The sequence below is a fragment of the Methanobacterium spitsbergense genome (genome assembly GCF_019931065.1).
Taxonomy (GTDB): domain Archaea; phylum Methanobacteriota; class Methanobacteria; order Methanobacteriales; family Methanobacteriaceae; genus Methanobacterium_B; species Methanobacterium_B spitsbergense.
Map to the genome: position 1 here is coordinate 406,912 of NZ_JAIOUQ010000003.1, position 115,343 is coordinate 522,254.

Consider the following 115,343-nt stretch of genomic DNA (forward strand, 5'->3'; position numbering starts at 1 on the left):
AAAAAGTTATGGATCAGCAAATATGATTCATAAATTGAAAAATAAGGATTCATTATTTTTATGTGTAATAGCAAGTACATTAACATCTAGAATTACAGGAATAACAGGTGCAGGAGCAACACCTGAATTAACTGATTATACTCCTGCAGCTGATGTTGAGCTTGTAATGTTGGGGGAGCCTCTTTGTCTTTCTGAAATTCCAAAAACTGTTGTAGATGGCGTAGCAGCACCAACTCCTGCAGTAATAACTAAAGCTTCTTTAGATCTTGCAGATATTCCTTTTTTGGTTGTAGATGCGGGGGCTGCAGTAAAACCAAATATACCTTATATGAATATAAATGAAACTCCTGGAGGAGATATAAACAAGGGAAACGCTGTTGATAATTCTGAGAAAATCTTTAATAATGGTTTTATCCTTGGTAAAAATCTTTCAAAATTAACAGATCACCTTGTGATTGGAGAAAGTACCCCTGCAGGTACTACCACAGCTCTAGGAGTTTTAACTGCTATGGGATATGAAGTTGATCATAAAATTAGTGGAAGTACTCCGGAAAATCCCCATGTACTTAAACATAATGTTGTTGAGAATGGACTAAAGCTTTCAGGGTTTAAAGCTGGTGAACTCGATACTGAACCTTTTAAAGCTATAAATGCAGTTGGAGATCCTATGATACCTGCAGTTGCAGGCATTGCGATGGGCAGTACAGTACCTGTTACCCTAGCAGGAGGTACCCAAATGACGGCTGTTTGTGCAGTTATTAAAGGAATAGCACCTGAATTTGATTTTAGTTCATTATCTATTGCAACGACAGTATTTGTTGCCGAGGACGAAACTTCGGATATTAACTTTATAGCCAATCAGATTTCAGATATCAGCATTTTTGCAGTTGATCCTTACTTTGAGAAATCAAATACCATTGGTCTTGTAAACTACACTAAAGGTTCAGTAAAAGAGGGAGTCGGTGCAGGAGGGGCAATGTTCGCAGCAATGCTTAAAAATGTTTCAATTGAAGATATAAGAATTAGAACTGAAGAACTCTGCAGGGAAATTTTTTAAATAGAATTTCTAAATTTATTTAAAAATAATTTAACAAATAGTAACAACAAAATCGATTTAAAAATAAATAAAATAAAAAAAAATGAATTTTTTTATGGATGCACTAAAGAAATGATTATTACAGCAATACCGACGATCCAACAATAGTATGCAAAGATCATCAGTGTCCGTTCTTTAATTATTTTAAGTAGTAACTTGATTGCTAAATAACCAAAAATTAATGCTGATAAAAATCCTGCTATTAAAACCCCCGTACTTACATCAAAACTTGTTATATCTTTAGCTTGTACTAAAACAGCACCCAGTATGGCCGGTATGGATAATAAAAAACTAAACCTTGCAGCTAACTCTCTGTTAAGTCCTGAAAATAGTCCTGCAGAGATGGTTGCACCTGATCTTGAGATACCGGGAGCGATTGCAATACCCTGTGCAATACCGATTACAAGAGCATTTTTAAATGAAATATCTTCCACATCCTTCTCTCCGGGTTTAACTCTTTCAGCACCCCACAATAACAGTCCTGTAATAATCAAGAAGAATCCAACGTATATAACAGAATTAAAAAGAGCTTCAAACTGTTTTTGAAGTAAAATTCCCATTAATCCTGCAGGTATTGTTCCTACAACCAGGAGCCATGTAAGTTTTTTAAAGGGTTTTTCCTTTAATCCTTCTTTGAATTTTCCACTGAAAATATCCATAATACTTGATATGAATGAAGTAATTATTTTTACAATATCTCTCCAGAAATATCCTACAACCGCTACAAGTGTTCCTAGGTGTAATAATGTGTCAAATGCCACATTTTGTTGTAGTCCTAAAATATCTGTAATAAATACTAAATGTGCAGAACTACTTACTGGAAGAAATTCTGTTAGGCCTTGGATTACTCCTAAAATTATTGCTTGAATAATGTCCATTTTTTTATCACCTTATAATTATTGAAATATTTACTTTCATTAGATTAAATTGCTGATATAAACTATTGCTTTACTTACTTTTATTAAAAAAATTAATGAAAAAAAGTTATAAGTTATAACTTATAAGTTTTTAGTTATAAGTCAGAATTCACATGTGTCAACCAACCATATTTATCTTCATTTTCACCATTAACTATCGTAAAAAAGGTTTCTTGAAGTTTTCTGGTAATTTCTCCCCTATAGCCTTCGCCTACAATAATCTTATCAACAGAACGAACAGGAGTGACTTCAGCAGCCGTACCTGTGAGAAATACTTCATCAGCTATGTATAACATCTCCCTTGGGATCTGTTCTTCACGAACTTCCAATTCTAACTCATTTGCAAGAATTATTATTGCATCTCGTGTTAAACCCGATAATAGGGAAGAGGAAATCGGGGGTGTAAACAGAATATCATCTTTAACAACAAAAATATTTTCTCCACTACCTTCACTAACCATGCCCTGATAATCGAGCATGATACCTTCATCATATCCATTGATAATGGATTCCATCTTTGCAAGTTGTGAGTTCATATAATTTGAACCCGCCTTTGCCATGTTAGGCATGGTGTCTGGGGCCATTCTTCTCCAGCTGGATATTCCAACATCAACACCTTCCTCAATAGCTTTTTCACCTAAATATTTTCCCCAAGCCCAAGCAGCTATAACAGTTTCAACAGGACAGTTCATTGGATAAACTCCCAGTTCACCATAACCTCTAAAAGCAACGGGCCTAATATAACACGCCTTCAATTTGTTTATCTGAATGGTCTTTACAATAGCTTGACTGAGATCATCAATAGAGTAAGGTATTATCATTCTGTAGATCTTTCCTGAATTTATTAATCGTTGAACATGCTCTCGCAAACGGAATACAGCAGGGCCTTTTTTAGTCTCATAACACCTTATCCCCTCAAAAACACTTGTTCCATAATGAACAACATGTGATAATACATGTAAATTTGCATCCTTCCAGTCAACGAAATTTCCATTAAACCATATTTTTCCTGATTCATCAAATGCCATGGTTATCCCTCAAATTTATCATTTATAATTAGGGTTACTAGAATAAATAGATTTATAAAATTAATAATAAATGCTCAAATCATAAAATATATACAATTTTAGTCTTTATATTGAAAAAGATTAAATTTTAATTGTAAATATTATTATATTTCATGATCAATTTTTTTACTAATAGATTAGAATGAAAATTTTATAAGTAGTACAGTTAAATCAATATTTACAAATATTCATATATAATATTTGAGACTTTATGAATTTCTAGAAAAGGTTTATATAGCCTAACGCATAATATGAGAGAAGAGGGCCGGTGGTCTAGGGGTATGATACCTCGCTTACAACGAGGTGATCAGGAGTTCGAATCTCCTCCGGCCCATTTATAGGCATTTTTTGATCAAATTAAATTATAAAATAATTTTGTAATAAAATAATTTTAGGTGTAGATAACCATTTTATTGTTTCTTGGAAAATCTAATTTTATTTTTTTTTCAAGGGGCCGGTGGTCTAGGGGTATGATACCTCGCTCACACCGAGGTGATCAGGAGTTCGAATCTCCTCCGGCCCATATTTTAATTTTATGATATACTTCATTTTTCAAGATTTTGATTTAAAATTTAGCAAAGCTCTATTTTGAATTATCAATGATAAATTTAGAGCATATTCAGAATTTTATGATAAAAAAAAGAGTTTAAAAATCATATTTTATAGCAACACAATTAGAACAACATATATTATCATTGAAACGAAGAAAACAATTGTTCCTTTAGTAAGTACCACATTTGGATCCCTATCTGCATAAAAGACTAGACCGTATGATAGGATAGCTGAAGAGAGTATCTTGGAAACACCAATAAGGGCGGTGTTTTTATTAAATAAGCCTATTATATAGGTTATCAATGATGATAATAATAGTACTATAATAATTAGCGCAACAGTGTTACTCATAATACCTTTGAATCCCTGCATAAAGTTTCCAAGATTCAAATTCCTTCCAACACTTTTTGATCTTCCACTTTTAGATAAACTTCTTTTCCCTGCATGGAAAATTGATGGTCCTTTTGATGATTTAGTCGAAGGGATATATGTTTCTGAATCTTCGTTTTCATCGATTACATTAGTTTCATATATTTCATTTTCTTTTTTGGAGAATTTTTTTGCTATTGTCACTAAACCATCTTTATCAATAAGTTTAATATTTCTTCTTCCCGCATAATTTGACGCGCTATTAGTGAAGTAAGATGTGGTAATTACAACAATCTTCGATGCTTTAAGGGTCTTACCAATCATTTCCATTTCCTTCAATACATCTAATCCAACTTCCCAATGTTCATCATAGTTTTTACAGGCCACTACAACACCCATATCTCCTACAATGGTAGGTAAAACTCCATAGATGTCTATTATATAGCGGGAAGTTTTGAAGTCTTTGTAGACCTTGAACCCAGATTCTTCCATAACCTTTCCAACGAACCTGACCAACCTATCTTTTTCCAATTTACTCACCTTAAAGTACCAAAGGGAATGATATTTTACATTATCTTTACTATCATTATTTAATATGTATTATTAATTCTTTTCTAATTTAATATACTTAAAACTGTCCCCATCTCCAACTCTTTGCCACGCAAACTTTTTGAATGTTGAGTTATAAATATGCCTGTATGAGAATTCTTATAACCAATGACGATGGAGTTAACTCGTCTGGAATAATGGCTGCTAAAAAAGCTGTTGAAGGTCTAGGAAAGATCGACGTGGTGGCTCCTGCAACTCAACAAAGTGGAATTGGGCATGCATTAACGTTATTTGAACCAATTAGGGTTACTGCAACAAATCTTCTAGATGGAAGTGAAGCATTTTCAGTTTCAGGAACCCCTACAGATGCAGTAATAATAGGTATTTACGAGATTACTGAAGAAAAACCAGATCTTGTGATATCTGGAATTAATATAGGAGAAAACCTTGGAAAGTCAGAATTAACTACATCTGGAACTATAGGCGCTGCAATGGAAGCAGCAGTTCATGGTATTCCTTCAATATCAGTTTCACTTCAAGTTTCTCGTGGGGACATAAAGTTTCATGATGGTCATGTTGATGTTGATTTCAGACATGCATCAAAGATATTGAAATGTGTGGCTGAGAAGGTAATCGAGAAAGGACTCCCATCAGGTGTGGATTTTTTGAATCTGAACATACCCTCACATCCATCTAATAACAAGATAAATCTCACTAGGTTGGGTGAAAGAATGTATAAAATCCATATAAAGAAAAGATTAGATCCACGTGGTAGACCTTATTATTGGATCGATGGGGACCCAATTGAAAATGATGATATTGGAACAGATGTGAATGTTCTTAAAGTTGAACGTTCTGCAACAATAACTCCTATTTCTCTAGATTGTACATCGAAATTAAATTTAATGGAAGGATGGTTGGATTAACTTTCTTTTCCCTTTCATATTATGAATTGAATTATTATTTATTTTTCATATTTATTCGATTTTCCAGACATACACTTCCAGTGTAATGGTGTTCATTTTTGGTGTACTAATTTAATGAAATAATTTCTACAGAAGAATTATTTAAGATATATATTCAAACTATTTCATTAATATGTAATTTTTTAGATATGAAATTTAAAATGCCATTGATTAATAGGATATTTTAATTCAATCAGATATTATTTAGTCTTAATATGAAATTATCTTAAAATAATTTTATATGATGTTATATCTAAAAAATGGAAAAAAAATAAAATTCTCAAACAGAATTACTAAAATTAAACTCCCTGATGATCTACTGTAGAAAAATTATTTTATATTTGTTAATTATAACTAAAAAATTAATATAAAATTTAATTTTAAGATTATACTGTAGAACAATATTTATCAAATTTTAATTCATATTTTTTACTTTTATCCCTAGAATATTATTTTTACCTTCAAAAACTGATTTAGCTATCTGTGCACTTCCTACCGAACCAGATGTAGGAGGTAGTTTTAGAATTGGAACTGATTTATTCAATCCCATTTTAATTTCTTGAAAAAAGTCATAAGGTTTTCGCATTGAACCTATTGAACCAGTTAAAACAATACCTTGAAGTTGGGAATCGGTTATCCCAATAAGGCCATGAATTTCCATTAGAATAGTCATAATCATTGTTTTGAAAGCAAGCGCGGTCATTTCATCTCCTTTGATGTATCGTTGTAGAAGTTCTTCTTTAGCTAATGAAACTTTCGTATCTAAATTTGCTATTTTAACTGCTCCTGCTCTCGAAAAACACTCATTAGCAGTTTTTAATCCATCATCAATGTCTCTAATCATTTGAAGATCTAATGGGCCATGAACTAAACCCATTGCACCAATACAAGCGTCCATTGCTCCACGTATTTTTCCATCTTCAATTAACATGCTTACAGTATTTGAGCTAATATCTGATACAACCATATTTTCAAAACCAGTTTCCATATATGCATTGTAACATATACTGATTTTTTCAGAGCTTGCATGATGGGAATAAGCAGCTTTAAATCGAGGATCAAGACATTCTGTATTCTTATGGATTCCAGGTATAAGTATTGTGGGAATTCCTGATTTTTCTATTTCATCATATACTGCAGTTCCTCCTCCAGTTACCTTACCTGCACCTTCCATTGACAGAATTCCTCTATCTTTAACCTTTTCAATAGGCATAATTGTATTGATGCCGTCACCCATTGCGTAAGTAATGGCCATTAGGTCAATGGATTTTAGGTCAACCCTTTTATTAAGCTGTTGAAGTGCTGATGCAGAGCCTTTTGATAGTTCTTCTCTTCCAATTTTGAAGTGTACAGGCTTATCAGTAAGTATTGTAAAAGAAACTCCTGTTGTACCGTGATCCATGCCAATAAAGACCATATTATCACCATTTTAATTGATAAAGGTATAAATTCAAATAGAATTTAGTATAATCTAGTGCAATTCCAAAAGTTCAATCTTGTGTTAAAAAGAAAAAAATTATTTTTGGAGTCCACATAATTTTCTGAGTTTGGCTCCAACTTTTTCTATTTGTAGTTCAGATTCAATTGTTCTTAATCTTTTGAGCATTGGGCTTCCAGCATTAGTTTCAGTTGCCCATTCTCTTGTAAATTCTCCTGTCTGTATCTCTTCTAGAATTTTTTTCATTTCTGCTCGGGTTTCATCGGTAATTATACGTTTTCTTGTAGCAAGACCGCCATATTCAGCAGTGTTACTTACATCGTTCCACATCCCAGCAAATCCTTTTGCATATATAAGATCTACAATGAGCTTTAACTCATGACATGTTTCAAAGTATGCAATCTCTGGTTGGTATCCTGCATCAACAAGGGTCTGGAAACCAGCAGCAATAAGTTCTGTTGCCCCTCCACATAGTACAGCTTGTTCCCCAAAGAGATCTGTTTCTGTTTCTTCTTTGAAAGTTGTTTCGAGTACACCTGCTCTTGTTAATCCTGAACCTTGGCCCATTGCTAACGCAATTTGAAGTGCATTTCCAGTATAATCCCTTTCAACAGCTACTAATCCTGGCACACCAAATCCTTCTTCATAAGTTTTTCTAACCATTGCGCCTGGACCTTTAGGAGCTATCATTGTTATATTAACATTTTCTGGAGCGTTTATATACCCGAAATGTATATTGTAACCATGTGAGAAAGATAAAGTATTTCCTTCTTCAAGATTATCTCTTATTGATTTTTTGTATACTTCTCCCTGAATTTCATCCGGTATTAGTATATGTATTACATCAGCAGCTTTTGCTGCATCTTCAACGGTCATAACATTTAAGCCATCATTTTTAGCTTTTTTCCATGAAGCACCATCTTCTCTTAAACCTACAACAACATTTAATCCGCTTTCATGCATGTTTCTTGATTGTGCCATTCCTTGGCTTCCATATCCTATAACTGCAACAGTTTTATCCTTTAAAATGTTTAAATCGACATCTTTTTCATAATACATTTTCATTTTTTCTCCTCCATATTAAATTAATATTTTTAACATAAATGCTTAATTTTTTTTGTAGTGAAATACAATTACATGGTCTTATTTCCTCTTGAAATTGCTGTTGGGCCCGTTCTAGCAACTTCTTTGATGCCAAATATTCTGACCAGATCAATAAGGGATTCTATTTTTTCAGGTGGGCCGGTAATTTCAATAGTAAGTGTATCAGGGCCGACATCAATTATTCTTCCACGGAATATATTTGCATATTGTATTACCTCTGACCTCACTTTCTCATTTGCTGTATGAACTTTAATTAAGCATAATTCTCGTTTTACAGTTATTTGAGGTTCAAGATCCCTTACTTTAATTACTTCTATGAGTTTATTGAGTTGTTTGGTGATTTGTTCCAGAACTTTTTCATCACCCTTTGCTATGATTGTCATACGTGCAAGGTTCTTTTGTTCAGATGTACCTACAGTAATATTTTCTATATTAAAACCTCTTCTTGTGAAGAGACCTGCTACCCTTTGGAGTACACCCGGTTTATGAAGAACCAAAGCACTTATAATATGAGTTCTGCTTTCATCCAACTTAATCACCGCCCTTTTCTTTTCCTGTTGGTTTATAGAGAATTTCCCCGGGTGTTTCCTGTTCAATCTTGTATTCACCAACAATTTCTGTTAGTCCTCGTCCAGGTGGTACCATAGGGAGTATCTCTTCAGGGTCAATTATAACATCGATAAGGTATGGTTCTCCGGATCTAATGGCATTTCTAATTGTTACGCTCATTTCTCCAGGGTTTTCCACTCTTTCTGCATTAACACCAAAAGATTCTGCAAGTTTTACAAAGTCAGGACTCTGACCAAGGTGGGTGTGTGACATTCTTTTATTATAAAACAATTTTTGCCACTGTGAAACCATACCAAGACGTCTATTATCTAATACACAGATAACTAATGGTATATCATATTCTTTTATAGTTGCTAGGTCTTGACACACCATTAGAAATCCACCGTCTCCACATACAGCTACAACATCATTATCTGGCATTGCAATTTTCGCACCCATTGCAGCAGGAAATCCGAATCCCATTGTTCCAAGTCCTCCTGATGAAATAAACTTTCTTGGATTTCTTGAAGTGAAATAATGGGCCATCCACATCTGGTTCTGCCCCACATCAGTGGTTACAATTGTATCATCGGAAATGCCTTCATATAACTCTTTTATCACTTGCTGTGGTTTTAATGGAATGTTATCAGCAAATGTTAAACGAGGTATGCAAGTTTTCTTAAAGTTCAATACATGGTTTAACCAAGCACTTTGGTGTTTATTCTCATTTTTACTTTTTGAAATAATCTTTATCAGATTATTGAGTATTATCTTTGCATCTCCAACTATAGGAACATCGACATCAACATTTTTACCTATTTCGGCTGGATCAACATCTATATGGATAATTTTTGCATTTTTAGCAAATTCTGAAATTAAGCCAGTTGTACGATCTGAGAATCTACAACCAATTGCTATGAGGCAATCACATTCATCAACAATAAAATTTGATACTTTCCTTCCATGCATTCCTAACATTCCAAGAGATAACTGATCATCTTCTGGAAATGAACCTTTACCCATAAGTGTTGTCGTTACTGGGGCTTCAACCAATTTTGAAAGTTTTAATAGTTCTTCTGATGAATTTGAAAGTATGATACCCCCACCAGCTAAAATAACAGGCATTTTTGAATTTAATATTAATTCTGCTGCTCTTTTGACTTGTAATGGATGACCTTTTTTAGTTGGTTTGTATCCAGGAAGATCCATATCTTTGGCTTGATCATAATCGAACTCTTCTTCTTGAACATCTTTTGGAAGATCTAAAACCACTGGCCCGTTTCTACCTGTTCCGGCTATATAAAATGCAGATTTTATCATTCCAGGAATTTCTTCAGCTTTCATTGCTTGGAAGTTATGTTTCGTTATTGGCATTGTAATACCAATAGTATCTACTTCCTGAAACGCGTCATTACCAATTAAATGTGATGATACTTGACCTGCAATTGCTACTATTGGGGAAGAATCCATGTACGCTGTAGCAATTCCAGTTATAAGATTGGTTGCACCGGGTCCTGAGGTACCAATACATACACCTACCTTACCTGAAGCTCTTGCAAACCCGTCTGCTGCATGTGCTGCGCATTGTTCATGTCTTACTAGTATATGTTTTAGATCTGAATCGTATAATACATCGTATAACGGAAGTAGAACCCCTCCAGGATACCCGAAAACAACTTCTACTCCTTGATCTATGAGTGATTTGATTATGGCTTCGCCACCCTTCATAAAAACACCTAACTTACTTTTAATCACTTTATTGTCCTTTTTTTAATCTACCTTAATTGAATAAATTCTATTCATTTCAACATTACCATGTTGAAGTATATATTATCTTTTATTAACCATCTATCACTGACTGACCCCCCAGCATACAAAACAAAATAATATAGATTTTTTTAAGTTTAACATTATAATTCATCTTATATATTGGATGAGTCGAATTATCCTTTATAAATCAATAACTCAAATTATTTTGTAAAGATTGATATAGAATTAAATCGATTTAAAGTTATTTTATATAAAAAAATAGAATATTTGGTACTATTGGGTGTATTGGCCATGAAGTAAACTATTTTATATTGGTATTCTCAAGGTGTCAATCATTTTTATAAGTGTAGGGGATTATAGATTTAGGCAAGGAGGAGTAACATGAAGATTCTTGTAGTAGGAACTGGAGCAAGGGAACATGCAATTTGTAACGCGGTGAAAGACGCCGAATTATATTCTATCATGAGCAATAGAAACCCGGGAATATCTCGGATATCAAAATTCCAAATTTCAAGTGAGAAAGATTTGATTGGAGTTAAGAAATATGCTTTGGATAATAAAATTGACATAGCAATAATTGGTCCAGAGGCACCCCTTGAAATGGGAATTGTAGACGAACTTCAGGCAGCAGGAATAGGATGTGTAGGTCCAACTAAAGAAGCTGCAAGGATCGAGACTGATAAGGCATTTATGAGGGATCTATTTGATACTCATAAAATTGGGGGGTCTATTGTTTACAAAGTTTTCGATAGTGTGGAGGATACTGGAGATTTCATTGATGAATTTGGTCAAGACGTAGTAGTAAAGCCTGTTGGACTAACCGGGGGCAAGGGTGTTAAAATTGTTGGAGAACATCTTGAAGATGGTGAAGCTGCTAAGAGATATGTAAAAGAAATAATAGAGAACAAAATCAGCGGTTATGCTCAAGTGGTAATCGAGGAAAGATTAATTGGTGAAGAATTCACTGTACAGGCTTTTGTTGATGGAGACAAAGTCGTACCAATGCCTGCTGCCCAAGATCATCCTCATGCTTATGAAGGTGATCAGGGTCCAATTACTGGAGGAATGGGATCTTATTCTGATAAAGACGGTTTACTTCCATTTCTAGATAGAAAAAATTATCAAGAATCGGTCAAGATAATGCAAGATACAGTTAATGCAATAAAAAAAGAAGTTGGACCGTACAAGGGTATTTTATATGGTCAGTTTATGTTATGTAAAGATGGACCGAAACTTGTGGAATATAATGCAAGATTTGGGGACCCCGAGGCCATGAATGTTCTACCTCTTCTAAAAACAGATTTTGTTGAATTATGTGAGAATATAGTCGATGGAAATTTAAAATCAGCTGATTTTAAAAGAAAAGCGACTGTATGTAAGTATATGGTGCCTCAAGGTTATCCTGAAACAGGAAAAGCTGGGCAGATAATAAATGTAAATGAATCTAAAATAAATCAAGAAGGTGCACTTGTTTATTACGCTGCAGTGAATCAAAAGGATGATAAAATATTTACATCTGCATCAAGGGCACTTGGGCTTGTTGGGATTGGAAATACAATATCAGAAGCAGAAGAAATATGTGAAAATGTTACAAAATATGTTAAAGGTGAGGTTTATCATAGGAGAGATGTTGGAACTGCTAAACTCATTGAAAAGAGAATCAAACACATGAATATGCTCAGATCATAATTTAACTATTAAATTTTGAGGATTAAACAAATAAAACTGGAACTTACAAAAATTCTAATAAAAATTTAACAAATAAGTACATTCTAGAAATTAACAATAAAATATAACTAGTAAAATATTAGGATGGATTGTTTTCACATATTATAAATTAGATTATAGTCATGAAAATAAGAGGAATTGGCACGATAAAATAAGTTTTTAATGGAATTGGTCAAAAATAACCTAGATTTTCAAATTGTACAGTTAAATTTAAGTAATATTGGAATAAGATAATTTAATTCTTACAGAGAACTTCAGTTTTGGAGGATAATTAATGAAACATCTTTTATCGGTCACTGATGCTAAGAAGGATATATTTGAAATACTAGAATTGGCAGGGAATTTTAAAGAGGATCCATATGGTAAAAAACCTTTAAAAAATAAGACCCTTGCAATGATATTTGAAAAAGCATCAACAAGGACCAGGATATCATTTGAAGTGGCAATGTTACACCTTGGAGGTAACCCTCTTTATCTATCGGCTTCGGACATGCAATTAGGTCGTGGAGAGATCATTGAGGACACTGCTAATGTATTATCCAGATATGTAGATGGGGTTATGATAAGAGCCATCAAACACGAAGATGTACTTCTCTTCGCACAAAACTCGAATGTTCCTGTTATTAATGGTTTAACTGATAAAGAACATCCATGTCAGTCATTAACAGACATATTTACTATTTTTGAACATAAAAATAGTTACCAAGTTAAAATGGCATATTTAGGGGATGGAAACAATGTTTGCAATTCACTTTTACTTACATGTGCTCTTGTTGGTATGGATTTGACAGTAATATGCCCTGCTGGATATGAACCAGACCAAGAAATATTTGAAAAAGCGTTAATGTACGCTGAAGAAACAGGTTCAAATATTGAGATAACTAGTAATGTTCCTGATGGAGTTAAAGATGCAGATGTTATTTATACAGATGTTTGGGTTAGTATGGGTGACGAAGCTGAAAAATTGCAACGTTTGATTGATCTGAATGATTATCAAGTTAACATGGAACTTTTGAAACATGCCAAACCTGATGCCATAGTAATGCATTGTCTTCCTGCTATTAGGGGTCAAGAAATTACAGATGAAGTAATGAAAAGTTCCCAATCTGTTATTTGGGATCAGGCAGAAAATAGGATGCATGTAGAAACGGCCATACTTTTCAAACTCTTAAATAAATGAATATATAATAAATTCATTTTTTTCTAATTAATATTCCATCTACATAGATTGTGGAGCTTCAATTCCCATTAGCTTAAGACAATTTTGTATTGTAATTCGAGATTTGTCTACTATTAAAAGTCTTAAATCTTCTTTATCTGATCCAATTACTGGGACTGACTTGTAGAATTTGTTGAATGCACCTGCAAGATCTTGTGAGTATTGTGCAATGTTATGAACTCTATTTATCCTAGCAGACTCTTCTATAACAAATGGAAATTTAGATATAATCTTTATGAGATCAATTTCAAATGGATGTTCAAGATTTAAATCTATAATCTCATCTAATTCCTTTTTCTTGTAGTTAGCTTTCTCTAAAAGTTTGCATGCTCTGGCATGAGAATACTGTATTGATGCACAACCACGTTCAAAACTCAAAGCTTCATCCCATTTGAAAATTATATGTTTTTCAGGTGATAATCTGGCTATGAAATATCTAATTGCGCCTATTCCAACTTGCTCAGCAATTTTCAAGCGTTCAGATTCATCAAGATCACTTCTTCTTTTTTCAATTTCTTTCATGGCCCTTATAACAGCTTCTTCCATTAAATCATCGACACTTATGAAGACTCCCCTTCTAGTTGACATTGATCCTTCTGGAAGAGTAATAAATTCATAAAATATTACTTCAGGTTTTTTAGCACCGAGGAGTTCAAGGGGTATGTTCAACTGATCAATTGCTAACTTATGATCAGAACCAAGCACATCTATTGAAAGATCAGATTTTTTAGATTTTTCAAAATGATATGCAAGATCTCTTGTGGAATAAAGTGAAGTTCCATCTGAACGTATGAGTATTAGTTCTTTCTCAATACCATATTCATTCAAGTCCATATAGACAACTTCATTCTTCTTTGTGTATGGATCAAGAAATTTTAATATTTTTGCAACACTACCATTTTTAATGAACCGGCTCTCCCATATAAACGCATCATGCTCCACATTGAGTCTAGCAGATGTAGAAGATATACCCTTAAGGCACTCTTTAACAACATTTTCAAAGTGTTTTTCAAGTTCATCATCGCCACCCTTTTCATATCGTTTTAGTAAAGCACTTACCTCAACTTTGAGATCAGGATCTGCTCTAAGTTTTTCATTAACTTGGAAGTATAGTTTTCCAATTTCATGATCTGGCTTTCCATTGGGATCCATCTGATAAACATGGTTTAAAATTCCCCAGACAATCATAGCAATTTGTCTTCCCATATCATTTACATAGTACTGTGTTTCTACATCGTATCCTGCTGATTTCAAAACCCGTGCAAGAGAATCTCCAATTATAGAATTTCTTATATGTCCTATGTGTAGTGGCCCATTTGGATTGGCAGATGTATGTTCAAGGATTATTTTCATATTTTTATCTTGAAGTTTTCCATAATCTTCATTAATGGAATTCAAAACAATTTCTGAGAATTTATCATTATCAACAAAGAAGTTGATATATGGTCCTTTAGAATCAACCTTTCTAAAAATATTTGGAGTCTTCAGAACACCAAGGATATCGTTGGTAATGTCCATTGGGGCCCTTTTAAGGTTTTTGGCAAGTTGAAATGAAACTGAACTTGCAACATCTCCTAAATTAGAGTTCGGTGGTTCTTCAATTCGAATGTCTTCTGGAACTTCCCAACCAAGAGTACTGATAGCTTCTTCAAGCGATTTAATTGATTCTAACATTAAAATTCTGTACATAAAATTCACCTAAGATTAGTATAACATGTTAAATAAATCTGTTCTAATAATAAAAAGTTGATTAGGGTTATTTTTCCCCTAATGCAATTTATAAGGATAATTATTATAAACCTCTTATCCAAAGGGTTATATATCCTACTTTTGGGATTACAAATGGAGTATTGCCGAAACTGATTACTTTAGCCATTACTTGGTCATGATAAACAGGCGCAGGATCTTGAACTGGATTGTTATCTCCCTTAGTTGTATAATATGGAGTTCCATTTGAATCAGTTCCTGTTGCTATAATTCTATGTATAACTGGTTCTGGGAACCAAGTGGCCCTGTAGATGACTATATCTCCGATCTTCAGATCGTCTGGATTAATTTCTTGTATACCTAAAAAATCTGTTTTCTCTATTACAACAACGTCTCCTCTATAAAAGACAGGTTCCATACTTCCAGAGACCACGACATTCATATGTTGCGCTAAAATTATTCCTATGATAATTATTGCCACGTAACTTAATATTTCCCGGGTATTAGACATTTTATGCACTCCTATCTTAAAACTGCTCCCTCATCTGCTGATGTGGCTAATTTCATATATCTTGCAAGGCATCCTTTAATATTCCGATCCGGTTTAATAGCTTCTTTAATTCTTTTCTTTATCTCTGCTTCAGTAACATCGAATTCCAAGATTCTATTGGGAATATCTATTTTAATAATATCTCCATTTTTCACAGCTGCTAATGGGCCATCTGCCATTGCTTCAGGGGATACATGGCCAACACAGGGTCCACGCGTCCCTCCTGAGAATCTACCATCTGTAATAAGTGCAACAGACTTTATTTCCATTCCTGATATTGCGGAAGTAGGATTCAACATTTCTCTCATTCCTGGGCCTCCCTTGGGGCCTTCATAACGGATTACAATCACATCTCCTTCGATAATTTCTCCTTTAAAGATGGATTCAACACAATCTTCTTCACTGTTATAAACCTTTGCAGGGCCTTCATGCTTCATCATATCAGGATCAACAGCACCTTGTTTAATTACAGATCCTTTTGGTGCTAAATTCCCCTTTAGAACTGCAATCCCTCCTTCGGGATGTATTGGATTATCGAGAGATTTTATCACGTTTTCATCCAGAACTTTTGCATCTTTGATATTTTCTTTAAGAGAACCACCAGTGCATGTAAGAACTTCCATATCTAGTTTAGTTTCCAAAACCTTTAGAACTCCAGGTATTCCTCCGGCCTTATCTAAATCTAGCATACTATGAACTCCTGCAGGACTTATAGAGGTTATATGAGGGATTTTTTTACTAAATTCATCGAAGAGATTAAGATCAACTGCTATCCCTTTCTCTGAAAGCTCATTAGCTATTGCAGGCACATGTAATGTTGTATTAGAGGAACCTCCAAGTGCCATATCGACAGCCACAGCATTTTCAAAAGCACTTTGAGTCATTATCTTTGAAGGGGTTATATCATTTTTAATTAAATTTAATATCTGTTCTCCAGATTCTCTAGCTATTCTTATCTTTTTCCCTGCAACTGCATGTGTAGTTGCACAATATGGTAAACTCATTCCAATAGCTTCAGTAATGCATGCCATGGTATTTGCTGTAAAAAGACCTGCACAGGAACCTGGTCCAGGACATGCGCATTGTTCGAGTTCAAGTAAATCTTCTTTACTCATTTTACCTGCTGAAACAGCTCCAACTGCTTCATAAACATTTATTAAATCAACAGATTTACCTTTAAACTCTCCGGGAAGCATGGGGCCACCCGTAACAACTATGGAGGGTATGTCTAACCTGGCAGCAGCCATAAGCATGCCTGGGACTATTTTGTCACAAGTAGGAATCAACACAAGCCCATCAAACTGGTGAGCCATGGCTACACTTTCGACTGTATCTGCAACAATTTCCCTCGAAGCTAAAGAATAACGCATACCTTCATGATTCATTGCAATTCCATCACAAATAGCCATAGTATTAAATTCAAATGCCACTCCTCCGGCATTATTTATTCCTGTTTTAACGGCTTCTGCCACTGTATTAAGATGTATATGGCCGGGAACTATGTCTGTGAAACTGTTTGCAACACCTATAAACGGACGATCCATTTCTTCGTCTGTTACTCCACATGCTCTCAAAAGGGATCTGTGAGGTGCTCTTTGAAAACCCTTTTTAATAGTATCACTTCTCATTTCATCACCATGAATAAACTATTTAAAATAAATTTAGAAATTTTTATATTAAATATATTTCAATGTTATTATTTTACTATTATTTACTCAAATATTATATTTATATAGAATTAACAGAGCATTTATAATTATCATTTCCATTTTAATAGTTTATAATATAGAAACTATGTGGAAGTAAATTAATCAAAAACAGGATTTGAAAGTGGAATTATTCAATTCATTGACCTTTATAAAAGGTTGCATTGATTATTTGGATTATTATTGTTTTAAATGAAGTATCTGATTATTTATTTAATTAGAATAATATTCAATATGTCGAAGTATATTATGAATACAATTATTCAATAAGATATTGTTTAATATTAATTCAAATAAATTAATGTTATATTTTTGTCATGAAATAAATCTAGTAGAAATAACATCCAGATAATAACAAATTTTATCGAGAGATAAGGTGGTATAATGAGAATACTTTTAATTCACTCTGATTATTTGAAATATAAAACAAAGTCTAAAACCAGGATAGCAGAAAAAATAGAAGATAACAAAAAAGAAGGCGTTTATGAAAATGCTTTAGTTGTCTTCACAGCAGTAGAAAAGGAAGACGAAGTAGATATGGAAACAGTGGTAGAAAATGCCATTAATGAAATAAATGATGTATTTGGAAAGGTAGGCGCGAAAACTGTGGCCATATATCCATATGCACATTTAAGTTCATCTTTAAGTACTCCAGATGCAGCAAAAAAAATACTTACTAATATGGAAATTGGGCTGGAAAAATTGGGCTTGAATGTCAAGAGGGTTCCATTTGGATGGTACAAATCATTTGAAATATCTTGCAAGGGTCATCCTCTTTCAGAACTTTCAAGAACCATAACTGCTGAAAAAGTAGATAAGGAAGTATCTGATGATGATAAAAAATCTGAATCTGAAAAATCTGTATTCTACATTCTTACAGGAGGTGAAATCATTGATGTTGATGAATTCAACTATGAAGAAAATGATCTTAAAAAACTCGTTGATTACGAACTTGGAAGATTGGAATCATCAGGTGAAGAACCTCCACATGTAAAACTAATGAGAGAAAAGAAATTAGCGGACTATGAGCCTTCTGCTGATATTGGTCATCTGAGATGGTATCCTAAAGGCAGACTTATAAGGGATCTTCTATCTGAGTATGTTTATAATTTAGTTACTGAAAGGGGAGCAATGCCTGTTGAAACTCCCATAATGTACGATCTTTCGGATGATGCAATAAGGGTACATGCTGAAAAGTTTGGGGAGCGCCAGTACCGTATGGGTACCAAAAATAAACAACTCATGCTCAGATATGCATGTTGTTTTGGGGCTTTCAGAGTACTTTCAGATTCGTTCTTAACGTGGAAAAACCTTCCAATTGGTATATACGAACTTTCAACCTACAGTTTCCGTTTAGAGAAAAAGGGAGAAGTTGTTGGTCTTAAAAGACTTCGAGGATTTACAATGCCAGACCTCCATACAGTTTGCGCAGATATAAACCAGTCAATGAAAGAATTTGATGGCCAGATAGCAATGTGCAAACAGACCGGGATTGATCTTGGTGTGAATTACGAGGTTATTATGAGGGCAACAAAGAGCTTTTTAGAAGAAAACAAGGATTGGGTTTATTCTGCTTCAGATAAAATTGGTAAACCTGTGTTACTCGAAATTTTACCAGAGAGAAAACATTATTGGAATGCTAAAATGGACTTTGCAGCTATTGATTATCTTGGAAGGCCTATTGAAAATCCTACAATTCAGATAGACGTGGAAAGTGGGGAAAGATTCGGAATTACTTATATCAATCAAGAAGAAGAAGAAATAAATCCAATTATAATCCACTGCAGTCCTACAGGAAGTATTGAAAGGGTTATATGTAGTTTACTAGAGAAAAGTGCAGTTGATAAAAAGGAAAAACCTCCAATGTTACCAATATGGCTTACACCTACGCAAGTAAGAATAATTCCAATAGCTGAAAGGCATATAGAAAGATCAGAAGAACTAGCTAAGCAGATAAGAGACCAAAACATAAGGGTGGATATTGACGACAGACACGAAACAGTTGGTAAAAAAATTAGAAATGCAGGAGGAGAATGGGCTCCATATGTAATTGTCATAGGAGACAGAGAACTTGAAGGAGGCGCACTGACAGTTAATATCCGTGAAACTAATAAGAAGATCTTAATGGAAATTGATGATCTTGTTAATAAAATTCATGAAGAAACGGTAGGAATGCCATTCAGGAAACTGCCCTTACCTATAAAACTAGCTAATAGAGTTAGTTTTTAATTTTTTTTTAAATGTTCATGTTCAAACAACAAAATAAAATATTATTTGATGGTAAATCTAAGTTTTTTGTATTAATAATTATTATTAATATTAACTTTCATTTCAATATTATTACATAATCTATACATCCACATTCAGGACAAGTACCTTGAGATTCAACGGGTTCTTCTTTTATATTCCTTCTCGTATTGCCTGAACGGAGTCTATTGTAAGATCCCTTTTCAATAGGTTTAGTTTCTCCCTTCAAATCTCTGACGAACCCACATTCTTCACATTTAATACAGATTTTTTCATCGGACATATTGCACCAAAATTAACTATGTATATGTTATTTAATATAATTTTCCAATGAATGGTAATACTTGTCATACTAACTGTCAACATCAATTATTAAATAAACTTGACCAGAAATACTCAGAATCTGAAATTGGATATTTTCTTAATTAATATTGCTAAAATATCAAATTTATAAAAATATTTTTATATTATAAGTTATAAGTTATAATTTAGAACTTATAACAAATAATGGAGGAAGACATTATGGCAGAAATAATAGCAATACTTAATCAAAAGGGTGGTTGTGGTAAAACAACAACTGCTGTGAATCTTGCAGCAGCTCTTGCAATTTATGGTAAGAAGGTTTTAGTTGTAGATATGGATCCACAAGGTAATGCAACAACTGGTTTTGGAATCGAAAAGAATGAAGTCACACGTACTATATATTCTGTTTTAACTGGTGAAAGTACTTTACAAGATGCTGTTCTTGATACAGAAATTCTAGGTCTAGATGTTATTCCAAGTAACATTGCATTAAGTGGTGCAGAGATTGAATTGAGTAAAGAGGTTGGCTATCACACAATACTTGACCTGGCAATGGAAGGAGTTTCTGAAGGCTATGATTATATTTTTATCGATGTACCTCCTTCTTTGGGTATACTAACAATAAATTGCCTTGTTGCAGCAGATAGTGTTATAATACCCATACAGGCAGAATTCTATGCATTGGAGGGTATGGCTGATCTTTTGGAAGCAATTCAACTGGTTGAAACAAGACTGAAAAGCCCATCACCTATAAAAGGTATTCTTCTGACATTATATGATTCTAGGACAAGACTTGGAAGGGATGTCTATAACAACGTCAAAGAGTACTTTGGAGCTACCGAGTACATTTTTAAAACAACAATCCCCAGAAATGTTACATTAGCAGAAGCACCAAGCCATGGTAAACCTTGTATAATCTATGATGATGAATCTAGTGGTTCACATGCATACCTAAATTTAGCAAAAGAAATTATTAGTAGGGATGGTTCGGAGGGCAATAAATGACTGCTAGGAAAAAGGAAAGTGCCCTTGGGAGAGGGTTGGATGCATTAATAAGACCAGAATTTAATGATGTAGATGAGGCTGATAACAAATTAAAGAAAACAGAATTAAATAAGCCTAATTCTAAGAATATAAGAAAGAATAAAAACAAAACTTCAAAATCAACAAAAAAAGATAAAAAAACAACAAATACAACAACTAATCATTCAGAAAAAAAATCTTCTGTTGATGATACATTGGTAAAGAATGTAATATTGGAAGTTCATAAAAATCCTAGAATATCTCTCTGGTCCGCTAAGTCGGCTGCAGTTTTAAGATTATTAAAAAAAACTAAACCTGAGTTCAGTATAAGTAAAGAAGCTTCAGCTCTTATAGAAGAAGCCGTTAAAAATAAATACCCTGATCTTTGGGAAGTATTTGAAGAAAAGGAAATATAATAATTTAGTTATAAGTTATAACTTATAAGTTTCTCAATTATAACTTATAAGTAAAACTATTAACTTTTAGTAAGGATTTATTTCAAAATTAAAGAGTTGATTGGTAAGAACTTTTTAATTTAACAAATGTTTCAGCCCTACCTATACTTACACCCATTTTTTTCAAGTCTTCCATACTTTTAAAAGAAATATTTCGTTTTCTAGATTCGATTATCCTTCTAGCAGATATTTTACCTATTCCTGGAACTCTGAGAAGATCTTTATATGATGCAGAATTAATTTCAACAGGAAACATTTCCATTTTAGAAAGAGCGGCTGAATATTTTGGATCTAAATCCAACTTCATATTACCATCTTCCTCAAACACAAGTTCATCAAGATCAAAACCATAAGATTGGATTAAATGATCAGCTTGATATAATCTTGAAGTTCTTTTAGGATGTGGTTCAGAATGATTTTCTAAAGGTGTGTTTTTCATAGAATTAAAAGGGCTGAAATAACTTCTTTTAATATCTAATTTTTTCTGAAGCCAATTTGCTCGTTTTAATATTTCAGTATCTGTTTCATCAGTGGCCCCTACAATAAACTGCGTGGATTGTCCGGAAGGTGCGAGATTTTCATCCTTTTTCATTAGCCTTTGTATCCATTTCATCCGCCTTAAAATATCGTTATTGAATGTTTTGGTAGTTGATAATTCTTCAAATCCATCAGGAGTAGCTGCTTCTATATTAACACTCACTCTATCTGCAAGGCTCATGGCACGTTTAAGTAAATCATAAGAGGTCCCAGGTAAAATTTTCAAATGGATATATCCATTGTATTCATGTTCCATTCTAAGTTTTCTTGCTACTTCCACCATATTCTCCATAGAAAAATCTGCATCTCTAGGGATACCAGAACTCAAGAATAAACCTTCAACTAATCTGTTGTTGTAGTAATCAAGAAAAGTAGATGTGAGCTCATTAGGGGTAAATTCAACTCTATTAAATTTATGACCACCATGATTAACACAGTATCGGCAATCATTTGAACATTTATTGGTCATAAGAACTTTAAATAGAGGAATACAAACACCATTTCCTGCTGTTGCATTATATATGCCTGGTAACTTTCCTGAAAGAAAATTATCTGGGTTGTAGTTACCATAGTTACAAAGATCATACCTTGCACTATCACCCAAAATTACCATCTTTTTTACCCTATTCATTGATCTCATGATATGATTATGATATTAATTAAAATTTCTTATAATAAATCAAAACATTATAATAAGATCATGGATCACTAATTAGTATGAGAGCCGTTATTGCAGGAACAGGAAGTGCTGTTGGTAAAACAACCATTTCAACGGGAATAATGAGGGCTTTGTCGAATGAATATGATATACAGCCTTTTAAAGCAGGTCCAGATTATATAGATCCTACATATCATGGCCTTGCTACAGGAAACATTTCTAGAAATCTAGATTCATTTTTCATGTCAGAAGATCAAATAAGAGAAGGATTTCAAAGAGCAATGAAGATTTCAAACGCTGATTTTGGAATAGTAGAAGGCGTTAGAGGTCTTTATGAAGGCATAAGTTCTTTAAATGATGTTGGGAGCACAGCTTCGATTGCTAAAGCACTTAATGCTCCGGTAATTCTTATTTTAAACTCAAGAAGTCTTGTAAAAAGTGCAGCAGCAATTGTAATTGGATTTAAAACCCTTGATCCTAGCATTAAAATTGAAGGAGTCATACTTAACTATATTAAAAACAGGAAACATTATCTCAAAACAAAGGAAGCTGTTGAAAAACTTGCAGACACTACAGTTATTGGAGGAATATCTCGTAATGATTCAATAAAGGTAGAAGAACGCCATTTGGGTCTTGTGCCTGCCATAGAACGTCAAAATATTCTCCAATCCATTGAGAAATGGGGAGATGTAATGGCAGATAATATTGATCTTGATGCATTAATATCAATAATGAAGGGATCTGGAAAATTATCTAGTGGAAGAGCACCTTTGTGGGATGAAGGAAACCGAAACAAAGTAAAAATCGGGGTTGCAATGGATGAGGTTTTCACATTTTATTATCGTGAAAATTTAGAAGCACTTGAAGCAAATAATGCAGATATTATTCCATTCAGTCCACTGCATGATGAGGAACTTCCTGATGTTGATGGAATATATATTGGTGGCGGCTATCCTGAAATATTTGCAAATGAACTTGAATCTAATCAATCAATGCGAAAATCTATTTTAAAGTTTCATAATGAAGGAAATCCAATTTATGCTGAATGTGGAGGGCTTATGTACTTGTCCAAGTCAATAAACAATAGAGATATGTGTAATGTTTTTAATTATCCCTCAACAATGACTAAGAATGTTCAGGCATTGAGCTATGTTATATCTGAAGCACAAAGGGATAATATCATTCTCAAAAAAGGAGAATCTTTTAGGGGTCATGAATTCCATTATTCTAAAGTGGATATTGGAAATGCCAAACCTAAATTTGCATTTAAGATAATAAGAGGAAAGGGTATTTTTGGATCTCAGGATGGATTAATGGAAAACAATACTGTTGCAAGTTATGTACATACTCATGTTGCTGCCTGCACACAATTCGGGTTAAACTTCACAACAAATGCATATTTGCATGAATAAATATATTTTTAAAAAAGTTTGGAGGATCAAAATGCGTATCGCAGTTATAGCAGAAATGGCACCTGCAAAGGCATTCATACCCATAATAAAACAGCTTGATGCTGAAATTATTGGTTTGACCCATGGTCATGGAGTTAACGAATTACTTGGTAAATATTGTTCAGAAGTACATTCTATAGGGCAGAGTAGGGGACAAGGAGCAAAAAAGAGATCCAATACAAAGATCGCATCCCTTGTATTAAAAGATATTTTTAGTGTAGTTAATTCCCTCAAAGGGAAAAAAATTGACCTATTGATGACATGCGGTAATGCTGGTGATGTAAGAAAGGGCATATCCGCATCAAAAATACTTAGAATACCAAATTTACATATTGAACAGGATATTTACAATCCCATTGAAATGATAGCATTTTCAAATCTGATTACAGTCCCATCAGAGAGTTATAAAAAATTTGTAGTTGAAAAATATGGATTGAAAAATGTTCATGTAATTGGTGGTTACCCAATGGCGGCATATGTTAGTGAAATGACTATTGAGGATCAAAATTCACTTAAAACCCGTTATGGTGTTGATGATTTTATGGTTCTTGTGTTTGGGGGAGATGTGAAAGGTGAAGATATTCCTAAAATTATCAAACAAGTAGAACTCATTAACAAGGAGGTTATAATAATTCCATTCAGATTCAGTGCAGAATTTGTAAAAAAATTTGTGACATCTCAAAAATTAATGGTTTTAGATGGTTACATCGAGATTCCAAGTCTTATTAAGGCTTCATCAGGACTTATATATGGTGCAGGAATGGGTTTAACAATTGAAGCAGGGGTTTTATCTGTTCCATCAATCAAGATAGCTGGATTTCACAGGGCTCATTCAAGTGTAGATTTAGCACACGAACTTGGAATTAAAGTGACTGAAATTGACAATATTGCTTCTGCATGTGATCACTTAAACAGTCCAAAAGGTGAATGGTTGGTTAAAAATGCGAATAAGGCAATTTCAAATGTTGTAAAAATTATAAATAATTTTGAACATGAAAAAATAAGTGGTAGTGGAGTAAGTAGTTTTAATAAAATTTGGAATGCACGATCAGAATTCAGATAATTGAATAAAACTCAATATTCCTAAAATTATATATTTTTACACTGTTTTAATATGTAATTAGAATCAAAACTTAATATATTATAGGATTATCACTTATTTGTATCTAATATACTTTTTACTAGGTTATCTTTATATCATCCTTTCATACACATATAAAAGCTTAGCCATAAAAATTAAATCAAAAAATACTTATTTGATCATTTGAATAGCAACTTTGGTGATAAAATGGTTGTAAAAATAGGAATCATTAAATGCGGTAATATAGGTACCTCTCCAGTAATTGACTTATTACTAGATGAGAGGGCTGATAGACCCAACATAGATACTTGTGTAATAGGCTCTGGGGCTAAGATGAACCCAGAAGAAATCGAAAAAGCTGTACCGTTAATGTTAGAAATGGACAGAGACTTCGTTGTATTTATAAGCCCAAACCCAGGTGCACCAGGCCCTGCTAAAGCAAGAGAATTATTATCTGCTGCAGACGTTCCTGCAATCATTATTGGTGATGCTCCAGGATTAAGATCCAAAGACGAAATGGATGAACAAGGATTAGGTTACATCATCGTTAAAGCAGACCCAATGATTGGAGCAAGGAGAGAATTCCTTGACCCAACTGAAATGGCATCATTCAACTCCGATGTGATAAAAGTATTAGCATTAACCGGAGCATACAGAGTAGTCCAGAATACAATAGACGATGCAGTAAATGCTGTTGAAGCTGGAGAAACTCTAGAACTTCCAAAAGTTGTTATATCCCGGGATAAAGCTGTTGAAGCTGCACAGTTTGCAAGCCCATACGCAAAAGCAAAAGCAATGGCTGCATACGAAATTGCAACCAAAGTAGCTGACATAGATGTAGAAGCTTGTTTCATGACCAAAGCTGCTGAAAAGTACATACCTCTCGTAGCTTCAGCACACGAAATGATAGGTGTAGCTGCTAAATTAGCTTCAGAAGCAAGGGATATTGAAAAGGCTAACAACACAGTTGTAAGGACACCTCACGGTGGAAAAGGCCAGACATTGTCCAAATCTGTTTTAATGGAAAAACCAGAATAATTTAAAACCAACGACCTCCGGGTCGTTAATTTTTTGTTTTTTTTAATTAAGTATTTTTTTTTGATAGGAGTAAATATTTTTTTTCAGGTGTTATTTATGATAGAGAATCTGATCGAAAGATTTTATGAATCAGCAAGTATGAATAGATGGAATGATCATATCCGGCCTGTTGAATTAACTGAATTAGATAAACAAGCCCATAAGATGGTTATAGCATATGTCATAGCCAACTTTGAAGAGAAGGATAGAAATGCTGAAATAAACTGGCAGAATCTTATAGAGGGAGGAATATTCGAATTTTTGCATAGAACAATATTAACTGATATTAAACCACCCGTTTTTCATAAAATGATGGAAGAAAAAGGCGAATCCCTCAATAAACATGTTCTTAAATTGTTAGAAAGTGATATGAATGGATTAAGCCGAGAATTCAAAGAAAATTTCGAAAGATATTTATTTGATTCTAAATATGCACAATTAGAAAAGAAGATTCTTAAAGCAGCACATTATATGGCTACAAACTGGGAATTCAGGATCATTTATCATACATCTCCATTTATTTATGGTATAGAAGAAACCAAAGAGGCTATCGAGAATCAAATTGAAGATCACTTTGATTTAATTGGAGTTCAAAAGCTTTCATTAGAGAAAAAGTCTTTTGGATTTATAGACCTTTGTGGACAGCTACGTTTTCAGGAAAGATGGGCACATTCACCTCGACTTCCGAAAACCTCTGTTTTAGGACATATGTATATAGTTGCAATAACATCTTATCTTTTCTCGCTTGAGAATAATTCTTGCAAAAAACGACTTTATAACAATTTTTTTACTGGACTATTCCATGATCTACCTGAAGTACTTACAAAAGATATTATTTCACCTGTAAAGGGGTATGTCGAAGGTTTAGAAGATATTATCAAGGAATATGAAGAAAATCAAATGAAACCCCGTCTTCTACCACTTTTACCGGTTTCTTGGAGGGAAGAAATGAGATACTTCACACAAGATGAATTTGAAAATAAGATTAAAATAAACGATAATATCCATAAAGGAATTAAATTCAAAGAATTAAATGGTAAATACAATAAAAATAAATTCCACCCCCTTGATGGGAAACTCATTAAGGCATGTGATAAATTAGCAGCATTTATAGAAGCAGATTTTTCAATTAAACATGGAATAACATCAAAACATCTCGAAGAAGGAAGAAAAAATATATATGAAGATTTTAAAACAAAAAAAGTATCAGGAATAGATTTTGGTAGAATATTTAATTACTTTAAAGAAAAATCATTCAAAATCAAAGATTTTTAATAAGTTCAGTAATTTAAAGTGTTTTTCATCCATACTACTCTTCTATTCTTGTTTTTGAGACTTTCTGTGTTAACGGAAAGGAAATTTTCCACAACTTCCAGTTTGCCTAATATTTTGGCGATTTTACGTGTAGACCGCGGATTAGAATGTGTAGGAATGATTAATTGTGGTTTTATCTCTTCTATCAATGTATATCCTTTATCTGAATTAAACATTCCTGAAAAAGGGTTTGAAAATTGCATCAATGCAATATCGATCTTTCCAAGGGATTCTATTTGTTTTATTGTCATATGATCTTGGCCTATATCTCCCATATGTGCAATTTTAAGCCCATCAACCTCTAAAACATAGATAACATTATTGGGATTGTTATAATTAATTTTATTTCCCCGATGTGATGAAGGAATGCTGTAAATATGAATATCTTTAACATCAAATCTTTCAACGGTTCCAATTGATTTTTTACATTTTATTGTTTCAATAAATTTTGGATCTATATGGTCTGAATGTGAATGAGTAATGACCACAGCATCGGGATTTAGATCCAGCTCTTCTTGGGTAGGCATTGAAGTAGGATCAGCAACAATAACAGTTCCTGTAGAAGAAATTATAATAAATGAGTTAGTGGGTGTTGAACTAGACTTACTCACTGTTTGAATAATAGTCTTTCCATTTTCATTTTTTAAAATGGGAACTTTTTTTGTCATTTTACATTCCTGAAATATTTTATCAAACAAGAAGTTTAATTAATTTATATAACTAAATCATAATTTTTTAATTAATAAACTTCATTGAGAAAATATTAAATATTTCACTACATTTTCCATTATCAATATCTTTTGTCCACAATTTCATCTGTCCAACAAATTGCATTCCTTGAGCATCTAAGTATTCACGCATTTGAATAGTGGCTTTTTGTGATTTATTCCCTTCTGAAGTCACAAAGACTGCAAATTGTTTATCCTTTACATTTTTAAGTTCATATAAATATTGATTGATTGCTGCTGGAGTTCTTCCTGCCCAAACAGGGCAACACAAAATAAGACCATCATAGTTCATCAGATCAGTAGTGCAATTTTTTATAGGGACTTTATTTGCTCGAAATGAGTCCCAAATTTTAAAAAGATACCATTTATCATTTTCAGTTTTTATTTCCGTTAAATCTGCATTTATTTTCTTTTGCAGTTTTTTTGCAACTTTAAGGGTGTGTCCTGAATATGAATAACATGCAATCAATGTTTTCAATAATATACCTCCATAAATTCATATCAATTATAAAATTCCCTTTGTGCTTGGAATAGAATCATGTTCTATCATCGATGCTTCTTTGAGTGCTTGAGCAAATGACTTAAAAAGGGCTTCTATTTTGTGGTGGTCGTTTTCTCCTTCTACTTTAGCATTAATGTTTATTTTTGCAGAATTTGCAAATGATGCAAAGAAGTGTCCAATGTTTTCTGTACTTAAATCTCCCACCTTCGCTTTTTTAAATTTAAAATTCAACACAGAATAATTTCTTCCACTAATATCTAATGCAACGGTTGCTAAAGCATCATCCATTGGTACTATTGCATGTGCCATCCGTTTAATCCCTTTTTTGTCCCCAATCGCTTTATTAAATACTTCTCCAAGTAATATACCCACATCTTCCACTGTGTGATGATCATCGACACCAATATCTCCTTTTGCTTCCACTTCTAAATCAAAACGGCCATGCTTTGCAAATGAGTCTAGCATGTGATCGAAGAATTCTATACCCGTTTCAACATTAAATTTTCCTTCACCATCTAGATCTAATAATATTTTAATGTCTGTTTCAGAAGTTTTTCTAATCATTTTTTGTTTTCTCATTTCCCTCATCTCTAATAACCTGTATAGCTTGTTCTGGACATTTTCCTGCACATATTGTACATAAATGGCAGTATTCTAAATTCGTGGCCATAGCTTTCTCATTTATATCCCAAATTTTTGCTCCTTTGGGGCAAGCTTCTTTACATATTCCACAACCAGTGCACTTATCTTTGTCAACTACGATCTTCATTTTTATTACCTTATAACTTATAACTTTTAACTTATAACAAGTATTTTTTAATATTGGAAAATTTGATTTAAAACCATTTTTTAAACATTCTGATGATAAATACTCTTATCCAATTATAAGTTATAACTTTTAAGTTCCAAGTTATAACACATTACATTTGATGATCATAATTATATCAATTTTATTCTTTCATTTCAAATTTATCTATAAAGTAAGAGAATCTCTTTATAGTTTTTCGAAGACTTTTAAAACCCTGATCATCTTTTTTCACACCTTCTAACGTATCCTGTGACCAGAAGTTAGCTCCCATATTTGCCCCATACGCCCCACCACTGATAGGAATAGCACCTGTTAATATGTAAAATGTTAATATTTGCTGCATTGCAAGTTCTTGACCACCAATACGATCTCCACCAACAGAAATGCCCATTCCTACTTTAAAACGCATGAAATCAAAGTTAACTGCACCTAATGCTCTGCATCGATCCATCACTGCTTTTAATTGTGCACTTAATCCTCCGTTGTAAATTGGTGTAGCCATTATAATGCCTTTGGCCTCTATGATCAAGGGATAAAGGTCCTGCATATCATCTTTAACAATACATTCTTTTTTTCTCATGCAATAATCGCAATGTCTGCAAGGGTTAATGGTTTTTCCTCTCAAACCAAAAAATTCAGTTTCAAAACCTTTTTCTTCCAGCATTTTTAATGATTCTTTTAAAACATATTCTGTTGCCTGTTTTCTAGGACTACCACATATTCCCAATATCATTTTAATTGACACCTTCCATGAATGGGTAATGTTAAGTTGAAGAATTAATCTATAATTAATATTGGACATTTAAATAATAAAATTTATGTTTATTAAGGAATAATCAAAAAAAAAGCCATAAAAAGTTAAAAGTCAAAAAAAATTAGAAAATGAGGGAATAATAAAAACCCCCCATATTTATTCTTAGATTGATTCGTCTTCATCCATTGCTAAACGCATGGTATCAGGATCCTGTGGCATGCGGTCTAAAAAGTCTTGAGCTGAACGGCGCACATCCCTTGAACCAATAATATATCGACCAACAACAATTATGTCTGCTTTGCTATCGAGGGCCTTATCAACACGATCTGGAGTTACACCACCTGCAACTGCAACCAGTTTTCCTTTACCAAGTAACTCTTTGATCTGGTTAATATTTCCCCATTCAGTGACTTCTGCTAGTTTTTCTCCTCTTTCAGATTGCATTGTTTCAAGATCAACATTTCTGTGGAGTAGTACAATATCTGGTTTATATTCGAGTCCTTCGAGTTTTGCAACGATATTGTCAACATTCATCATGTCAAGAATAGAATATATTCCTTGTTTCTGAGCTTCGTGAATAGCTTTTTCTATTGATTCAATTGTTCCAAGTCCAGAAATTGCTATGGCATCTGCAGTTTCATCTGCAGCCATTTTAACTTCAATTCTACCCACATCGAGTGTTTTAAGATCTGCAATGATAAATGCATCATTTTTAAGCTCTCTGATCTTTCCAATGATTCCAACGCCGAATTTCTTGACAAGTGGTGTTCCAGCCTCAATGAGTATTCTTTCTCTGTTTGGAAGTGTATTTATTATGCGTTCCATCTCTTCCATGTTATCTAAGTCAAGTGCAACTTGTAAATATGGGGGGCTCCACAATCTTGTTACTTTGAATCCCATTACAGGATGTGTTCCACGGTCTTTTTCTGCTAAAACCTTTTTAACAGACGGATAACCTTCCATTGCTCTTTGTATTGCGAGTTTGGTTGCACCGTAATTGTACTGGTAGATTTTACGGTAATTTTCAGCACCAGGATGTATAAACACCCCTGCAATAATAACAAGATCTTCAACATCTTCTTTTGGAATTAATCCTTCAGCAACAGCATCTGCTACAGCGCGACCTACTGCTGTTTGAGCAGGTCCAAATATTTTGTCAGCATCCTCTAAATCTCTTACAGTTACTTTTGGTACTATTAGTGTTGCGGGTTTGGTCAACAAATTTGGTCTTATTACAGATAAAAGTGGTGTGTGTCCTATTGACATATCGGCCATATTATTTACGAATGCAGCCCCGACAGGACCATTTTTATCTCCAATTATTAAATCAACGTGAGCGATTTCATTGCCATTTCCTATTAAGGCTTCACCTATTTGATACATAATTATTATCCTCCATTATTAGTCTAATTAATCTTATGGATCAGATCATATAAATAAATATTTCAAATATTTTTTAAAATACTTAGAATTTTATTTTATGATGATTGATGATTTATTTTTTACATGATTGAGTTATATTTGTTTAATGAATCTTAAATAAACAATAAAAAAAGTAATGAGGCTTACCAACCCAATTAAAAACTTATTCATATTAAATAAAAAAAAATATAGGATGTGGAAAGACTATTGTGTTAAATGTCCTTCTATGAAATCGTCATATCCTTGAAGATCGAGTAATCCATGACCTGAGAATGATATTAAAATATTTTTCTCTTCTCCTGTCTTTTTACACTTCAAAGCTTCATCTATTCCTACTTTTATAGCATGACATGTTTCTGGAGCAGGTATAACTCCTTCAGTATTTGCAAATATTTTGCCTGTTTTAAATATTTCTGTCTGATTTACTGTTCTTCCCTCTATAAGACCTTGATTAACCAATAAAGCAACCAACGGTGCCATTCCATGATATCGTAAACCGCCTGCATGAACTGATGGAGGTACAAAGTCATGTCCAAGGGTGTACATTTTCATTAGTGGAGTTAAACCAGCTGTGTCTCCATAATCATATCTGTATTCTCCTTGTGTTAGTGTTGGGCATGATGAAGGTTCTGCAGCTAGGAACTCACAGTCTAGGTCTCCTGAAATTTTATCTTTCATGAAGGGGAATGCTGCTCCACCAAAGTTACTTCCTCCTCCCACGCATCCCACTAATACATCGGGGGTTTCATCTATAAGTTCGAATTGTTTCTTGGCCTCTAGACCAATTACTGTTTGATGGAGAAGTACATGGTTTAAAACACTTCCGAGGGTATAAAATACTTTTTCATCAGTTAATGCATCTTCAATAGCTTCAGATATTGCGATTCCAAGGGATCCTGGATGATTTGGGTCTTCTTTAAGTATTTTCCTACCGAAATCTGTTCTATCACTTGGTGATGGTATAACTTCTCCGTTGTAAAGATGCATTACTGTTTTACGATATGGTTTTTGTTTGAATGAAACATTTACCATATAAACTGTACATTCGAGCCCTAAAAGTGAACATGCGAGAGATAATGCAGATCCCCATTGTCCGGCTCCTGTTTCGGTTGTTAATCTTTCAGCACCAGCTTTTTTAGCATAATATGCCTGGGCAATCGCTGTGTTTAATTTGTGGCTGCCAACAGGAGACATATCTTCACGTTTGTAGTATATCTTTGCGGGTGTATCTAAATACTTTTCAAGTCCCGTTGCTCTAAAAAGCGGAGTAGGCCGTCCTACCTGCTTGTATACGTTTCTAATTTCTTTTGGGATATCTATCCATCTTTCCTGTGACATTTCTTGCTCAAGAACATACTTGGAAAATATTTTTGGTAAATTTTCAAGTTGTTGTCCCTCTTTAGTTTGTGAGGATGCAGGGAGTTCCACAGGTAGATCTGCAACTATATTATACCATTTTTTTGGAGTGTCCTTTTCTGGAAGTGTTATTTTATACATTCAATCACCTATCCATGATATTTAATCATTCAAATTATGGTTTTAACCAATTATTATTCTTAAACTACCTAATGTACCTTAAGTTTAAGTTGTACTAAATCTATTTTTAATGTATTATTTAAATCTTTGTTGTCCACATATGTACATTATCAATTCTAGAGAATTTAATAGGATAAACAACAAATATATTTATATGAATATACTAGCTGTTGATGTTGGAGTTGGAACACAGGATATAATGTTTTATGATACAGATTATCCAATAGAAAATTCTATAAAAATGGTTATGCCCTCACCAACCAAGATACTTGCAAAAAGGATTCGAAAACACCACAATGATATTTTAATTAATGGTAATACCATGGGTGGAGGTCCTGTTAATAAAGCTATAGAAAATCATATTAAAAGAGGATACAAAGTTCTTATGACTGAAAATGCTGCGCGGACGGTTCGAGATGATTTAAAACGTGTAAAGTCATTAGGTATAGAAATTGTATCTGAAAGAGAACATCATCCGGAACTTGGAAGGGTGGAACTCAAAGATATAGATTTAGATTCAATAAAAGAGTCATTATCCAAATTTGAAGTAAAATTGGATTTTGATTGCATTGGTATTGCAATCCAAGATCATGGATATCTGGAAGGAGTAGGAGATCGGAACTTTCGATTCATGAAAATAAAAGAAAAACTTAATGTTCCAAGGTATCCTGAAGAATTTGCTTATTATGATATGGTTCCAGAATATTTCACCAGAATGAATGGTGTTTTAAACACTTTAAAGGGTTATAAACCAATTATTATGGATTCAAAGTTTGCATCAATATGCGGTGCTACGTGTGATCCTATTGTTAAAGAGTTAAATAGTTATATTGCTATTGATATAGGGAATGGACATACCCTTGCTGCTGCATTTGATAATGGAAAAATAATTGGTGTTTTTGAGCACCATACAAAATCACTAGATCCTGAAAAAATCAAATATCTCATTGAAAAACTTATTGATGGAACAATAACTCATAATGAAGTTCATGATGATGGTGGTCATGGTGCCTGGACTACTGCTCCAATGGATAATATTGAATGCGTAGTTGCAACAGGACCAATGAGAGGAATACTGCAGAAAACTGGCATGAAAGTTCATTATGCGGCTCCTGCAGGGGATGTAATGATGGCTGGTCCAGTAGGACTTATTAAAGCAATAATGTCAAGACATACAGATTAATACAAATAAATACTATTGCATTTAATTTAAACATTTATTTCAATAAATCAAAGGATGAATCATGATACTCGATCCACACATACACAGTACCTACTCCAGTGATTCTACTGCATCCCCGAGGGATATAGTTAAAAAAGCAAGATCTATAGGTTTGGACGCGATAGCAGTAGCAGATCACAACACGATTAAAGGGTCATTTGCTACAATTGAAGAGGCAAGAAACTATAAAGACTTTGTTGTTGTGCCTGCAATGGAAATAAGCTCAAATAAAGGGCATATTGTGGCATTGGGAATAAAAGAAGATGTTCAACAGGGATTATCTCCAGAAGAAACTGTTGAAACAATTAGAGAACTAGGTGGAATAGCAATAGCCGCACATCCATTTGTTAGTTACAGGGAAGGATTATGTGACAATGTCAAAGAACTGGATATAGATGCCATAGAAACACTTAATTCTAGATATGTTTTCGGATATTCTAATTGGCGTGCAAAAAATCTAGCAGAAAAAAGAAATCTCCCTGAAATAGGATCCAGTGATGCTCACTTTTTAGGGGCTATAGGAAGTTGCGTTACAGAGTTAGATGCTAATTTTACCTATGAAAGTATAATTGAAGTGATTCTATCTGGAAAAACTAATGTATTTGGTGATAGAACCCCATTACCACTTATTTTGAAAGAAGTTATTAACAAAAAAATCAAGAGAATTGGTTAAAAGTATTCAGAAAATCAGAAAAGCCATAACTTAATGGAATTATCAAATTTTTTTTAGAATAAAGAACCATAATTTTAAATCGTTTAGTTCCATATTAAAATTATGATATTCGATTTCTTTCAGGGAATACTTGAATACATTCGACAAAACTTTGTTTACCTTCACCCAGGATACACTATACTCAACACTGTAGTATTTGGTATAATTCTCGGTATTTCTATTCTACTAATTATTAAAATGTTTAAATATATTAAAAAAGATCCAGCCGACCTTATGATTCCACTGATTCCATTCATATTTTTTGGATCAAGTGCTAGAGCATTGGTTGATAATAATATTTATCCACTTACTTATATTCTTGTAACACCCGGGTTATACATTTTTACAGGACTCATGGCGATTTTTACTGTATTAGCTTCAGTTTATATTGAGAGAAAAACTAATTTTGATTATAGATACATTATATTAACAGTAGGGGCTGTTATTTGCATACCAAATATATTATTTATGGGTCCGATTAATATTATCGCAACTTTACAAGTAGTGGGAGTTTGGGCCCTGATATCTTCGATATTTGTGCTTTTAAAAAATAAATGGTCTTTATTGAAGAATAAATTTAATTTAAGTGTTCTAATGGCGCATCTTTTCGATGCATCTTCCACTTACATTGCAGTTGATTTCTATGGCTACAGTGAACAACATGTTCTTCCAAGTGCGCTCACAGGATTAGTTGGATCTGCAATTGTCATGTTCCCACTCAAAATAGCAGTAATATTAGGTGCATTGTATATTATAGATAGCTATATTGAAGATAGAACAATTGCTAATATGCTGAAACTAGCTATATTCATTTTAGGCCTTGCTCCGGGTCTAAGAAATTTCCTAAGTCTTATCATGGGTACTTGAGGAAATTAGTAATTGAATGGAGTTTACATAATTTGTTATTCATAAAATAATTAGTATAACAAATTTTTTTAAACGCATAAATAATATATATAATTAATATTGTCAAACTAAATGAGGTCTTTCAATGTATGTAGAAACAGTGAAAAAGACTATGAAACTCCCGAAGACAGTTAGAATTTTAGATACCACTCTAAGAGATGGTGAACAAACTCCGGGAGTAGCAATAACAGTCGATGAAAAGATAAGAATTGCAAAAAAATTAGATAAACTAGGTGTTGATACCATGGAAGTAGGGTTTCCTGCATCTTCGCCTGGTGAAATGAGAGCAGCACGTGAAATTTTAAAACTGGGACTTAACTCCCAAATATGTGGTTTGGCAAGGGTATTGCGTTCTGATCTTGACGCTGCAATAGACACTGGCGTTGATTATATACATACATTCATAGGAACTTCTCCTCTTCATAGAGAATACAAACTTAAAATGAGCCAAGAGGAAATTCTCAATAAATCAGTTGAATCTATAGAATATATAAAGGATCATGGAATAACTGCAGAGTTTTCTGCAGAAGATGCAACAAGGACAGAATTTAGCTATCTTAAAGAGATATATAATGCTGTTGAAGAAGCAGGGGTGGACTACATTAATGTGCCGGATACCGTAGGTGTAATGGTTCCTGCTTCTATGAGATGGATTATTTCGGAAATTAAAAAAACTATTAAAGTTCCCATCAGTGTGCACTGTCATGATGACTTTGGAATGGCTGTAGCCAATTCTTTGAGTGCTGTTGAAGCTGGAGCTAGCCAAGTTCATGTTACTATTAATGGTCTAGGTGAAAGAGCAGGCAATGCTTCCCTTGAAGAAGTTGTTATGGCATTAACATCCCAATATAACATTAAAACTAATATTAATACAAAACTTTTAGTAGATACATCTGAATTTGTTTCTAGAATTACTGGTATTAAAATGCCTCCAAACAAAGCCATAGTTGGCGAAAATGCATTTGCTCACGAAGCAGGGATTCATGTACATGGAGTACTCCAAAAAGCAGAAACATACGAACCAATCACGCCTGAAATGGTTGGACATACTCGTCGAATTGTTTTAGGTAAACACACTGGTGCTAATGCAATAAAAGCAAAACTTGAGGAATATGGGATTGAACTTAATAAAGATCAATTTTGTAAGGTATTCGATCAAATAAAAAAGCTTGGTGATAAGGGGAAATGTGTAACAGATGCAGATTTAAAGGCAATGTCAGAAACTGTTCTTGGTAGAGCTCAAAAGGAAATAGTGAAGCTTGAAGGATTTTCAGTAATGACTGGTGACAATGTAATGCCAACTGCTACTGTCAAGCTTAACATTGATGGGACAATAAAAACTGCTGCAAAAACGGGTGTAGGGCCAGTTGATGCGGCTATAAATGCAATACAAAGTTTAGTAGGGGAAACTGCCGATATTGAACTTAAAGAATATAATATTGAAGCAATTACTGGAGGTACAAACGCTCTTGCAGAGGTTTTCGTTATAATGGGTGATAATAATGGAAACAGGGCAACAGGAAGATCCACTACTGATGATGTTGTACTGGCAAGTGTTGAAGCGGTTTTAGATTCAATTAACAAGATACTTATTGAACGTTAAATAAATTAAATCATTAAATAACTGAAAACTTTCTTTGGGGGATAAAGTGGATGGGATCAAAGATTCTGGTAGTTGAAGATGAAAGAATCACTGCAGAGGATATAAAAAGTGGCCTAGAAAGTGCAGGCTATCAGGTTCCTGCATTGGTTTCTTCTGGAAAAAAGGCCATAGAACTAGCAGGAGAGGTTAAACCAGATTTAGTTCTTATGGATATAAAATTAAAGGGTAAAATGGATGGAATAGAGGCAGCTGGGCAGATTAAATTGCGTTATGATATCCCAGTTATCTACTTAACTGCATATTCGGATGAATATACTGTACAGCGTGCCAAAATTACAGAACCTTCAGGATATATTATTAAAGAATCTACAGGATTATTGAAAAAGCCTTTTGAGGAGAGCGAACTTCACACAGCTATTGAAATTACTCTTTACAGACATAAAATGGAGAAAGATCATGATATCCTATTGGCAGCGATGCTAAAAAACATCAATGAAGGTGTGATTGCAACTAATGTAGATGGTAAAATAAAACTAATGAATACAGTTGCTGAGGGGATAACTGGTTGGAAAATTGAAGAAGCTATGGGAAAAGATTTAAGAGACGTATTTACTCCTTTAAATCATATTATAAAAACATTTAAAGATCTAAGACTGAAAAACGAGATTTCAGCAGATGATACATTATTAAGATCAAAAAAAGGACAAAGTATTCTAGTTAAATGTAATTTTAAAGTAATTAAAGGTGATAATACGGATATTAACGGTTATATTCTTGTATTTAATCGTATCATGGCGTAATAATAGGGAAAATGTCAATAGTCCATAGTGAGGATGAGAGTATTATTATGGATCAGGAAACCAAGAAAAATTGGGATAAAAGTTTCCAGTCATATTTGCTACTGTGAAGATGACACGAACCAGATCTGTTATTATGGATATTAATTTAAGGGTGAATTAGCGATATTGAGGCAGTATATACTATGGGATCAAATTTTCTATTAGAGTAATATTAACGTCATATCCTGATAAAAATACGGTTTGAAGTGGTGAAACAACTAAACCTTCAGTATTTATATTAATTATTTTAATGATCTTTATCAGATAGATATAACTCTTTAAATGGTTGCAAGATGGGTTATATTATTGAATCTATTTGTAAATACAAAAAGAAGCTCTCCAAGAACATAAAATTTATATATTATTAAATATATTTAAAAAGCAGGGTATTTTATGGAGGGTTTAATACGAATGTAGTGGAAAATATTGTATACATTGGAAACAAACCGGTAATGAACTACGTTTTAGCTGTTGTAACTCAAATGAATGGGGGATTTTCAGAAGTAACTTTAAAAGCAAGAGGCATGGCTATTAGTAGGGCAGTTGATGTTGCGGAAATAGTGAAAAACAGATTCTTAACAGGTTGAAGTAGGAAATATAAATATTTCAACCGAGGAAATTTTAAACAATGAAGGATCATCTTCAAATGTTTCTTCAATTGAAATATTGCTTTCTAGACAAGTTTAACTCCTTATGAAATTAACCTAATTTAAAAATTCTAGATTTTTTTTTAATACAATTTAACCTGTATATCTTAATAAAAATATTAATTAGTAAAATCAAAGGCATTAATATGAAAATTGGATTTTCAACACTCGCACTTTTCATGAGTTCATTTGAGCAATTCTTAGAAACGGCTTCAAAAGATGGATTTCAGCTTATAGAAATATTATGCGAGGGTCCTTACTGGCCTAGAAATTTATTATCCCTTGAAAAAGTTGATTTAGATGTTTTTAATTCGTATGATATCGATGTGTACATACATTCACCAACCATAGATCTAAATCCTGCAAGTTTAAATCCGGGAATTAGGGAAGAAACCCTTAAACAACTTAAAGAAACAGTTGATTTTGGAATAAAAATTAATGCAAAGGCAATTACAACTCATCCTGGCCTAATCCATAGGTTTGAAGAAAGGGTAAGAAAATATGGAATGCAACATTCAATTGAAACCCTAATTAAAGCAAATGATTATGCAATGGGAAGAGGTATTAAATTCTCTATTGAAAACATGCCCAATAAATATGCTTATTTCTGTAACAATGCTGAAGAACACCAATTTTTTATTAAGGAATGTGGTTCATATGCCACCATAGATACGGGCCATGCAAATACTACTAATGATGTTGAATCATTTTTTAAAATGAAAAAAATTGCATACTATCACTTGAATGATAATAATGGGGAAAAAGACCAACATCTACCATTAGGTGAGGGAAATTTTGATCTTAAACTGCTTAATGGTGTAGATAAAGGTATTATTGAATTAAATAGTTATCCAAATATTCTTAAAAGCAGAGATTTATTAATATCCTCAAATATCGGATAAATCAAGCGTGTTATGTTATTATTCAATTATTTAACTTATTGTTAGAGAAGGAGGGTAATTTATGGTAAGTAAAGTTTATTTTACTGATTTTAGATCTAGAACAGACGTCGATAATAAGATTAACAAAATAAAAATACTTTTTGAAGCAGCTAACTTCAGAGGATTAATGAATAAGGATGAATTGGTGGCTGTAAAACTACATTTTGGAGAAGAAGGTAATGATTCATATATTAGCCCAGTATTAGTTCGACAAGTAGTTGACAAAATATATGAAGCTGGTGCAAAACCATTCATAACCGATACTAACACCCTTTACTTTGGAAGTAGGCACAACTCTTTAGATCATATAAAGACGGCTATTCTTCATGGTTTTGATTATGCAGTTTCTGGAGCACCTTTAATTATTGCAGATGGTCTTTTGGGTAATTACTCACACAATATAAAAATAGAACAGAAACATTTTGAACAGGTTAAAATTGCAGGAGACATAGAAAATGCCGATTGTATGATAGTTATGTCACATTTCAAAGGGCATGAAATGGCAGGTTTTGGCGGGACTATAAAAAATCTTGCAATGGGATGTGCATCAGCAGAAGGCAAATTGGAACAACATGAATGTGTAAAACCCATTATAATGGACGGCTGTACTTCTTGCGGTATATGTCATAAATCCTGTCCTGTAGATGCATTGTATTTAAATGATCAAGGGGCTATAATGGATTATGATCGATGTATAGGATGTAATAACTGTATATCTGCATGTTCTGAATCTATAATTAAACTAAATTATGAAAACATGAACGAATTCATAGAAAAAATGACTGAATATGCATTAGGTGTAGTTAAAAGTAAGAAAGGTAAATTAGGATATATGAATTTTTTGATGAATATAACTCCGGATTGTGATTGTCTTCCTTGGAGTGATAGTCCAATAGTTCCAGATATAGGGATATTAGTATCAGATGATCCTGTAGCGCTAGATGCTGCTAGTTATGATCTAGTAAATCAGCAGATAGGTTTCAAAAATTCAATGCTCCATCATCATTATCTTGAGGGAGAAGATAAGTTTAATGGGGTTTGGGATATGGTGGATGGCCATGTGCAGATTAATTATGGACATAAAATAGGTCTTGGAAACCCTGAATATCAATTAATTGATATTAGCTCAAAAAAATAAACTATTAATTATTAAAGTATTATTTGAGACTTCTTAATTTTTTTAACTAATTTATTGAATATCCCTTAATTTATAAACAAATTTCTTTATAAATTTGGATGTCATTGAATATATGGACTGAAAACCTTCAATCCTACTTTAATTATTAAGTTTTTCGATTTAACTTCAATCACAAATAATAAATAATAAAGAACATTATGTGTTAGATAATGGTGCTATAAATGAAGCTAATCGAGTTATAAATATTTTATAATTAGTTAATAGTAGGAGGATGATTTTATGGATTTTGCTTATGTTTTCTTTTTCCTAACAATATTCGTGGCAATTTTGTATATTTTTATTTCAAAATTTAAAAATAAACCATTAGGTAAAAAGAGAATTGTTGAAATTTTTCTATTAACATTTTTAGTTCTGTCAGTGGGTATTGGTAGTATATGGGCTTTTATTGGGCATTATTTCCTTTCTGCACAAGTCGCTGCCAGTATTGGATGGGCTTCAGGTAATCCATTCCAGCAAGAAGTAGCATTTGCAAATTTAGCAATTGGGGTACTTGGTGTTCTATGTTACTGGTTTAGGGGTAATTTTTGGACTGCAACAGTTATTTCAAGTTCTATATTTTTATTGGGAGATTCGTATGTTCATATTATGAATATGTTTCAATTTGCAAATTATGCACCGGGAAATGCAGGTTCAGTATTGTATATGGATATAATTGGTCCTATTATCATTATAATACTTTTAATTGTTTATAAGGCAATGGAGAAAGAGGCCATTAAAAATTCAATTAAAAGCCTTGAAAATTCCCTTAAAAAGGAATAGGGTTTATTAAATTTTTAATTTGATTAACCTTCATAATAACGGATTAAGGAGTTTGTAGGGATGGCCAATTTTAATAACAAAAAAAGCGTTTGGATGAGTACTAAACGCATTGAAACACTTGTTGATGGCGTTTTTGCTATTGCACTGACTTTACTCGTTTTAAATATTGATGTACCCAATATAGTGGGGTCTGTCACTGATCCAGTGCTCTGGCAGTATATTGTAAATTTGAGTCAGCAGCTTTGGATATATGCTTTTAGTTTTTTATTACTTTCAAGTTTCTGGAGGGCAAATCATCAACAGTTTTTCTTTATTAAAGAGGCAGATAGTAATCTTATTTGGATAACTGTTCTTTGGTTGATGTTTATTGCTTTAGTTCCATTTTCAACAAATTTTGTTAGTAATTATGGTAGCCATTCCATTCCCATGTTTTTCTTTAATTTAAACATGCTTATTATTGGAGTATTCTATATTTTGATCTGGACATATGTTAGTAAAAAGAATTATTTTTATGAAACTGTGGATAAGAAACAATTGAAGTTAATTAATAGGATAAATTATATTCTACCTATAGTTGCACTAGTTGCAATTGGCGTTACATTTGTAAAACCTTCTTGGAGTCCTTATTCATATTTTCTGATTTTTATCTTGAAGATGAATATTAAAAGGATTTAGTTGGCTAGTTGGTGAATATTTTTCTACAGTAGAATAAGATAGGTATATTTTAATTTACGAATTGATAATATTAAGCAAATAATTTCTACTGTAGAATTAATTTATATATATAAGATTAAAATAATTATATGATCTCATAAATAACTAAAAATCAATATTAATTAGTTCTCGGATATTTTTAATAACATAATCTGCAGCATTATAGACTTTTTCCGGAGTTATTTCATTTTGTTGAAGTGTTAAAACTCCCACATCTGCTTCTTCAAGTGCTAATATGTCATTAGAGCTATTACCTACCATCATGACTTTATATTTGCTCTTCAAATCTTTTATAATTTCTTTCTTTCTTCTTGAATTTGCTGTATCAAATACATTTTCTTGAGGTACATTAATGAACTTTGCAAGTTGTTCAAGAGAAGTTTTTCTATCTCCTGAAGCTACAAAAATGTCTATTCCTCTATTTTTAAGTTCATTAATAACAAATGGAACTTCTTTAAAAATTCGTCCCCCGGCTGTTATGGTAAATTCAATTTTACCAGTTTTCATATTTACTATGAAACCTGATCCACTGCATATATGAACATTATATTTTTTTTCTACTACGGAACAATAAGTGTCTTGAACATCACTTATACAAGATTTATCATCTTTAATTGCTTCTAAAAGTTCATCTTTACTAATATCAACTTTAGAATAGCTAATATCAAAGTCTACATCGTTTTTTTTCAGGAAATGTCTGATGGTTTGATGGGGATTTGCTTTATTGATACATTTTGAAGGGTCTGTTTGAAGAACAACCAAGGCACGATTTTCATCACGATCTACAACATCAATAGAAGCAACATTATCACATATGGCTCCAGTTTTAAGATCTTTAATGGCCTTGTAACGCTTTATAAGTGTACCTGAGTTATCGAAGACAACTGCTTTCATTTTTACCATCTCAAAAGTTTATTGTTTCATATTACATAAAACTATTAGGTAATTGATCTAAATTTAAATTTGATTATTAATATAATTTGATAACTAAAATCTTACTAATACTAAATTAAATTAATTTTGGGCATTCAACAAGAAATAAATGCCTAATATCATTAAAAAAATTCCACTAATATTCATTATGAATTTGTAATGTTTTTCAGTCATAATCTGCGATCCTCTGCTAGTGAAAAATGATACTCCACTGAACCAGCTTAAATCCGAAGCCCAGTGTCCTACAAGAAATCCTAAAACACCTAATATTCCTGCAAGTTCCAGTCCTTTAAAAATAAATGCCCATCCAATGGTGGCCCACCATATGAAAAAGAAGGGATTTGAAACACTTGTAAAAAAACCACTTAAAATAGGACCATAATCCTTCGTAATTCCATTATTTTCTTTTAATTCGCTAAGTGAATTGGATGATCTCGTTATTCTAAAACCCATTAACAACATCATAATACCGCCTAAAGTACCAATAAAGAATACAGCAGTACTTGACCCAATGAACCATCCAAGTCCCGCAAATATAAGCAATATTAAGGCTAGTTCTGCAATATAATGTCCGATAACAATCAAAGGCCCAGCAATAAATCCCCTTTTTAGCGAATCTGAAATAGTAACAGTTAACATTGGCCCCGGCACCAAGGCACCGGATAGACCAACTGCAAATGAAGTAATTATAAACAGTAATATTTCAATCAAATTATCAACACCGGTACAAAATAGAATTTGAACTTAAATAAAATAAATAAGATTTTATTTCAGAATTCTAAGAATAATAAATTAAGATAAGAAGGAGTTAACAATCGTTTAAAACCTTCATGATCTCAGACAGATGATAATCAATGGTTTCCATTTGTTCTTTATTGAAAGACTTGGATCTTATTAGGAATCTATAACGTTCAAACACATGGCCCATTTTGTTAAGAACTTCCGTTCTATGTATCTTCTGTTCGTACATTAAACCACCAAATTATAATTAATTTTATACTTTATATACTTATGTCTGATTATCAGTCAAGGAAATTGATATTACTACCTATACCTCTTTCAAGGGCTTTTTCATAGACTTTCCATGCTGTAATAACATCCTGAACAGCTAGTCCCGTTGAGTCAAATATGGTTATATCTTCATCCGAAACTCTACCAGGATTCTTACCAATTATTACATCTCCAATTTTTGCTGAAATATCATCTCTTGTGAGAATACCTTCTGCAACTGGTACATTAATTTCACCACTATGTCTGGCTTGTTCCCAACAATCTATAAATACCTTAGATTTTTTAAGTAATGCAGATTCAAGTTCTTGTTTTCCCGGAGCGTCTGCACCCATTGCATTTATATGAGTTCCTTCGCTTATCCATTCTGCCTTTAAAATAGGTTTATTGGCTGGTGTTACAGTTACAATTACATCGACATCTTTAACAGCTATTTCTGCAGTTTCAACTGCCTTTACATTAATACCAAATCTTTCATTGGCCAATTTAGCGAAATTTTCCCGGGATTTACATGTCCTACAGAAAACTTTGGCATTTTCAATATTCATAACTTCTTTAAGGGCCATTAGTTGGGTAAAAGCTTGTTTACCTGCCCCTATAATTCCCAATGAGGTTGAATCTGACCTTGCCAGATATTTAGTACCAACACCAGCTGCAGCACCAGTTCTCATATTAGTGATCCAAGTACCATCCATAACTGATATAGGAAAGCCAGTTTTTGGATCGAAAAGCTCTATTACGCCCATAACAGTTGGTAAATCATGATCAAGCGGATTACTAGGGTGAACATTAACACATTTAACTCCTGCCTGATCCATATCCTTAACGAAACAAGGCATAATACGCAGATCGCCATTGTATTTTTTAAAAAACAGGTATTTCTTGGCAGGCATCTGAACTCTTCGATTTGCATGCATACTATATGCTGTTTCAACAGATTCAATAACTTCATTCATTTCTATTAGTTGTTTTATTTCACTCTGTTTCAATAGAAGTGTTTCATACATTGTAGCACCTTTCATGAATTTTAATATGATATATGTTTTATATCCAATTTGGGAATTAAATTTCGATTAATATTTTATTTAAATTGACGTTTAATAATCAATAATAGAATTGACTTAATTAAAAATAATGATAGTTTAATTTGTTATGGTGAAAAAAAGTTTAGAATATTATAAAACTTAAATAGGTTACAATATGGAAATCGACGTGAAAAAAAGGTTTTGGGAAGTGGATTCACTCCGTGGTTTGGCAATAATCACAATGATAACATATCATTTCCTTTTTGATATCACATTTTTTGGTGTATACTCTTTTGAAGTTAATTCTGGATTTTTATGGTATTTTGCACGTGCAACTGCATTCACATTTATATTTTTAATGGGTGTTTCATTAACTCTAAGCAATTCAAGATCAATGATAACTGGTGAATACCTCGAAGGAGGAATACTCAAAAAATATCTTAAAAGAGGTCTTAAAATATTTTCATTAGGCCTTCTAATAACATTTGCAACATGGATTTTTATACCCCAAGAGTTTATAATATTTGGGGTGCTCCATTTTATTGGAATATCTATTATTTTGGCTTATCCATTTATAAAACGAAAATATCTTAATTTGATCTTAGGAATATCCATTATTTTACTTGGAATTTATCTTGGAAATTTCATTTTTGATTTCACTTGGTTTATGTGGTTAGGTTTCATACCCAACAATCTTCAAACTGTAGATTACTTCCCATTAATCCCCTGGTTTGGAGTTGTTTTGTTAGGATTATTTTTTGGAGGAATACTATACAAAAATTATCAGAGGCAATTTAATCTTCCTGATCTTTCCAGTAATTATATCATTAGGGGTTTTTCATTTTTGGGTAGAAATTCACTTACCATCTATTTGATACATCAACCAATACTAATAATTCTTTTATATCTTTTAGGAGTAGTTAATATCAATTACATATTTTAATGTTAACTAAGATTTTATTGTCTTATTAACTGATCAAAAATTATAATATTAAAGTAGATTAAAAACAAGAACAAATTAAGAATCACTTTACAAAAAGCAGTAATATTTATATTCTCCCATATTAATTACAGGTGTGACTATGAAACTATTGGATAAGTCAGAATTAATTAAAAATCATGAAATCACGGCATTAGAAAACCTTGAACAATTTTGTAACAATATCGACGCGAACAATGGTCGTTATAATGCCTTTTTAGAAATAAATAAGAATTCAGCAATTGATTGTGCATCAAATATTGATTCAAGAATCAATAACGGTGAAACAGTTGGAAAACTTGCAGGATTGGTTGTTGGAATTAAAAGCAACATCAACGTTGAAGATTTTCACATAACGGCCGCTTCAAGGACCCTGGAAAATTATCTTGGAAGCTATGATGCAACAGTAATACAAAGAATAAAGGAAGAAGACGGAATTATTATTGGAATGACCAATATGGATGAATTTGCTGCAGGAAGTTCCACTGAAACATCATATTTTGGCCATACTGAGAATCCCGTTGCACTTGGCAGGATTCCTGGAGGTTCAAGTGGTGGCAGTGCAGTAGCAGTAGCAGCAGACATGTGCGACTTGGCTATTGGATCTGATACTGGTGGTTCAATTAGAAATCCTGCATCTCATTGTGGATTAATAGGATTTAAACCCACATATGGGATGGTTTCTAGGCAGGGACTTATGGATCTTGCTATGAGTTTCGATCAGATAGGACCTTTTGCAAGAGATCCTGGGGGAGCTGCTCTGATGCTGGAAGTTATTGCAGGTTACGACAAAACAGAGTGCACATCATTGGACTTTAAAATTCCAAACTTCACAAATTCTGTAAAAAACTGTGAAGATTCCATTAAAGGGATGAGGGTAGGTGTAGTAAAACAATTCTTTGATGTGTCCGATGATAAGATAGTCAATATAATTGAAGAATCCATTGATAAAATGAAAGAGATGGGGGCAGAAGTAGTTGAATTAAGCTTCGATTATATTGATTTATGCTTACCTACCTACTACCTCATAAACTATGTCGAGTTTTTCTCTGCAACTAGGAAGTACGATGGAAGGAAATATGGTAACAGAATCGAAGATGTATGTGGCGAAGAAGTTTTGAGAAGGATTCATATGGGTTCTTATATCAGTCAAAAAGAGTTCAGCGGTAAATATTATAAAAAAGCACTACAAGCTAGATCGTTAATTAAAAGAGAGGTTAACAAGCTCATCAATGATGTGGATGTAATGGTTGGTCCAACTGTTCCAAAATTACCTCATAAAATTGGTACCACATTGGACCCTCTGGATATGTATTCATATGATGTTCTGACGGTAATAGCTAACCTCGCAGGAATACCGGCTGCAAGTACTCCGGCAGGTGATGTTCGCGGTATACCAGTAGGTCTTCAGATCCAATCCAAACCACTTGATGATGCAAAGATAATTGGAATGATGGCTGCCTTAGATGTTATGGATTAAATTTTCTTCCATCTAAATTCTTTTTTTAAATTTTTTCATTGATTATTATTTTGCTGTATAAGACAAAGCATTTAAGGTAAAAATATCTATGCTATCTTAAGAGAATAAAGAATCTTTAAACATAAAAAGAAACGAATTTATTACATTATTTTTAAAACCTTATCGTAAAATATTTTTAATGGCATTAATACTTGCTATATTAGGTATTTCTGCATATTGGTTTACATATTCATGGTTACCTACATATCTACAAGGCAGAAATCTTTCAGTAACAAAATCTGCATTATGGATAATTGTAAACCAGATAGGAGGAATTATTGGCCTAATATCTTTTGGTTATGTTGCAGATAGATTTGGTCGAAGACCAGCATTTTCATAATTTGCAATGGCTATGGCTATGGGGTTAATAATGATTACAGTATTTTGGGATAATATTGCAAATTATCCTCCGTTAATATTTGTGTTTGTGTTTATTATAGGTATAGGAACAGGTATTTATGGAGGATACGGTCCTATAGTTTCTGAATTATTCCCTACAGAAATAAGAAGCACGGATATGGGGGCGGGTTTCAATTTAGCCAAAGGCACCCAATTTTTAACACCTATTTTAATAACATTAATTGCAGTTCAATATGGATCGGGTAGCGGAATCTTTCTAGGATCTATTTTCGCTTTAAGTGTTGCCATATTTATATGGACTTTCCCCGAAATAAAGGCAATTGATCTAGAAAACTTGGAAAAACAAAATTGATTTTATTCTAATTTTTAATGAAAACATTTAAGATTATGTTTCATAAAAATAGCAAAAGATGAAAAAAATAGGTCTTCTCTATGTAAAGGGTTCATTGCCAATGTTTGAAACCTTTGGAAATTTACCAACACACATTTTAAAAAATAATGGGATGGTTAATGGGAAAAAGGCACATAAAGAGTTAGATGGTTTAATAATCCCTGGTGGAAGTATAATTGAATCAGAAAGTGTAAAAAAAACTTTAATGATCGAGATCAGGAAAATAGAAAGGGAAGGTAAATTCATTTTTGGAATGTGCTCAGGATTCCAACTTCTTGCAAACCAAACAGACATTGGAAGAAAATCTCCATGTGCAATTGAAAAAAAGGGTCTTGGTATTTTAGACGTTTCATTCAGTCCAATGATAGGCACAGACCGAGTTGAAGCCGAAATTATTGATAATTCATTTTTAACAGAAGATCTGGTTGGAAATAAAATAACTGGGTTTCATTGCCACACCTATGGTAATATAACTGGAAATGCTAAACCAGTACTAACTTCAAATGTTAAAAGAACAGACTACACAAATGATCCTCGTGAACTACTTTCAGGAGTTAGAAATGATGACGGTAATGTTGTGGGAGTTATGGTTCACGGGGCCCTTGATGAGAATACATCATTAGTAGAAAATATCCTTAAATTTTTAGATTGTAAAGAAGATAATATTTTATCAATCAAAAACAACAATCAAAAACTCTTGAATCAGATTAAAAGGGAAGTGGGAATTGAAACCGGAGTTAAAGTTAAAGAAAATATTTCAAATGATTCATATAACGATTTATACCCTCGGATCATAATGATAGCCAGCACAGGTTCTGATTCTGGAAAAACATTCATTACAACGGGTTTGACAGGTATTCTAAAAAAAAGAGGTTACAAAGTAGGTGTTCTTAAAGTTGGTCCAGATATCAGGGATATCGTTCCTTCGTTATACTTGAATAAAGAGAAGATGGAAAGATTTTCATCAATTAAAATAGGATCTCTAGGATGGAAAGATTTATTTGATGTTTTGGAAGATATTAAGGGCCATAATTATGATATAATTATTATTGAAGGGGTTATGAGTGTTTTTACAGGAATTTTAAATGAAAAAATCCCATTTTCATCTGCCGAAATTGCAATGGCTTCAAATATTCCGGTTTTAATGGTTTCTCCATGTAACAAGGGAGGTATAGAAACAGCGGCAGTAGATATTGCTGCACATGTGGATAGAATGGATAAATTGGGCATAAACACGGCAGGTGTTATTCTCAATAAGGTCTATGATGAAAAAATTGCTGAATCTACTTTTAAATTCATAAAAAGTAAGACAGGAATTGACTTCCTGACACTAGTGCCAAAGGTCAAAATCACTGAAAGGGGAAATATGCCCGAGGTTGAAATAAAACTTGAAGATTTTTGTTTAAATGCAATGAAAACAGTAGAAAAATATTTAGATGTTAATAAAATTTTAGAATTAGCAGCAAAACCTAAATTTAAAGAGTATATGAAATATAAAGAGATTTTAAACAGATTTTCAAGTTGATAAATCATATCCATAATACTAATTTACAAAAATAAAAATGGGGTTTATCCGCTCTTTTTAAAGTCATTGTATGCTTTTATGAGATCTGCACCACTCATAAAGACCAACCCATGTTCTTCAGCATACTTTTTTGCTTCTTCTGTTGGTAATGAACCGCCAGTTTTATCATCCATCATTTCACAGCATACTGCTACTTCTGTAAGTCCTGCCATTTCCATCAGAGCAATACTCATCTCAGTATGTCCTTTCCTGTTAATAACATGACCTTTAGCTGCTCTAAGAAGAGTTACATGTCCAGGGGCCCTGAAATATTTCCCAAATTCATTCTGTTTTCCATTTTTGCATAGTAATGCAAGTTCTTTAATTGTACATGCACGATCATTGTCGGTTATGCCTGTGAAAGTCTTCCTATGATTTACTGTAATTGAGAATGCTGATTTTTCGTCGTATGGAATGTCATTTGGGTTAAGTTCCCCTAGCACAGGATATTCTGAACTTGCAATTTCCATTATATCTGTCATGAAGGGCACTCCTAATGCATCTGAATTTTCAGAGGAAAGGGGCACGCAGAAAAGCCCACCTGCATCATTTCTTATTTGGGTCATGTATTGTGGGGTCATGAACTCTGCTGCAACTATCATATCAGTTTCACGTTCCCTGTTATCACTGTCAAATACTAATACAATTTCTCCATTATTTAATGCTTCCAATGCTTCGTTTATCATAGATAATCACTCTTAAATTATTTTCATATATTTTTAATGCATGGTTCAAATTTTGTTGAACAAATTTCATTTTTAGGAATAGATATCTTTCAATCAATTTTAACAGATACTTGGTTTCCATCTTTAAGGTTTAAATATTTTCTGAGATTTTTATTTGAAATAAATTCTATAACATCCTCTGTATGCTTCGTTTTTGCTGGAAATAAAATGGCTCCATTTATCTTACCATTTAAAACTGCTTTAATATACTTAACATCTCCAAATTTACCTTCTCCATGTACTATGCCAAATTTTTCATTGGGTATGTCCATTATATAGGCAATTTCTTCTGTTCCAATCTTTATGTTCAAAGTTCCAACAAATGGTTTGAAATGAAGTTTTTCAAAGAACTGATCAATATAAAAATTTTGAGACATAAAGTAAGTGCCTTTTCCCATTCCTGAGGTTATAATTCCTTTTATTTCCATTGGATCACATTTAATTATTTATTGATCATTTTAAACTTAATTGCCTTTGATAAAGGCTATAATGAGGTTTATTATTAATATCTCTGAAGTAGAATATAACCTTCTATATTGTATTCTTACAAAATAACCTTTTTGCAATAAGTTAACTTAATGAAGAATTAATTAAATAATTTTTGGGATTGATTTATTCCAATACTTCACAGTTTATAGTGCAGAACACAGGGCCCCTGATATCGATAACCTTATTGTTACCGGTTATGTAGTTTAATGCTACTTTATCTAGCTTTAAATTAACATCAGATATTGATTTTGATAATGTTGTTCTAATACTCAGTTCTTGAGCTCCGCTAACAATCATTTCTTCTATTTTGTATGCTGCATATGCAGATACACCATCCATATAACTAATACCAGTTGAAATTCCATTTTCAACAGCTTTTAAAGAGATTTCATCGTTTATATCTGTTTCAGGTACTCCTACAATGTTACCATCATATATGTAAATATTGTTCCAAGCTGCAGGTCCAAGGAGTTTAGTACCATCTTCTGGTTCTAATATTGTAACTTTTATATTTTTTCCCAAGAATTCTCCTTCAAATGCAGTAAACTGGCATGGTGAAGGGGTATTTCCATTATTTCTTGCTGTGGACAACAATTTGTCCATTAAATTTCTTCCTTCAGCGCTGAATGGGTAGTAGTTAATGCATAACATTGTTGCAAGGGTCCTGTCTGACAAAAACCATTTTCCATATGTTTGGGGATAAACCATTTCACGAACATCTGTTTGATTGTGAAGTATCATGGCTATTCTTTCGGCTCCTACTCCTAAATTCATTACTTCTTTATCTATACCATAGTGTGACAGAGCAATAGGGGAATAAATTCCAAAGGTTGCAACTTCAACCCACTCTTTAAGTTTGGGGTGGTAACCATAAACTTCAGTCTGTGTACCGGGAATATAGTATTTAGATTTTTTCTCATCTGGCATGTATTTGAACTTTTTAAAACCAAAATGTTCAAGCACGCTCTCTGAAACAGCCATTCCCATGTCAACATTTACATCATTATCTGCCCATACACATGAAGCTGAGTGATAAGTCATAAGGTGGCTTAAATCTTCTCTCTGTTCCCTTCTGAAACATCTGTCTATTGAAAAGAGTTTGATTGGAAGTTTGTCCTTATTATGCAATGATTGAAGAGTTAGAAACCATCCTGATGTCATGTGGGATCTTAATGTGGTTCTACTTGGAATGGGTTTAAGTTCGCGAAGCTCGGGGAAAACATTTTCAAGTATTCTGAGTCCTAGAGCATCTTCAACCTCGAGTGCGTTCGAAACATCATGAACTAGATCATCTCCACTTTCATCTCCCTTTTTATAACTTCTAAAAATATCTTTTAAAGACTGAATTTTTTCTTCGTTAAGTTGAACACCCACCTCTTCAATTACCTCAATTTTATCCATTCCAATACCAATATCTGGTCTTGGAAGTCCTGCAAGGTAGAAACATCGATCTAGAACTGCAGGTGCCTCAGGCCCAAATTGTTTGTATATATCCTCTTCATCAACAAAAACTGGATTTACTGTTTCATTGAACCCCAAGTTTAAATAAGTCTGTCTAAGTTCCCAAATGGTGTTGTAGAGCATATGGGATTTACCCGTTTCAAGGTGTATTCTTGGATATTCATTATCGTGATGGGGTTTTTTCAAGGTTTGGGCTGTTTCAACCCATGCTTTTTCAAAATCTTTTCTTGCAAGTTTTATTATTTCTTTTCTTTTCAGGACAAAGCCCCCATGATGATTAAGATAATTAATTGTGCGATAAATGATCATTAATATAATTGAATTTTGTGTTGATCCTTTTTATATTTATTTTATATTATCTTTAGTAAACAGCAACCGACAAAAAATAAATATTAATATGTATAATTCCTTATTATGGAAAAAGAGATACACGAATGTGATGTTCTGGTTATAGGATCAGGCGGTGCAGGATGCAGGGCTGCAATAGAATCACGAAAGTATAATTTAGACGTTATAATAGTTTCAAAAGGCTTATCATTTAAATCAGGATGTACAACACTTGCTGAAGGAGGATATAATGCTGCTTTTGGATATGTTGATTCAGAGGACAGTGTAGATTCTCATTTTCAAGATACAATGAAAGGTGGGGCATATTTAAATGATATAGAACTGGTTGAGATACTTGTTAATGAAGCCAAAGACAGATTAATGGAACTTGAAAACTTTGGTGCAATCTTTGATAGACAAGAATCTGGAAAATTGAATCAAAGAGCCTTTGGTGGTCAAAGTTTTAGAAGAACTTGCTTCCAAGGGGATAGAACCGGCCATGAAATGATGATGGCTCTTAAAGAAGAAGTAACTAGGCAAAAAATAGATACTTTTGACGAATTGATGATAACATCTCTTTTAACGGATGAGAACAGTAAGAAAGTAATTGGGGCTGTTGGAGTATCCCTTAGAAATTCAAAAATAATTATTTTTAAATCTAAATCCACTGTAATTGCAAGTGGGGGTGCTGGATGGCTATATCCTGTTACATCAAATGCAATTCAAAAAACAGGGGATGGTTACAGCTTAGCATACAATGTTGGAGCTGATGTACTTGACATGGAACAAATCCAATTCCATCCAACAGGAATGTTGTATCCTGCATCTAGAAGAGGTGTTCTCATAACAGAAGCAGTACGTGGTGAAGGTGGAAAACTTTTCAATGTAAAAATGGAACGTTTCATGAAAAATTATGATGAAAGGGGTGAACTTGCTACACGTGATGTTGTTGCCCGTGCAATATACAACGAGATCAGAGAAGGAAGAGGAACAGATAATGGGGGTATCTATTTGGATGTCACACATCTCCCAAATGAAATTATTGAAGAAAAATTAGAAACAATGCTGTTTCAGTTCATGGATATTGGTATTGATATTAGAAAACAGGCAATGGAAGTAGCACCAACTGCACACCATGTTATGGGAGGTGCAAGAATCAAACCAAACTGTGAAACAACGGTGAAAAATCTTTATGCTGCAGGCGAAGTTACAGGAGGAGTACACGGTGCTAACAGACTTGGAGGAAATGCATTAGCAGATACACAAGTATTTGGTAAAAGAGCTGGAGAATCAGCTGCAAAAAATGCTCTTTCATCAGAATTTATTTTTAATGAATTACAAGTGAATCAAGAAGAAGATAGAATTTCAAATATCTTTAAAGAGGGTGAAATATATCCTCACGAAATTAAAACATCTCTCATGGAAACAATGTGGGAAAATGTGGCCATAATAAGAAATGAAAACGGTCTCAAATCAGCAATGAAGAAAATTGAAGAACTTCAAATTAAAACATTAAATATGAATGTGCCTGAAGGAAGAGGTTTTAATAAAAATCTATTGGATGCATTAGAAATAAAGAATATGTTGACTGTTGCATCACTTGTAACACAATCTGCACTTTTGAGACGTGAAAGCAGAGGATCTCATTACAGAGAAGATTATCCTGAAACAGATGAAAGATGGAAAAGAAGCATAGTAATGAATAAAAATACAGATTTTAGTTATTTAAAAAGAGGTTTAAAATCTAGTTGTAAATTTTCTTAAACCATTTTTTAAACAGAATAGATAAAATAATGTGGTTATTCAACTAAAAAAAAAATAAATCATGCCCTGACCGGGACTCGAACCCGGGTAATAGGATCCGCAATCCTACGTGATATCCGCTACACTACCAGGGCCTATTTCTTGATTTTTTCAATTCCTATAGTTAGATAAAAACAAGAATCAAAGCAACATATATCAATTAACTCTTTTTCTATTTAAATTTTAACCTTAAATAATATTTATTTAGAATATAAAATTGCATCAATTTAATATAAAAAATACATTTCTAAACCAATGGAACAATATAATACAACTGAACACCAGTAAATATCAGACCAAGAACAGCGCCTGCCAGAACTTGATAAGGTGTATGTTTACTGAGCTTTACCCTACTCCACATAACCAACGGAATAATAAGGCCAAAAATAACTCCAGGGATTCCAAATAAATAAATTAAAGCTGCTGTAGGGCCAGCTACACCCATAGCATGTATGCTAATCTTCCACGAAAAGTTAATTAAAAGAATTATCACTGTATTTGAGAAATAAACAAACATGAGTGCTGATGTTAGTGCGGGAGCGCTAAGCGCATAGAGCACAAAAAATCCTATTATATATGAACAAACTGCTAAAATAAGTGGTAAAGTTCTTTTACTTCTGTCTGTAATATCTAAATCAATTTTCATTTTTCTAATGAGAGTTAGAGAAGTTAGAACAGGTAAAAAAGCGCCGAATATGAAACATATTAAAGTAACAAATATCGAATTGTTAAAACCTAAAAGAAAATAGTTTATAATGGCGAATGTGGGTATGGATACAAGTGGAGGTTGTGTTATAGTTGAAATAAACTTTGCAAATCGTTGTTCAAATTTTTGATCTTGTTGATTCTCCATCATTCAAACTCCATTTTTTATTTTCAAAAAAACTAAATTCTATAGTTAATTTGAGAAGACATAATAAATATATAGCGGCTAATACTCAAATTAATTCATTCCCATACATATAACTTGAAAATATAATTTCCATTAGATTTTACAGCTACACCAACATTTTCGGCATCTTCAAAATTTCCCCTAGAAGTGATTTCCATCCCTTTAAGATAATTCATCTCAACGAAAAGATAATTCCGGTTCCCAAGGGTTTTTTTGAGAAAAGGATCAGCAATTTTCTTAGCAGATTCTATTCCTTGTATTGGGTCTTTACTTTCTGAAAGTGCTTTAGATATGCCTTCTAAAACTGTCTGATCATCAAAGACTGTGCACTGAGTCATTAGTTCAGATGTATCCTGAGCCTCCATAAAATAGTGTTTTGTTAAGTAAAAATGAGTATAACAGATATTGGCATTTGTAACATTTAAAATAAGTATAAAAATGGGTATTAAGGCTAATACCATATCTAAACTGAAAAATAATCCTTTATTGTCATCATTTATCATTTTTACATATAAAATTTATTTTTTATTGTGTTGTGGAAATGATGTTTATCTTTCACTTATTATTTTTACAATTTTATCCTTCTTTTTTATAGCTTCTAAGGTAGCATTTTGAACTTTGTCCTTCATGATGTCAAAATCTTCTGGTTCTATGTCTCCAACAATTTTTTTTATTTTGGTATATGCTGCTTCCCTGAAAAGAGGTTTTAATTCTTCTTCTCCATCTTCTTTTATAAGTTTTGAAACACCTGTATCATCAACAAATCCAATTTCGCTAATTTTAACTCCAACATTCGATATTGCCTTTTTAACATTTGATGCAACATCTTCAGGAGCTATAATCATCAATGAATCCACAGAAACACCAAGAGGATCTATATCGAGTTTTTCAAGCATATCCAATACCTTTGGATTTACCATTCCCCTGATTTTATCCTCATAGAAAGTTAATCCTAAACCTGTTGTTTTGGTTATTTCATGAGCATCTCCTCTTAAACCACCATTTGTAACATCTGTCATAGCATGAACTTCTGGTAAGAGCCCTGCTTTGAATATTGCTTCAGATGATTTTATAAAGTTAATATCCATTGTTTCCCATACAACGTCAAACATTCCATGATAGATGGCTGTAGTTGTAATGGTACCTCCACCGGAACCTTCTGTAAGAAGTACAACATCACCAGATTCTGCTCTTTTCCTAGCAGTTGGAGGATATTGTGATATTCCTACAGCACCAACCGCACTGACAAGTCTGTCACCCAAAACCATATCTCCACCGACTCTTAGAGTGCTACCTGCTACTAAAGGCACATCTACAAGTTCAGAAACTGCACAAACTCCTGCTGTAAAGTCAAAAAGTTTTCCCACGTCTCCATCATCTGCAAGATGAAGATCACTTAACATAGCAATTGGATCTGCACCCATAACGCATACATCTCTTAATGTAGCCCTAGCAACATGGAAACCTCCTAAAAATGGATATTCGCTGAGTCTTGAATGAATACCATCTACTGCAGTTGTAATATATACTTCTTTTGAATCAACTTCTGATTTAACAACTCCGCCATCGTCTTGTGCTGATGGTGATATATATGCACTACTCTTGGTACTTGAAACAATTTCTGCGATTTTCCTATGTACAAAAAAGTCTCCTGCACCTCGAGATCCAACACCAATTTCACCCATCGCTACATGAGACTCAGGATATTTTATTAATTCCTTCATGGATTCATCAGGATAGGAATCGATTTTGAGCGTACATTTTACCTCATCAATAACTGCAGCAGCCATTTCTTTGGCTTTTTCATTATCAATATCTTTATATTCTAATATTTTGTTTATTAGGTTTTTTTGGACGGTTTTCTCGTCTTCATCCTTTAGTGTTCGCCTTACGAATCCTTCTATATCCACTTACAACACCTTTTTATGTGTTTATTATTATGATGTAAATTATATTAATAATTATTTACTGAAAATTAATATTAATGTTCAGATAATTCTACTATTACAAATATATTTTGATTATGGTACTAGATCAACAAAATTTTTGAGTATTTTTAGTCCTTCCTCTCCACTTTTTTCTGGATGAAATTGTGTAGCAAAAACATTTTTCAAACAGACAACAGCAGGGACATCAATACCATAATTAACAGTTGCAGCTATTATTTTTTTGTCATCAGGATCCACATAATATGAATGAACGAAGTACATGAAATCACTTCCAACTCCATTTAATATTGGACATTCATTCCTTATTTCAAGCTGATTCCAGCCCATCTGAGGAATTTTAAAACCATCTACTTTCATAGAATCTGGGAAATGCAAAACTTTCCCTTTAAAAATATCAAGTCCAGGAATGCCCGGACTTTCTTCACTACTAGTAAAAAGAATTTGAAGACCTAGACAAATGCCTAAAAATGGCTTACCATCATCGATATGATCATTTATAGGTTTTTCGTAACCACATAAATTTTGTATAGCATTTCCAAATGCACCGACACCAGGTAGTACAAGTGCTTCTGCATCATTTAGCTCTTTGATTGAAGAAGAAATAATAGCATCGGTACCTACCTTTGAAAAACCATTTTTAATGCTCTTAAGGTTTCCCGATCCATAATCAATAATAGCAATCATTTTTTGGCCTGTCCTACGTAATTAATCTTTAATTTCCAATAGAAATTAAATTTAATTGTTATCTGGTTTTATAGTAATCTTTAACCCTTATGGTGTCATTCAAGTGTGGTGTTGAAATTTCATGCAGAACTGTGTTTTCCATGGCAACTATAGAATGTACTTCTTTTGGTTCAATCCTTATAGTGTCATTTTTTCCAAAGTATTCCTTACGTTCTTCGAATTCTATATAACCTGCACCACTCACTATATACATTGTTTCATCCTTTTGAGAATGGTAATGGAAAGAAGTTTGATATCCTTCTCTTATGAACAGCTCTTTGGTAAGATACTTTTCAGTATTGATGAGAATCTTTTCATATCCCCATGGTTTATCTTCTCTATTTTCATATTCCTTTTTAATGGCTTCAAGTTCTTTAGATGTGTCGATAGCCATCCAAAATAGACCATTTTCCTTATAGTAACCTAGTTGATTGTTTTTAGCTAACATTGGAAAAACTGTTTTTTCGATGTCTCCCACATCAAAGCTTCCAAAGTCGATTTCTCCCTTTGAAAAGTATACTCCTCCATTAATATAATAATCGAGTACGGGTTTTTCTTTAAATGAAACAAGTCTATCACCACTTATTTCAACGATTCCGTATGGTGAAACCATTTTGGTAATGAATATTGAAAGGGGATAATCTGATTTTTCGCCCTGTTCAATCATTTTTTTAATATTCAAATCTGCAACAACATCTCCATTTCTTATTACGCACTGTTCATTGTCTTTAAGGTTTTCCATACCTAATTTAATTGCATTTAATGTTCCCAGAGGTTCATCTTCAACAATGTATTCAATTTCAACACCCCTATATTCCTCTCCATATCTTTCATGAATTTTTTCACTTAAAAATCCAGTTAAAAGAAGTACCTTATCTACTCCTGCATTTTTAAAGTCAAAGAGTTGTTTGTCTAAAATGGTGTAGTCATCTTTAATCTCAATGAGTGGTTTTGGAACTGTTTCAGTTAAAGGCCTTAACCTCTTCCCAAAGCCCCCGCAGAGTATCATTCCAATGGTTCTCGTCATAATATCACCCTTAAATATTCAAAATGATTTGTTCATAGTTATGGCTATACTATTAAAACTATTATATATAAAAATTCATTCAATATCCATCAAACCTCTGAGAGAATCTCCAAAATCTGATGGTACAATATTGTCTGTTCCAAGTGTTTTAGCATGGGCATCTAATTCTGTCACAACGTAGTTGTATCCTATTTTTTTAAGTGGTTCAACAAGCCTAGGACCGTCAGTAATAGCAATTGAAGTTGTTTCGATTTCTTCTATAGGCAATGCATGTGGAACTCCAGCAACAACTATAACATCAAATTTTTCTTCCTTTAAAATTTCTACAGCTTTTTTACCAGTTACAGGATATTCATCTAAACCGCCTGTAATGTAATCTATGCTAATCCCATTATTTGAGAGCTCTTTTTTAATATTTACTGCATGTTGCCTTATTCGTGGAAAGCCGATCTTATCATCGAGGTTTGCAATGAGAGTTATATTGATATTTGGCTTGATTTTTTCAAATTGAATTTTTAGTATATCTGAAAAAAGGTAGGAAGTTTCTTTTTTGGCATTGAGAATTATTGCTATTTTATCGCCCTTTTTTATGGCATCAATTAACAATTTTGCAACTTTGACTTTATTATCGCCATAAGATGGTTTTATATATTGTCCTTGGGCCATTCCTCGTGTTTTCTCAATCTCTGTAGCGAGTTGGAGCATTTTGTTCTGACGCTCCATTTCATTTGATGGTATAATTCCTTCCTTTGCTGCTGCATTTAAGACTGCAATCGCACCTTCTGTGTTGTCACCTTCTCCCAGTCCTCCGTGAGATTCTACAGTAACCACTTTTGCTTTTATATCGGCATTTTTTACAGCTTCTTTCATATCTTCGCCAATGATCATACTAACACATGTCCCAACAACTCCAACAAGCTTTGGTGAGAACATTTCATCTACTTTATTCAGTGTTTCTTCAAGTTTTTCAGAGGCTCCGAATATAAAATCATTTTCAGACATTGCAGTAGTTACAATTCTTACACCATCATTTTCCAGAAGACGGCCTGTTCTAAAACAACAGCCATGTGGGCCGTGTAATATGATTACATCAGCATTCATATCTCTTAATGTGTATAAAGACGCGGCTATTGGGCTTGGTCTTGGATGCAAATTATCACCTCAATAATCTAAATTGAATAAAATTTTTATTTGATAATGAATTTAGAATTAATAATATAATTTTAATCGTATAAATTCTGTTATAGTTGATTAATTTGTAAATCAAATAAAAAGTTGGGTAAGAAATTAATTTTTTTTAAAATATCCTAGTCATGTTTTACTTAATTTTTCTAAATAAAATCCATTCTAAATGGAAAAATATTAATATCTAAAATTTTACATTATAAATGTAATACTGAATCTAAAATTAATTCAAGTTTTTAATTTATTATTTGAAAGTGTAACGATTTAAAAAGAGATTAAAAATATTCATATTTGTTTTGAATGTATGAATTTAATTAAATATTAGGAATGGATTAAATGAAACAATGAAATATAATCAACTGGTTGGAGTTGTATTCCTGATATTAGCAGGATATATGGTTGTTAACTCCTTAATGGACAAAGCAAATCAAGAAAAACTAAATGCATCAACAAAACATTTGATCCATCATTAGTTTCAGGTAAAACAGGGATTGAAATATCCGTAAATTACACTGGCAACTGGACAGGTAGTATAACCCGAAATGAAGCTAATAAAATTACTTCACAAACATTATCTGGAACAGGACCTAAAACATTTCCTCTAGATGGAACCACATATGCTGTGGGATTTGATTTCCAAAAAATGGATAATACTAATAATATCATAGCTGCGTCCATATTAAAAAATGGTAAATTTGTAAACAGCACTAATACCTCTGATAAATATGGGATTGTTGGATTTTGGAGATCGTTATCCACTTATAACTAATATATAAAGTAATTTATTTGTATTAATATATATCCCGCATAACCAAGTGGAAATAAAGATTATTAAGAATTTAATTTTTTTTTATTCATATAATTAGTAAATTATTAATCTTGAGTTAATGAAGTGAGTTAATAATGAAAATAGAGAATTTAATTTGTGGAAGATTTATTGAAAGGCCCAATAGGTTTTTAGTTACATTTGAAGTTGAACAAGGATCAGGTATAACTGAGATGGCACATCTAAGAGATCCTGGTCGACTTAAGGAACTTTTAATTCCAAATGTTAAACTTCTTCTTAGAAAGGCAATTTCAAAACAGAAAAGAAAGACAAATTATGATGTTATAGCAGTTTTTAATTGTGATATTTGGGTTTTATTAAATTCTGGATTTCACAGTGATATAGCAGCAGAACTAATAGAATCTGGTAATATAAAAGAATTATCCAATTATTGTATAGAGAGACGAGAGTATACGTATGGTAAAAGTAGAATTGATTTTTTGTTAACAAACACTGAAAATAAGAAAATGTTACTTGAAGTCAAGGGATGTACATTAGTAGACGGGAAACTTGCCAAGTTTCCAGATGCACCTACCATAAGAGGTAAAAAACACCTTGATGAATTAACTTTTTCAATAAATGATGGATTTAAATCTTCAGTACTTTTCCTGATATTGAGGGATGATGCAATTGAATTCACTCCAAATATGGAAATGGATCCAGATTTTTCTTATGCATTAAAAAAAGCAGAGACTAAGGGTGTCAATATAGTTGCTTATTCATTTGAAAATATCTATAAAAAAGATTCAATGGAAATAATTCCCTTTAAAAGATTAAATTTAAGAATGGATTTTTAAAAAAGATATGGGTGATTATGAAATTTCATTTGGAAATTCTTCTTTTTTGAATCTTTCAAACTCGGATGGTTTACCAATTCCAAGTATTATGTCCCCTACATCTATTATTAAGTCACGTGGGGGGTCTATGGTTAATTTTCCTTGTTTTCCAATACCAACCAGCACAATCCCTGTTTTATGGTGTAAATCCGCTTCTCTAACACTTTTACCGGCGAAATAACTGGTAGATCCAACTATAACTTCTCTCATTTCCCTTTCTTTGTGTTCTGCAAGCACATCCTGCACAAACATGGCTTCGTATCCTCCATCAATACTTTTGTACATTAGTCGTCCTGAAATTACAAATGGGGATATTACTTGGTTCGCACCTGCCAGTTTTATCTGATCAATATTTTCATAACGTTGTGCTTCAGCAATTATCCGGACATTAGGATCAATTTTTCTTATTCCCAGTATACAATGGATTGTATGGGAATCTGATTCCATATCAACTATAACTGCTTTAGCGCCCCTGACATTGGCTTTGTTAAGATCCTTTACTCTGGTTGGGTCTCCTTGAACGAAATTAACTCCGTTTTTCAGTGCGTTTTTACGAACTCCTTCATTTTCGTCAAGAATAAAAACTTCATTGTCCTTACCAATTTCTTTTATACATTCAACAGTACTTTCTGTCCAACCACAAATTACAATATGCTTTGATCTTTTCACGTTAATCAGCCCCATAATCTTCATCTGTTGTTTACTGGTTATCACTTCAACAATGGATTCTATTGCCACAGCAAACGTTCCAATACCCATAACCAATAATGTAATGGTAAAATACATTCCCAATGGAGTTTTGGGAGCATAATCACCGTAACCGACAGTACCTATGGTTACAAATGTCCAGTAAATCGACACAGTCCAATTTTGGCTTTCAATGAAATGGAATCCAATGGTTCCATAAGCAATTACGGCCACAACCAGTATTAAAATGCGCGTGAGTGGTCTTTTTATTAACTTTGGGAAATTTTCCCTTATAACTTCAAATACAACAAACATTTTACTTACCCTTTTCCTAAATTTTTACTCAGATTATTAGATTAATTTTTATCTATTTCTGAGATAGAAAAACCAGATTCCAAATATTATTAAGATTATAATAATTACAACTATTATCCATATCCACCAATTGTTACCATCATCTGTGCTGTTACTATCATCATCGTCACTATCTTTGATCTTTTTTGATGATGAAGTAGAACCTTTTCCTCCAACACTGGATCCTTTGACCATTGGATTTAAATTAGTTATCGTGCTTAATGAATGTACTGAAAATCCAGAAATACTAGCTGAACTTGTAAATGAATTTTCATAAGCAAAAACACATGAAGGTGTCATTACAAAACCTAAAACTAGCAATATGGATAGAGTAACATTTAAAAGCTTCATTTTTTTCCCCCATATATTTATGCTAATATGGAATTTTTTCTTTAATAAATTTTGCTAATTAATCATTACAATTTAAAAATTAGTTCAGTTTCTTAGGCAAATACTTATTTTTAACTTATTTAAATTCTGTTAATTTATATTTTCTATTCTTTCTAATTTTTTAGCCCAATTCATCAAAAATTTAAACTAAATATTAATACTATAACAAAAATTATTGAAACCCAGTTTTGATTTTCTCCTTTTTAACTACATACATACGGAGGGTTCACCATAAAAAGATGATGAAAGTATATAAAATTATAAATAAACTTAAATTTATGGATTTATAAGTTTATTCAATCTATTTAAAGTTTAAAAAGTTTTTAAAGTATTTTTAAATTTTTTATTGTCTTAAAAATTTCCAAATCATTTTTAAAACTCCTCTGGATGGGTTGTTCAATATATTTTTTTACACTGGATACACTGGAAATGCATGTCTCTCTCTACGAAGAATATATGAAATTATTACTAAAATTTATAGAGTTTCTAAAATAGATAATATAATTAGTAGAAATTTTTTTTAGAATTTGTAAAAACTAGGTGATAGTTATGAATAGATGTGATGTTCTGATTATAGGTGCAGGACCTGCAGGTCTTTTTGCAGCAAATGAATTGGCAGGAAAGCTTGAAGTTGTTATAGTGGATAAAGGTCGAGGTTTGAATGAAAGGAGATGTGATGCTCTCTCTAATGGAAGTTGCAGAAAATGTTTTCCATGTAACATAACCGGAGGATTAGGTGGTGCTGGAGGTCTTTCAGATGGTAAACTTAATCTAAGACCCGATATAGGAGGAAACCTTGAAGAATTTGTTAGTACTGAAGAAGCTTGGAGTATTATTAATGAAATTGACCAAACGTTCCTTAAACATGGTGCACCTGAAGAGATTTACGCACCTGATAAAGATAAAATCTCCCCTATTCTAAAGGAGGCAGCAGCTATAGGAATAAATTTTATACCTATAGTACAGCGACATATGGGTTCTGACAAAACTCCCCCGATTATAAATTCTATAAAAGATGAACTTGAAGATAAAGGCGTTCAATTCATGCTGGAAACCGAAGTTTTGGACATAATTGTTGATGAAAAAGTGAAGGGTGCAAAGCTAAAGAATTATGGAGAAGGTATTTTTGAAATTTATTGTAACTATTTAATTGCAGCTCCAGGAAGAATCGGGGCTAAATGGTTGTCGAATCAAACAGATAAACTTGGGATTCCTGTGAAACATAATCCTGTTGATGTGGGTGTAAGGGTGGAGCTGCCTCAAATAGTGATGGATGATGTAACCACGATAAACTGGGATCCAAAATTCCATATAATAACCAAGACTTATGATGATTTTGTTAGGACTTTTTGTGTTTGTAATCATGGATTTGTAGTTGAAGAGGTTTATGATGATTTTATGGGTGTGAATGGTCATTCAATGAGAGATAAATTATCAGATAATACAAACTTTGCATTTTTAGTTAGGGTGGAATTAACCGAACCAATTGAGAATACTTCTGATTATGCATTTTCTATTGCAACAATTACCAACACCCTTGGTGGAGGAAAACCACTTCTTCAAAGATTAGGAGATCTCCGAAGAGGAAGAAGATCTACTTGGAGGAGACTTGAAAGAAGTAATGTTGTGCCGACATTTGACTGTGTAACTCCAGGGGATATTGCAATGGCACTTCCACATAGGGTGGTGGTGGATATTATAGAAGGTCTTGAAGCCTTAGATAAAGTAATGCCTGGTGTTGCTTCTGATTCAACTCTTCTTTACGCACCTGAGATAAAATTATATGCAATGAGATTGGAAATGAATAAAAATATGAAAACAAGAATTGAAGGGCTTTATGCTGCTGGAGACGGTGCAGGAGTATCTAGAGGAATTGTTGGGGCAGCTGCCACAGGAATTATAGCTGCAAGGGACATTATTAAAAAAAACATATAAAGTAAAGTCTTGAACAAAAATAGACTAATTATCTCAAATATTTATTTCAATTTACTCAAACATGACATAAAATTGAAATAATTGATATGAATCAATAAAAATATTTAAAAATAATTTAATTAATATAATTTATTTACAACATCTATTTTTTTGAAATACCCTCCAAGTGTGAATTTCACTTGTTGGTCCAAGGCTTTTTTGGATTCTGCTTCAAGGATGTATGATCCCATAATAATTTCAGTGTCAGTATCTTCAACATTCATTTCAACTCTGTGAATTTCTTTTCCATCGGGATTTTCTTCGTTTGTATAATTTTCAATGTATATCGTCGCATTTTCAATTTCTTCAACAATTTCTACAAAATTCCAGAGTGTCATAGCCATATTTTATCACCTTATTCTTGTAAGTAAAGTAACAGCATTACTGTTATATAAATTTCAGATAGTATGAAATGATCAAGTTTTATCAAAATATCAAAGATGTGAATTTATTAGATCAATCAATATCTAACTACATTTAATTCCAAATTATAGAACCTAAAAAATTTATTGTGAAATTTTTATCCAATTTTTAGTTTCATGACTTTTTTGTTTTTATTTTTTCTTTTCTATAGATTTTATAAGCCGCATAAGTTATTCCCAATATTAATGGCCCTATAAATAGTCCAGGAATACCCATAGTCACCGCACCATAAATGAATCCTAATAAAAATACCAATGGATGTATTTCAGAATATTGAACAGCAATCTTGGGTCTTATGTAAAAGTCTGTTGTTGTTTCTATTATCCAACCAAATATAATCACCAATATACCTTGTGTGGTGTTCCCAAGGAGTATACTGATAATTCCAATGGCACCATACACGATCCATGGACCAATAATGGGTATAAACATGGCTATTCCACTTATGATAGCTAATAATAGTGCATAAGGATATCCTAGGAAGTAATATAAAATTCCAGAGAGTACTCCAAGGATTACTGCAGGAATAGCATTACCGACAATTATGCTTTTTAAAACATCTTCAGCACTATCAAACAATTCATGATAGAAATCATTATCTTTAACCGGAATAACATCTGTTATAAATTGAATTACTTTATCTCCATCTCTTGCAAAATAAAATACTGAAAAAATTAATATGAGCATTTGGGCAGCAAAAGATGGAATTGAGCTTATCATGGCAACTACGGAGCTAGCAACAAATGAAATAAATTCTTTAATTCCAGATTGTACAGCTGTTATTATACTTTGGGTAAGATTACTTGGAAGATTGAGATTATTTACAGCTTGGTTTATTACAGTCATGTTCATAGTAGAATTGCCAGTAGCAGCTTGCTGTAATGAGCCAAATGAAGATTCAGCTATAAGTACAAACTGCGTTAAAGTAAAATACAACAATAAAACTATGGGAATGGTGAATACTATTATACCTAAAAAAACAGACAAAGTGTTATTTTTAACATATGGTTTGATTTTCCGGGATATAAATCGGATATAATATGCTAATATAGCACCGAATATTACCATAGTCAAAATTGGGATTAAAATTCCCAGTGAAAGAAGTGTTAAGATTATTATAAGAGGTATTATTGTTGAAATAGCTATTTTTTTTAAATTATAACTCATACTCCACCTACAAACTTTTAGAATATTATGTTCCATGTATATTTAATTCTTTAGAAGTATTTTGCATTTTTCCAAAATATAAAAACTTACATAGAGACTCTCAATTGAATCATACATCAACTGATTTAAAATGTTATATCCAATATTTAAGTTATAATGTTAATTGAGCGTTTTAGATTAATATACTATATAACAATCTAAAAAAATGTAAGTATGATGTAAATGTTTATTTTCTAAAATTAAATACGTTAAAGAAACAAGGATTACTCAAATAAAAATTAAAAGGGAAATAATCAGTTTTCATTTGTCCCTTATGAATATATTAATTTTATATTTATTTTAAACTAGCGACATATGATACTTAGCATATCCAATTCATTTTTTGTATCAATCAGTGGTTTTTTATTTCCTTTGTTAATTAAATTATTATTTATTTTTTCGTATTCGCAACAAAGATTTTTCTAAAAAATTGGTGACTAAAATAGATTAGATAACTTCGTAAATGATGCTATGACGAATAAAAATTTTTGGTGGAATTTTTCAATAATGTTCCAAATTGTAACCACTTTCTATTAGAACTAAAAAAAGAGTATATAGGTTCATTTTTTGTCAGCTGAGTAAACAGCAATGTCTAATTTTCTCGCTAAAAAATTTTCAATTGCCACACCAAATGCTTTGAAATGTTCAGTTTGCATATGCGTTTCTAATACTTCTAGATTTTCCCATTGTTCGAGCATCAGTAGGATATCATCACCTTCAGTGCTTGCATATAAATTATAACTGATACAACCCGATTCTAAACGAGTTGATTCAATTAAATCTTGAGATTTTGTAATGATTTTATCCCTCTCACCAGGATTAGCTGTTATTGTGGCTGTTACTATGATCATTTGATTCCTCCCTAAAATTATTTATATTATCTTGGTTAATCCAGATTTTCACATTATCGAGGTATTTCGCCTCGAGATAATTTCATATATTTGTTGGATTATTAATTAAACATACCGACTATTATGTTTTTTTAATGCTAAATTTATTTTGTAATATAATTCCATAAATGATCTATATTAGAATTCATTCTGTTTTCTAATGGCATTTCAGGCAATGCTATCCACATTAAGACTGTTCCAACCATAGAAGTTTGAATAAATGTTGCAAATTCAGTTGAATCAATATCCCGTCTGATAATATCCTGGGCTATACCCTCATCGAGTACATCTTTAATGAAGTTTAACAAGTTGTAATAAAATTCTGTGTAATGTTTGCTTATTATTTCGTATTTTTGAACACCTTCAAATAATAGTAAATGTAATGTCCTATAATCTATTTTTTCAGAGCTTTCACACAATTTTGTACTTTTGTTAATGGTTATATCGTCGCCTATGATTGATAATATCACTGTTTTTAGTTTTTCTTTGGGTGTGCCTTCGAAATCTCTAATTTGTCGTATGGTTGAATTAAAATAGTTAAATATGTATTTTTCAATCACTGCGACTAGGAGAGTGTCTTTACTGTCAAAGTGATAGTAAAATCCGCCGGTGGTAATGTTTGATGCTTTTCTAATTTCATTCAATGAAACATCAACAAATCCTTTTTTTAGAAATAATTTAAATGATTCTTCCATAATTCTAGATTTCGTATCCATATATACATCTCTTTATAATTTTGATCCAACTATCCAATTATTAGTATTATCACGGACTTTTAGGGATAATCAAATCCATAAGATGATATATGTAATGTATTATATAAACATACCGACTATTCTGTTTGTAATTTATAAATTTACAAAACCATAAATGATGTTTTTGAATGTAATTTATGCCATATTTTCAAGTTATATTCAAAAAAAACACTAATATAAACTAGAGGAACATAAGAAGTTAACTTATATTTTTTTAATGCTAAATTTATTTTGTAATATAATTCCATAAATGATCTATATTAGAATTCATTCTGTTTTCTAATGGCATTTCAGGCAATGCTATCCACATTAAGACTGTTCCAACCATAGAAGTTTGAATAAATGTTGCAAATTCAGTTGAATCAATATCCCGTCTGATAATATCCTGGGCTATACCCTCATCGAGTACATCTTTAATGAAGTTTAACAAGTTGTAATAAAATTCTGTGTAATGTTTGCTTATTATTTCGTATTTTTGTACACCTTCCATTAATAGTAAGTGTAATGTCCTATAATCTATTTTTTCAGAACTTTCAGATAATTGTGTTTCACCTATGATTGATAATATCACTGTTTTTAGTTTTTCTTTGGGTGTGCCTTCAAAATCTCTAATTTCTCGTATGGTTGAATTAAAATAGTCAAATATGTATTTTTCAATCACTGCGACTAGGAGAGTGTCTTTACTGTCAAAGTGATAGTAAAATCCGCCGGTGGTAATGTTTGATGCTTTTCTAATTTCATTCAATGAAACATCAACAAATCCTTTTTTTAGAAATAATTTAAATGATTCTTCCATAATTCTAGATTTCGTATCCATATACACATCTCTTTATAATTTTTAATAATAGAAGTCTTGTAATGTTATAGATCATCTAGGGACAATCAAATTAATAAAGATATCCTAATCGAATAAAATTAAGTCATGGTTTATTAAATTGCTTTATACTGTATATTAAGAATTCATTCTAGGCAAAACATATTAATACTCTTTTAAAAACTTTTAATTTTATTTTTGAGATTTAAAAATTATTATATTCGTGAACAAGAAATAATTTGTTGGATAAATGTTCATAAATTACTTTAATTTTGATAAAAGTTTTTCTTTAGACCAATTACAAAAAGAACGGTCTCTATTAATATTTACTATTAACCCACGCAAACAGACTATTCGGTATGTTTATATGTTTGGCTACATAACTACTATCAATTTGCAGAAATCAATGAGGTGAAAAAATGAAAGGACTAGCATTGAGATTAGTATGGATTGGCGATAAAAATGGGTGAAGAAGAAACTGCCACCATAACTATAGATGGCCAGAAGCTATTAAAACATAACCCTGCAAATCCGGCCCCTTTAGGACTGGTTGCTACTGGAATGACCTTAATTCTATTAAGTTTTTCTTATGCTGGATTTTATGAGTTAAGCAGTGTGATATTGGCTATGGTACTGGCATTTGGTGGAACTATAGACTTAATTGTAGGTGCAATGGAATACAAGAATGGAAATACTTTCGCCACACTTGCATTTGGTGCATTTGGATCTTTCTGGTACTCCTTTGCAATACTACTAATTTTACCCAAATTAAATCTGGCATCTGCACCTAATTCAGCATCACTCGCAGCATATTTATTCTTGTGGGGTGTTTGGACTGCTGGAATGTTTGTAGCAACACTTAGAATAAGTCGTGGATTCCAAATACTATTCTCTACACTAACATTACTGTTCTTCGTATTAGGATTAGGCGCATTAACCGGAAACAGCACCATAAACATAATTGGTGGTTATGTGGGAATATTTGTCGGATTACTAGCATTCTACTTGGGAATGGCAGAGGTTATAAACGAAATCTATGGGAATAGGGTTCTACCAACCTGAACATCCCTCACCTAAAAATTTAATATGTACTAATTAATCAGGCATACAGAACATTCGGTATGTTTATATAGGATCTATTTCATAACTACTAATTAGATTTGAATAATCAAATGAGGTGAAAAGAAATGAAAGGACTTGCAATGTTAAAAATAGGGGAAATTGGATGGATAGAAAAAGATAAACCAAAATGCGGCCCAAGAGATGCTATTGTTAAACCTTTAGCTCTAGCACCATGTACTTCTGATGTACACACTGTATGGGAAGGAGCAATAGGTGACAGACATGACATGATTTTAGGACATGAAGCTTTAGGAGTAGTAGACGAAGTAGGAAACGAAGTTAAAGATTTCAAACCAGGCGATAGGGTAATTGTACCAGCTATAACTCCTGACTGGGATTCGGAAGCTGTTCAACGTGGTTTTCCTTCACAAAGTGGTGGAGCTTTAGGTGGTTGGAAATTCTCTAACTTTAAAGATGGCGTATTCGGAGAATACTTCCATGTTAACCTAGCAGATAACAACCTAGCACATCTACCCGAAGGAATGTCATTAGAATCAGCGGTTATGATTACTGATATGATGACTACTGGTTTTATGGCTGCTGAAAACGCCGAAATTGGAATGGGGGCCACTGTAGCAGTTCTAGGTATTGGACCAGTTGGACTTTGCGGTGTAGCCGGTGCAGCATTAAGGGGTGCTGGAAGAATATTTGCCGTTGGTACCAGACCTAAAGCTATTGAAGTAGCTAAAGAATATGGTGCTACAGATATAATCAGCTACAAAGACGGAGACACCGCAGAACAAATACTTGAAGCAACAGATGGCGCAGGAGTTGACGCAGTAATCGTATCAGGCGGAGGTCCCGATATACTAATAGACGCATTAAAAATGGCTAAAGCAGGATCAAAAATTGCTAACAATAACTACTATGGTAAAGGAGTCGGTGAAAAAGATACCATACCACTTTGTCGTGTAAATTGGGGATTCGGTATGGCCGATAAAGATATAGTCACAGGTCTTTGCCCTGGTGGAAGAGTTAGAATGGAAAGACTAGCAGATATTATAAGTTACGGACGTATGGATCCGTCTCTCATGGCTACTCATGTCTACAAAGGTTTTGACAAATTAGAAGAAGCACTCCTCCTAATGAAAGACAAACCAAGAGACTTAATCAAACCAGTCGTCCTTTTAGACGAATAAATATTTAGAATTCTATTCTTTTTTTTAAAGAAATTAAAATGGAGCTGATAAAAAATGAAAATAGCAATAATTGGTGGAACTGGTGGACAGGGTTTAGGAATTGCCATACGCTTTGTACAAGCCGGAGAAGATGTTATAATAGGATCAAGAGCAATTGAAAAAGCTGAAAAAGCTGTAGAAAAAGTTAAAGAACTTTTAGACATGGATAAAATTCCCAATCTCAAAGCAGCTGAAAATGCTGATGGCGCAAAAGAAGCCGACATACTAATCTTAACTGTACCGCTAGCGGCTCAAAGAGCAACTCTCTTGTCTATAAAGGATAATGCAGCCGGAAAAGTATTAATAGATGCAACCGGACCACTTGAATCAGCTATTGGCGGATCACCAACCCGATGTATCTACCTATCCGAAGGAGCAGCTTCTGAAAGAGCACAAAAGATCCTACCCGAAGCCAACGTAATATGTGCATTCAACAACATCAGTTCAGGAGCCCTAATGAACTTCCCAAATCCCATAGACTGTGACTGTTTAATGTCAGGTGACGACCTTGAATCCAAAAAAACAGTCGCAAAACTAATCGAAAAAATACCCGGAGTACAAGTCGTAGACTGTGGACCACTAGAAAGAGCTCAAATCATCGAAAAAATCACACCCTTACTTATCGGACTAAACATCAAAAAAACCTGCAAAGACGCCGGAATAAGAATAACCGGAATAGACCCCGAATGCAAATTATACTAAAAATCACTCCTCTTCTGATCGGATTAAACATCCAAAACAAAAACCCAATTTAGGGGAATCAGAAGCACCGATTTATAAATGAAGAATTCGTGGGCTCAATTTTATGAAAAGATAGCAAAAGGGGCAATTAATAGAATGTTTAGAATTATCTAAAGTCAATGAACGTCCATTGAATAAACAGGAATTAATGCCAAGAATGTGAATTACATATCGAAAAACGAAATTTTCAAACATCTGGATTTATAATAGATACACTTTCCCCTATAATTATTTATCTAGGAATCTCAATTAGAGGTGTTAATGTGATGGTCGGAATATTAGGATGTGGTGCTATAGCAAATATAATCACTAATTTTGCATCGGAGGGAAAGCTGGGTGTTGATCTAAAATTTTTTTATGATAGGGATATGGAAAGAGCAGAAAACCTGGCATCCCAAGTAGATGGGATAGTAGTACTCAATATAAACGATATGTTGGATCAGGTTGATCTGGTGATTGAAAGTGCATCTCCCCAAGCTGTGATGGAGGTCGTTCCACACATTCTCGAAAGAGGAAAAGATGTGATTGTCATGAGTTTGGGGGCATTGATGGATCCTGCTCTTAGAAATCATCTAGATGAGATAGCCAAACAAAATAACTCAAAGATATACGCACCTTCTGGAGCCGTTGTAGGTTTAGACGGCATCAAAGCTGCTTCCATCGGTAAGATCCGTGAAGTAAGCCTGGTCACACGAAAGCCCCCTAAATCTCTAGGAATCTCAACAGATAAGGAAACAATATTATACGAAGGCAAAGCAAGAGATGCGGTGCGTAAATTTCCAGTAAACATTAATGTGGCTGCTGCTTTAACTATTGCCTGCGGTAAGGAAGTGGATGTAAAAATCATAGCTGACCCTGCTGTGGACCGCAACTGCCATGAGGTTCATGTAGTGGGTGATTTTGGGGAGCTTAAAACTACTACCCAAAATATTAGATGTGCCACCAATCCGAAAACAAGTATTTTAGCCGCTTATTCTGCAATTAAACTCCTTAAAAGTTTAAACGAAAATCTTAAGATCCTAACCTAAAATTTTTTAAAATTACTATTTTTTGTACTTATTAACATTAATTCACAATTTTTATCACATTTCATCTATATCTTGCAAATTTTAAGGATTAGTAATCCACATTTCATGCCAAACATAAATCGTCTAGATTGAGTGTTTATTGTTTATTTTTGCTTTTTCACTAAATTTAGTATAGTATTACTAATTAGGGAAATATTATATTTTTTATTATGTATACTCCTAGCGGCATATGATACTTATTATGTCACCATCTACAAGTTCATAGTCGCTTGAAATTCTTCTGCAACTTCTAGCATCAAGTGCATGCATGAAACTATCACCTATATCCGTGTGTATTACATATGCCATGTCTCTTGGTTTAGAACCTTTCTTAATGAGTAGAGCATCTGGTAATATATTTCCCTTTTGGTCTGATAATTTATGTTCGTCTTCAACAGGAAAAACAACAATCATATCCAGAATTTCAAAAATTGCACTGTTAAGTGCTTTTTGTACTCCTGTACTTCCATACTTCTGGAGCACATGTTCTTTTATATAATTCAGAGCCTTCATTTGATTTTCATTGAGCTTTTCGGGTTCAAGGATCTCAAAATCAGAATCACCCGGGAAATAACTTATTAACCCTGCTTCTGAGGCACGTATAAGGGCAAGTTCTGATTCTGCTGAAGCTGCAATTACATTTCCATATTTATCTTCTAATCTTTTGATGTTTTCATCCGATGTGGGCATATCTGCCTTATTTGCAACTATTAGCATTGGTTTTGCTCTTTTAAGAAGGTCATCAAGGACCGCAATAATATCGGAATCATCCCATTTATCATAATCCTTATCAACGACCTTTTTTGCTTCAATAATATCTTCAAGCCTTATACCGGTTCCACTCAGCTGTTCAGAAATCACCTTAGCAAGATCTAGTCTTTCTGACATTACCTTCCTTATCATTTTATTCCAATTTTTCTTTAAGATTCCAAAAAGCCACATGGTGATCTCGTGTTCAAGAAACTCAACATCCTCCAGCGGGTCATGACTACCAGGTTCACAAGGCCTCCCCTCTTCATCTGTAGATCCTGAAGCATCGATAATATGAATGAAAGCTCTTGCCTGTCTAAGGTCATCTAAAAATTTGTTTCCAAGTCCTCGGCCTTCATGGGCACCGGGAACTAGTCCTGCAACATCTATAAGTTCAACAGGTATCAACCTTTTTCCAGATACACATTTTGAATTGTTAGGATTACATGTTACTTCCAGTTCTTTGCATGGGCACTCTGTTACAACATGTGCAACTGCTTTGTTAGCATCTATAGTTGTGAATGGATAACTTGCAACTTCTACTTCTGATAATGTTGCAGAATTAAAAAAAGATGACTTTCCGACGTTTGGTTTTCCTGTTACAGCGATTTGAAGCATTTTTCTCATTCCTGATATTTATAAGAATCTCTTAATTAATTTAATGGGCCATGTTAAATAACAATTTCGATAGTGAAAAAAACAATACTCTGAATTTATTTAATAATTCCATTTGTCAAATTGTTACTAGAGAAATATAAATATAAAAAAAATCTAAATATTATTTAGACATTAATCAGAGCTATGATCTAATTTTTATGAGTTTAAGGAGAATAAACAAATGTCAAAATTATATCTGGTGGGTGTTGGGCCGGGATCTGAGAAATATTTAACATTTGAGGCTTTAAATGTAGTTGGATCCTCCGATATTTTAATGGGGAGTAAAAGAGCTTTAAAACTTTTTCCAGATACAAAAGCCGAAAAAATAGAACTTAATGCTAAAAATATGGGGGAAATGCTTAATTTAGCCGTTTCAAAGGCATGTGAAGGACGAGCTGTTGCACTTCTGTCCACTGGAGATCCTGGATTTTCAGGCGTATTAAAACCCATCAAAAAATTGGCTGGAAAATTGGAATTTGAAGTTATTCCGGGTATAAGTTCGATTCAAATATGTGCATCAAAACTTCAAATATCATGGGATGAAGCCAATATCATAACAATGCATGGAAAGGGGATTTCAGGCGAATTAATTTCCTTATTATCAAATGGAAGAACCACCATTATTCTGCCAAACAATACAATTGAAGAAACTGTGGAATACCTTTTGGATCAAGGAATAGATCCAAACAGAAGGGCAGCAGTATGTGAAAATTTAAGCTACGAAAATGAAAAGATAGTGGAAGTCCAACTCAAGGAACTTTTAAATGAACAATTTGGTTATATGTGTGTGTTGGTTGTTTACTGAAGGTGGATAAAATTAAAAGCTCAGAACTGTTTTTAAAACTTAAACAAGAAATAGAACGCTACAGATCGCGAGTAAAACCTGAAAAGAAAATTGATGATGAGTTACAAGGAAAAATGTCCAATTATAATCTAGAAAATTTCAATAGATTAACAGGAACTTCCTATTTAGGGTGTGAAGAGGAAATTGATACAGATAAACTCGAAGATCTCAAACATGCCATAGATCATTACTTTGATTTTTATGCACCATATGATGAGGAATTTAAAGAATTTATAAAAATAATATCTATATACTTAACATTTATCGAAAAAAAGCCTTTACATCCTCCAGGAATAGTTTTTTCAGGAGGAAGAACTGTCTATCAAAGGGGAAAATTCTATTACTGTACTGGAAAAAAATATTTTAAAAATGAAGAAGAATCCCTTTGCAACTTTTGCGTTTGTCTAGAAGTTTAGATCAAGCAGTACTTCCATATAATGTAATAAGTAATTATCATCGAAATGACAAAAATGAATAAAATTCATTACTTGCAGATGGATTCATCTTCTCCTCTCCATGGTGGAGATACGATGCAGAGAAATTTCAGATCATCTTTACCAATATTTTTGATCCTTTGACATGCATTTGAAGGAATATATACAGATTGGCCTGTTTTCAAAACATTTGATTCCTTATTTATATATATTTTACCCATTCCATCAAGGATATAATATATTTCAATAGAATTTATGAGTTTATGGGGAAGTGAAGATTGATCCGGTCCAAGAATTGCATGGGCAATACTACAATCCATTTCTACATTATCGTTTTCAGGGTGAATAAGTTCGCATAGAGTTGTTTCATCGATGGCCTTGAAATACGTTGATTTTTTAATGTCTTTTATCAGCATATGAATCAAATAATTAGGTGTTAACAAAAAAATAGAAGGGTTTTAAACCCTTAATTAAGGAATTTAATTCATGGGGAGCGCTTTAACCTCTTCGGTATGATCTCCATAAAGGATGTCTCCGATCTCGGTTAGTCTTTCCATTCCCTTGACTTCGTGTTTTTGCAATGGGATCTCTGCAATAACCTGTCCACCAAATTTTTGTTGGATAGTAATAAGTCTTTGTTCTTGTATCTTTCGTCTTGCTGCACAGAATTCACAATCAGCTTCTTCTGGTTGGATCTGGTTTACAATTACTCCATCAGTCGTCATGTTGAACTTGTGGAGTGCTTCCATTGCACGTTCTGATTCGTATATAGACATTTCTTCAGGTATGACAACTGTTTTAAATGAAGTTCTAGTAGGATCTGCCATAATACCTCGTGCTTCCCTTATTCTTTTTTTAGTTTCTTCCATATCTTCTAAGGCTTTATCCTCTTCTTCTTCATCACCCATGAACGGCATGATATTCTTAAATGCCTTGGCCATACTACCAATTTGGCGCCTGACAGTTATCATCTTTCCAACCCATGAATCCATCATTTCAGGGAATGAAAGTAATCTGAGTGTGTGGCCTGTAGGTGCTGTGTCAAATATAACAATATCATATTCATCTGTGGTCATGTACTGGAGAAATTTGTCAAATGCAGCGGCTTCGTCTATACCGGGTGACATTGAAGCCATATCCATCTGATCTTGCATCATACCCATATCCATACCAGGATTTAGAGACTGTTGTTCTTTCATTTTGGCCTGATAATCTTGCATTGCAATTTCAGGGTCTATTTCTAGTGCTTCAAGATTTTCTGATATTGGTGTTGGGTTGTGACCAATATTTCTCTCGTATGAGTCTGATAATGAATGTGCAGGATCAGTTGATATTATCAAGGTTTTTTTGCCTTGTCTTGAAAACCATAACGCTGTAGCAGCAGAAATGGTTGTTTTACCAACCCCTCCTTTACCTCCAATAAATACAAATGTTGTTTTTCCTTTGTTGAACCTAAAAAGATCTTTAAATGCCATTATTTGCCCTCCATTTTTCATATTATTAATTAGTCTAAAATTTAGTCTAAGGTTGTGATGTATGATATGTTATAGTTATTTTTAAAGTTATTCTATGTTGACCTTTAAATAATAAATAATGTTTAATTTATGATCTCATATTTTTTCTATTTTAATAAGCACACTTAGGAATATTGTTTAAAAATTGTAAAATCTTATTTTGTTCAAATTTGATTTACTAAAATAAAATTAAAATCTTTAATAAATTTTTTTTCTTAGTTTTAAGAATAATTATGTTTTTGTTATGTTTCTAAAATTAATTAGATTATCTAAGTCTTAAAATTAGTATTTTTATCAGGATTAAGATTATACAATACAATGTGAATACCTGGTAAGTTGGTGGGACCGGTATTGTGAATCACTTATGTTTCTAATAAAATATATAGGAAGGAAATAAATAAAGGGACAATCATAATATTAATTAGTATTATAGATTAATAATTATATTAACGGGTGTGTTGGATATTAAATGGAGGTAGTGATATGCAAAAAATGGGCAGTGCAATAATATTGATCATTTTAGGTTTAATTGTATTGGCCTTTCCTTTATTAGGACTCGTTCCATTAAGTCTACTTACTGGATTCATAGTTCTTATCCTAGGTATAGGTCTTATATTGGGTGGAATAGCAGAGATGGGTGAAAGTGCAGGTATGGGAATCCTGGAACTGATATTGGGAATAATTGCCTTAATATTGGGTATTGGATTCATATTTAATCCTGCATTGTTCAGCTTTGTAGCTGGATTAATAGTATATATAGTTGGTTTATTCCTGATAATTGCCGGTATTATTGGTATTGTTTCAAAATCCGGTGGAAGCAGATGGAATGGAGTTTTAGCCCTAATTATTGGTATAATATACCTAATTGTGGGAGTTTTAATAGCAAATCCACTATACCTTGGAATATTAATTGGCCTCTGGCTGTTATTCACAGGTATAATAATGCTTGTCAAGAAGGATTAAGAAAAAAATTTAAATATCCAACAAACTCTATTTTTTTTTATTCTTTTAAAAATCTATAATAATTTTTTTACATTATTATTAGAATTATTTTCTCGTTTAATGCGATTGAAGTGATAATATTTTTGTCTGTTATTTAATATTGAGTTATTATTAGATAGGAAAGTTTATGTTGAAAGGAACCAATAAAACACTTTAGAGTAGTTAGTAATTAACTAGTAATGATAATGCTTCTACTATTGAGTTATATCTGTATCTAATAATTTTAAATCGTAATTTAAGAAAAAATAGGATGATATTTCGTAAATTCAAAAAAACCAATCCTACACTTAAATTAGATCCTCTTAAATAAACGGAATAGAGTTTAAATAAAGTTCAAAATATAAAAGCCATTCAGTGGTTGAAATGCAAGAAGAAACAAATAATATTCTCCAAAGGGATCAAGAAAAAATTGCCAAAAAAATTTCCAAATTTATAGCAGATAAGTGGAAAGAATCTCAAACATCAGGAGTGGTCATTGGGCTTAGCGGAGGTTTAGACTCCTCAACAACAGCTTATCTGTGCGCAAGATCCCTTAAAAATGATCAGATTTTGGGGATTATCATGCCAACAGTTACAACTCCAGATGAAGATATAGAAGATGCAATAACTGTTGCAGAGGCCCTTGGAATTGAATATGAGATTATCCATGTAGATGATTTAATAGCACCTTTCAAGGATCTTTGTATCCATGCTGCTCAGAAGAAACAGGGAACATCACACAACAGAGAACTTGCTAATGCAAATCTAAAGGCAAGAATTAGAATGATGATACTGTATTATCATGCAAATGACTTGAATAGATTGGTTGTAGGAACAGGAAACAGAACTGAACTTCTTGTAGGATACTTCACTAAATATGGTGATGGCGGTGTAGATATATTGCCAATTGGAGATCTTTACAAAACTGATGTGAGATTACTTGCATCGCATATTGAAGTACCTGAGGGAATAATTAAAAAACCCCCAACAGCAGGTTTGTGGGCAGGCCAGACCGATGAAGAGGAATTGGGTATAAAATATGGGCTTCTTGACAAAATGTTGTGTCTAATGGTTGATAAAAAGATGGAAGACATGGATATTGCACAAAAGCTGGGTATATCTATTGAAGAAGTTTTAAGGATAAGGGCTAAGGTTAATAGTTCGACACATAAGTTGAAACCAGCACCATCGCCTGAAACAATTTAATCTTTTTTATATTATAAACGGTGTAATAATGTATTCAATGGTTTATATAACTACTTCAGGAGATTTAGAGTCCAAGAAAATTGCAAGGAAACTTTTAGAAGAAAAACTGGCAGCTTGTATTAATATAATTCCAACAATAGGATCCATGTATCTTTGGAAAGGTACTATTGAGGAAGATTCAGAGTCAATTATGTTTATTAAAACAAAGTCAGAATTAGTTGTGAAGGTAATAAAGAGAGTAGAACAACTTCACAGTTATGAAATTCCATGTATATTAGAAATACGTGTAAATAATGGATCTAATAATTATTTAAAATGGATGAAAAATGAGTTGGAAATAAAATAGGGATTATTAATTGTGATGTTCAGTAACAAATATATTGAATATAAAAAAATTATTGAGATAGATTAATCTTATAAAAATTTATAATAATCATATTCTGATTAAAAATCAATTAAATCATATTTAGATTTTAATATGAATTAAAAAATTGAATATTTCTATGGATTTTAAGTTTATTTTGGGGTGATCATTTGACTGACATTAAAATTGAAGAGAAATGGCAAAGGAAATGGCAAGAAGCCGGTATATTCCACTCTGATCCTAATAATAAAAAGAAAATATATGTAACAGTAGCATACCCCTATCCTAGTGGAGCAATGCACATTGGACATGGAAGAACTTATACAGTTCCAGATGTTTATGCACGTTTTAAAAGAATGCAAGGATACAATGTCTTATTTCCAATGGGGTGGCATGTAACAGGTGCACCAGTTGTAGGGATTGCCAAACGTATCGAAAGAAGAGATCAGTGGACCATGGATATCTATAAAAATATTCATAAGGTGCCTGAAGAAGAGCTTGAAAAATTCATTGATCCCGAATATATTGTAGAGTATTTCAGTAGGGAATATCATGACGTAATGACTCGTATGGGTTATACAATTGATTGGAGAAGAGAATTCAAGACCTTGGATCCACATTATCAAAAATTTATAGAATGGCAGTTTAGAAAACTAAAAGAAAAGGACCTTGTACGTATAGGTGAACACCCTGTAAAGTACTGTCCAGAATGTGAAAATCCGGTGGGGGACCATGATCTTCTTGAAGGGGAAGGTGTAGGAATAAATGAACTAACACTTGTTAAGTTTGAATTAGATGGGGAATATTTGGTTGCAGCAACATTTAGGCCTGAAACATTATTTGGGGCTACTAATTTATGGTTAAATCCTGATTCAGAATATATTAAAATCAATGTGAATAATGAAAATTGGATAATAGCCAAAGAGGCCTACAGTAACATATTGAATCAAAAAAAAGATATTTTAAAGGTATCGGATGTCAATGCAAAGGAATTAATTGGTAAACATGTAAAAAATCCTTTAACTGGTGATAAACATATAATACTTCCTGCATCATTCGTTGATCCTGAATATGCTACGGGAGTTGTTTATTCTGTACCGGGACATGCTCCTGCAGATTTAATAGCATTGTTAGACCTTAAAAATAATGAAAAGCAACTTGAAAAATATAACATAAAAGATCAAGTTTTAGGGATTCAAGCAATCGGGATAATAAAACTTGAAGGATTCAGTAATGTCCCTGCAAAGGATATGATTGATAGATATAATGTTACAAATCAAAATGATATTAACTTAAAAGATGTTACTAACGAGTTATACAAACTTGAGCATGCAAAAGGGGTTATGGATAAGGATACTGGTGTTTATCAAGGGCTTGGTGTTTCAGAAGCAAGGGACGAGATTATTAAACTCCTGACAAATGAAGGAAAAGGAGATATACTTTTTGAATTTGCAGAAAGACCTGTTATTTGTAGGTGTGGAACTAAATGTGTTGTTAAAATACTTGATGACCAGTGGTTTTTAAAGTACTCCGATGAGAGATGGAAAGAAGTTACTTATCAGTGTTTAGATGACATGAATATCATACCTGAAGAAGTTAGGGCTAACTTCAATTATTATATTGGATGGCTTCAGGATTGGGCATGTTCAAGGAGAATCGGACTTGGAACCAAATTACCATGGAATAAAGACTGGTTAATAGAGCCTTTAAGTGATTCAACTATTTACATGGCATATTATACAATAGCAAAATATATGAAAGATATTAATCCCGAGGATCTCAATGATCAATTCTTTGATGAGATATTTTTAGGATTGAAATCTTCTGTAGCACCTACACATGGAATAAATCAGGAACTCACTAATGAGATGAAAGATGAATTCAATTATTGGTACCCTTTAAACTGGAGGCTTTCAGCCAAGGATTTGGTTGGAAATCATCTTTCATTCCATATATTCCATCATTCTGCAATATTCCCTCAGGAGAAATGGCCAAGGGGTATAGTTGTATTTGGAATGGGTTTATTGGAAGGTCATAAAATGTCCTCTTCCAAAGGGAATATTGTGATGCTGGAAGATGCAATAAAAACCTACGGATCGGATGTTATTAGACTGTTTTTAATGTCCTCAGCAGAACCTTGGCAAGATTTTGACTGGAGGGAAAATGAAGTAAAGGGAATTAGTAAACGTCTGGAATGGTTCCTTGAATTTTCACAGCGGGTAGAAAAAATTTACGGCTCAGAAATAATACTTGAAGATCATGAAACTTTACCTAAAGTTAAAAAACCTATAAATAAATGGATGTTGGCCCAAGTTAATATGCGAATTATGGATGCAACAAAAGCTTTGGAAGGATTTCAAACAAGAAAAGCATTACAAGAGGCGTTTTTCCTATTTAAAAAGGATATAGATCATTTCTTTTTCAGAATTGAACATGAAACAGAAGATGCAGTGGCAATGGAAGAAATAGCTGAGGTTTTGGTTTACATTCTTGGGGTATGGATTCGTTTGATGGCCCCATTCGTTCCACATGGATGTGAGGAGCTTTGGGAAAGATATGGCGGTCATGAGTTGGTTTCAACTAAAATGTGGCCAGAGCACTATCAAGATCCAAATGATGAAATAATTCAAAAGGGTGAAGAAATAGTGTATGGACTCTCTCAGGATATAAACGAGATCAAAAAGGTTATCAACATTAAACCGACTAAAATTCATGTTTATGTTGCGCCAGAATGGAAATGGAAACTGTTTGATATTGCAAACAACATTGGCAAACCAGATATAGGTAAAATAATGCAAGAAGCTATAAAACAAAATGTCCATGATAACAAAAAGGAAATAGCTGAATTTGCAAAGAAGATTGGAAAAGAAATGACTAAAATCAAGTATTTAGGAATGATAGATGAATATTCCGCCCTTAACAATTCAATTGAATTCCTTTCTGGAGAGGCTGATGCTGAGGTAATTATCTACGATAAGCCTACCTATGATCCCCAAGGTAAATCGCGTAATGCAATGCCATACAAACCAGCCATTTATATAGAATGATTATTCCATTTTATAATTTTTAAGTTGGTAAATTTCAGATCAAACATATGTCAGAGGAACATTCTAATAAATTATCAAGATAGACAAGGCAACATTTAACCTTTCAGAACCAAGATCCATTTCAAACTCAGAAGCTCTTAGAATTTCAGATCCTGATGGATGTTTAGTTTAATTGATAATAACAGAGCTATCGGCTACAAATACTCTAAAACCGGGATATGAAGGATTTTTAGGATATTCCAAAACCCTCTTCCGACATTTTGGGGCATAGTGAGTGATATAAATAGTATTAAAACTTAAAAAGAGGTTATGTGGGAAATTATCTTAAAAAAAGTGATAAATTGATTATGATGCCTTAGAGGGGTTAATTTTAATATTTTTTAGTTTGAAGTTTCAGAAAGTTCTTTAGGATACCAACATCTTCAACTTCTGTTTCAACAATATCCCCTACATTCATAGGTCCTACACCTGGAGGAGTTCCAGTTGATATTATATCTCCAGGATTTAATGTCATTATATTTGATATAAATTCAATCAATTCGTAAACATCAAATATCATATTTTTGGTGTTGGAATTTTGTTTCAATTCTTTGTTAAGTCTTAAAGAAATTTTTTGGTTCATTGGATCCATCTCTGTTTCGATCCAAGGCCCCAATGGTGCGAAGGTATCAAAACTTTTTGCTCTGGTCCATTGGATATCCTTTCTCTGTTTGTCCCTAGCAGTAACATCATTAACAACAGTATAACCTCCAACGTATTCGGGGGCATATTCAGATTTAACATTATGAGTTTCTTTTGAAATAACTATTCCAAGTTCTGCTTCATGATCAACTTGTGTAGAAGATCTGGGATAAATTATAGCATTTAAATGCCCTATAACTGCTGTTGCTGGTTTTATAAAAATAATGGGTTCTTCAGGGAGGTCCATATCAAGTTCCTTTGCATGGTCAGTGTAATTTAGACCAATGCACACAATTTTCGAAGGTACTATAGGGGCAATTATCTCTACTTCCTGAAGTTGATAGCTGTTTAAAAGTTCCAGTTCATCTACATTCAAGGTATTTATTGCTTCTATCATAGAGGAATTAATTTCCGTTATTTTTTGATTTTCTATTAAACCTGTTTTTGTTTTCATTTGTGTTTTAAATCCCACTAGTTTCATTGAAATCACACCATATGAATCATTTAAATGATTCTCTCAATTGGTACTACTAAAATGTCACGAGCACCTATCTTTTTGAGATGATTTACAAGATTAAAAACTTCTTTTTCATCAACAACAGCATGAACAGCTACAACATCATTATCAGAAAGTACATTTGAAACAGTAGGTCCTGTGAGTCCTGGCATGGCTTTTTTAACATCATCGAGGAATTTTTTGTTGACATTCATCATTACAAGCTTTTTACCCTCTGCATCTAAAACTCCTTTTATTCCGGTTCTTATGGCTTCAATTTTATCATTGTTGACTTTATAACTTTTTTTATTTGCAATGAGCTTAATTGAGCTTTCAAGGATCGTGTCAATGATTTTAAGATGATTCATTTTCAATGTGGTTCCAGTGCTTGTAAGGTCTGTAATTATGTCTGCAACGCCAATAAAGGGTGCTATTTCTGTAGATCCACTTAATTCAACTATTTTAGCTTCAATCCCTTTGTTCTTGAAATATCGTTTAGTTAAATTTGGAAATTCAGTTGCAACCACGGCACCATCTTCAATATCCGAAATTGTATTAGTGCCGGAATCTTCTGGAACAGCTAATACTAGTTTTGCACTTCCAAAGTTCAGATCTTCCAATATCTCAACCGATGCACTATTCTCTTCTATGAGGTCTAGACCAGTCATTCCTAGATCTGCAGCACCATCTGCAACAAATTCAGGTATATCAGCCGCTCTGGTGAACATAACACTTATCTCTTCATCATATGTCTCGGAAAATAGTCTTCTATTGGCAGTATCCTTTACTCCAATCCCTGCTTTGCCTAAAAGTTTGACAGCAGGTTCGCTGATCCTTCCTTTGGAAGGCAATGCTATTCTTATCTGCATTTAAATCCTCCTATTTCTAAAAATGTTTAAATCATGATTTAGTACTATTAAATTGATAACATGATAAAGTTGAACTGTTAAATATTTATGTTCTTCCCTCAATTCATATATGGTGTGAAAATGGAAAGCAAAAACATTCTTATAAAAGATGCAACAATCATTGCTGATGAAATAATAAAAGGCTCATTATTAATCGAAAACGATAAAATAGTGGAAATTTCTGACAAAATCGGAATTAGTGATGCAGAAGAGGTAATACTCGCAGATGACAAGATTTTACTCCCCGGACTTGTTAACACTCACACACATCTTTCAATGACACTCATGAGAGGTCTTGCAGATGATATCCCTCTTGATTCCTGGTTGAATAATCATATTTGGCCTGTTGAAGCAAATCTTACAGGGGAACATTGTTACGCTGGAGCATTATTAGCCTGTGCAGAAATGATCAAATCTGGAACCACATGCTTCAATGATATGTATTTTTTTATGGATCAAGTTGCAAAAGCTGCTGATGAAGCGGGTATTCGTGGAATGCTTTCACATGGAATGATAGACTTTGGTGACGAAGAGAAGAGAAAAAATGAATTCAAGGAAACAATTCGTATTATAAAAAAATGTCATAATACTGGAGATGGCAGGATTAAAGTTGCATTTGGGCCTCATTCCCCATATACATGTTCACAAGAATTACTTGAAGGAGTAAAGAAGGAATCAAATAAATATGGAGTTAGAATACACATTCATGTCTCTGAAACTCAGAAAGAAGTTTCAGACATTCAAGAGATACATGGAAAACGTCCATTTGAGTATTTAAATGATATAAACTTTTTAGGAGAGGAAGTAACAGCTGCTCACGCAGTGTGGGTTTCAGATTCTGAAATCGATATAATTAAGGAAAAAAATGTTAAGTTATCTCATAATCCTTCAAGTAACATGAAACTTTCATCGGGAATTTCTCCGGTTGCAAAACTTTTAGATAAAGAAGTTTGTGTGTCATTGGGTACTGATGGCCCTGCATCAAACAACAATATGGATTTATTTGAGGAGATGAAAATTTCTGCACTTCTTCAGAAGGTAAATACCATGGATCCAACTGTTCTGTCAGCTGCAAATGTTTATAAAATGGCTACTATTAATGGTGCTAATTCACTTGGCCTTGAAAATGAAATAGGAAGTATAGAAGTTGGAAAAAAGGCAGATATTGTCTTAGTTAACATGAAAATACCCAAATTAACTCCATTTAGAAATCCTATATCTCATCTGGTATATTCTGCTAGTGGAGGCGATGTTGATACAGTGTTATGCAATGGGACGGTACTTATGAAAAATAAGGAACTTTTAACAATTGATGAGGCAAGAGTAATTGAGATTGCAGAAAATGCTTCAGAAGATCTTCTATCGAAATGTTGAGCTATTTTTATGGGAATGGGGCCTATTGAGGTATAAAATGGATAAATTAGTTTTATTTGACATTGATAAAACATTACTGGTTGGTTCAACATTTCATTATGCTGCTTTAAAAGAAGCATTATCCCAAGTATATGGAATAAAAAACCCCCGTTCCATTCCAAATATGCAGGGAATGACAGATCTCAAAATTATTTATACAACACTTGCCTTGGAAAAACTGGATTCAGATACAATAAAATCTGGTTTAGACGAATGCATGGATTTGATGTATTTGAATTTTAAGGTAGCTCTTCAAAACAAAGATTTAATAGTGTTAGATGGTGTGAGACTATTGCTTGAAAATCTTCAGAGACTTGAAATACCAATGGGTCTTGTTACAGGAAACATGGAAGCCATAGCCTGGTTGAAACTTGAGAAAGTAGGTTTAAAAAAATATTTCCAGTTTGGTGGATTTGGAGATAGAGTTGTGAAAAGAAGTAGCCTGGTTAAGGACGCTATTGCAGAGTCTGAAAAAAATTTAGGTAAAATTAATTATGAAAATATTTTTTTGGTTGGTGACACACCGCGAGACATATTAAGTGGTCAGAAAGTGGGGGTTAAAACAATTGGAGTAGCCACTGGAGATTTTTCCAATCATGAACTTATTCTTGCTGGTGCTGATTTCATTCTTAATGATCTTAAAGACACAAAAACCGTTTTGGACATTATTTTGAATTGATATGATTTATGATATATTCTATTTTTTTTCTTTCAATTAACTAGTTTTTAGAATAAATCATATTTTATTGAATGAGTTACATACATTTATAAAAGGAGGGAATTTATTGGGATCCTATTTCAGGGAAGATATCGAAACTTTACCTCGAGATGAGCTAGATGAGCTTGTTGATGAACGCATACGTTACACAGTAGAATATGCTTATGAAAATTCACCTTTCTATAGGAAATGGTTCGATAAAACTGGTACAATCCCCTCTGATGTTCAAGATCACGAGGATCTCAGAGAACTACCAGTTGTATCAGGCGAAGTTATAAGGGAGAACCAGCCTCCAGAGACTAATATATTTGAGTTTAAATCTACTTCGTGGAAAAATGTTTTCACAATACATGAAACTAGTGGAACCAGCGGTGTTCCAAAATCATTTTTTCTGACTTGGGGAGATTGGCAGCGTTATTCAGAGAAGTATGCTCGTGCATTCGTATCTCAGAACTTTGAATCAGGTGACAGAGTTGTTGTGTGTGCATCGTATGGTATGAACATTGGTGCAAATACAATGACTCTTGCAGCGCAAAAAATTGGTATGACCATAATTCCTGAGGGTAAATGCACTTTTCCAGTTAGAATTATTAAGAACTATGAGCCAACTGGCATCGTTGGAAGTGTATTCAAACTACTGCGTCTTGCACATAGGATGGAGTCTGAGGGAATTAAACCTTCAGAATCAAGTATAAAGAGACTTATAGCTGGTGGAGAAAGTTTTTCTGAGGAATCACGTAAATACCTACAGGAAGTATGGGATGTTCCAGTTTACAATACATATGGAAGTACAGAAGGCACTATGTGTGGGGAGTGTATTAAAAAGAGCGGATTACATGTGCCTGAGGATCTTGTTCACCTTGATGTATATAATCCTCAGCTTGAAAACTTTGTAGAAGATGATGAATGTGGTAGAATTGTTCTAACAACCCTTTTACCTTTAGGTGGAAAAACAGGAAATTTGCTCATTAATTATGATACTGATGACACAACCACAGTAGTATCACGCCATAGATGTAAATGTGGAAGAACTCATATGAGAATAATGAATCCTCAGAGGGAATCAGAAACTGTATGGGTTTCTGGTTTTCCATTTAACAAGGTAGATGTTGAACAGGGAGTTTTTCAACGTGAAAACATGGATTATTTAACAGGAGAATATGAAGCATTTATATATGGGGATAATGATGAGGCAACTTTAACGGTTAGGGTTGAATGTGATGATCCTGTTAGTTGTGATAAGGACATAGTTGAAAACAATTTTATCAAAACATTCTTTAAATACAAACCTGGTCTACAGCAAGCACACACAGATGGAACATTTAACATTATGTTCGATTTTACTGAATCAGAAGGTTTAGAATTTTATAGAATTAAGGGAAGACCTAAACGTTTGATAGACCGCCGATGATTTAAACATAACTAACAATTTTTTTTATAATTCATTAAAATAAGAAGAATTTAATTATTCAGATGGATTTTCCAAACAAAAAAAATATATTATGATGTAATTGATAGAAAAATTTTTTATTTCCAAAATAAAGTTTCATTTCAATTTTAATGAATAAAAAGGGAATATAGGAGAAATGAATATGTTAAACGCTGAAACTTATATAACAAAGGATAAAGGAATTGGGGGCAAAATCAGAACAAAATATGAAGATTTTTATGTTGAAGAAATACCTGAACATCTGCCCAGTGGAACCGGACCCAACACATGGATATTAATTGAGAAAATAGGCAGAAATACCCTTGAAGTAGTACTTGACATTGCAAAGGAGTTTAAGATCAGTCGAAAAAGAATGGGATTTGCAGGTATGAAGGATAAATCTGCCTTAACAAGACAATGGTTATGTGTTTCAAACAGTGAAGCATCGGAGTTAGTGGGATTAGAAGACAAATTATACAATGTAAAAGTACTTGAAATTAAACAGAATGAGAAAAAACTCAGGATAGGACAACTTATCGGTAACAAGTTTAGAATTTTAATCAGAGATACAGAAAATCCTGAAAATGATGTTAAAACTGCTAATAATATTTTAAGTAAACTAGAGACAGTTGGTGTACCTAATTATTATGGATGGCAGAGGTTTGGAAAGAACAGACCAAATACTCACAGGGTTGGAGAATACATTGTTCAAAATGATATTAAAGGTGCAGTAGATTCTTATATTGGAAACCCCTATCCTAAAGAAAAGGACCATATAAAGTCTGCCAGACAATATTATGATGATGGGGAACTGGAAGAGGCTTACGAGAGTATGCCTGCGGGAATGAGATATGAGAAGATGATGCTCAGGGAGCTAATGAAACAAAAGCGAAAAAAAGGAGAACTTAATGAAAATTCATATAAAATAGCATTGGAAAGCCTTCCTAAACCACTAAAACGAATGTTTGTTCATGCATATCAGTCTTACCTATTCAACAAGGTTGTGAGTGAGAGATCAAAACTTGGAATAGATAAATATGTCGATGGAGATATAATAATCGACAACGAGGAACATTTAGTACATGAATTTGATATAAATAATATAAATGAAAGAATAAAGTCTTTTGAGGTTCATCCAACAGCACCACTTTATGGTACTAAAGTACCACTTGCAGAAGGAGTGGTTGGTAAAATAGAGCAAAAAGTTCTCGATGATGAGGGAATAAAACTAGAAGATTTTGAATGTCCAAAAACTCCAAAATTAGGAAGTCATGGACTTAGAAGAGCTATAAGATTTAAAATATGGGATATTTCTGCAGTTGAAACTTCTGAAGGAGTACTCACAGAGTTTTCCATTCCAAAAGGATGCTATGCAACTGCTGTTCTCAGGGAAATAATGAAAGAAGATGTGTATTAACTAAAATTCAAAATATGAGTTATTTGATGTTAATACCATTTTTTAATGCACTTTTATATGGGTTCTGAGTCTGTAATAAAATGTTGAATTTAGAGAATTTATATGGAAATGATTTGTTTGTAATTTAAAAAAATTTAGTTAAAAATATTTAATGATTGTTAAAGTATATTTTTAACTATTTTACCATCTTTAATTACCAATAATATATTATTTGGATCTCCTAATGACTTTATATTTGTTAATGGATCGTATTTGCTTATAACAATGTCTGCAAGTTTTCCAAATTCAATTGAACCCAATTTTTCTTCCCATCCTAAACTTTCTGCTGCTTTCTTTGTTCCTGCAACGATTGCTTCCATAGGATCCATTCCCATATCACACATGTATCCTAGTTCATCAAGGTTGCGACCGTGTGTTATAACACCCGAATCTGTTCCCATTATAATTTTAACTCCAGCTTTGTAAGCCTTTCTAATGTTATTTTCATGGACTTTTTCCATACGAATAGCATCGTCACGACTCCAGTCAGGGATTGCAGATGTTTCATCTTCTGCTAATTCTTTGTTTATCTTCATTGCTATGAATGTGGGAACAAGGAAGGTTCCATTGGAAATCATCAGTTCTATACATTCATCATCAAGACATGTTCCATGTTCAATTGAATTCGCTCCTGCGTTGATAGCATTTTTAATACCTTTAGTTCCATGTGCATGGGCCACAACTTGTAAATTCCTGTAGTTGGCTTCTTCAACTATGACTTTCAATTCTTTCATGGAAAACTGAGGATATTCCGGACGATCATTCGCACTTATTACTCCCCCTGTAACCATGACCTTAATTACTTCTGCGCCTGCACGCATAATTTCCCTTACAGTTTTCCTAACTTCTTCTTCACCATCAGCAATTCCATCTGGATAACCTGGATATATTGGTTTAATATCAAAGCCAGAATTTAACCAAAAATCAAAATGTCCACCTGTAATAGAAAGAGGTGAAACTGAGATCTGAAGACGTGGTCCAATAATAATTCCATTATCAACTGCCAGTTTAACTCCTACATCCGCAAGACCTGCATCTCTAACACTTGTCACTCCTGCATTAATAGTACGTTTCATTCGTTCTATGGCATTATAAAAATATAATGAAAGGGGTGTGTATATGGTTTCTTCCCGTGTAAAGCCCTCTGTCATAAGGTGAACATGGGCATCTATGAAACCAGGTAATATGAAACTTCCTTTTACATCTACAATGTTAATTTTTTCAGCAGGGATTTTTATAGATTCTTCTAACCCTGCAGCAACTATATGATTATCTTTTATTAGAACAGCCGCATTTTGGATGGGAGTTCCTCCATTTCCATTGATTAAAATCCCGTTATTAATAAGTAAGTACGACATTTGTTACCATCTCTCAAATTTTAGTTTTCACAATTGTTAATACTATATTTTTAAAGTTCTTATTTTTTGTTAAAATAAGTCTTGTTATAAAATAGTAAATGCGGACTTTACCATGCATATACAAACTGCAAAAGCTACAACAGTTTAATATATCTTTTATTTATTTTTTTGAAATTTATTAATCTTTTGTAAATTCTTTTACTAATTTTCACTAATCAATCAATGAACCTATAAACCTTTCTTTTATAATTAAAAAGAAAATGTTATTAAATATTATGATAAAAGCATATAATAATAAGTTTAAAGGGAGGTGAAAAGATGGTAGAAGTAAAATGGACGCCTGTAATAATTGGTCTAGTAATTGCAATAATACTCAGTATAATTCTTGAACTTTTAATTGGATCATGGGGAGGCATTATCGCTTACTTAATAGCAACGATATATGTTGGTTATACAGTAGGTGGAAACTACACAAATGGGGCTATACATGGGGCACTTGTTGGCATAGTTGCAGCAATAATTGTTGGTATACTTGCTATTGTTGGTTTTGGAGTAGCGCTTGGGGCAGCAGGAGCTGGAGCTGGAGCATTAGTGCTGATCATAGGCATAATCTACGGTTTGGTAGTTGGTGCAATAGGTGGAGCTATAGGGGTTTTAATAAAAGGTACAGGTTAGATACTGTACTGAATTTAATCCCTAAATTTTCTTTTTTTAAAAATAATTTTTCAATCAATTCGATAATTCTAAATTAATTCTAATTATTTTTACAAAAAATATTAGTAATTAAAATAAATAATGTATATTTGTAATGAATTGAAAACACCAGAATTATAGACTTATAATGTACAAATTTAATTCTAATAAAATCTAAATTAAAGGAGGAGTTATATGGTTAACTGGGGAGCTGTTATAATTGGATTTTTCCTTTCAATAATTCTTGGAGGAATATTTGCAATAATTATTCCAATTTGGGGAGGATTATTAGGTCTACTTTTAGCAGGCATGGCAGTAGGGTATATAGTGGGTGGTGACGCAATGAATGGTGCTGTTAACGGTGCACTTGCAGGAGTATTCGGAGCCATAGTACTTTCATTCTTGCTACTTATAGCTGGAACTTTAATTTTAGGTATTATTGGATTCGCTGCAGCCACAATAACCTCTTTATTCATTCTTGTTGGCTTCATAGGCGTAATGATAGTAATGGCTGTTGGAGGAGCTATAGGATCCGTTGTGAAAAACGAACCAGAGGTAAGAGTAGTAGAGTACAGAGGTCCTTAATATTATGATCCATAAATAAATTATAAAAAATTGAATATAACTTCGAATATCTTAAGCAGGAGAAAACATGATCGATCAAAAATCAGTAATAATAGGATTTCTAATAGCATTAGTACTTGTTTTGGCAATGGGACTCATATTTCCGATTGGACAATTCGTAGCTGTACTTATAGGGGCCATAGTCGCAGGATATCTTGCCAATAAGAAAGCAAAAATTACAGTGGTAGAAGCCGCATTACATGGAATATTAGTGGGAATATTCACGGGAATAGTTCAGATTTTAGTTGTCTTTGTACGATCAGGATTTTCAGAAACCGTAGCCAGTATTCTAATAATTGCGGCTCTAGTATTAATAGGCGCTTATATTATTATTGGGGCACTTGGAGGGATAGTTGGAACACTTATCGGTGTAAAATCAACTAATTCTCCTGAAATAAAAGAAGATCAACCTAAATAAATTACAAAGGTGTATAAAATGACTGATTGGAAGGCTATTGGAATAGGGGCACTTATTAATGCAGTACTAACCATTGTACTAACAATTATTATGTTCCCACTATTCTTTTTAGGGCCAGTTATTGGGGGATTTATGGCAACTTATCTGGCACATGATAATACAATGTACTACACTAAAAACCAGGCTGAAGGGGCTGCCGATGGTGCAGTATCTGGAGTAATAGGGGGATTAATAATTGGGGCAATTTTCATTTTAGGATTTGGAGCTTTAAGTACAATTATTGGGCTCGTATTTACTCAAGTAGGAGTAATTGCAGGTACCATAACCTTGATAACTGGAATGTTTATAACACTCATTTCTGTAATTATCGGAGGAGTTTTAGGTGCTATTGGAGGGGTTATAGGATTTTCTGTGAAAGAAAAAGGGTCAATAAGAGTTGAAGTTGATTAAAACTTCGATTTATTTTTATTGAATAATTCAAATTAATAAAATGATTTTGTTTAAATTTTTCAATTACTGATGATTAATATTACAGTATTTTCAAGCAACCTAAATTTGCATCAACAATGATTTGATCTCCATTATTGATTAAATTATAAATATCAGATTCAGGATGATCAACCATAGGAATTTCTCCCATTATGGCTCCTGTAGCTATTATGGGTTCAGCTTCAATAGCAACAATTGCAAGAGGAGCTGTTTTGTTTTTTGCCATTTGATACAATACATACGAACCAACTGTTGAACCTTTTCCAGATGGGATGATTAGGATCTTTCCCCCTATACTTTTACCATAAAGGTCGTGATTTGAATCTGTAACAACACCCTTTTCAGGGTCAACTCCTCCAAGGAAGCTCAATGGATATTTAGTTAGTATAACCTCACCTTTTGCGCAACCTTTTGAGATTTTTCTACATTTTATGATTTTTTTTGTCATTGTTACACTTTAATTAGTATATTTATTTTAGATATTTTATGCATTAGATTTGTAAAATAAAAAAAGAATAAAAAATAAAGCCATTAGGCGTTATTCATTCAATTTCCAATTTAATTCCACCAATTCTTGGTTGTAGGTAATTGTAAAGAGCGGCTGTAATTGCATATATTACAAATCCAAAAATTAAACTAACTACAATACTTGTAACCAATGATATTAATTCAGGTATTATTGCTGCACCTACTGCAATGGATATTATTAAACTAATAACCTGTATTAAGAAAGAAAATAGGGTTATTACGATAGCAGTTATTAATGCAAATGAGACTACTGGAATTGATTCTATTTCATGGAATTTTCCAATTGCATTCCCGAAATTAAATTGTATCCCTCCGATTTTTGGAGCCAGGAAGTTGTAGAAAATTGTCATTATTGCCGATGAAATAAAAGTCAAAATGAACATCCCAATAGGCACTCCTATTACTAAAATTAACAGTCCTATTAGTCCCATCCCTCCAAAATTAGGCAAACCTGGAATTGCAGTACCAGCTGCACTTGCAGATAATGCGGCGGCCTGTAAACCTAATACTAAGATGGGACCCACTATTAACATAATAATGAAGACGATAATTCCGGATATTGCCGAGATCATAAAAGCAAAGGGCACTACAGGAACATTTTTAATCTCTTTTAACTCTTCAAAACCCAGTTTTATGGATCCTATTTTAGGAACTAATAAATTATAAATTAGGGCTGTTAAAAAGGATTGAACAATACTCAGTAAAAATCCAGCAGTAGGGAATAGTAAAAGCAGTGCTATTATCAAAGTTACAATGAAACTTGCATTTGCCCCTGCACTAGAAACTGCACCTATACTTAATATTATTATGAAAAATATTGCATATATCACTGACAATACAGCTGCAATTGAAGACATCATTATGGTATAAGGTACAATTTGAATGGATTTAATATCTTTAACTTGAATCAATGCATACACCTCCAAATCTATGTAAAATACTATCTAATTATGGTTGTATATAAATTTTTTTTACTTAAATAATCTATAAACAACATCAGAAATAGTTAAATTAAAATAAATATAATTTAATCCCATTTTGAAACATTTTTTTAATATTTATTTTTAATATTGTTTTAAAAAAATATAAAAATAAAGGTTTTAACCTTTATTCAAGTCCTAACTGAACTCCGCCAATTCTTGGTGCAAGGAAGTTGTAGATTATGGTTATAAGTGCAACCATGATGAATGCTCCAATGAAGTATACAATTATACTTGCTATTAGAGCTACAATTCCTCCAACTGCGTCTCCAGATGCTGCCATTGTTATCAATTGTAATATTCCTCGAATAAGTCCGAATATTAATGCAACTGATGCTATAGCCAGCGATGCTGCAACAACGGGTATTGAGGATATTTCATGTAATGCGCCTGCAGGTGTAAATAATAATTTCACTCCACCTACTCTAGGTATTATGAAGTTATAGAATATTGCTGCCAGTGCATGTCCAATGAATCCAAATATAAAGACTAGTATTGGTAGTGCAATGATTAAAATCAATGCTAACACTACGCCTCCAGTTCCTACGGCTGAGCCTGTTGGAAGGGTTGCAGGTGTCATGTTTGTTGCATTTGCTGCTACGTTGGCTATTAATGGAATCAATGTGCTTGTTAGTGTAGTCAGTGGTACAAGAAGTGCAGCAAGTACTAGGCCAAATATGAACGCCCATATAGCTTCAACAACAGATAATATCAATGCAAAAGGGACAACTGGTACAGAACGAACTTCGTTGCCATCTATTCCTAATTTTACGCCACCAAGTCTAGGTACAAGCATGTTGTAAATGAGTGCAGTTACAAATGAAATTGTAATTTCGACAAGGAACGTTAAGATAGGGTATAGTATTATCATTGATATACCGAGGCTAGCAAATACTAGTCCTGCCGCTGGTATAAATGCTGCAAATGCTCCGAAGAAAATTAATAGTATTATTGCTCCTATAAGTGCTAAAATTGCATTAACTGAAGATGACATCATAGTGAAAGACACTAGATCAATTGATTTTATTTCTTTAACGTCGACCATCTTTTTTCACCTCCTTTCTTGTTATAATACTTATCTCTATTCAATAACATATATTAAATTTTCGTTGTAGTAAAACAAGTAAAAGCTGTAGATAATGTAATTTAAAACTGAATTTAGACATTTACATAAAAATAAGGATTTGTATAATTAATCATCTTTAAATTTCATTTTAATGTAAAGATCAATTAAAAATTTAAAAAGGGGAAAAAATTTAAAAAAATGAATTAAAACCATTTCCTTGATTCTGCCAATACATTGTCAACCATTTGTATAGAAGATCCAATGTAAGTATGGGGATCCATTATTTCTTCAATTTCACTCGGGGAAAGGAATTTGGTTATCTCTCTGTTAGAGGATATAATCTCCTTCAAACCACTATCTAATTCGTATGCGTCCATTGAAGATTCTCTTACAAGGGCATAAGCAGTTTGTCTTCCAACACCTTTTCGTGTGAGTTCTGCCATTACTCTTTCTGCCATTATTAATCCATGACTTAGATTAAGATTTTTTTCAATATTATCCTGCTTGAAAATCAGATTATTAAAAAGTTTTAGACTGAGTTTTATAATATAATCAGTTAACATGCAAGATTCAGGTAATATAATTCTTTCACAGGATGAATTGGTAAGATCCCTTTCATGCCATAGTGGATTGTTTTGAAGTGCAGGAGCTACATATGCCCTTATTACTCTAGAAATACCACATATTCGTTCTGCAGTAATTGGATTCATTTTATGAGGCATAGTACTAGAACCAACCTGTTTCCGGGGATCAAAACTTTCACCAACCTCATTTATTTCTGTTCTTTGTAGGTTTCTTATTTCCAAAGCCATTTTTTCGAGTGTACTGGCAATATTGGCAAGATCCATTATGAACTCGGCATGTGCATCCCTTTGGACAATTTGATTTGAGATTATAACTGGTTTAAGTCCTAGAATTTCTGAAACTTTTTTATGGACGGCCAGACCATCAGTTCCAAGAGCTGCAGTTGTTCCAACTGCACCGGTCATCATTCCAACACAAAGTCTTTCATTACATTCATCAAGTCGGTTTAGTTGTCTGTGCAGCTCATCTGCCCAGATTGCAAATTTCATTCCGTAGGTTGTTGGGAGTGCATGTTGCCCATGGGTTCTTCCAATACAAACATTTTCCTTATTTTCACTAGCTAATCCCAGAAGTGTCTTTGTTAATAGAGTTAATCGATCTTTAAGGATTTTAATGGATTCTTTAAAAAGCAAAGATTGTGATGTATCAATTATATCATTAGATGTAGCTCCAAAGTGAACATATTCTCCCGCATCATTTTCACATACTTCTGCAAGCGCCTTGACAATTGATGCAATATCATGATTTGTTTCAGCTTCTATTTCAGATACTCTTTTCGATGTTACAAATTCAATGTTGGCTTTGGATTTTATTTCTACTGCAGCTTCTTTAGGTATCATGTCCATTTGAGCTTCTGCTTCTGCAAGGGCAGCTTCTACTTCAAGCATCTTTTGAAGTTTGTTATCTGTTTCCCAGACTTTTCTCATTTCTTCAGTTCCATATCTGTATTCTATTGGGTGGATAGCCATGTTAAAAAACTCCATTAAAAATGTTCTTAAAAGTCATAATAAAAAATTATAAAATTATCAATTAAATATTCATTCAAATTCCTAATTATGTAAAATCAAAGTAGGTTAAAAATCCTACTACGAGTATGTAAACCTCAGCGCAATACAGAAAACTGCAAGAACAATAGTCATAATTACTACCTGTTCTGGTGTAAGCTTAGGTCCCTTAGTTTCCTCTTCAAAGTATCTAACGAGTCCGGCACCGCTTGGAGGAAGTACTTGTTTATCCTTTTTTGCCATTAAATCACCACTTAAAATTGATCAATAATTATTAACAATAATATTCATTTATTGTGTTGAATCTTATTGATTTTAAACTTTATATTTATACTGGTTTTTATACTATAGTTTTAATCAATTTTTTTAATATCCATAGTTATAATATTGTTATAAATTATATATAAAATAAATATAACTAAGAGCTAATTAAATGAATTTATACTTTAAACAGATAAATATGATTTAATACTCATTTCTAAATTAAAATATATGTTTATTTTAAATCCCATAATATTTAACAGTATATTTTAGAAAAAAAGCTTACAATGGCCCGTTATTTGAGATAAAACAGAATTAATAGATGTATAATGTCTCTTACTTAAATATTAATGTTTTTAATAAAGTTTAAATGTGGTTTTATACATAGATAAAGTATAGAATTTCCCTATTAAAATTTTTTTGTATATTAAGATTTGTTTGATTAGTTTTTGTAATAACATTAAATTCATAGAATTCAATATCAATGGGAAAAGGGAATATTATGGGATACTTCGAAAATTTAGAAGAAGAAACTTTGAAGCTGTATGAAATAGCAAAGGAAGCAAGACTTAAGGGGCATGATATAGAGCTTGAACCTGAAATTCCTCTTGCAAAGGATCTTGCTGAACGTGTTGAAGGACTTGTTGGGCCCAAAGGGGTTGCGGCTAGAATAAAAGAATTAGAAGATGATATCTCTCGTGAAGAAGTTGCATTCTTAATAGCCAGGGAAATAGTTACAAAAAAAGATGTTGAAGGACGAGAGGATAGCATAGAAGTTCAGGAACAGAAGTCTGACCAGGCAATTAGAACAGCTCTTGCAATATTAACAGAAGGTGTTGTTGCTGCACCTTTGGAAGGTATTGCTAAGTTGAAAATCAAAAGAAACTTTGATGGTGGATGGTATCTTGCAGTTTATTTTGCAGGACCTATAAGGAGCGCAGGTGGAACTGCAGCAGCAATGGCAGTTCTTATTGGAGATTATATAAGAATTTCACTGGGACTTGATGCATATAAACCCACAGACACAGAAATTGAAAGGTATGTTGAAGAGGTTGAGCTCTATGAATCAGAGGTTACCAATCTTCAATATTCTCCAAAACCCGATGAAGTCAGAGCAGCTACAAAAAATATACCTGTAGAAGTTACTGGAGAACCAACAGATAAAATAGAAGTTTCGCACCGTGATTTGGAACGTGTTGAAACTAACAACATAAGAGGTGGAGCTCTATTAGCTATTGCAGAAGGAGTTATACAAAAAGCACCTAAAGTTTTAAAATACGCCAATATCTTAAAAATTGATGGATGGGAATGGTTAGGAGAATTTTCTAAAACTTCTGATCCAAAAGATGATGACGGTGATGCTCCTAAAGTAGATGACAAGTATATGAGAGATATAATTGGAGGAAGACCCGTTTTAGCTTATCCGCAGGCCAAGGGAGGTTTTAGATTAAGATATGGTAGATCAAGAAATGCTGGACTTGCTGCTATGGGTATACATCCTGCAACAATGGAAATTGTTGAGTTTCTAGCTGTTGGAACACAGATGAAAATTGAAAGACCGGGAAAAGGAAACTGTGTAGTACCATGTGACAGTATAGACGGACCAATTGTCAAGATGAAGGATGGTAGTGTTGTTAAGGTTGAATCCGAACAACAGGGAAAGAAAATAAAAAATCAAGTAGATGAAATTATATCGTTGGGAGACATGCTGGTACCATTTGGAGAATTTCTAAGAAATAACCATATTTTACTCCCTGCTGGCTGGTGTGAGGAATGGTGGGTTCAGACCATTGAAAATTCCAACCTTTACTCAGAAGGAGATATGGATATAAAATCATTAGAAAAAGCTAATATAAACTCTAAAAGAGCTTTTGAAATTTCTGAGAAATATCATGTGCCACTACACCCAAAATATACATATTTTTACCATGATATCACTCGACAAGACATTAATCAACTTGTAACATTTTTACATGAAAATATTGGTATAAGTGATATAAACATGGATATAAATGGGGGAAATGGAAATGCCCCTAAAGAGGAGGATTCTCTAAATAATGATCCTTCTACCGGTTTAACGATTAAGATGGGACCTGAAAAACGAATTTTGGAAGTTTTAGGTGTTCCTCATCAAGTTGTGGGGGAGAATATGATCATTGCCCATGATCATGCATACTCACTTTTAAAAACACTTAATGAACCCATAACATTTTCCGATGAATCAACCACTCTAGAATCAATTAATAAAGTTTCTCCAGTTAAAATAATGGCAAAAGCACCAATATACCTTGGTTCAAGAGTAGGAAGGCCGGAAAAGACCAAAGAAAGGAAGATGAAACCTGCACCACATTCACTTTTCCCCATTGGAACCAATGGAGGAAGCAGACGTAATATTGTTGATGCAGCAAAAAAGGGAATTATCAGCGTGGATATTGCCAGATGTAAGTGTACAGAATGCGGTGTTGGATCAATGCAGGCAATATGTCCAGTATGTGGTGCAAGAACTGTTCCAACAAGTTCTGGAAAGAAAAGAATCAATTTAGCCAATTTATTGAAGAAAGCATATAAAAATGTGGGTGTGAGAAAGATCGATGAAATAAAGGGAGTTATAGGAATGATTTCTAAAGAAAAATTCCCAGAACCTCTTGAAAAAGGAATTCTTCGATCAAAAAATAATGTTTTTACATTCAAAGATGCCACTATTAGGCATGATTCAACTAATTTGCCATTGACACATTTTATACCTCGCGAAATAGGTGTTACTCCTCAAAAACTCATAGAATTGGGTTATACTAATGATATTCATGGAAATAAAATTGAAGATGAAGAACAGATGGTTGAAATCAAAATTCAAGATGTTGTAATATCTGATAATTGTGCAGAATACCTTATAAGAGTTTCAAATTTTATTGATGATCTTTTAGAAGAATTTTATGGACTTGAAAGGTTTTACAATATAAAAAGTAGAGAATATCTTATTGGACAGCTGATTGTTGGTCTTGCACCACATACATCTGCAGGTGTTCTAGGAAGGATAGTTGGATTTACAAAGGCTGCTTGTTGTTATGCACACCCATATTTCCATTCTGCTAAAAGAAGAAACTGTGATAGTGACGAAGATTCCATAATGCTTTTATTAGATGCTTTATTAAATTTTTCGAAGGTATACCTTCCCAGTACTAGAGGGGGAAGAATGGATGCACCACTGGTTTTATCATCTAGGATAGATCCTGAAGAGATAGATGATGAATCGCACAATATAGATGCAATGTCAAAGATTCCAATTGAACTTTACGAAAAAACATTAGAATTTGCAAAACCCTCTGATGTTCTGGACCTTGTTGATAATGTTAAGAAGAGACTTGGAACTGATGATCAATATCATGGATTAATATTTTCTCATGAGACATCTAGTATCCATAGCGGGCCAAAACTTTGTCTCTATAAGATGCTTCCAACTATGAAGGAGAAGGTTGATGGACAAATTAAACTTGCAGAGAGGATCAGAGCGGTTGACCAGAAAGGAGTTGTTGAAGGTGTTCTCATGTCTCATTTCCTACCTGACATGGCAGGTAACAGTAGGGCATTTTCAAGGCAAAAAGTTCGATGTACAAAATGCAACAAGAAATATAGGAGAATACCTCTTTCTGGTGAATGTGTGTGTGGTAACAATCTAATCCTTAGTATATCAAAAGGATCTGTTGTTAAATACTTGGAAATATCCAAAGATCTTTCCCAAAGATATCCTATTGATAATTATTTGATTCAGAGGATAGAACTCATTGAATCAGGTATAAACTCATTATTTGAAAGTGATAAGTCAAAACAAAGTTCTTTAGACGTGTTTCTATAATTAAAATATTTAATGGAGTGAAAATTATTATTCGTATTAAACCAAACATTTATTATTTGGAAGGTTAATTGTATATCTATAACAATGTTTTTATAATCCACAAACATCCTTTGGATGATGGATTTCAAACCATGTTAAATATGTACACCAAGACTATGCAAAAAACAAGATTTAAAAGTCATAAAAATTAATATAAAATACAGGTGTTGCCAATGAGGGAGGATATTGAAAGGAACGAGCGTATTATTGCTGCTCTTCCTACAATGGCACAAACATGTGTCATAAAGAATAACGGAATATTTGAAAGGTTCTCACACGAAAAGATAGTTAAATCATGCCTTATGGTAGGTGCTCCATTATGGGCTGCGGAGAAGATTTCTTCGTACGTTGCAAAATCAGCATATGATGGTGTATCCACAGCTGAGATAAAGATACTGGTCTATGATTGCCTTAAAAGGGTAGACAGAAAAATTGCTGACAAGTATCTGGCATCGAATGCTCTTAGGGTAAGAACTTCGAGGGATACAATAGAACCCTTTGATCAGAGAAAGATTGAAAAGACTCTTATTATTGAAACTGATGCTTCTGGAGAATTAGCTAGAAAGATTGCTACAGAAACATGGAAAGAGCTTAAAAAACTTGATGTGGATTATTTAACTGCTCCAATGATAAGGGAAATTGTAAACACTAAACTTGTTGAGTACGGTCTAGAAACACTACGTAAGAAGTATACAAGGCTTGGTATACCGGTTTACAACATCACTAACCTAATACGAAATGGTTCTCGTGATAACGCTAACATGATACACAACCCTGAAACTGTGCATAAGTACGTTGCAGACGAAGCACTGAAACAATATGCTTTGCTAAGAATCCTTCCAAACGAACTTGCAGATGCTCATTTAGGTGGAGATATTCATATTCACGATCTTGAATTTTTTGCAGGAAGGCCATTAAACTGTCTACAGCATGATCTACGTTTTTTTATTAAACATGGTCTTAAGGTAGATGGAACAGGAGATCACACATCTGTTGCAGGACCTCCTAATCATATCGAAACCCTCATGAACCATTCTGGAGAAATAATGCTCGCAGCCCAGCAGAATATGAGTGGAGGGCAATCAATGAGTCTTTGGAATGTTTTTGTAGCACCATTTGCTTCAGGACTTCCATACGAAAAAGTTAAACAGGCAGTGCAGATGTTCATATACAATTTAAATATGGCATACGCAGCTAGAGGATCACAAGTTCCATTCACATCCATAAACCTTGAATTTACAGTACCAAAATTCCTTGAAGACGAACCAGCCTATGGTCCAAAGGGCAAACTTGTAGGGGTATATGGAGACTACGAGGAGGAAACTCGAATCCTTCAAAGAGCTTTTACAGAAACTCTTCTAGACGGTGATTCAGATGGAAAACCACACCTTTTCCCAAATACCATTTATGCTTTAAGAGATGAGGTTTTAAAGGATGAATTTGAAGAAGATATAAGACTTGTACATGAACTTTCAGCTAAATATGGAACAGCTTACTTTGTTAATATGCTTCCTAGTTATAGGGGAAAGATGGCAAATTATATGGGCTGCAGAACGTCCCTTAGTGACAACTGGACAGGGGAATGGCAAAAAGATTGTTTCCGTACTGGAAACCTGGCTTATGTTACATTAAATTTGCCTAGGATAGCCTACAATTCACGGGATGATAACGATGTTTTTGATTATCTAGATTCTTACATGCACCTTGGAGAAGAAGTTTTAATGCTTCGAAGGGAACAGGCAATGAACTGCCTAGATAATTACAATCTACTACCTTTCCTTACACAGGAAGCAGAAGGAGACAGATATTACAGTATTAACAATGCAACACTTTCATTTGGTTTTGTTGGTTTAAATGAAATGTTAATTGCCCATTGTGGAGAAGGAATAGAAGATCCTGATGCAAGGAAATTTGGATTGAAGGTAATCAAATATATGAATAAAAGGGCTGACGAGCTCAAGGATGAAACAGGCCTCAGATGGAGTGTTCTCCAGACCCCGGCAGAATCAACAGCGTACCGGTTTGGAATGTTAGACAAGGAGAAATTTGGAGACAAAGCAGTATTACAAGGGGATGATGTAGCTTCTTACTACACTAACTCTTCCCACGTGCCTGTGAACTCAGATGTTCTCTTGCCAGAGAAGATCAAGATAGAAGAAAAATTCCATCCATTAACACTTGGGGGTCATATATTCCATGCATTCATGGGAGAATCATATTCCGACCCAGATTCACTTATGAGTCTAACTAACAAAATCGCTAAAAACTCGGATATAGGATTTTGGGCCTACAGTTCCGCACTTAGCTTCTGTATAAAGTGTAAAACACTTATGAAAGGTCTTCAAACGAAATGTGGAACTTGTGGTGAAGAAACAGAAGTTGAATGGTACGATCGTATCACAGGATATGTTCAACAAGTAGGACGATCCAGATCAGCTTCGGGTGGTTGGAATCCGGGTAAAATGAGGGAGCTCATGGATAGAAAGAGGCTTTAACTACTCTATAATTTTTTTGATTAATATTTTTTTTAAAAGATTAATTTTTTTGGAACTATTTAATGGAGAAGTTGAGATGACAGTTGAAGCTGACGAATCGAAACTACTGAAGAGAATGAAAGATCTTCATAAAGAAATAGATGTGATGAATGATGATAAATTTAGATTTTCTGAAATTAATTTGGATTACATCAAAAATGAACTTTTTACTTCGGATTTTATGAAAACTCACACAGATTTTCCAAGTTTTGAAAAGATGATTGGATCTACTAGTTTTAAAATAGAAAATGAGATAGAATTTAGAGATGCAACAGACACAGCTGAGTGGAATCAATGCATTATGAAACATACTGAATTTAAAAATTGGAATGAAATGTTAAGAACTTCAGTTATTGAGAGGGCAACTAGAAAGTTGATGGTTAAAACATTGTAGTAATTTTTGGAACATTTAATACAATTGAAAATCTATGTAATATTTTGATAATTTGAATTTTACTAATTGTGTGTGATGGTTTATGGATAAGAATGTAGTTTACCAAAGGATCAATGAATTGTGCAATGCTTTCGAAGAAAAACAGATCGAGATATTCCAATGGCTTCATCAGCATCCCGAACTTGCTTTTCAAGAGTTTCAATCAGGACAGTTTATTGTAGATTGTCTAAATGAAATGGATGGAATTGAAGTAATATATCCTATTGCCAAAACAGGTATCAAAGCAGTGCTTTATGGTGAAAATCTCGGACCTACGGTTTCATTACGGGCGGACTTTGATGCCTTGCCAGTAAAAGAAGAAACAGGCTTAGACTATGCATCAAAGTCTAAAGGGACATATAATAAGCAGAAAACCTATGTTGCCCATGCATGTGGTCATGATGCAAGTGCTGCATCTGCAATAGGTACTGCAAAAGTTTTAAGTCAACTTAAAAATGAGTTAAATGGAAAAGTTGTTTTCTTATTCCAACCTGCAGAAGAGGGTGCACCTCAGGGTATGGTAGGTGGTGCTGAACTAATGGTTAAAGAAGGTGCATTAAAAAATCCTGATGTTCAGGCAATATTTGCACTACATCCTTACAGCAAAGCATATCCTGGAAATGTATTATTAAGCAAAGGAACTACTCATGCAAGTTTAAACGATTTAATAATCAAAATCAAAGGGATCCAAGCTCATGGTTCAATGCCATGGGTGGGTAAGGATCCTATATTAGCTGGAGCAGCAATCATAAATGCCCTGCAGTCCATTATTAGTAGAGAAGTTGATCTAATGAAAGGTGCAGCTGTTATTACTGTAGGTTACTTTCATGGGGGCATTAAAGTTAATATAATTCCTAAAACGGCTGAAATGGGTTTAACAATCAGATCTCTTGATGAAAGTACGCAAAAACTGCTTTTAAAACGTATAAATGAAGTAGCAGATTTAACTGCTAGGGCGCATGGGTGTGAGGTCGAAATTATCCCTGGACAACATGATCCATTGAATAGAAACAATAGTGAACTATGCAAAAACATGCTACCCACTCTTCAAAGAGTTGCAGGGAAAGATAAACTCAATTATAAACATGCCACCACGGGTTCAGAAGATTTCTCATATTTTTCTCAGAAAATTCCTGGTTTATACTTGCATTTTGGAAGTGCACCTTTAAAAAATCCACTATCTCAATCAAAACCCAATCATCATCAGGGATTTCAAGTAGATGAGTTGTCTTTAAAATTTGCAACTAGATTAGAATGTAACCTATTATATGACTATCTTAGAAACAATTCCTAAATTTAAACTACTTAAATTTGAATATTTTTATTTTCTATTTTTGTATTCTAGAATGGAATGTACTGGAGTATCATTTTTGAATAGTATAGGCTTTGTTACTGATTCTGAAGAAGTTCCGAAGCCATGTGCGATCATGGTATGTCTTCCAGCTCCACCAGCTACAACCAAAACTACATCTTTGGGTGAACGTGTTATAGGGACATTATCATCAATAATCCATTTATCATCAAGTTTTCTGCCTCCTTTGTCTCCATGTTCAACAGGAACAATAGAATTTTCATGCAAGAATTTTTTTACATCATATTTATTCAATCCGTCTTTTGAGATGGTTCTAGCATGTTCTGGGCTCATTATCACTAAGATTTCTCCAGGAACATGGCTGTTGTTGCACCCTGCTGTTGAAGCTGTGTGTGATATTGTTTCCAAAAGATCTTCTGCATTTGTGCTTCGATGATCATTAACATTGTGAGGTGCTTCTACAGCAATAACTGTAGATGTACTTGTGTCTGGTTCAAAACCACGTTCAACATGTAATGATTCCCATGGATTTTCAGATTCTTCTTCGGCAAATACGTAGCTGTACTTAGCGGGAGATCCCATTGTAGCATGGTCTCCAATCCCTGGAACAGCTCCAGCAATATTAATTAAACATAATCTCAATGCTCTACCTATACTGGCATTTGCAAGATTACCTGGACCAAGACAGCCCACACCACTTGCAGCGCCAATTTCTCTAGAAATGGGGCCGTTGAGGATCATACATACAGAAACTGGATGGGTGGTTGCATTAACACTTGTAAGATTGAATTTTTTGCTCGAAATTGCTTCTATCCCATGTTGTATCATTGGCATAAATTGTGGTTGACATCCTGCCATTACAGAATTGATTGCTACTTTTTCAACTGTGGCTTTCCCTTGTCTTGGTGGTAGTATTGCAATAATATCTTCTGGAGTAAGATCTGTATAATTTAGAAATTTTCTAACTCTTTCTCTAGTTGGTGGTATGATTGGGAGACCATCTGTCATTCTGCGGATGTAGAAATTGTAACTGGTTTTTTCCGGATCTGGATCTACAAAAAACTCAATATCATTTGTTCTATTTTTACAGAGTCGCTCATTTTTTGCATCATTCAATTCTAGGATATCATCAATTGAACAACTGCAATTCTGCACATTTGAATGTAGTTTATTATTTCTGGCCATGTTTTCACTTCATGGGATCTGTAGGATATATTTAAGTGATGGGATAATAGGCAGTGTTCTTATTTGGATTTCGTTGTCTGAAAGTCCAGCAATTGGATGTTCTACACTTAATATGCGAAGATCTTCTGCACCATGAGATTTTGCAAGTTCATGTGCGAATTCCGTGAATCTTTCGGAACATATGGAAATTGTTGGCACACCCTTTTTTTCAAGACGTATAGCATCAAGGATTACCCAACTAGAGCAGGAACCACAGTCTCCAAGAGTGATCAAAGCAAGTTCTCCTTCAGCAGCGTTTTCAAGCTGTTCTAAAGTTGCAGGAGCCCCTGCTGGCTTTTTTACAGATATGAATTTTCTATTACCAAGGTTTTCTGCTAATGAAGACAGAATAATATCTGCTCCAGGTTTTGTGTTATCCACTAATGAAATAAACTCAAAATCATGCGGAATTGGATTTAGAACTAGTTTAACTTGATCTATAGCTCCTAATGGATCTAGAGTATCCTTTTCAACAATTTTTACTTGCATTTTATCCCTTTCAGTATTTTAAAAAAAAACAAAAAATTGAAGTTTGAGTTTTTTTACTCTTCCAACCTAAATCTCTTAATCACAAGATCCTTGTCAATTGATAAAACAAATGATGCCGCTCTAGGGCCTTGCTTTTTCCCGGTCATCACCTTATAAATTGCTTGGAAAGCCTTTTGAGGTTTGATCTCCAAGTTATGGATAATGGTGTATAATGCATCATGGAATTCCTCTGGGTTATAACTGCCATTTTCAAGAAGATCAGCAACCTCTAACAAGAATTCTTTTTGTTCATCATTGATTTCAACTCTTGGAAGTTTGTTCAGTACCTGGAATTTTACAAATTCTGGTGCATAAAGTTCAAGCCAGTTTTTAACATGATTTATTCGGGTTTCCAATCTTTCAACGTCAACAGCATCAATTTCAGCGAATGTTTTTTCTGCCATTGATTTTGATAGCTGCGAGTTTTTCTTTAATATATCAAAAACTTTCTCAGGATCTTTGCCTGCTATCTGGTATGCAACAGTCATGAACCTATATGAAGGATGAAATGGCATGGATTCAGAAATTTCGATTTGTGATGCTTCGTATATTTTTTTAAGTTTTTGCTCCTCTTTATCTGAGGATGCTTCTTCTTCTCCATAATATATACGTTCAACACGATCGTACTGTTCAATGAAATCTAAAAATGGCATTGAAGGGCTGAAATCTTTATGTTTCAGTGGTTTGCTTCGGAATATAAAATAATTCAACGTCTCTGGTTCAGCTATTTCGAGCCATTGTTCAGGTGTGAAAAATACTCCATGAGATTTGGACATGGCTTCTCCCTTGAGTGTTATCCACTCGTATGGTACTGGATATGGTGCTTCGTAACCAAAGATATCCTTTGATATGATTTTACTCACATCGTATGAACCTCCACTTGCGGCATGATCCTTTCCAAAGGGTTCGCATGTTATTCCAAATATTTTCCACCTAGCAGCCCATTCAACACGCCAAGTTAATTTTCCATCACCTGTTTTAATATCCATTTGGCCCTTATGTCCGCATTTACAACTGTAAAATACAATGTCACCATCGTAACTGTGAGCATAAGTGGTGTTCACACGTCCACATTCCTGACAAATAGGGTTATATGGGAGCCAATTTTCTTTTAAAGGATGTTCTCGGAATTTATTGAAAATTTCTCTGATTTTCGGGGCTTTTTCAAGAGCAATTCTGATATATTCATCGTACATCCCTTCTTTGTACATTTTGGCACCAGAATAAACTTCAAGTTCTATTCCAAATTTTTCAAGTATGCTTAGAAGGGGTTTTTCAAAGTGTTCAACAAAGTTGGAACAACATCCCTCAGGACAAGGTATTTTGGAATAGGGTATACCTAGATATTTTTCATAGGACTCTGGAAGAGGGTAAGGAACCTTCCTCAATGGGTCATGATCATCTGCTATCCATATAGTCTTTGAATTTGTATCCATTTTTTTAAGGGCTTTGGTCACAGCATTGGCTATGAATATATCACATGAATTTCCGATATGTATAGATCCTGATATGGATGTTCCACTAGCAACAACATGCTCTGGTACATCTTTTTCATTTAATTCGTCTGCGATCCTTGTGATCCAGTGTTTCAATAACATCACCTTTATAGATTATAATAGATTATGAAAATATTGTAAGATTTATTTAACCATTTATTTTAATTGAATAAAAATGATATGAGTTAATCAATTAATTATTTATTTTTAAACAAATCTTGGTTAAGGATATCCTCATTTCAATTAAAAATACCTTAGTACTTATCAAAATAAATAAAATTAAGATCTAAAAATAGATCTTTGAATAAAATGCTATATTGTTTAATTAAGATAAAAAAAGGATGGATATTAGTCGAATACATCCTGACTAGCATCATCCAACCATTCATTGACCAGTTTAACTGCACAGTAACTACCGCACATTGTACAGGTATCAGGGTCTTCTGGAGGTTTAGCATCCCTTATTGCTCTGGCATCTGCAGGACAGATTGCTGCTGCATACTGGCCTTCCCAATCGAGTTTTTTACGGGCATTTGCCATAACTAGATCAAGTTCACCATTATGTATTCCTTTGGCCATATCACCAACGTAAGCTCCAATCCTGCTGGCTATAAGTCCTTCTTTAACATCTTCAGGTCCTGGAAGTGCAAGGTGTTCCGCAGGTGTAACATAACATATGAAATCTGCTCCAGCAGAAGCTGACTGTGCAGCACCTATTGAAGATACTATATGATCATAGGCAGGAGCAATGTCTGTTACTATTGGTCCAAGCATGTAAAATGGAGCATTATTACATAATTTTTTCTGTACCATAACATTGGTTGCTATTTCCTTCAAAGGAATATGTCCCGGTCCTTCTACAATTGTCTGAACTCCTCTTTCCCTTGCTCTATCGACCAGTTCACCAAGAATAATCAATTCCTGAACCTGTGCCCTGTCCGTTGAATCTGCTATAGCACCTGCTCTCATACCATTTGCAAGGCTTATAACGAAATCATATTCTTTAGCAATGTCAAGTACGTATTCATAGTTCTTATATAATGGATTTTCAACTTCATTGTGAACCATCCATGCTGACATGAATGCCCCACCACGGCTTACAAGACCGCCTTCACGACCCTGCCTCTTAAGCCTTTTAAGGGTTTCTTTATTGACAGAGCAGTGTATTGCCATGAAATCTATACCGTCTTTAGCTTGTTTTTCTATGGCCTTAAAGACAGCATCTTCCTCCATATATATTGCAGCCCCATGTTCCCTTATACATTCGATGGATGCCTGATAAAGAGGTACACTTCCAACTGGCAGATCAGATATGCTGAGTATTTTTCTTCTAATGGCATCTAAGTCGCCTCCAACACTGAGCTCCATAAGGGTATCGGCCTTGTTTTCCATAGCTATCATGGCTTTTTTAACTTCCATATCCATATCATTTATATCTGTAGAAGTTCCAATGGTAGCATTTACCTTAGTTCTTAGACCTGCTCCAATACCCACCGGTTTAACATCTCTTCCAACGTTGTTTGGGATCGCTATTGTTCCCTGAGCAACTGATTTTCTGATAAACTCTTCGTCAACATTTTCGATTTTTGCAACCGCTTTCATTTGTTCTGTTATTATGCCCTTTCTTGCATCGTCCATCTGTGTCATAGAATCACCATTCACTTTTTAATTATTACTGCCCAAAGATTCTCTCTGTTCAGTTTAAAATATCAAAATCATTCTAAAGCTTAATTTATTATTAGCTTAACATCAAAATCTATGATTTTACTTTATGTTCAACATAAAAATAGGTGTTGTTAAAGATACATGAAACAAACCAAGGATCATTATGTCGAATGATACTATTAACTTAGTCTTTTTATATTTTACTAGGTTTTCTATTTGATTTTCTGAATATCATAATTATGTTTTAATCTACTAAATTAAATCTATTTCCACATCTTTTCCATTCGATCTCTTACCATATTTTCATCGGGCACATTTGTTTGACATCCTTCAGCTTCTACAATAAATGATGCGACTGAAGAAGCAAATTTACCACAGGTTTCCAAGTCTTCTCCCTTTACATATGCATTTAAAAATCCTGCACGATATGAGTCACCTGCACCAGTTGGGTCAACTGTATCTCTTATTATGGCATCTATTTTTATTTCTTCATCTGTGCATATTGAACTTCCATCTTTACCATGGGTTGTAACAACAATATCAGGCCCAAAATTTATTAGGTCGTCTATAGTCATCTTCAAGGTTTCCTGTATCCTTTTTATCTCATGATGGTTTCCAAATAGTATGTTACATATTTTTAATACATCCTCAAGTTCATTTTTGGAGTACATGTGAAGGTCCTGTCCAGGGTCGAAGGATATGAGCTTTCCTAGTTTATGAGCAACTTCTCCAGATCTCCTGTTAAATCCAGGATCCCCTGTTGCAAGATGTACAGCATTAACAGAGTCAATCGCTTTTTGAGGTGGTTCTGAATTTTTAAATTGAGATGCTGCGCCCCAATAGAAATAGCTTATCTGGTCATTATTGGAATCTGTTAGAACGAATGCAGTTGGAGTTTTTTCATCTTCAATAACTATCATATCTTCTGTATCAATATTGAGATTTTTTAGTTTATCCTCATACTCTGATCTTATGAAATCACTGCCCACTGCAGATATTAGGGATGATTTAAGTCCTAAATTTGATGCAACAACTGCTACATTTGCAGCAGCCCCACCAAATAGTGTACGCATTTTGTTAATTGCAGTGGAAGTATTAGGTTGTGGGAACTCATTTATTTGTATTATATAATCGAATGCTGTATGCCCAATTGCTAGTAAATCTGATTTATTGCTCAATCAATCACCCGCCATATTTTTATTTTTGGAATATTTAAAATTAACCTAATGCATTGTTTGAAATAACTTCAGAAATTAGGAAATAAATTAAACTAAAGTTATAAAGATTTAACCCAAATTTAAAGATATTATACAATATTAAATTTTAATAAAGCCCGAATTTTCTACTATTTTCTGCCCATTTCCCGTTACAAAATCTACAAAATCTTTTAAAACACGATTTTCGGTGTTACATAAAACAAGACTAATTAAATGTTTTGTTTCTTCTTTTAAAATATCTGATCCTTCTGTAAAACTATTATTAAGAAATGTGTAGAGTTTTTCGTCATTTTGAATTGTTTTTAATGCATTATATGGAGATTTAACCAATTTTACTATTTGATAGTTAATTTTCATATTGTCCATGGTATTCCATGCCAAACGCTGTGACGAACCCGGTACTTCTAAAAAATTTTTTCCATTCATATCATCTATTCCTTGGATGTTTCCTTGATTTTGTGACACAAGAACCAGATAATCATATGCAATGGGTATGAATTCTAAATCATGCATGAATGCCCACACAGGATCATCAAGCGTTAAAATATCTACCATATCCTTTTTTGCAAGTTCTAAAGCACTTTCGTCATCGGTTTGATATATGGTTACATCAAGGTGATATTCAGCTGCTAAAACTTCAATAAGTCCGGCTGAGATATAGCCTCCACAAATAACGGGTTTATCCCTTTCTTCCAGCCGTATCATATACTTCTCATATTTATTTAATATTTTATACCCATTTTCTGTCAAACCAGAACCGGCTCCTGTTGTTTCCACCAATCTTAAACCAAACTTTTCTTCAGATTCTCTTATTCGCCGATTTAAAACAGAATGAGAAATTCCGAGCCTTTTTGCAGCTTCTCGCTGAGACCATGTATTAGATACACATTTAAGTGTTTCAAAAATTTTATAACTGAATTCATGACCATTAATAACCATGTTTAGTTTGGGAGAATACTTCATAAGACCACTTTAAACGAAAGATATTTGCATTTTAAATTTATGTTATACTTGCTTTCAATGTATCTATTTCCATCATAGGGTTTTAATTTTTATATGATGATCTACTTGAAATAAATATAAGAACTATAACTTAATTGAAAATATTGAATAAAAAATGAATTAATTTGAAATATATCTTGATTGAAGGTTATTCATGAATTGTATTTAAATCCGTTAAATAATCTGTTATTTAAAAACAATAAACATTCTTATCTGGTGGACAAATGATATTAAACGATGCAATAGAAGAAATAGTGGAAAATATAATGGCAGTTTCGGCTGAAACTAATCAAGAAAGTATTATAGAAATGATGGAAATTTTAACATCCTCCAAGAATGTATTCCTTCTTGGCCAGGGTAGGTCTGGTCTAGTTGCAAGGGCATTTGCAATGCGTCTAATGCATCTTGGAATAAGTGTTTATGTTGTTGGAGAAACAATCACTCCTGCCATAGATGGTGATGATTGTCTTCTAGCAATTTCAGGATCTGGCGAAACAAGTTACATAATAAGTACTGCAAAGATCGCAAAGAAAAGAGGTTCAAAAATTGTTGCAGTGACATCCTATGATGATTCAACCCTTGGAAAAATGGCAGATCTAGTTATACATATCAAAGGCCGTACTAAAGTTGATTCTGAAAAAAATTATATAAAACGGCAGATGAATGGAAAACATTTGTCACTTTCCCCACTGGGTACTTTATTCGAAGTATCAACACTTATATTCTTAGACGCGCTTATAGCTCAACTAATGGATAAATTGGGAAAAACAGAGGATGATCTGAAAAAGAG

109 protein-coding genes, 3 tRNA genes and 1 pseudogene (2 of these 113 only partly in view) are annotated in these 115,343 nt (G+C 33.3%); 55 read left to right on the forward strand and 58 right to left on the reverse strand.

Going from position 1 to position 115,343, the window contains the following annotated elements; translation table 11 throughout:
- On the forward strand, positions 1-1,057 hold the 3' portion of the coding sequence (cobT, locus tag K8N75_RS03290; RefSeq protein WP_223790694.1) for a nicotinate mononucleotide-dependent phosphoribosyltransferase CobT. It extends 14 nt beyond the left edge of the window; the window shows 1,057 of its 1,071 coding nt (coding positions 15-1,071); its start codon lies off the left edge, out of view; it ends in the stop codon at positions 1,055-1,057.
- Between the two features lie 92 nt (positions 1,058-1,149).
- Here cobT and uppP read toward each other — a convergent pair whose 3' ends face one another.
- On the reverse strand, positions 1,150-1,974 hold the full coding sequence (gene uppP, locus K8N75_RS03295) for an undecaprenyl-diphosphatase UppP (RefSeq protein WP_223790695.1): 825 nt from the start codon (positions 1,972-1,974) through the stop codon (positions 1,150-1,152).
- A gap of 134 nt (positions 1,975-2,108) precedes the next feature.
- Positions 2,109-3,041, reverse strand: a complete 933-nt coding sequence (locus K8N75_RS03300) for a branched-chain amino acid transaminase (protein WP_223790696.1) — start codon at positions 3,039-3,041, stop codon at positions 2,109-2,111.
- A gap of 301 nt (positions 3,042-3,342) precedes the next feature.
- Between K8N75_RS03300 and K8N75_RS03305 the strand changes: the two genes are divergently transcribed.
- Together K8N75_RS03305 and K8N75_RS03310 are read left to right on the forward strand one after the other, a co-directional pair.
- Positions 3,343-3,414, forward strand: a tRNA-Val gene (locus tag K8N75_RS03305).
- A 117-nt stretch (positions 3,415-3,531) separates the two neighbouring features.
- A tRNA-Val gene (locus K8N75_RS03310) sits at positions 3,532-3,603 on the forward strand.
- Positions 3,604-3,740: 137 nt separating this feature from the next.
- Here the strand turns inward: K8N75_RS03310 and K8N75_RS03315 are convergent.
- A complete protein-coding gene (locus tag K8N75_RS03315; RefSeq protein WP_223790697.1) occupies positions 3,741-4,532 on the reverse strand; it encodes a restriction endonuclease in 792 nt (263 codons plus the stop codon).
- A gap of 167 nt (positions 4,533-4,699) precedes the next feature.
- Here K8N75_RS03315 and surE point away from each other — a divergent pair, with 167 nt between their 5' ends.
- Entirely contained in the window at positions 4,700-5,476 is a 777-nt protein-coding gene (gene surE, locus K8N75_RS03320) for a 5'/3'-nucleotidase SurE (RefSeq protein ID WP_048192060.1), read from the forward strand.
- A 454-nt stretch (positions 5,477-5,930) separates the two neighbouring features.
- Here surE and K8N75_RS03325 read toward each other — a convergent pair whose 3' ends face one another.
- The 4 genes from K8N75_RS03325 to K8N75_RS03340 all read right to left on the reverse strand — a co-directional run bounded on the left by K8N75_RS03325 (position 5,931) and on the right by K8N75_RS03340 (position 10,334).
- Positions 5,931-6,932, reverse strand: coding sequence for a methanogenesis marker 12 protein (locus K8N75_RS03325; protein WP_223790698.1), 1,002 nt, complete (start codon positions 6,930-6,932; stop codon positions 5,931-5,933).
- 99 nt (positions 6,933-7,031) lie between these two features.
- Positions 7,032-8,018, reverse strand: coding sequence for a ketol-acid reductoisomerase (ilvC, locus tag K8N75_RS03330; protein ID WP_223790699.1), 987 nt, complete (start codon positions 8,016-8,018; stop codon positions 7,032-7,034).
- A 68-nt stretch (positions 8,019-8,086) separates the two neighbouring features.
- Positions 8,087-8,587 (reverse strand): acetolactate synthase small subunit, encoded by a 501-nt coding sequence (gene ilvN / locus K8N75_RS03335; RefSeq protein ID WP_223790700.1) that lies wholly within the window; start codon positions 8,585-8,587, stop codon positions 8,087-8,089.
- Position 8,588: 1 nt separating this feature from the next.
- Entirely contained in the window at positions 8,589-10,334 is a 1,746-nt protein-coding gene (locus tag K8N75_RS03340; RefSeq protein WP_223790701.1) for an acetolactate synthase large subunit, read from the reverse strand.
- Between the two features lie 423 nt (positions 10,335-10,757).
- Here K8N75_RS03340 and purD point away from each other — a divergent pair, with 423 nt between their 5' ends.
- Together purD and argF are read left to right on the forward strand one after the other, a co-directional pair.
- Positions 10,758-12,065 carry a phosphoribosylamine--glycine ligase gene (purD, locus tag K8N75_RS03345; protein ID WP_223790702.1) on the forward strand — a complete coding sequence of 436 codons (1,308 nt, stop codon included), beginning with the start codon at positions 10,758-10,760 and terminating at the stop codon, positions 12,063-12,065.
- A gap of 313 nt (positions 12,066-12,378) precedes the next feature.
- Positions 12,379-13,284: an ornithine carbamoyltransferase gene (gene argF, locus K8N75_RS03350; RefSeq protein WP_223790703.1), complete on the forward strand. Its 906-nt coding sequence runs from the start codon at positions 12,379-12,381 to the stop codon at positions 13,282-13,284.
- 39 nt (positions 13,285-13,323) lie between these two features.
- Here argF and argS read toward each other — a convergent pair whose 3' ends face one another.
- The 3 genes from argS to ilvD form a co-directional block, all read right to left on the reverse strand.
- The gene (gene argS / locus K8N75_RS03355) at positions 13,324-15,012 is read right to left on the reverse strand and encodes an arginine--tRNA ligase (protein ID WP_223790704.1); all 1,689 of its coding nucleotides are present in this window, start codon (positions 15,010-15,012) and stop codon (positions 13,324-13,326) included.
- Positions 15,013-15,115: 103 nt separating this feature from the next.
- Entirely contained in the window at positions 15,116-15,541 is a 426-nt protein-coding gene (locus tag K8N75_RS03360; protein ID WP_223790705.1) for a signal peptidase I, read from the reverse strand.
- Positions 15,542-15,552: 11 nt separating this feature from the next.
- Positions 15,553-17,208, reverse strand: a complete 1,656-nt coding sequence (gene ilvD, locus K8N75_RS03365) for a dihydroxy-acid dehydratase (RefSeq protein ID WP_223790706.1) — start codon at positions 17,206-17,208, stop codon at positions 15,553-15,555.
- A gap of 462 nt (positions 17,209-17,670) precedes the next feature.
- Here ilvD and K8N75_RS03370 point away from each other — a divergent pair, with 462 nt between their 5' ends.
- Positions 17,671-19,515, forward strand: coding sequence for a threonine--tRNA ligase (locus tag K8N75_RS03370; protein ID WP_223790707.1), 1,845 nt, complete (start codon positions 17,671-17,673; stop codon positions 19,513-19,515).
- Positions 19,516-19,612: 97 nt separating this feature from the next.
- On the opposite strand, the gene K8N75_RS03375 is transcribed toward K8N75_RS03370, so the two are convergent.
- A complete protein-coding gene (locus tag K8N75_RS03375; protein WP_048192081.1) occupies positions 19,613-19,816 on the reverse strand; it encodes a hypothetical protein in 204 nt (67 codons plus the stop codon).
- A gap of 239 nt (positions 19,817-20,055) precedes the next feature.
- Between K8N75_RS03375 and K8N75_RS03380 the strand changes: the two genes are divergently transcribed.
- On the forward strand, positions 20,056-20,841 hold the full coding sequence (locus tag K8N75_RS03380) for a ParA family protein (protein ID WP_223790708.1): 786 nt from the start codon (positions 20,056-20,058) through the stop codon (positions 20,839-20,841).
- On the forward strand, positions 20,838-21,275 hold the full coding sequence (locus K8N75_RS03385) for an AAA family ATPase (RefSeq protein ID WP_223790709.1): 438 nt from the start codon (positions 20,838-20,840) through the stop codon (positions 21,273-21,275). Before K8N75_RS03380 ends, K8N75_RS03385 begins: the two co-directional genes overlap by 4 nt.
- A gap of 88 nt (positions 21,276-21,363) precedes the next feature.
- Here K8N75_RS03385 and K8N75_RS03390 read toward each other — a convergent pair whose 3' ends face one another.
- A complete protein-coding gene (locus K8N75_RS03390; RefSeq protein ID WP_338038020.1) occupies positions 21,364-22,464 on the reverse strand; it encodes a helix-hairpin-helix domain-containing protein in 1,101 nt (366 codons plus the stop codon).
- Between the two features lie 104 nt (positions 22,465-22,568).
- On the opposite strand from K8N75_RS03390, the gene cfbB reads away from it, so the two are divergent.
- The 4 genes from cfbB to K8N75_RS03410 all read left to right on the forward strand — a co-directional run bounded on the left by cfbB (position 22,569) and on the right by K8N75_RS03410 (position 27,393).
- Complete coding sequence (gene cfbB / locus K8N75_RS03395; RefSeq protein ID WP_223790711.1) at positions 22,569-23,921, forward strand: Ni-sirohydrochlorin a,c-diamide synthase; 1,353 nt, start codon at positions 22,569-22,571, stop codon at positions 23,919-23,921.
- Between the two features lie 31 nt (positions 23,922-23,952).
- A complete protein-coding gene (locus tag K8N75_RS03400; protein WP_223790712.1) occupies positions 23,953-25,023 on the forward strand; it encodes a hypothetical protein in 1,071 nt (356 codons plus the stop codon).
- 225 nt (positions 25,024-25,248) lie between these two features.
- Positions 25,249-26,079: a F420-dependent methylenetetrahydromethanopterin dehydrogenase gene (locus tag K8N75_RS03405; protein WP_223790713.1), complete on the forward strand. Its 831-nt coding sequence runs from the start codon at positions 25,249-25,251 to the stop codon at positions 26,077-26,079.
- A gap of 96 nt (positions 26,080-26,175) precedes the next feature.
- Entirely contained in the window at positions 26,176-27,393 is a 1,218-nt protein-coding gene (locus K8N75_RS03410; protein WP_223790714.1) for an HD domain-containing protein, read from the forward strand.
- A 5-nt stretch (positions 27,394-27,398) separates the two neighbouring features.
- Here K8N75_RS03410 and K8N75_RS03415 read toward each other — a convergent pair whose 3' ends face one another.
- The 7 genes from K8N75_RS03415 to K8N75_RS03445 all read right to left on the reverse strand — a co-directional run bounded on the left by K8N75_RS03415 (position 27,399) and on the right by K8N75_RS03445 (position 33,143).
- The gene (locus tag K8N75_RS03415; protein ID WP_223790715.1) at positions 27,399-28,100 is read right to left on the reverse strand and encodes an MBL fold metallo-hydrolase; all 702 of its coding nucleotides are present in this window, start codon (positions 28,098-28,100) and stop codon (positions 27,399-27,401) included.
- A 67-nt stretch (positions 28,101-28,167) separates the two neighbouring features.
- Complete coding sequence (locus tag K8N75_RS03420; protein WP_223790716.1) at positions 28,168-28,638, reverse strand: flavodoxin family protein; 471 nt, start codon at positions 28,636-28,638, stop codon at positions 28,168-28,170.
- 27 nt (positions 28,639-28,665) lie between these two features.
- Positions 28,666-29,241 (reverse strand): imidazoleglycerol-phosphate dehydratase HisB, encoded by a 576-nt coding sequence (gene hisB / locus K8N75_RS03425; RefSeq protein WP_223790717.1) that lies wholly within the window; start codon positions 29,239-29,241, stop codon positions 28,666-28,668.
- Entirely contained in the window at positions 29,219-29,431 is a 213-nt protein-coding gene (locus tag K8N75_RS03430; protein ID WP_223790718.1) for a 4Fe-4S binding protein, read from the reverse strand. The genes hisB and K8N75_RS03430 overlap by 23 nt, the downstream gene beginning before the upstream one ends.
- Before the next feature lie 181 nt (positions 29,432-29,612).
- A complete protein-coding gene (locus K8N75_RS03435) occupies positions 29,613-30,203 on the reverse strand; it encodes a flavodoxin family protein (protein WP_223790719.1) in 591 nt (196 codons plus the stop codon).
- A gap of 183 nt (positions 30,204-30,386) precedes the next feature.
- A complete protein-coding gene (locus tag K8N75_RS03440; RefSeq protein WP_223790720.1) occupies positions 30,387-31,607 on the reverse strand; it encodes a bifunctional 5,6,7,8-tetrahydromethanopterin hydro-lyase/3-hexulose-6-phosphate synthase in 1,221 nt (406 codons plus the stop codon).
- 243 nt (positions 31,608-31,850) lie between these two features.
- The gene (locus K8N75_RS03445; protein WP_223790721.1) at positions 31,851-33,143 is read right to left on the reverse strand and encodes a TrpB-like pyridoxal phosphate-dependent enzyme; all 1,293 of its coding nucleotides are present in this window, start codon (positions 33,141-33,143) and stop codon (positions 31,851-31,853) included.
- A gap of 139 nt (positions 33,144-33,282) precedes the next feature.
- On the opposite strand from K8N75_RS03445, the gene K8N75_RS03450 reads away from it, so the two are divergent.
- From K8N75_RS03450 to K8N75_RS03495, 10 genes and pseudogenes are all read left to right on the forward strand, one after another.
- Complete coding sequence (locus K8N75_RS03450; RefSeq protein WP_223790722.1) at positions 33,283-34,365, forward strand: DUF1786 domain-containing protein; 1,083 nt, start codon at positions 33,283-33,285, stop codon at positions 34,363-34,365.
- 61 nt (positions 34,366-34,426) lie between these two features.
- Positions 34,427-35,077 (forward strand): PHP domain-containing protein, encoded by a 651-nt coding sequence (locus K8N75_RS03455; protein WP_223790723.1) that lies wholly within the window; start codon positions 34,427-34,429, stop codon positions 35,075-35,077.
- Positions 35,078-35,179: 102 nt separating this feature from the next.
- A complete protein-coding gene (locus tag K8N75_RS03460; protein ID WP_223790724.1) occupies positions 35,180-35,983 on the forward strand; it encodes a DUF63 family protein in 804 nt (267 codons plus the stop codon).
- Between the two features lie 124 nt (positions 35,984-36,107).
- On the forward strand, positions 36,108-37,625 hold the full coding sequence (locus K8N75_RS03465; protein WP_223790725.1) for a 2-isopropylmalate synthase: 1,518 nt from the start codon (positions 36,108-36,110) through the stop codon (positions 37,623-37,625).
- Positions 37,626-37,675: 50 nt separating this feature from the next.
- Entirely contained in the window at positions 37,676-38,425 is a 750-nt protein-coding gene (locus tag K8N75_RS03470) for an ATP-binding response regulator (RefSeq protein WP_223790726.1), read from the forward strand.
- 491 nt (positions 38,426-38,916) lie between these two features.
- Positions 38,917-39,151 (forward strand): annotated as a pseudogene (albA, locus tag K8N75_RS03475) (DNA-binding protein Alba).
- A gap of 106 nt (positions 39,152-39,257) precedes the next feature.
- Positions 39,258-40,013 carry a sugar phosphate isomerase/epimerase family protein gene (locus K8N75_RS03480; RefSeq protein WP_223790727.1) on the forward strand — a complete coding sequence of 252 codons (756 nt, stop codon included), beginning with the start codon at positions 39,258-39,260 and terminating at the stop codon, positions 40,011-40,013.
- Between the two features lie 61 nt (positions 40,014-40,074).
- On the forward strand, positions 40,075-41,190 hold the full coding sequence (locus K8N75_RS03485) for a DUF362 domain-containing protein (protein WP_223790728.1): 1,116 nt from the start codon (positions 40,075-40,077) through the stop codon (positions 41,188-41,190).
- Between the two features lie 279 nt (positions 41,191-41,469).
- Positions 41,470-42,009, forward strand: coding sequence for a DUF6790 family protein (locus K8N75_RS03490; RefSeq protein WP_223790729.1), 540 nt, complete (start codon positions 41,470-41,472; stop codon positions 42,007-42,009).
- A gap of 60 nt (positions 42,010-42,069) precedes the next feature.
- A complete protein-coding gene (locus K8N75_RS03495; RefSeq protein WP_223790730.1) occupies positions 42,070-42,684 on the forward strand; it encodes a TMEM175 family protein in 615 nt (204 codons plus the stop codon).
- 144 nt (positions 42,685-42,828) lie between these two features.
- Here the strand turns inward: K8N75_RS03495 and K8N75_RS03500 are convergent, their stop codons facing one another.
- The 4 genes from K8N75_RS03500 to ala form a co-directional block, all read right to left on the reverse strand.
- On the reverse strand, positions 42,829-43,617 hold the full coding sequence (locus tag K8N75_RS03500; protein WP_223790731.1) for an HAD family hydrolase: 789 nt from the start codon (positions 43,615-43,617) through the stop codon (positions 42,829-42,831).
- 120 nt (positions 43,618-43,737) lie between these two features.
- Entirely contained in the window at positions 43,738-44,367 is a 630-nt protein-coding gene (locus tag K8N75_RS03505) for a LysE family transporter (protein WP_223790732.1), read from the reverse strand.
- 97 nt (positions 44,368-44,464) lie between these two features.
- On the reverse strand, positions 44,465-44,626 hold the full coding sequence (locus tag K8N75_RS03510; RefSeq protein WP_223790733.1) for a hypothetical protein: 162 nt from the start codon (positions 44,624-44,626) through the stop codon (positions 44,465-44,467).
- 52 nt (positions 44,627-44,678) lie between these two features.
- Positions 44,679-45,671 (reverse strand): alanine dehydrogenase, encoded by a 993-nt coding sequence (ala, locus tag K8N75_RS03515; RefSeq protein WP_223790734.1) that lies wholly within the window; start codon positions 45,669-45,671, stop codon positions 44,679-44,681.
- A 193-nt stretch (positions 45,672-45,864) separates the two neighbouring features.
- On the opposite strand from ala, the gene K8N75_RS03520 reads away from it, so the two are divergent.
- The 5 genes from K8N75_RS03520 (at position 45,865) to K8N75_RS03540 (ending at position 50,463) form a co-directional block, all read left to right on the forward strand.
- Complete coding sequence (locus K8N75_RS03520) at positions 45,865-46,632, forward strand: heparan-alpha-glucosaminide N-acetyltransferase (protein ID WP_223790735.1); 768 nt, start codon at positions 45,865-45,867, stop codon at positions 46,630-46,632.
- Positions 46,633-46,771: 139 nt separating this feature from the next.
- Positions 46,772-48,148 (forward strand): Asp-tRNA(Asn)/Glu-tRNA(Gln) amidotransferase subunit GatA, encoded by a 1,377-nt coding sequence (gatA, locus tag K8N75_RS03525; protein WP_223790736.1) that lies wholly within the window; start codon positions 46,772-46,774, stop codon positions 48,146-48,148.
- A 139-nt stretch (positions 48,149-48,287) separates the two neighbouring features.
- Positions 48,288-48,527, forward strand: coding sequence for an MFS transporter (locus tag K8N75_RS03530; protein WP_338038026.1), 240 nt, complete (start codon positions 48,288-48,290; stop codon positions 48,525-48,527).
- Between the two features lie 18 nt (positions 48,528-48,545).
- Positions 48,546-48,899: an MFS transporter gene (locus K8N75_RS03535; protein WP_223790737.1), complete on the forward strand. Its 354-nt coding sequence runs from the start codon at positions 48,546-48,548 to the stop codon at positions 48,897-48,899.
- Positions 48,900-48,957: 58 nt separating this feature from the next.
- The gene (locus tag K8N75_RS03540; RefSeq protein ID WP_223790738.1) at positions 48,958-50,463 is read left to right on the forward strand and encodes an AAA family ATPase; all 1,506 of its coding nucleotides are present in this window, start codon (positions 48,958-48,960) and stop codon (positions 50,461-50,463) included.
- 44 nt (positions 50,464-50,507) lie between these two features.
- Here K8N75_RS03540 and ribB read toward each other — a convergent pair whose 3' ends face one another.
- The 3 genes from ribB to sepS all read right to left on the reverse strand — a co-directional run bounded on the left by ribB (position 50,508) and on the right by sepS (position 53,486).
- Complete coding sequence (gene ribB, locus K8N75_RS03545; RefSeq protein WP_223790739.1) at positions 50,508-51,188, reverse strand: 3,4-dihydroxy-2-butanone-4-phosphate synthase; 681 nt, start codon at positions 51,186-51,188, stop codon at positions 50,508-50,510.
- 89 nt (positions 51,189-51,277) lie between these two features.
- Positions 51,278-51,655 (reverse strand): CTP-dependent riboflavin kinase, encoded by a 378-nt coding sequence (locus K8N75_RS03550; RefSeq protein ID WP_223790740.1) that lies wholly within the window; start codon positions 51,653-51,655, stop codon positions 51,278-51,280.
- Positions 51,656-51,839: 184 nt separating this feature from the next.
- Positions 51,840-53,486, reverse strand: coding sequence for an O-phosphoserine--tRNA ligase (gene sepS / locus K8N75_RS03555; RefSeq protein WP_223790741.1), 1,647 nt, complete (start codon positions 53,484-53,486; stop codon positions 51,840-51,842).
- A gap of 105 nt (positions 53,487-53,591) precedes the next feature.
- Between sepS and tfrA the strand changes: the two genes are divergently transcribed.
- A complete protein-coding gene (tfrA, locus tag K8N75_RS03560; protein WP_223790742.1) occupies positions 53,592-55,268 on the forward strand; it encodes a fumarate reductase (CoM/CoB) subunit TfrA in 1,677 nt (558 codons plus the stop codon).
- Positions 55,269-55,330: 62 nt separating this feature from the next.
- Here the strand turns inward: tfrA and K8N75_RS03565 are convergent.
- The 7 genes from K8N75_RS03565 to cfbD all read right to left on the reverse strand — a co-directional run bounded on the left by K8N75_RS03565 (position 55,331) and on the right by cfbD (position 61,050).
- Positions 55,331-55,402, reverse strand: a tRNA-Arg gene (locus tag K8N75_RS03565).
- A gap of 152 nt (positions 55,403-55,554) precedes the next feature.
- Complete coding sequence (locus tag K8N75_RS03570) at positions 55,555-56,163, reverse strand: phosphatase PAP2 family protein (RefSeq protein ID WP_223790743.1); 609 nt, start codon at positions 56,161-56,163, stop codon at positions 55,555-55,557.
- A gap of 92 nt (positions 56,164-56,255) precedes the next feature.
- Entirely contained in the window at positions 56,256-56,702 is a 447-nt protein-coding gene (locus K8N75_RS03575) for a hypothetical protein (RefSeq protein ID WP_223790744.1), read from the reverse strand.
- Positions 56,703-56,747: 45 nt separating this feature from the next.
- A complete protein-coding gene (locus K8N75_RS03580) occupies positions 56,748-58,109 on the reverse strand; it encodes an AIR synthase-related protein (RefSeq protein ID WP_223790745.1) in 1,362 nt (453 codons plus the stop codon).
- A gap of 111 nt (positions 58,110-58,220) precedes the next feature.
- Positions 58,221-58,832 carry an imidazole glycerol phosphate synthase subunit HisH gene (hisH, locus tag K8N75_RS03585; RefSeq protein ID WP_223790746.1) on the reverse strand — a complete coding sequence of 204 codons (612 nt, stop codon included), beginning with the start codon at positions 58,830-58,832 and terminating at the stop codon, positions 58,221-58,223.
- Between the two features lie 58 nt (positions 58,833-58,890).
- Complete coding sequence (locus tag K8N75_RS03590; RefSeq protein ID WP_223790747.1) at positions 58,891-59,898, reverse strand: sugar phosphate nucleotidyltransferase; 1,008 nt, start codon at positions 59,896-59,898, stop codon at positions 58,891-58,893.
- Between the two features lie 75 nt (positions 59,899-59,973).
- Positions 59,974-61,050, reverse strand: coding sequence for a Ni-sirohydrochlorin a,c-diamide reductive cyclase catalytic subunit (gene cfbD / locus K8N75_RS03595; RefSeq protein WP_223790748.1), 1,077 nt, complete (start codon positions 61,048-61,050; stop codon positions 59,974-59,976).
- A 377-nt stretch (positions 61,051-61,427) separates the two neighbouring features.
- Here cfbD and K8N75_RS14085 point away from each other — a divergent pair, with 377 nt between their 5' ends.
- The gene (locus tag K8N75_RS14085) at positions 61,428-61,556 is read left to right on the forward strand and encodes a hypothetical protein (RefSeq protein WP_255590769.1); all 129 of its coding nucleotides are present in this window, start codon (positions 61,428-61,430) and stop codon (positions 61,554-61,556) included.
- Positions 61,557-61,590: 34 nt separating this feature from the next.
- Here the strand turns inward: K8N75_RS14085 and K8N75_RS03600 are convergent, their stop codons facing one another.
- Entirely contained in the window at positions 61,591-61,791 is a 201-nt protein-coding gene (locus K8N75_RS03600; RefSeq protein ID WP_223790749.1) for a hypothetical protein, read from the reverse strand.
- A gap of 195 nt (positions 61,792-61,986) precedes the next feature.
- Between K8N75_RS03600 and sfsA the strand changes: the two genes are divergently transcribed.
- The gene (sfsA, locus tag K8N75_RS03605; RefSeq protein ID WP_223790750.1) at positions 61,987-62,706 is read left to right on the forward strand and encodes a DNA/RNA nuclease SfsA; all 720 of its coding nucleotides are present in this window, start codon (positions 61,987-61,989) and stop codon (positions 62,704-62,706) included.
- A gap of 15 nt (positions 62,707-62,721) precedes the next feature.
- On the opposite strand, the gene K8N75_RS03610 is transcribed toward sfsA, so the two are convergent.
- A complete protein-coding gene (locus K8N75_RS03610; RefSeq protein WP_223790751.1) occupies positions 62,722-63,747 on the reverse strand; it encodes a potassium channel family protein in 1,026 nt (341 codons plus the stop codon).
- Positions 63,748-63,795: 48 nt separating this feature from the next.
- Positions 63,796-64,137, reverse strand: coding sequence for a hypothetical protein (locus K8N75_RS03615; protein ID WP_223790752.1), 342 nt, complete (start codon positions 64,135-64,137; stop codon positions 63,796-63,798).
- 588 nt (positions 64,138-64,725) lie between these two features.
- Between K8N75_RS03615 and K8N75_RS03620 the strand changes: the two genes are divergently transcribed.
- On the forward strand, positions 64,726-66,111 hold the full coding sequence (locus tag K8N75_RS03620; RefSeq protein ID WP_223790753.1) for an NAD(P)/FAD-dependent oxidoreductase: 1,386 nt from the start codon (positions 64,726-64,728) through the stop codon (positions 66,109-66,111).
- Between the two features lie 119 nt (positions 66,112-66,230).
- Here K8N75_RS03620 and K8N75_RS03625 read toward each other — a convergent pair whose 3' ends face one another.
- The 5 genes from K8N75_RS03625 to K8N75_RS03645 form a co-directional block, all read right to left on the reverse strand.
- Complete coding sequence (locus tag K8N75_RS03625) at positions 66,231-66,494, reverse strand: hypothetical protein (RefSeq protein WP_223790754.1); 264 nt, start codon at positions 66,492-66,494, stop codon at positions 66,231-66,233.
- A gap of 193 nt (positions 66,495-66,687) precedes the next feature.
- The gene (locus tag K8N75_RS03630; RefSeq protein WP_223790755.1) at positions 66,688-67,740 is read right to left on the reverse strand and encodes an AI-2E family transporter; all 1,053 of its coding nucleotides are present in this window, start codon (positions 67,738-67,740) and stop codon (positions 66,688-66,690) included.
- A 599-nt stretch (positions 67,741-68,339) separates the two neighbouring features.
- The gene (locus tag K8N75_RS03635) at positions 68,340-68,630 is read right to left on the reverse strand and encodes a putative quinol monooxygenase (protein ID WP_223790756.1); all 291 of its coding nucleotides are present in this window, start codon (positions 68,628-68,630) and stop codon (positions 68,340-68,342) included.
- Positions 68,631-68,773: 143 nt separating this feature from the next.
- The gene (locus K8N75_RS03640; RefSeq protein ID WP_223790757.1) at positions 68,774-69,385 is read right to left on the reverse strand and encodes a TetR/AcrR family transcriptional regulator; all 612 of its coding nucleotides are present in this window, start codon (positions 69,383-69,385) and stop codon (positions 68,774-68,776) included.
- A gap of 265 nt (positions 69,386-69,650) precedes the next feature.
- Complete coding sequence (locus tag K8N75_RS03645; RefSeq protein WP_223790758.1) at positions 69,651-70,241, reverse strand: TetR/AcrR family transcriptional regulator; 591 nt, start codon at positions 70,239-70,241, stop codon at positions 69,651-69,653.
- A gap of 459 nt (positions 70,242-70,700) precedes the next feature.
- Between K8N75_RS03645 and K8N75_RS03650 the strand changes: the two genes are divergently transcribed.
- From K8N75_RS03650 to K8N75_RS03665, 4 genes are all read left to right on the forward strand, one after another.
- On the forward strand, positions 70,701-71,300 hold the full coding sequence (locus tag K8N75_RS03650) for an acetate uptake transporter (RefSeq protein ID WP_223790759.1): 600 nt from the start codon (positions 70,701-70,703) through the stop codon (positions 71,298-71,300).
- 125 nt (positions 71,301-71,425) lie between these two features.
- Entirely contained in the window at positions 71,426-72,499 is a 1,074-nt protein-coding gene (locus K8N75_RS03655) for an NAD(P)-dependent alcohol dehydrogenase (RefSeq protein WP_223790760.1), read from the forward strand.
- A gap of 54 nt (positions 72,500-72,553) precedes the next feature.
- Positions 72,554-73,240, forward strand: a complete 687-nt coding sequence (npdG, locus tag K8N75_RS03660; protein WP_223790761.1) for an NADPH-dependent F420 reductase — start codon at positions 72,554-72,556, stop codon at positions 73,238-73,240.
- Positions 73,241-73,542: 302 nt separating this feature from the next.
- On the forward strand, positions 73,543-74,307 hold the full coding sequence (locus K8N75_RS03665; protein WP_223790762.1) for an aspartate dehydrogenase: 765 nt from the start codon (positions 73,543-73,545) through the stop codon (positions 74,305-74,307).
- Positions 74,308-74,526: 219 nt separating this feature from the next.
- On the opposite strand, the gene K8N75_RS03670 is transcribed toward K8N75_RS03665, so the two are convergent.
- The gene (locus K8N75_RS03670) at positions 74,527-75,714 is read right to left on the reverse strand and encodes a redox-regulated ATPase YchF (protein WP_223790763.1); all 1,188 of its coding nucleotides are present in this window, start codon (positions 75,712-75,714) and stop codon (positions 74,527-74,529) included.
- A 220-nt stretch (positions 75,715-75,934) separates the two neighbouring features.
- Between K8N75_RS03670 and cbiE the strand changes: the two genes are divergently transcribed.
- Both cbiE and K8N75_RS03680 read left to right on the forward strand, forming a co-directional pair.
- Positions 75,935-76,558 (forward strand): precorrin-6y C5,15-methyltransferase (decarboxylating) subunit CbiE, encoded by a 624-nt coding sequence (gene cbiE / locus K8N75_RS03675; protein WP_223790764.1) that lies wholly within the window; start codon positions 75,935-75,937, stop codon positions 76,556-76,558.
- A 2-nt stretch (positions 76,559-76,560) separates the two neighbouring features.
- Entirely contained in the window at positions 76,561-77,013 is a 453-nt protein-coding gene (locus K8N75_RS03680) for a DUF2115 family protein (protein WP_223790765.1), read from the forward strand.
- 68 nt (positions 77,014-77,081) lie between these two features.
- On the opposite strand, the gene K8N75_RS03685 is transcribed toward K8N75_RS03680, so the two are convergent.
- Together K8N75_RS03685 and K8N75_RS03690 are read right to left on the reverse strand one after the other, a co-directional pair.
- Positions 77,082-77,447, reverse strand: a complete 366-nt coding sequence (locus tag K8N75_RS03685; protein ID WP_223790766.1) for a cupin domain-containing protein — start codon at positions 77,445-77,447, stop codon at positions 77,082-77,084.
- A 63-nt stretch (positions 77,448-77,510) separates the two neighbouring features.
- Positions 77,511-78,506, reverse strand: a complete 996-nt coding sequence (locus tag K8N75_RS03690) for an ArsA family ATPase (RefSeq protein WP_223790767.1) — start codon at positions 78,504-78,506, stop codon at positions 77,511-77,513.
- A gap of 522 nt (positions 78,507-79,028) precedes the next feature.
- On the opposite strand from K8N75_RS03690, the gene K8N75_RS03695 reads away from it, so the two are divergent.
- The 4 genes from K8N75_RS03695 to leuS all read left to right on the forward strand — a co-directional run bounded on the left by K8N75_RS03695 (position 79,029) and on the right by leuS (position 84,143).
- Positions 79,029-79,508 (forward strand): DUF308 domain-containing protein, encoded by a 480-nt coding sequence (locus K8N75_RS03695; protein WP_048192177.1) that lies wholly within the window; start codon positions 79,029-79,031, stop codon positions 79,506-79,508.
- 402 nt (positions 79,509-79,910) lie between these two features.
- Complete coding sequence (locus tag K8N75_RS03700) at positions 79,911-80,732, forward strand: NAD+ synthase (protein ID WP_223790768.1); 822 nt, start codon at positions 79,911-79,913, stop codon at positions 80,730-80,732.
- A 28-nt stretch (positions 80,733-80,760) separates the two neighbouring features.
- Positions 80,761-81,078, forward strand: a complete 318-nt coding sequence (cutA, locus tag K8N75_RS03705; RefSeq protein ID WP_223790769.1) for a divalent-cation tolerance protein CutA — start codon at positions 80,761-80,763, stop codon at positions 81,076-81,078.
- A gap of 188 nt (positions 81,079-81,266) precedes the next feature.
- The gene (gene leuS / locus K8N75_RS03710; RefSeq protein WP_223790770.1) at positions 81,267-84,143 is read left to right on the forward strand and encodes a leucine--tRNA ligase; all 2,877 of its coding nucleotides are present in this window, start codon (positions 81,267-81,269) and stop codon (positions 84,141-84,143) included.
- Between the two features lie 370 nt (positions 84,144-84,513).
- Here the strand turns inward: leuS and K8N75_RS03715 are convergent, their stop codons facing one another.
- Both K8N75_RS03715 and hisG read right to left on the reverse strand, forming a co-directional pair.
- A complete protein-coding gene (locus K8N75_RS03715) occupies positions 84,514-85,305 on the reverse strand; it encodes a fumarylacetoacetate hydrolase family protein (RefSeq protein WP_223790771.1) in 792 nt (263 codons plus the stop codon).
- Positions 85,306-85,328: 23 nt separating this feature from the next.
- The gene (gene hisG / locus K8N75_RS03720; protein WP_223790772.1) at positions 85,329-86,189 is read right to left on the reverse strand and encodes an ATP phosphoribosyltransferase; all 861 of its coding nucleotides are present in this window, start codon (positions 86,187-86,189) and stop codon (positions 85,329-85,331) included.
- Positions 86,190-86,309: 120 nt separating this feature from the next.
- Between hisG and K8N75_RS03725 the strand changes: the two genes are divergently transcribed.
- From K8N75_RS03725 to truD, 4 genes are all read left to right on the forward strand, one after another.
- Entirely contained in the window at positions 86,310-87,602 is a 1,293-nt protein-coding gene (locus K8N75_RS03725; protein WP_223790773.1) for an amidohydrolase family protein, read from the forward strand.
- Positions 87,603-87,639: 37 nt separating this feature from the next.
- The gene (locus K8N75_RS03730; RefSeq protein ID WP_223790774.1) at positions 87,640-88,320 is read left to right on the forward strand and encodes an HAD family hydrolase; all 681 of its coding nucleotides are present in this window, start codon (positions 87,640-87,642) and stop codon (positions 88,318-88,320) included.
- 106 nt (positions 88,321-88,426) lie between these two features.
- The gene (ftsA, locus tag K8N75_RS03735; RefSeq protein ID WP_223790775.1) at positions 88,427-89,770 is read left to right on the forward strand and encodes a coenzyme F390 synthetase; all 1,344 of its coding nucleotides are present in this window, start codon (positions 88,427-88,429) and stop codon (positions 89,768-89,770) included.
- 181 nt (positions 89,771-89,951) lie between these two features.
- The gene (truD, locus tag K8N75_RS03740) at positions 89,952-91,205 is read left to right on the forward strand and encodes a tRNA pseudouridine(13) synthase TruD (protein ID WP_223790776.1); all 1,254 of its coding nucleotides are present in this window, start codon (positions 89,952-89,954) and stop codon (positions 91,203-91,205) included.
- 158 nt (positions 91,206-91,363) lie between these two features.
- Here truD and K8N75_RS03745 read toward each other — a convergent pair whose 3' ends face one another.
- Positions 91,364-92,602, reverse strand: coding sequence for a metal-dependent hydrolase family protein (locus K8N75_RS03745; RefSeq protein ID WP_223790777.1), 1,239 nt, complete (start codon positions 92,600-92,602; stop codon positions 91,364-91,366).
- A 318-nt stretch (positions 92,603-92,920) separates the two neighbouring features.
- Here K8N75_RS03745 and K8N75_RS03750 point away from each other — a divergent pair, with 318 nt between their 5' ends.
- The 4 genes from K8N75_RS03750 (at position 92,921) to K8N75_RS03765 (ending at position 94,787) form a co-directional block, all read left to right on the forward strand.
- Positions 92,921-93,277: a DUF5518 domain-containing protein gene (locus K8N75_RS03750; protein ID WP_223790778.1), complete on the forward strand. Its 357-nt coding sequence runs from the start codon at positions 92,921-92,923 to the stop codon at positions 93,275-93,277.
- A 213-nt stretch (positions 93,278-93,490) separates the two neighbouring features.
- Positions 93,491-93,880 carry a DUF5518 domain-containing protein gene (locus K8N75_RS03755; protein ID WP_223790779.1) on the forward strand — a complete coding sequence of 130 codons (390 nt, stop codon included), beginning with the start codon at positions 93,491-93,493 and terminating at the stop codon, positions 93,878-93,880.
- A gap of 67 nt (positions 93,881-93,947) precedes the next feature.
- The gene (locus K8N75_RS03760) at positions 93,948-94,337 is read left to right on the forward strand and encodes a DUF5518 domain-containing protein (RefSeq protein WP_223790780.1); all 390 of its coding nucleotides are present in this window, start codon (positions 93,948-93,950) and stop codon (positions 94,335-94,337) included.
- A gap of 18 nt (positions 94,338-94,355) precedes the next feature.
- A complete protein-coding gene (locus tag K8N75_RS03765) occupies positions 94,356-94,787 on the forward strand; it encodes a DUF5518 domain-containing protein (protein WP_223790781.1) in 432 nt (143 codons plus the stop codon).
- 79 nt (positions 94,788-94,866) lie between these two features.
- On the opposite strand, the gene K8N75_RS03770 is transcribed toward K8N75_RS03765, so the two are convergent.
- The 5 genes from K8N75_RS03770 to K8N75_RS03790 all read right to left on the reverse strand — a co-directional run bounded on the left by K8N75_RS03770 (position 94,867) and on the right by K8N75_RS03790 (position 99,232).
- On the reverse strand, positions 94,867-95,262 hold the full coding sequence (locus tag K8N75_RS03770; protein WP_223790972.1) for a DUF126 domain-containing protein: 396 nt from the start codon (positions 95,260-95,262) through the stop codon (positions 94,867-94,869).
- A 106-nt stretch (positions 95,263-95,368) separates the two neighbouring features.
- Positions 95,369-96,265, reverse strand: coding sequence for a hypothetical protein (locus K8N75_RS03775; protein ID WP_223790782.1), 897 nt, complete (start codon positions 96,263-96,265; stop codon positions 95,369-95,371).
- A gap of 196 nt (positions 96,266-96,461) precedes the next feature.
- Positions 96,462-97,379: a hypothetical protein gene (locus tag K8N75_RS03780; protein ID WP_223790783.1), complete on the reverse strand. Its 918-nt coding sequence runs from the start codon at positions 97,377-97,379 to the stop codon at positions 96,462-96,464.
- 224 nt (positions 97,380-97,603) lie between these two features.
- Positions 97,604-98,953 (reverse strand): adenylosuccinate lyase, encoded by a 1,350-nt coding sequence (gene purB / locus K8N75_RS03785; RefSeq protein ID WP_223790784.1) that lies wholly within the window; start codon positions 98,951-98,953, stop codon positions 97,604-97,606.
- A 117-nt stretch (positions 98,954-99,070) separates the two neighbouring features.
- The gene (locus K8N75_RS03790) at positions 99,071-99,232 is read right to left on the reverse strand and encodes a preprotein translocase subunit Sec61beta (RefSeq protein WP_048192214.1); all 162 of its coding nucleotides are present in this window, start codon (positions 99,230-99,232) and stop codon (positions 99,071-99,073) included.
- Positions 99,233-99,752: 520 nt separating this feature from the next.
- On the opposite strand from K8N75_RS03790, the gene polC reads away from it, so the two are divergent.
- The 4 genes from polC to K8N75_RS03810 all read left to right on the forward strand — a co-directional run bounded on the left by polC (position 99,753) and on the right by K8N75_RS03810 (position 107,403).
- Positions 99,753-103,103 carry a DNA polymerase II large subunit gene (gene polC, locus K8N75_RS03795; protein ID WP_223790785.1) on the forward strand — a complete coding sequence of 1,117 codons (3,351 nt, stop codon included), beginning with the start codon at positions 99,753-99,755 and terminating at the stop codon, positions 103,101-103,103.
- Between the two features lie 263 nt (positions 103,104-103,366).
- A complete protein-coding gene (nrdD, locus tag K8N75_RS03800; RefSeq protein WP_223790973.1) occupies positions 103,367-105,637 on the forward strand; it encodes an anaerobic ribonucleoside-triphosphate reductase in 2,271 nt (756 codons plus the stop codon).
- Between the two features lie 76 nt (positions 105,638-105,713).
- Positions 105,714-106,070: a hypothetical protein gene (locus K8N75_RS03805; RefSeq protein ID WP_223790786.1), complete on the forward strand. Its 357-nt coding sequence runs from the start codon at positions 105,714-105,716 to the stop codon at positions 106,068-106,070.
- Positions 106,071-106,152: 82 nt separating this feature from the next.
- The gene (locus tag K8N75_RS03810) at positions 106,153-107,403 is read left to right on the forward strand and encodes a M20 metallopeptidase family protein (protein WP_223790787.1); all 1,251 of its coding nucleotides are present in this window, start codon (positions 106,153-106,155) and stop codon (positions 107,401-107,403) included.
- Positions 107,404-107,430: 27 nt separating this feature from the next.
- Here the strand turns inward: K8N75_RS03810 and K8N75_RS03815 are convergent, their stop codons facing one another.
- From K8N75_RS03815 to K8N75_RS03840, 6 genes are all read right to left on the reverse strand, one after another.
- A complete protein-coding gene (locus K8N75_RS03815; RefSeq protein ID WP_223790788.1) occupies positions 107,431-108,606 on the reverse strand; it encodes a hypothetical protein in 1,176 nt (391 codons plus the stop codon).
- Positions 108,607-108,615: 9 nt separating this feature from the next.
- A complete protein-coding gene (locus K8N75_RS03820; RefSeq protein ID WP_223790789.1) occupies positions 108,616-109,134 on the reverse strand; it encodes a UGSC family (seleno)protein in 519 nt (172 codons plus the stop codon).
- Positions 109,135-109,187: 53 nt separating this feature from the next.
- Positions 109,188-110,765 (reverse strand): lysine--tRNA ligase, encoded by a 1,578-nt coding sequence (lysS, locus tag K8N75_RS03825; protein ID WP_223790790.1) that lies wholly within the window; start codon positions 110,763-110,765, stop codon positions 109,188-109,190.
- A gap of 252 nt (positions 110,766-111,017) precedes the next feature.
- Positions 111,018-112,316: a phosphomethylpyrimidine synthase gene (thiC, locus tag K8N75_RS03830; RefSeq protein WP_223790791.1), complete on the reverse strand. Its 1,299-nt coding sequence runs from the start codon at positions 112,314-112,316 to the stop codon at positions 111,018-111,020.
- Between the two features lie 281 nt (positions 112,317-112,597).
- On the reverse strand, positions 112,598-113,512 hold the full coding sequence (locus K8N75_RS03835) for a carbohydrate kinase family protein (protein WP_223790792.1): 915 nt from the start codon (positions 113,510-113,512) through the stop codon (positions 112,598-112,600).
- Positions 113,513-113,650: 138 nt separating this feature from the next.
- On the reverse strand, positions 113,651-114,514 hold the full coding sequence (locus K8N75_RS03840) for a LysR family transcriptional regulator (protein WP_223790793.1): 864 nt from the start codon (positions 114,512-114,514) through the stop codon (positions 113,651-113,653).
- A gap of 263 nt (positions 114,515-114,777) precedes the next feature.
- Between K8N75_RS03840 and hxlB the strand changes: the two genes are divergently transcribed.
- Positions 114,778-115,343, forward strand: partial view of a 6-phospho-3-hexuloisomerase gene (gene hxlB, locus K8N75_RS03845; RefSeq protein ID WP_223790794.1) — the 5' portion only. It continues 19 nt past the right edge of the window; the window shows 566 of its 585 coding nt (coding positions 1-566); its start codon is at positions 114,778-114,780; the stop codon falls past the right edge of the window.

Bases quoted from the DNA above. Each gene is read 5' to 3' on its own strand.
- uppP (WP_223790695.1), bottom strand. From the start codon at position 1,974: ATGGACATTATTCAAGCAATAATTTTAGGAGTAATCCAAGGCCTAACA.
- K8N75_RS03485 (WP_223790728.1), top strand. From the start codon at position 40,075: ATGGTAAGTAAAGTTTATTTTACTGATTTTAGATCTAGAACAGACGTC.
- K8N75_RS03495 (WP_223790730.1), top strand. From the start codon at position 42,070: ATGGCCAATTTTAATAACAAAAAAAGCGTTTGGATGAGTACTAAACGC.
- K8N75_RS03650 (WP_223790759.1), top strand. From the start codon at position 70,701: ATGGGTGAAGAAGAAACTGCCACCATAACTATAGATGGCCAGAAGCTA.
- K8N75_RS03360 (WP_223790705.1), bottom strand. From the start codon at position 15,541: ATGTCTAATACCCGGGAAATATTAAGTTACGTGGCAATAATTATCATA.
- K8N75_RS03810 (WP_223790787.1), top strand. From the start codon at position 106,153: ATGGATAAGAATGTAGTTTACCAAAGGATCAATGAATTGTGCAATGCT.
- ala (WP_223790734.1), bottom strand. From the start codon at position 45,671: ATGTATGAAACACTTCTATTGAAACAGAGTGAAATAAAACAACTAATA.
- sepS (WP_223790741.1), bottom strand. From the start codon at position 53,486: ATGATCATTTATCGCACAATTAATTATCTTAATCATCATGGGGGCTTT.
- K8N75_RS03470 (WP_223790726.1), top strand. From the start codon at position 37,676: ATGGGATCAAAGATTCTGGTAGTTGAAGATGAAAGAATCACTGCAGAG.
- K8N75_RS03695 (WP_048192177.1), top strand. From the start codon at position 79,029: ATGCAAAAAATGGGCAGTGCAATAATATTGATCATTTTAGGTTTAATT.
- argF (WP_223790703.1), top strand. From the start codon at position 12,379: ATGAAACATCTTTTATCGGTCACTGATGCTAAGAAGGATATATTTGAA.
- K8N75_RS03465 (WP_223790725.1), top strand. From the start codon at position 36,108: ATGTATGTAGAAACAGTGAAAAAGACTATGAAACTCCCGAAGACAGTT.
- K8N75_RS03540 (WP_223790738.1), top strand. From the start codon at position 48,958: ATGAAAAAAATAGGTCTTCTCTATGTAAAGGGTTCATTGCCAATGTTT.
- tfrA (WP_223790742.1), top strand. From the start codon at position 53,592: ATGGAAAAAGAGATACACGAATGTGATGTTCTGGTTATAGGATCAGGC.
- K8N75_RS03435 (WP_223790719.1), bottom strand. From the start codon at position 30,203: ATGATATTGGGAATATGTGGTAGTCCTAGAAAACAGGCAACAGAATAT.
- K8N75_RS03630 (WP_223790755.1), bottom strand. From the start codon at position 67,740: ATGAGTTATAATTTAAAAAAAATAGCTATTTCAACAATAATACCTCTT.
- K8N75_RS03570 (WP_223790743.1), bottom strand. From the start codon at position 56,163: ATGATGGAGAATCAACAAGATCAAAAATTTGAACAACGATTTGCAAAG.
- K8N75_RS03725 (WP_223790773.1), top strand. From the start codon at position 86,310: ATGGAAAGCAAAAACATTCTTATAAAAGATGCAACAATCATTGCTGAT.
- K8N75_RS03820 (WP_223790789.1), bottom strand. From the start codon at position 109,134: ATGCAAGTAAAAATTGTTGAAAAGGATACTCTAGATCCATTAGGAGCT.
- ilvD (WP_223790706.1), bottom strand. From the start codon at position 17,208: ATGAGAAGTGATACTATTAAAAAGGGTTTTCAAAGAGCACCTCACAGA.
- purD (WP_223790702.1), top strand. From the start codon at position 10,758: ATGAAGATTCTTGTAGTAGGAACTGGAGCAAGGGAACATGCAATTTGT.
- K8N75_RS03645 (WP_223790758.1), bottom strand. From the start codon at position 70,241: ATGGATACGAAATCTAGAATTATGGAAGAATCATTTAAATTATTTCTA.
- K8N75_RS03590 (WP_223790747.1), bottom strand. From the start codon at position 59,898: ATGACGAGAACCATTGGAATGATACTCTGCGGGGGCTTTGGGAAGAGG.
- hisG (WP_223790772.1), bottom strand. From the start codon at position 86,189: ATGCAGATAAGAATAGCATTGCCTTCCAAAGGAAGGATCAGCGAACCT.
- ribB (WP_223790739.1), bottom strand. From the start codon at position 51,188: ATGATAAACGAAGCATTGGAAGCATTAAATAATGGAGAAATTGTATTA.
- K8N75_RS03510 (WP_223790733.1), bottom strand. From the start codon at position 44,626: ATGTACGAACAGAAGATACATAGAACGGAAGTTCTTAACAAAATGGGC.
- K8N75_RS03640 (WP_223790757.1), bottom strand. From the start codon at position 69,385: ATGGATACGAAATCTAGAATTATGGAAGAATCATTTAAATTATTTCTA.
- K8N75_RS03325 (WP_223790698.1), bottom strand. From the start codon at position 6,932: ATGGTCTTTATTGGCATGGATCACGGTACAACAGGAGTTTCTTTTACA.
- K8N75_RS03450 (WP_223790722.1), top strand. From the start codon at position 33,283: ATGTACATTATCAATTCTAGAGAATTTAATAGGATAAACAACAAATAT.
- nrdD (WP_223790973.1), top strand. From the start codon at position 103,367: ATGGCACAAACATGTGTCATAAAGAATAACGGAATATTTGAAAGGTTC.
- ilvC (WP_223790699.1), bottom strand. From the start codon at position 8,018: ATGAAAATGTATTATGAAAAAGATGTCGATTTAAACATTTTAAAGGAT.
- K8N75_RS03500 (WP_223790731.1), bottom strand. From the start codon at position 43,617: ATGAAAGCAGTTGTCTTCGATAACTCAGGTACACTTATAAAGCGTTAC.
- K8N75_RS03460 (WP_223790724.1), top strand. From the start codon at position 35,180: ATGATATTCGATTTCTTTCAGGGAATACTTGAATACATTCGACAAAAC.
- K8N75_RS03550 (WP_223790740.1), bottom strand. From the start codon at position 51,655: ATGGAAATAAAAGGAATTATAACCTCAGGAATGGGAAAAGGCACTTAC.
- K8N75_RS03780 (WP_223790783.1), bottom strand. From the start codon at position 97,379: ATGGTCGACGTTAAAGAAATAAAATCAATTGATCTAGTGTCTTTCACT.
- gatA (WP_223790736.1), top strand. From the start codon at position 46,772: ATGAAACTATTGGATAAGTCAGAATTAATTAAAAATCATGAAATCACG.
- K8N75_RS03760 (WP_223790780.1), top strand. From the start codon at position 93,948: ATGATCGATCAAAAATCAGTAATAATAGGATTTCTAATAGCATTAGTA.
- hisB (WP_223790717.1), bottom strand. From the start codon at position 29,241: ATGAGAAAACAAAAAATGATTAGAAAAACTTCTGAAACAGACATTAAA.
- K8N75_RS03340 (WP_223790701.1), bottom strand. From the start codon at position 10,334: ATGAAGGGTGGCGAAGCCATAATCAAATCACTCATAGATCAAGGAGTA.
- K8N75_RS03755 (WP_223790779.1), top strand. From the start codon at position 93,491: ATGGTTAACTGGGGAGCTGTTATAATTGGATTTTTCCTTTCAATAATT.
- K8N75_RS03410 (WP_223790714.1), top strand. From the start codon at position 26,176: ATGATAGAGAATCTGATCGAAAGATTTTATGAATCAGCAAGTATGAAT.
- K8N75_RS03415 (WP_223790715.1), bottom strand. From the start codon at position 28,100: ATGACAAAAAAAGTTCCCATTTTAAAAAATGAAAATGGAAAGACTATT.
- K8N75_RS03805 (WP_223790786.1), top strand. From the start codon at position 105,714: ATGACAGTTGAAGCTGACGAATCGAAACTACTGAAGAGAATGAAAGAT.
- K8N75_RS03655 (WP_223790760.1), top strand. From the start codon at position 71,426: ATGAAAGGACTTGCAATGTTAAAAATAGGGGAAATTGGATGGATAGAA.
- K8N75_RS03445 (WP_223790721.1), bottom strand. From the start codon at position 33,143: ATGTATAAAATAACACTTCCAGAAAAGGACACTCCAAAAAAATGGTAT.
- hisH (WP_223790746.1), bottom strand. From the start codon at position 58,832: ATGATTGCTATTATTGATTATGGATCGGGAAACCTTAAGAGCATTAAA.
- K8N75_RS03670 (WP_223790763.1), bottom strand. From the start codon at position 75,714: ATGCTTCAAATCGCTGTAACAGGAAAACCAAACGTCGGAAAGTCATCT.
- npdG (WP_223790761.1), top strand. From the start codon at position 72,554: ATGAAAATAGCAATAATTGGTGGAACTGGTGGACAGGGTTTAGGAATT.
- K8N75_RS03815 (WP_223790788.1), bottom strand. From the start codon at position 108,606: ATGGCCAGAAATAATAAACTACATTCAAATGTGCAGAATTGCAGTTGT.
- K8N75_RS03685 (WP_223790766.1), bottom strand. From the start codon at position 77,447: ATGCTGATAAAAGACATTAAAAAATCAACGTATTTCAAGGCCATCGAT.
- K8N75_RS03480 (WP_223790727.1), top strand. From the start codon at position 39,258: ATGAAAATTGGATTTTCAACACTCGCACTTTTCATGAGTTCATTTGAG.
- truD (WP_223790776.1), top strand. From the start codon at position 89,952: ATGTTAAACGCTGAAACTTATATAACAAAGGATAAAGGAATTGGGGGC.
- K8N75_RS03575 (WP_223790744.1), bottom strand. From the start codon at position 56,702: ATGATAAATGATGACAATAAAGGATTATTTTTCAGTTTAGATATGGTA.
- K8N75_RS03700 (WP_223790768.1), top strand. From the start codon at position 79,911: ATGCAAGAAGAAACAAATAATATTCTCCAAAGGGATCAAGAAAAAATT.
- K8N75_RS03610 (WP_223790751.1), bottom strand. From the start codon at position 63,747: ATGTTTGTTGTATTTGAAGTTATAAGGGAAAATTTCCCAAAGTTAATA.
- K8N75_RS03370 (WP_223790707.1), top strand. From the start codon at position 17,671: ATGAGAATACTTTTAATTCACTCTGATTATTTGAAATATAAAACAAAG.
- K8N75_RS03400 (WP_223790712.1), top strand. From the start codon at position 23,953: ATGCGTATCGCAGTTATAGCAGAAATGGCACCTGCAAAGGCATTCATA.
- K8N75_RS03750 (WP_223790778.1), top strand. From the start codon at position 92,921: ATGGTAGAAGTAAAATGGACGCCTGTAATAATTGGTCTAGTAATTGCA.
- K8N75_RS03615 (WP_223790752.1), bottom strand. From the start codon at position 64,137: ATGAAGCTTTTAAATGTTACTCTATCCATATTGCTAGTTTTAGGTTTT.
- cbiE (WP_223790764.1), top strand. From the start codon at position 75,935: ATGTCAAAATTATATCTGGTGGGTGTTGGGCCGGGATCTGAGAAATAT.
- K8N75_RS03405 (WP_223790713.1), top strand. From the start codon at position 25,249: ATGGTTGTAAAAATAGGAATCATTAAATGCGGTAATATAGGTACCTCT.
- purB (WP_223790784.1), bottom strand. From the start codon at position 98,953: ATGGCTATCCACCCAATAGAATACAGATATGGAACTGAAGAAATGAGA.
- K8N75_RS03730 (WP_223790774.1), top strand. From the start codon at position 87,640: ATGGATAAATTAGTTTTATTTGACATTGATAAAACATTACTGGTTGGT.
- thiC (WP_223790791.1), bottom strand. From the start codon at position 112,316: ATGACACAGATGGACGATGCAAGAAAGGGCATAATAACAGAACAAATG.
- K8N75_RS03765 (WP_223790781.1), top strand. From the start codon at position 94,356: ATGACTGATTGGAAGGCTATTGGAATAGGGGCACTTATTAATGCAGTA.
- K8N75_RS03440 (WP_223790720.1), bottom strand. From the start codon at position 31,607: ATGTATCAAATAGGTGAAGCCTTAATAGGAAATGGCAATGAAATCGCT.
- K8N75_RS03490 (WP_223790729.1), top strand. From the start codon at position 41,470: ATGGATTTTGCTTATGTTTTCTTTTTCCTAACAATATTCGTGGCAATT.
- K8N75_RS03375 (WP_048192081.1), bottom strand. From the start codon at position 19,816: ATGTCCGATGAAAAAATCTGTATTAAATGTGAAGAATGTGGGTTCGTC.
- K8N75_RS03635 (WP_223790756.1), bottom strand. From the start codon at position 68,630: ATGATCATAGTAACAGCCACAATAACAGCTAATCCTGGTGAGAGGGAT.
- K8N75_RS03840 (WP_223790793.1), bottom strand. From the start codon at position 114,514: ATGAAGTATTCTCCCAAACTAAACATGGTTATTAATGGTCATGAATTC.
- surE (WP_048192060.1), top strand. From the start codon at position 4,700: ATGAGAATTCTTATAACCAATGACGATGGAGTTAACTCGTCTGGAATA.
- K8N75_RS03690 (WP_223790767.1), bottom strand. From the start codon at position 78,506: ATGGCATTTAAAGATCTTTTTAGGTTCAACAAAGGAAAAACAACATTT.
- K8N75_RS03620 (WP_223790753.1), top strand. From the start codon at position 64,726: ATGAATAGATGTGATGTTCTGATTATAGGTGCAGGACCTGCAGGTCTT.
- K8N75_RS03390 (WP_338038020.1), bottom strand. From the start codon at position 22,464: ATGGTAATTTTGGGTGATAGTGCAAGGTATGATCTTTGTAACTATGGT.
- K8N75_RS03715 (WP_223790771.1), bottom strand. From the start codon at position 85,305: ATGAAACTAGTGGGATTTAAAACACAAATGAAAACAAAAACAGGTTTA.
- sfsA (WP_223790750.1), top strand. From the start codon at position 61,987: ATGAAAATAGAGAATTTAATTTGTGGAAGATTTATTGAAAGGCCCAAT.
- K8N75_RS03520 (WP_223790735.1), top strand. From the start codon at position 45,865: ATGGAAATCGACGTGAAAAAAAGGTTTTGGGAAGTGGATTCACTCCGT.
- K8N75_RS14085 (WP_255590769.1), top strand. From the start codon at position 61,428: ATGAAATATAATCAACTGGTTGGAGTTGTATTCCTGATATTAGCAGGA.
- K8N75_RS03535 (WP_223790737.1), top strand. From the start codon at position 48,546: ATGGGGTTAATAATGATTACAGTATTTTGGGATAATATTGCAAATTAT.
- K8N75_RS03385 (WP_223790709.1), top strand. From the start codon at position 20,838: ATGACTGCTAGGAAAAAGGAAAGTGCCCTTGGGAGAGGGTTGGATGCA.
- cfbB (WP_223790711.1), top strand. From the start codon at position 22,569: ATGAGAGCCGTTATTGCAGGAACAGGAAGTGCTGTTGGTAAAACAACC.
- polC (WP_223790785.1), top strand. From the start codon at position 99,753: ATGGGATACTTCGAAAATTTAGAAGAAGAAACTTTGAAGCTGTATGAA.
- argS (WP_223790704.1), bottom strand. From the start codon at position 15,012: ATGTACAGAATTTTAATGTTAGAATCAATTAAATCGCTTGAAGAAGCT.
- K8N75_RS03300 (WP_223790696.1), bottom strand. From the start codon at position 3,041: ATGGCATTTGATGAATCAGGAAAAATATGGTTTAATGGAAATTTCGTT.
- K8N75_RS03745 (WP_223790777.1), bottom strand. From the start codon at position 92,602: ATGTCGTACTTACTTATTAATAACGGGATTTTAATCAATGGAAATGGA.
- cutA (WP_223790769.1), top strand. From the start codon at position 80,761: ATGTATTCAATGGTTTATATAACTACTTCAGGAGATTTAGAGTCCAAG.
- K8N75_RS03455 (WP_223790723.1), top strand. From the start codon at position 34,427: ATGATACTCGATCCACACATACACAGTACCTACTCCAGTGATTCTACT.
- K8N75_RS03380 (WP_223790708.1), top strand. From the start codon at position 20,056: ATGGCAGAAATAATAGCAATACTTAATCAAAAGGGTGGTTGTGGTAAA.
- K8N75_RS03790 (WP_048192214.1), bottom strand. From the start codon at position 99,232: ATGGCAAAAAAGGATAAACAAGTACTTCCTCCAAGCGGTGCCGGACTC.
- K8N75_RS03430 (WP_223790718.1), bottom strand. From the start codon at position 29,431: ATGAAGATCGTAGTTGACAAAGATAAGTGCACTGGTTGTGGAATATGT.
- K8N75_RS03625 (WP_223790754.1), bottom strand. From the start codon at position 66,494: ATGGCTATGACACTCTGGAATTTTGTAGAAATTGTTGAAGAAATTGAA.